Genomic DNA, 115,343 nt, shown 5'->3' with positions numbered 1-115,343 from the left:
GCCCGCGCGGGTACTTCGCCAGTTCGCCCGCGTCGACTCGCACCGGATCGGCCGCCTGCCCGGTGATCAGCCGCGCCGAGGTCAGATTGAGCGCCGGATACATCCGGCCGCCCATGTTCACGTACAGCGCCCCGGAGTCCTTGTCGGCCACGATCGGCGAGTCGCCCACCTTCTTCGCGGGCGAGAAGAACGCCAGCACGGCGGCTCCGGCGACGCCGACACAGGCCAGCGCGAGGCCGATCATCAGGGCGGTCGACCGGCCGCGCTGAGGATCGTCGAGCATCGAGGCGTCGCGGCGCACCAGCGCGTGCTCGATCCGGCGGAGCAGAAAGCGCCATCCGGACACCTGGTGTTTGGACACCACCCGGAAGCGGGCCACGGTGTGCTACCTCTGCGCGGTGGGTGTCAAACCCGCCAGGGCCGCCGTGATGTCGAAGGCGTCGACGGTCATCAACTCTTGGTCGGTCATCGCCGAGATGTCCACATTGTCGCGGGTGAAACGGTAGTCCCGCTCGGCCTCGGCGGCTTCGACCACATTGCGCACGAAGCGGCCGTTGCCGGCCAGGTCGATCATCCGCCGACCCCCGGCGTCGCGGCGGGACATCTCCGCGCACCGTTCCCGCAGAATCTCCCGGGCGTCCTCGGAGATCAGCGAATCCTTCTTCTTGGCGATGTGATCCGCGATCTGCACCAGTTCGTCCGGGTCGTAGCTGGGGAAGCGGATCCGCTTGGTGAATCGTGAGGACAAGCCCTCGTTCGAGGCCAGGAACCGGTCGATCTCGTCCTCGTAGCCGGCGATGATCACCACCAGCTTGTCGCGGTCGTTCTCCATCCTGGCGAGCAGCGTGTCGACGGCTTCCTTGCCGAACGCGTCGCCGCCCGACAGTCCCTCCTGGATCAGCGTGTACGCCTCGTCGATGAACAGCACCCCGCCCAGCGCCGAGTCGATCAGCGCATTGGTCTTGGGCGCGGTGTGGCCGAGATGGGTGCCGACCATATCGTTGCGGGACACCTCCACCACATCGGCCTTCTCCACCACCCCGAGACCGGCGAAGATCTTGGCCACCACCCGCGCGATGGTGGTCTTGCCGGTGCCGGGCGGGCCGGAGAAGATCAGGTGCTGGGATTTGGAGTCGACGGCCAGGCCGCGCTTGGCCCGGACCTGGTCCATCTGCACACCGGATTTCAGTCGGTCGACCTGCTCTTTGACCGATTCCATCCCGATCTGCGCCCGCAACAGCTCCGATGCCTCGGCCAGCAGCGACGCCCGCTCCTCCCGGGCCGCCGCGGCCGCGACCTCGACCGGATCGTCACCGGACTTCGGATCCCATTCGTCGGTGCGGGAAGCGATCACGGCCGGTGTGGTCTGCGGCAGCCGATAGGACTTGTCCTCGACCGCGCGCTGCCACTCCGGGCGCGCGGACCAGAGTCCGGAGCCCTGCAACCCCTTCAGCACCTTGTCGCCGGCCTCGTGCTCGCCGGTATGCCGCAACAGCATTCCGTACAGGAAGTGCGCGTCCGCCCAGATATACGACTGGTTGCCCGACGAGCTGTCCTCCACCAGCCGCCGCGCGCGCGGCAGCGCCTCGCCGAACCGGCCCAGGTGCGCCATGGCCTGGGCGGCCATCAATTCGGCGGCGATATCGAGCAGGCCGTCGTCGAGCACCGGCCGCCGGGTCCGCATCTCGAGCACATCGGTCCAGCGTTCCGTGCGGAAGTACAGTGACATTCGGACGAATTCGGCGACCTCGTCACCCGGTACCTCGTCCAGGATCGCGGCGGCCTCCCGCCACTCCCCCGCCTCGGCGTAGGCGGCGGCCTGCGCGATGGCGATCTGGTCCCGGTCGGCCATGGCCACCCGCAGCCCGTACATACCGATCTCGACCTGGCACCACAGGGCCCGATCGACCAGGCCGGCCCGCTGCTGGTCCCGGTACAGATTGTGTACCGACCGATAGGCACCGTAGATCACCTCGGGGGTGACCTCACCCGCCATCGCGCGCCCCAGCCAGGCATCGCACATGTCCGGGTCCAGATCTGTCGCCGCCCTGAATGCGGCCGCCGCGTGCTCCTCATTGCGCATACCGCCGGCGATCAGACCCAAAGCCTGCACACCGGTGTAGAACGCGTCCTCCGGACCCGACACTCGCCCCGTCCCTTCCGCCGATCTCGTTCCCCCGCACCATAAGTCACCCCGCCGAACGTCTCACCGGACTCATTCCCACCGGTGGGAACAGGTCCGGACGTGCGGCGATGGCGTGCGGACCCGCTACGCCTAGATCTCGGTGAGGCCGTCGTCGGACACATCGTCGGCCGGCGGAGCGTCGTCCGCCCCGTCCTCGGCGTCCGCTGCCGGTCTCGCCGCCGGTTGCAGCGCGGAGCGGACACCTCGGCCCAGTGCGCCGACCACAGGTCCGAGCGGCCCGAGCGGGTCGGCCGCCGGTTGCCCGACCGCTTCGCCCGTCGCCGACGAATCGGGTTGTGGCGACTCCGGTTCACCCTCGGCCTCGGTCCCGTCCGGGTTCGGCTGCTCCGCCTCGGCATTGCGCGGATCGGTCGGGGTGGGCGAATCACTCGGCGCGGGTGCGCTTTCCGGCGCTTGGGCGCCGCCCTCACCGTCCTCCGGCTCGCCGTTGAGGTTCTCCAGTAGATCGGGGACCATGTTCAGCAGCGGCATGGCCATCATGGGAAGCATGGCCAGCATCGGGAGCATCGAGGCGATTCCGCCGCCGTCACCGCCCCCGCCACCGGCACCGGCCGCACCACCGCCGGCGGGTTTGCCGTCACCGTCATCCTCGGAACCGGCCATATCCTTGTTCAGCTCCGCGACAGCGGTCAGCTTGTTCTGCACGGCGGCGACGGCCTCCGCCAGATGGCGCAACAGTTCCATCTCCTGGGCGGGCTTCAGCTCGGCCTTGCCGACGGCCTCGAGTTTGCCATTGAGGTCGCCGACGATGTCCTTGATGGCGCGTAGTGTCTGATCTTCTTCGCTGGAAACGTATTTCGCGATCTCGACGACATTGCGGTCCGCCCGCAGCAACGCGCCCTGGCGGGCCTCGACCTTGGTCAGGGTGTCCTTATACGCCTCGGTGGACTCACCCTTGCCGAGATTCTCGTAGACCACCGGGCGGATCAGGTCTTCGACCTTCGGCGGCGGACTGGTCGTGCCGATGCCGAGCAGGTTCACGCAGCCCTGAATGGCGGCCTCGGCCAACGCGATGTATGCCAGCAGACCGGTCGACGCGCCGGGTGGCCGGACGAGCTCGACGGTCCAGAAGTTCTTGTCCTCTTTTTTGTCGGTCTCCTCGGCCAACAGCGCGAACAGCCGTTCCTCAAGATCCGCTACCTGCTCGTCGGTCAGCTCAGTCGCCATGCCGCGCCACCACCTCTCTGCCCCGTCCGCCCCATTGTCGGTTATCCCCTACCGTGGGAAGGGCCGACAATGAACCGGGGGCGATCCGAGAGGCGGGCGGGCGGTGAAGCGATCGAATGGTGTCGGAATTGACTGCTGATGTAGACGAGACAATGCGTATGCTTGCCGCCCTGTATGGAGAAGGACGGCCGGCGGTCGGTCATTCGACGGTCATGATGCGGGATATCGCCGCAGGTATGCGCGCGCAGAGCGCGTCCGGTTTGGCCGGATACACCGAAGCCCTCGGCGCGCATACGGTTACCGCCGACAACCAGTCCCGCCGCGACGGCACCGTGCACACATCCGTGGCGCGATCCGGTGAGGGTTCCGTGGTCGGCAGGCAGCAACTCGCGCACCAGCTCACCGAATTCCGGACCCGGGTGCAGGCTCTCGTCTCGGTGGGTGACGCTCGGTTCAGCGGCCCCGCGCTGCTCGACACCGCGCAGCGGACCATCACACAGGCGGCCAGACAGGTCGCCGCCGATATGGACACCGCCCGCCGCCTGGCCGCGCAGATCATGCCGCCGGCGGTCGCGCCGTCACGCCCGCGCACCGTGCCTCCGGACCGCCGGGTACGGCGGGTGCGACGGCGTCGACGGATCCGCCCGGTAGCCGCGGCCCTCGGCTCCCATCCCGCACCAGCACGCGGTCCGCGCCGGCAGTCGGACGGAACACCGGGGAGTGACGCGGTATCCGCGGCCAGTGGCTGGCTCGGCACGCCGTATGTCTGGGGTGGTGGCGACGCCAGCGGTCCGAGCGGCGGCGGCTTCGACTGCTCGGGGTTGACCCAGTACGCGGTGGCGCAGGCTTCCGGTGGCGAGGTGGTGTTGCCCCGCACCACCTACGAGCAGATCTACAGCGGCATCCGCATACACCCCGGTGATGCCCAGCCGGGTGATCTGGTGTTCCCCGGGAACTCCTTCAGCGCTCGCGGACCCGAGCACGTGCAGCTCGCGGCGGGCGGCGGCAAGGTGATCGAGGCCCCGTATGCCGGGGCGCGCGTCCGCTGGTCCGATATGGACCGCAACTCCGTCGTCGTACGGGTGCTGTAACCGGGCCGTATGAGGCTGCACCCGTGGCGATTCAGATTCCGAGCGAAGTCGCGCTCTTCCTGAACTTCTTGGGATATCCGTATCCGGATATCAACGAAGACCACGTGCGGGAACTCGCCGACCAGGTACGCACCTTCGCCGAAAAGGTGCGGAACACGCACACCGCGGCGACCGGCACGATCAACGAAATGGGGTCGGTGTATTCCGGCTATTCCTACGAACAGCTCGTCACCACCTGGGCGCGCATGAGCGCGACGAATATGGCCGACCTCGATCAGGCCTGCACCGTCGTCGCCACCGCGCTGGATGCCGCAGCGGTGGTGATCGTTTCGGTCAAGATCGCGGTCCTGACCGAACTCGCGGCACTCGCGGTCGCGTATGCCACGGCCATGTCGGCGGCGGTGGCCACCTCCGGACTGTCCGCCACCATGGGTCCGGCCATCGCCGCCGCGGCCCGTCGGCTGCTCGTCGCCATGGAACAGACCCTGCTGAGCTACCTTCTCGCCGAGGTGATCGGCCGCGCGGTCGAACCGCTCGAGGAAACCGTCGCCCGGGTGGTCAACGGGTTCGCCTACGAGTCCGCGCGTCGTGCCCTCGGGGTCCCGTCGGAGGCCGGACCGGCACAGACGCTCCGTATCGATCCCGACGAGGTGCTGCGATACGCGAAGGTGCTCGACGACCACGCGGCCGACATCACCCGGCACGCACAGGATTTCGCGAACAATGTCGCCGATCTGGACTTCACCACGCCGGACATCGGAATGGACGAGCCTGCCGGAATCCCCCGCACCTCGGCGTCAGCCGACCCCGGAGCGGGCGCGGGCGCACCGGATTCGAATCAGGGTGATGCACGGTATTCCGGTAGCCCGCCCACGGCCGCCTCCCCGGCCACCGTGGCAGCACCGACGGCGCGGCCGCTGACCATCGGCCCCGAAGAACTGTCCGGCACAACGCCGTCGGAATCCGCCGCGGCATCCGAGTCCCGGGCACAGCATCCGACGGCGTCCGCCCCGGACGACACGGGCCGACGCGAACAGTCGACCGATGCCGCGCGACAGGCCCCAGGTACACCGGACCAGAACGGCAGCGGCGCTCCGGAACAACCAGCCGCGGCGAACAACGGCGGCAATGCCGGACGCCTGCCGGACCAGTCGGCCGGGGATACTCCGGCACCGGCCCGAGCAATGTCCGAATCGTCCGAGCCCGCCGGCCAGCGTCCCGGAGCCGAACCACGGTCGGACGGGCAGCCCGACATCCGTGCCGCCGATACGCCCCCCGCCACCGCGACATCCGATCCGGCTGCCTCTCGGACTGTCGGTTCTCTTTCCGACACAACCGCATTCACCGCCTCGCCGGCACCAGCGACAGCATCGGCGTCGGTGTCGGCATCCGGAGATGGCCAGCGGGGCGGTAGTGGCATCGGGAACCTCGCGCCATCCGCCGGAGCGAGTCCACCGCGTTCCACGGGGGCAACGCCGTGGACACGCAAGGCGAAACCGGCCGGATCTGGCACGGCCCCACCGGAGCCGGACCTCGCCGACCCGACCCGACCCATGGCACCGCCCGCCGAACACACTCCCCTCGCGACGCCCTGGTCGAGAACCCGGCCCGCCACCGAAACCCCAGCCCGGGTCTCCGCGGCCGAAACCACCCGCCCGGCACCGACATTCACACCCGTCGAGGCCGTACCCGATATCCGGAGGAGCGAGCCGACACCGGGTGTAGCCGTCTCCACGCGGCCTGTCACCGCCGGTCACGGGGCGACCGCGGCACCGAAGGACGAAGCCGACACCGCCGGACCGGCCATACCTCGGGAAACTGCCGGGCCTGGTGGACCCGATGAACATGCAGCACCCGACGGACATGCCGAGCCAGGCGATTCTGCCGAACCTACCGAGCCTCGCGAATCCGCCGAACCCACTGAGCCTCGCGAATCTCGCGGGGCTGCCGGACCCAGCGGACCTGCCGGACCTCCTGGCCCCGCCGGACCCGGAGTAGTCGGCAGTCCGCGCAGACCCGGCGGCGTCACCGCACCCGACATCGGCCCACCACGATCCGTCTGACCGGCGCGTCACTGGAAGCGGATCGACGCCCCGGCCACCGTCGCCCACACCGTGCGGACTGGGATTCGGCCCGCCATCGGATGCGATGTACGCACGGGGCGTACAGCGCGTCGGCGCCCGCCTCACCTTGGACGATCGGGTCGTAGTCGCGCGCCGCGCCGTCGACGAGACCGAGGGGAGCGTGGAATCCCTCCTCGGCGAAGCGGATCTTCGTGCAGTGCGGGCGCTCGTCGGCGATCCAGCCGGTGCCCACGGCGGGCAGGAGAGAGCGACGATGGGCCGTGCGCGGGTCCGCGCTGATCCGGTAGGTCCAGTCGCCGCCGGTCCGGCAGTTCCGGTTGCCCCGGTCCGGCACATCCGGTGGCCGCCGTTGTTTCCAGCCGATCCGGGGGCCGCCCGCCGGTCCGGTGGCCGCCGTTGCTCCAGCGTTCTCGCATGCCGCAGCGGGCTCGGCCGATCCGGTCGCCGTACAGACGCACACCCCCTGCCGCCCGCATCCGGTGGAACCCCTTGCAGGCGGGGGCGCTCAGGCTCCGGCTATTACCGTAACGTCGGAGCCTCCACGGCGGGCGGTTCCGGCGCGGTCCGGTCCGAGGCGGTGACCGGCGGCGGATCGGCCGTGGCGGCATCGTCGCTGGGATCGGGATTCGGTGTGGTCTGGTCGATTCCGGTCGGATGGAAGTAGCCGACGAAGTCACCGTACGGCCCATTGCCGTCATCGGGGGGATTGTTCGGATCCAGGGGTACGAGTTGCCCGCTCACAATGACCTTCAGGCCCTCGTCGGTCACCACCACCAGCGCCGTCCGGTTCTCCCACTGCACCACATCGCCGGTCTGAATGCCGGGGCGAGGTTCGTCATCGGTTCCCCCGGGTGTCGGGCCCACGGGAATCCACGAATTGCCCGCCGACGCCTCCGCGACCGTCCCCTCGTAGGCACCCCGCCCGTCACTGCCGTTCGGGTTGTGCAGTTCCTTGTTCACCGCTTCGGCGACCACCGCCGGCACTTTCTGCGTCGTACCGTCCGGGAGCTTGACGTCCACCATCCCACCCCGTGGGGTGAATGTCTGCGGCGGAGGGCCGACGCCCTCGGGCGGGGTCACCGCTTCGGGCATCTCGCTCCCCGGAATCGGCACCGGATTCTGGTCGGGCGCATACGGATTCCCACCGGGGTCGGTGTTCCGAGGGTCCTCGTCGGGCGCGGGTTCGGGTTCCTTGCGCGCAAACGGACTGTTGTTGCCGGACAACCCCGACATGAGCGCGGCTATCGGGAGCATGCTCTCCATACCGCCCATGCCGGAGTTGGTGCTCTGCGCGGGGACCTGGGTGGCACTCGCGGCGGGGGACGGGGTACGGCCGGTACCCGAATCCGAGCCGTCAGGACCGGTGCCCGTGTCGCCCGAGCCGACACTATCGGTTCCGCGTTCAGCCTCCAGTTCGCTGATTATCTGTTCCAGTTTCTCGGCGGTGATCCCGCTGCGCCCACTGGTCTCGCCGTTCGCACCGGTCTCACCGGTTGGGCCATCGATCAGATCTCCGAATAGGTCCTTGCCGTTGTTCAGACCGCTACCGGCGAAGGGGTCGGTGTAGCCGTTCCCGTTCCCGTTGCCGTTCCCGTTCCCGTTGCCGTTCCCGTTCCCGTTGCCGTTGCCGTTGCCGTTCCCGTTCCCGTTGCCGTTCCCGTTCCCGTTCCCGTTCCCGTTGCCATCACCATCACCATCACCATCTTTGTCATCGTCGGTACGCGCGGCCTGGTCCTGAAATTCCTTGACTGCGCGATCATATTCCGTATCCCACAAATCGGAAGCGTCAATGATTTTCTGGACGTAGTAAAGCTGCTCCTTTTCAGGTGTCAATTGATACTGCCGGTGACCCGACTCGGTTTCGGTCAACTCGTACACGACACTGGTGTAATACTCTCGATGAGTGTTGCCGATGGGTTCGTAGCTGTCTGCGACGATATTTCCGTCGTCATCGACTTCGATCGTCGAATATTTACTCTCCTCCAGTTCGACGAGGAGATCAACTTCAAGGTGGGCGCGCAAGTCGTCTTTGATCTTCCTCAGGGCCGCCAGGATCTCTTTCTTCTTGGCCGGGAGGCCCTCGACGTCGAACTTGACATTGTCGTTCTTGTCGTCGAACAAGGATTGCCGCTCATCCATGCGTTCGGCGAATGTCTCGTGCCCGTCATTGGTCGCAGATTTATCCTCAATGCCCATGACATTTTTCCAGCCATCCGTCGTCCCGATATCCTGGAGAACGTTGGTGAACTCCGGAGCCGACTCCGGATCTTCCACGGGGATCGAGTCGAAGCCCTCCTGCATGGTGTCCTGGGAATCTTTGATCAACAGCTTCAGGTCCGGACTGGAACCGCGCGGAAAGGGGAAGTTCACCACTTCGAAGCGATCCCCTTCCGGGGTCAGGCGCGTCTGTTCGCCGAAGTCTCCCCAGAGATCGAGATCGGCCAGCGTGTCGCTTTTCTCGATATCGCTCTCGGCGTCCGGACTGCCTTCGTCGATTGCATATTCTTTGTCTTTCAGACCGTCGGCATCGGCCGAGTCTTCAGCCGAGTACGCGGTACCGTCTTCCGATACGCGATAGTCGACGGCATCCGAATTGGGCCACACTTCGATGGGAACGTGCTGGCCGCCCACCACCTCATAGAGGGTCAGCTCCCCGGCGGCATGGTCTTGAAAGTAATAGAACCCCTCTTCCGGGCGGGTGTCCGAGTCGGAGCGCCCCCCATCATTAGCGTAAACCGTATAGGGTTCGTCCTTCGCCACGATCTCTCCTCGCTATTCGGCGCGCAGCAGCCCGCTGTCCGGTCCGACACAGAGATCAGGGACGGCGACGGGTCGTCCGACATCACGCTCCGGTCCGACAGTTGCCATCCGGGAATCGACGAAGGCCGGATGCTTCACAATCTGCTCATATGCGTAGAACTGGTTCCGGAGTCGGCGATATCCCGGCTCTCCGTTCAGCAGCAGCAATAATTCGGTGCATCGGCGCTGAAATGCCAGGGTCCGCCTGTTTTCCCGATCCCCTGCCGTGTGGGATCGGATCACTTCGGCAAGAGTGTTATCGGCCCGCCGCAGCTCGACCCACCACTGTTTCGGAACGGGCTCCCCGGCTTCGAGCAGGGCCAGCATCCGTTCCCGCAATTGTTCGACCGGAACCGCAGCCACCGGCGTGGCGTCAGCTCGCCGCACTCGGTGATGGGCTTCGACACTCAATGCGAGACCCCGGGCCGCGCGCATCGCAGGCGGTACGCCGAATACCTCGGCTAGCGCTCCGGCGGAACCGGCGAAGCCCAAACGGTCGACGACACGAGGTCCGGGACTTCGCAGGTTCAATTCGTTCGCGGGTGCGACCAACTCACCGACCACCGTATCCGGGATATCCGCTCGCAGTTGCGAATCGATGCGGTCCGAGCTCACCAGCGCGGTCAGCCGGGCATTCGCTTTCGGCCCGTAGATCTCGGCGAACTCCACCAGAATCCGCGCAGGGTCGGTGTACTGCTCCCAAGTGGTCCACTCGGATTCCCCAATACCCACCGCATCGTCGCGTCGCCACGGCGTGGACAGCTTCCGGGGCAGGTACAGACCCGGTGGCAGCCAGCCCCTACCTTCATTGGTGGTGAGCAACAGTGCCATGCCGACCGGACTGCGCAGGGCCGCGACCGACCATGTCACCGTGGGAGCCGTCGGCCCCACGGCGTGCAGTATCGACGCAAGCAGGGTGCGGGCGGCGGCCAGGTCGGGATTGCCGGCCGCCGAGTCCCCAGGCTGCGGGCGCTGCCGTGTGCCAGCGGTGGTCGCGGCCGCTCCCACGGCCACGGCCGATGCCGGCCTGGCGACACCGGCGGGTTGGGCGCTGGAGTGTGCGTCGGCGGCCGCGAGCGCGGCCGCCGGAGGGGGGCCTGCTCCCGGACCGGAAACGGTCGCCCCCGCCGGAGCCTGTGCGCCGAGTCCGGGCGGACCGCCCGGCGGTGGTGCGGTCCCACTGCCGCCCGCCCGCCCGGTGGTTTCCTGTGCCCGACGGGGCTCACCAGACACTGGAGGCCGAGTCGAAAGTCCGGAGTGCTGAGAATCGGAGCGGTTCTGGGCACTTGCTCCCGGGATCACCGCCGGGGCTGAACCGTCGTCCGGAAGGTGTTGCGGCGCAACCGGTCGACCGGTTACGGGGCCGCTCGGCACGGAGTTCGACGCCGACGGCCCCGGAGTCACGGCGGTGGGATTCGTGACCACCGGAGGCGTGACTATCGGGTTCGTGGCGGCGGGAGCTGTCGAAACGGGCACCGGCCCACCGGATGTGGGCACGGTGTCGAAACCTCGCCCGCGATCACCGATATTCCGCCCGGAATCGTGGTCTCGATGTTCGAGCTCATTTGCCGCCGCCCGCAGGATGTCCCGAGTCCGCTCATGTCTGGCGGCCTGCTTTTCCGCACGTCGATGCCGCCGGTCGAAATAGTCCGCCAGCGCGGCACGCATCGGTTCGGCGATGGTTCCGTACTGAGATCGGAATCTGCCGATCCAGCCCTCCGGAATCCGGCCAGCCTCCCGGATTTTGGCGGCGGCCCGATCGTGCCGGTCCGCCAGCGCGCGCAGGTTATCCGGATCGAGGCGCAGCTGGTTCACCATCCCGGTGTCTCCCTCCGCTGACGTACCTGCCGTTCATTCTCCTTGCTTCCCAAAGTTGGGAATCTGGGTTTTCGGACCGTTTCCGGAACGCCACTCGCGCACGATCTCGCCCAGCGGCCGGGGCCGATCGGTCGGATCGCTCGTCGCGATCCGGTACTGCTGCCGCGCGTCGTTGGTGCTCTCCAACACTGCGGCCATGATCTCGGCCACGAGCTCCCGGCTGTCGAAACGCGCACATGTTCCGGGTGCCAGATACAGGTTCAGCAGCTGCCCTTTGGCATTCACCTCGGGAATGACCATGCCGGACGGGGATGGACGGCGTGCGACTATGCGCTCGAACTTCTCCCGCATCGCCAGCGCGCGGTGCCGCAGTTCCCGCGCCATGGCCTGTGCGGCACGCACATTGGGATGGGGCTCACGACGTCGAGCGGTCATCGCGCGCCGTTCTTTCCGGCACTGTGATCGTCGCGGCGCGGGTCCGGTGCGACCGCTCCGGCCGGGGGCACCGGCGGTACCGCTCCGGCAGGCGGCGCGGACGCGGTGGGCGGCACGGTCGCCGCGGGGGGTGCGGCCCCGGCAAGCGGTGTAGTCCCAGCAGGCGGTGCGACCTCGGTGGGCGACCCCACCCGCGTAGCGGGCGTGGCGGTGGCATCCGGTGACCCGGCGCTGACGCCCGGCTGCCCGGTCTCGCCACCGACGAGATCGGCTTCGGAGACGAGCACCTCGTACCGCTGTGCCACGACCGCGTCCGGCGCGGCCACCGTCTCCGGTGTCGCGGTGTAGAGCGGGTGGCCGATGATCTGCACGTGCGCGTACACCGCGTCGCGCAGTTCCTGCCGGGTCACGTTCTCGCTCAACAACATCAGCACTTCGTCGCAGCGGCGTTCGTACACCAGGCCACGCAGGAGCGCGGCCTGGTCGTCCACCCGCAGCTCACCGAGTTCGACCCGGCGCACATCGACGCGGCGGGAGAGCATGGCCGCCGCCAGCAGGTCGTCGGCGTCGCGCAGCTCGTCCCACCACTCGCGTGGGACTTCGGCGCCTTCCCGCAGCTGGTCGAGGATCTTGGTGCGCAACCGGCGCACCGCGGCCGCTTCCGGTGTCGGAGCGCTCGTCTGCCCGACCCGGGAGTGGGCGTCGATCGCCAGCCCGAGGCAGTGGTCGCGGAGCTTGTCGTCGGGCACGCCGCCGACCTTGTCCTGCAACCGCGGCATGCCGGTGAGCGCCAGACGGTCCACCGTATCCGGCGTGTGCACGCTGAGATCCACCTCGTCGGAGGGCGGGACCGCGGACTGCATCGAGACGTCGCCGAAACGTTCCCGCAGACCGGAGTCGATCTCCGCCGAGGAGACCAGGGCCGTCAGCCTGGCACCGGATGCGGCGCCGATCGTGAGGCTGAACTCGGCCAGCACCCGCGCCGGGTCCGAGATGCCCTCCCAGGCGGTCTCGGCGCCGGCCACGGCCCACGGCAGCGTGGTGCCCTGCGGCACGTAAACCCCGGCGGGAAGCCAACCCCGGCCCTCGTTCGAGGTCACCAGCACCATGGCGCCACCCGGCCCGCGCAGCACCGACACCGCCCATTGCAGGCCGAGCGCGGAAGTCCTTACGGCGGAGAGAATTCCGCCGAGCAGCGTGCGGGCGAGCACCAGGTCGTCATCCGGCTGCCCGCCCACCACGAAGGCGGGTCCGGCGGCCTTGTCCCTGGCATTGGCCAGGGCGGAGGCGAATGGCGCGATCGGCATCATCGGCAGACCCACGCCATTGGCGGTCGACCCGCCCGGTGTGCCGGAAGCGGTCTGGTCCGCGCCGCCGGGAATGCCGGCGGCGGGCGTCATCACCGCCGGTGGCACCACGCCGCCGGGCGGCGTCGACGCGCCGGGCGTGGTTCCGGACGGTTGCGCTCCCGTGCCCGTGGTGGCCGGGGTGGTCGACTGCGTGGTGTCGCCGGGCGCTGTCGGGCTTCCGGCGGCCGAAGGGGCCGCGGCCGCCGGTGAGGTGGCTGTGGCCGCGGGTGCCGTCGGTTCCGCGGCCGGAGTGGTCGCGGCACCCGCACCGAGCCCTGTGCCGATCGGTGCGCCGTTCAGACCGGGGTCGGTATTCGCGGCGGCCGGTGTGGTGACGGCGGGAGCATCGGCCGACGGGGCACCGTTGATCGGAGTCGGTTGACCGGCTCCGGGCGTCCCGGGCAGCTGCGATGGCGCACCGAATTCGTCACCGGCCCGGCGGAATCCGGAGGCGATGTCGTCATCGGTGCGTTCGTAGCTGTTCGCGGCGGCCCGGAGTGACGCGGCGGTCTGGTCGTGCTGATCGGCCAGACGCTCACCGGCGAGCTGGCGCGCGTTGTAATACTGAACGAGGGCCTTGTACACCGGGAAAGCGATCTTGCCGTAGGTGGGCAGGAAGTTGTCGAGCCAGGCCGACGGCGGCTGCGCCCACTCCCGGGTGTCGCGGGCGACCCGGTCGTGCTGATTCGCGAGCTGACGCAATACTTCCGGGTCGATATCCATCCGGTCCGGCATGCTCGCTCTGTCCTTTCCCGCGCCTGTGGCCTACATTCTCCGACCTTCCCAGTCGTGGGAGGTTCGGCCGCGGCGCGGATCAGCGCGGCGGTGCCGTGACGACCGGCCGCCCGCCGCCCGGATCGGCGGGACCGGCGGGTGCTTCCGGGATGAACTGTGGATGCCCGATGATCTGAGCGTGGGCGTATACGGCGTCCCGCATCAGCTGTCTGGTGGCCTCGGCCCCGCCGGGGATTGCCGCGGCCTCCGCGAGCAAGAGTACGAGTTCGTCGCACCGGCGTTCGAAGACCATGGCGCGCAGCACGGCACTGTCGGGTCCGGCCTTGAGCTCGCCCAGGTCCACCCGGGAGGCGTCCATCCGGCGGGTCAGCATGGCGGCGGTCAGCAAGTCGTCGGCGTCGCGCAGTTCGTCCCACAGCTCCGGTGGCACGGGCTCGTCCCGGCGCACCATAGCCAGAATCCGTTCTCGGACTTCACGAGTCATGACTGCCTCCGACCCCGGAGCGGTCAGTGCGGCGACCTTCGTGTGCGCATCCCACGCCAGCCCGGCGCACCGTGCCGCCCTCTCACCCCCGGGGATCGCGTCGGCCCGCACGGACAGTTCCCGCGCGCCGACCGCGCCGAGTCGGTCGACCAGTCCCGGGGCCGGCGCCCGCAGGTCCCACCGTGCCGAGGCCGGGACCGAATCCGCCATCGGCAGTTCCCGGAACCGGGCGCGCAGGTCGGGACCGATCGTTGTCGACGAGGCCAGCGCGGTGAAGCCCGCCGCGGAACGCTGCCCCCACGCCAGGCCGAACTCGACGAGCACCCGGGCCGGATCGGCTATCCCCTCCCAGGCCGCACCGGCCCGTTCGGATTCCGACCAGAGCCACGGCATCGAGGCAGCCTCCGGCAGGAACAGTCCGGTGGGCAGCCAGCCCCGGCCCTCGTTCGAGGTCAGGAAGGCGCTCAGGCCGGCGGGTCCACGCAGCGTCGCGACCGCCCAGTCCAGCCCGAGCACGGTGGGACCGACGGCGGCGAGCACTCCGGCCAACAGGGTCCGGGCCAAAACCAGATCGCCGTCGACACGTTCGCCCACCAGGAACGACGGCGCGGCGGCGGCGACCATCGCGGCGCCGACCACCTCTTCGGCGCGTTGCGGTTCGTCACGCTCGGCCGTTGTGTCGTCCCGCCCGAGCGGGGTCGACGGCCGGTCCGGCCGGGCATCGGCTCGCTGTGGCGGCGCACCCGACGAAGTGCTCTGAGGAACAGCAGAATTCGGTCCGAACACGCCCGATGGCGACCGCGCCGCAGCGGTCGCATTGGCCGATGCCGCCGCTGCGGCGGTGCTCGCCGCACCAGCGGTTGCCACCGTCGACTGTGAAGCGATCGCCGGCATCGGCGGCGGCGCGGTCACCACCGCGGGCGGCAGCACCTGGCCCGGCGCGACGGGTCCGTCCGCCCACCCGGTCCCCCCGCTCGGCGCGACGTCGAGGCCGAGCGCCGATCCGTCGCCGCCGATGTCCGCGGCCCCCTCGCCGCCGGTGTCTCCGGCCCCCTCGGTATCGCCGACGTCTCCCGACCTGTCGGTGCCGCCGACATTTCCGGACCCCGTGGTGCCGTCCTCGCTCCCGGAGGCGCGCTCACCGGCCCGGCCCACAGCCGAATCCTCAGTGTCCGAGGTTGTCTCGTCGTTGTCCGGGTCGGTGACGGCCGGCGCCGTCCGGCCCATCCCCGCCCCGGTCGGACCTCCGGTCCCCGTATCGACCGACGGGTCGTGCCACGGCCCGACGGGCGGCACACCCGGCATCGGGTCGACCACCTCCGGCCCGCCCACCCGTTCGGCCGGCGGACCGGGGGGCTCGCGACGTTCTGGTCGCCCCGGCGCATCCTCGCCGGCACGCGCGTCGTCACCGATGGGCATCGTGGAATCCGGCTCACCCCAGCCCGCCGGTGGCAGCGGGAATACCGCATGCGGACCGCGGGCATCCGGACCTCGCGGCTTCCCAGGAGGCCCGGCCGCGTCCGGCCCCGGCGGAGCGTCGATATCCGGTTCGGTCTCCGCCGACGGTGTGGCCGAGGGCGATTGCGGTTCCGGTGCCACCGGCCGATTCGGCGCCAGCGGCCCAGGCTGCCCCAAATGGTCGGCGATAGCGGTCAATTCCGGCAGTGAGACCGGACTGATCGAGTTGAGGGCGGCGGCGGCGATATCGTCGACGTCCGCCCGAGCCCGCGCGATGACGGCGGCGATCCGTCGCTCCCGCTCGGCGGCACGGTCCGCCTCCGCTTCGCCGTCCTCGTCCTCGTCGTCCTGCGCCGCAGCAGCACGCTGCTCGGCGCGGATGTCGCGGTCCGCGCGCTCGACGATATCCAGGATCTGATTTCTGGTCCGGTACACCACATCCGAGTAGCTGCGCAGCACATCGGCGGTGGCCGCGAGAGCATCGGAATAGGCCTGCGGATCATTGCGCTGGGCCAGCATCCGATCCTTGACCGACTGCAATCGGCCGCTGGAGCGCACCCGCTCATCGAAGTCGAGACGCGCTCGGGCCGCATCGTCGGTGTTCATCGCCCGCGATGCCTCCCGAGCGGCGGCTTCCAGTGCACTCCACTCCGCCGGGCCGATCGCGGGCCAGTTCCCGCCGACGATCTGGTCCCAGTGCGCGCTGTGCTGTTCCGGTGCCATTACCGCACGTACATCAGATCGATTCGTACCGTGTCCGAGATCCGTTGTGCACGTCCGCGGCGTCCAGCTCGGAGGTGCCGAACAGGGCGTCGACGAGTACATCGTCCGCACGGCCGGCGCTGGACCGGGCGGCCGCCGCGAAGGTGGATCGCACCCATTCGAGCTGATCACACATGGCGCGGTCGAGGTCGGATTCCGGCTTGGTCTCCGGTCGCAGGGTGTCCGCGGACCCGCTCGCCACCTCCGTGGCCGTGTGCACGGCCGTCGTGAATCTGCCTGCGGCGGAGGTGATCTCCGACGCATCGTCGATGTCCAGTATCGGTCCGCCGCTGTCCGACATCGGCTACTCCGTTCCTAGGTGGCGTGCTCGAGTCAGGACCTGGTGCCGAATTCGGCGTCCTCCATGGCGCGGTAGGCCGCCTCGGTCGGCAGATCGAACGCGTCGATCGTGTAGGGCCGCGCCCCTTTGTATTCCATCTCGGTGCGCAGCCCGACCCGTGATTTCTGATGTGCCAGCCGCGCCAATTTGAGTATTTCGGCGGACAGCCAGGTCTCCCCGAACTCCCGGGCGTCGTCGGTGAGGTGCAGGCCGATGATCTCACCGTCCCGGTTGCAGGCCACACCGACCGTATTGTCCGGATTGAAGACTTCGTAGGTGCGCTTGCCCCAGTCCGGAGCCGCAGGGGTTTCCTCGTCTTCGCCGAGGTGCGTGTCGTTCATCAGCTGTTGTCCTCCGCCATCCGTGGGTCCAGGGTCGCCGACAGCGCCGACCAGGTGGTGTCGTCGATGGTCATCACCTTGCGCAGCCGCCAGAACCGGGTGCCGAGATAGCATTCACCGCTGCCGTCGGCCTCGACGTCGAGGTGATCGGGGCTCTCGGTCGTGGGGTTGAGCGTGACCGTGGTGATCGGGGGCCGCGCATCGTCGATATTGATGAGCGTGGCTCCGCCACCGGGAATGAAGGTGTGCCGGTATCGGTCGCTGCCCCCGATGGCGGTGGCAGCACTGTTGGTGGTCAGCGTGATCTCGGGGTTGAGCATCAACTGCATGGCCCAGGAGCGGGCCACGCACTCGGGGCGGTCGGCATTGATCGCCATGCCGAGCGTGGACTCGAGATCCACGATGAGCGCCGCCTCCGCCGAGGTGATCCCGACGACCACCAGTCGCCGCGAGCTGTCCGCCGGATGCGGCAGATCCTCGGCCGACAGCGTGATCGCGTCGGAGCCGCCCTCGGCCCCGGTGGCCGGATGCACGGTGACCGTGCCGGTGGCCACCGCCACCGTGTACGCGGCGATCGGATTCGATTGTCGCGCACCGACACCCGCCAGCCGCTGCAAACCTTCCTCGTACAGCCACCGCAGGGTCTCGGTGACGGTGACGGTCCCGCCGACCTCGGTCACGATCGCGGCCCCACGGCCCCGGGCACCGTTTCCGCTTGCGCGCCACTGTCTTCCGGCACGGTGCGGTCCATGATGGCGCGGTGTTGGCGCGCGGCGTCGGCGGTGCTCTCGGTGACCGCCGCCATGATCTCCTGGACGAGTTCGTCACTGGTGTATCGCATCGTGGTCCCGGGTGCCAGGTACAGGTCGGTGAGCCGGCCCATGGCGTCCACTTCCGGGATCACATCACCACCGGGTGAGGGCCGGCGAGCGCGGATCTGGTCGATCCGTTCCCGCATATCGGCGATGCGGTGGCGCAGATCGCGGGCCATGTCCAGCGCCGCTTGCACATCGGGATGGATTTCGCTCATGCGGAGCCTCCAGCATTGTTCTGGGTCTGGGCAGCCGGGGCCGGGGTCGGCGGGGTCACGGTGGGGGCGATCACCGGTCGTTCGCCGATCACCGATTCGGTGTGCGGGGTGTCGTCGACGTACATGAGCCGGTCCGGATGCCAGGCGACGACGCGGCCCCGGTCCCCACCGCCGCCCGCCCCGGCGCCGCCCGCGCCCGGCATCATCGGCATCATCGGCATATAGCCACCGCGGCCCATCATCGTTCCCGTCGGGGAGGACCCGGACCGGATGGGTTCGAAGGCCGAAGGGCGGGGGGTGCCCGCGCCGCCTCCGGATGTGGCGGAGGGTGCGGCGCTCATCGGCATCGGACCGAGCGTGTACGCCGGATCGACGCCGGGTCCGGAGCCGTCGAACGATCCCGGTGGGCTGGTGCTCGGCGAGACTCCGTCGTAGTTGCCGTAGTCGCCGTAATCACCGTAGCTGGGATAGTCGTCGTAGGAGCCGTCGTAGGAGCCCTCGGTGAGCGTCTGGTCGGCGGCCAGCATCCCGCCCTGGCTCAATGCCGACATCAGTGCCGGCAGCAGCGCCTGGAGCATGCTGGCATCACCCTCGCCGCCGCCCTCGCCATTGCCCTTGGCGGCGTCCTCGATCATGCTCCCCTCGTATCCGCCGATCGCTTCCGCGGAACGCAGATTCAGCTCCTCCCACTTGGCGAGCGCGGCCGAGGTCGCGGCCTCGTTCTTCGACCGCATGGCCCGCAGCAGTTCCTTGCGGGCGGTGAGGATCTCCGACGGCGTGGGATGTTTGTCCTTGGCGATCCGAAACGCGTCACTGTAGGCGTCGACGCGTTCTGCGAGCCGATTCAGCTGCCGCCGGATCCGGTCCAGCCAGTCGTTGTGCCGGGTGAGTTCGGCCGACGCCTGCGCGCCGACCGGTGTCCAGTTCCGCAACACCTCGGCGGCCGCACCGACGCGGCGACCGGCGTCGGCGGCGGCCCCGTTGTCGAAGGCGCGCAACACCTCCGCGAACCGAGCCGGGGCCGCCGGACCCGGACCGGCGTGCAACATCTGTGCGAAGGTCAGCGTGTCCACCGCGGCACCGGGGTCCGGAAACGTGATGACGGGCGGCACCAGCATCGGTAGGTTGCCGGGTAGCTCCGCCGGGTTGTCGACCTCGGCACCGGAGGTCCCGCCGAGCAGCCGGGAATTGGTCGAGTCGGTGGCCGCGTAGTCCACGGCCGCCGCGCCGACCTCATGGGCGGATCGCTGCACCACGCTCAACAGACCCCGCACCCCGTTGAGCAGTTGCGCCGCTTCGTTGTTGAGCTGTGGGACCATTCCGGCGGAAATCGGGTCGGAGCCGGCCGGCGTCACCCACTCGGACGGGACGGCCGCGCCGGTCACCCGCACCAGGTCGGCGAGTGCGGCGGCCGCTCCGACGAGTTCCTCCGGATCGACATTGAGCACCACGGCCTCCTCCTCCCGCCTATTGCCGCCTCGCTATCCGCGTCGGACGCTTCCCGATGGGCTCGGGGTGGCGCGGACGTGACAGCCCCAGTTCACCCAGCTGCGCGGGTGACCAGCCGCCGTCCAGTGCGGCGTCGTAGGCGGCGGACAGTCGTTCGGCGGCTTCGTGATAGGCCAGGTCGGCTTCGTGCACCTGCACGGCGAGGCCGGCTTTGCGCTCCAGATCCTCGCTCTGCGAGAGGATGTCGCGAGCCTCTCGGAGAACACCGTCACGGTCTCGTGCCATCTGCGGTTCCTGATCCGTCGAGCCACTCCCTGGCTTTCCTCATCCGACGTCCCCATTGTCGAACATCCCCAACCGTGGGAACGCCGATCACGACCGGGCCGGTGGATCGCCACAGTGATCACCGACGCACCGGCCCCGTGGCCGAGCCGGTGCTCCCGTCGATGGTGACAGGCCGGTGGCCGCCGCGGGCTACCGTCGACTCCCATGAGTCACCCCAGCCCGACTCCGTGGTCGCGCCTGCGCGACGGACGGGACGAGGTCTGCACCGCGGGGGCTCCGGAGCCCGCACGGCCGGGTCCGGATGCGCCATCGCCGCCCGGCCGGCCGTTGAGAAAGGTTCCGAGTGCCGGGATTTCGATCGTCGGGATCGTCGTGGCTTTACTGATTGTCGCCGTGGGCTGCTGGGCCACCGACAGGTCCGGCGGACCGGCCGAGACACCGGTTCCGACGGGTCGCGGCAGCACACTGGGAACGGTGGTCGCGGCCGAGGGTGCGCTGCTGCGAGTCCGCGGCGTCAACGGCGGTTCGACCGCGGTTCACACGAATACCGACACCAGTGTGTTCGTCCTCGGCGGGACCGAGGTGTCGGACGTCCGGCCCGGCGCCATGATCTTCGTCCGGGGTGTCACGTACTCGGACGGGTCCATGCTCGCCGAGTTGATCATCGGGGCGTCGATGCGGTTGCCCGACTTCCGATTTCCCGACGCGCCTTTTCCGGACCCGCCGGGTCCTCCATAGTCGAATCCCTCGAACGTTTCGGCTGACCGGACCGTAGCGACCGATCTACCCGGATGCCACAGCACGGTCAGGAGCGCGACGAAGACCGTGACCGCAGCGGCGCCACAACTCAGCGTCGCCGCGAGTTCGAAGCTCGAACCGGCGGCGGTCGGCGCGACCGCATCCGCCGCCGGGTTCTGGTTGCCGGTGAGGAGCGTATCGAGCAGATCGCCGAGACTGCCGTCGAGGGCATCGGTCCGTTCCGTGAGCGCACGGAGTTCGGGCCCCTTGCCGTCCAGGTAGTACCGCACGGCCACGACGAGCAGCGCCGAGGCCGAGGCCGAGGCGAGCACCAGGCGCGACAGCGTCCGAACCGGGATCCACAGTCGCAGCAGGACCGCGGCCACGGTCACGACCAGCGCGGCGACGGCCAGGAAAGCCCATGCGCCACTGATGTTCTCCTCCGGGCGGCCGTAGGCGATCGGCCAGTCGACGATATTCCCGAAGGCGTCGACGGTGACGGTGCCGTTCGGTCCTGTCGCGGACAGCCAAGGCTGGAACAGTAGTACCAGGGTGACCAGACTCGTCACCGCGATACAGAGATAGCCCCAGCCGGATCGGAGATCGAAGCGGCGCACGGTCACCGCTCGAACGAATTCCTCGTCGCCCGCGTACAGACGGGTCGGATCTTCCTGAACTTGCCAAGGCGTTTGAGTGGACATTTCTCCAGGCTCTGCAATACCCGTGTCGATCACCATTACGAACACCGACGCGAGTGTCGAATAATTTGTTCTGCAATGGGCGCCATCGGCCACTGACGATTGAGTACGTTAGCTTGGCCGGAACATGAGAACAAGGCAGATCGAAGGCTTGTGACCCTATTAACAAGCACACTGCGACCCCGGTCACAATCAACACGAATTCTACTCGCCAGTAGGCGCGAGTAATTTGGATGGAGCCTGCTAGCTTTTTCCGGAATCGCCGTCCGGCGATCGATATTTGTTCGGTTTGCGACCGATAATGCGCTGGCTGATACACGCCAGCGCCGAGCCGATCGAGGTGATGCTGGCGAACATCGCGGCGGGCGTGAGGCTCGCGGAGGAGTACCCGACCTCACGCATGCCGGGCAGGATGAGCTGCCCGTTTCCGAACGCCCAGGCCATCAGGGAACCGACCTGGCCGCCCAGGTCCCACCGGCGGGTCGTCATGGCCTTCAGGTCGGATCCCTTGCTGTTGAGGTAGACCAGCGTCGCCAGCACGAATACCGCGGCGGCGACGGTGGCAATCGTCGCCAGCCGGTCCATCAGATCGGATCGAAGACGAAGATAGATCAGCACCGTGACGACCGAGATGGTGAGGGCGGCACTGGTGAACAGCGCCCACATTCCGGTGACATCCGCGGTAGGCGATTTGAGCTGCGACCAAGCGGTCAGATAATTGGTGGTCGCGTCGATCCGGCCGAAGGCATTCGCACGCACCTTTCCCCCGGGACCGGATGCAATGATCCACGGCTGGAACAACAGCAGAAAGGTGACGATACTGCCGGCCACCGCGAGCACATAACCCCATTTGCCCGCCAACGCGGCGCGCAACACTCGAAGTACCGGGTGACCGGCCCGCGCCAATGCCGCTCCGCTGATTCGCCGTCCCGACGGTTGTTCCGGGGAGTGCTGAACCGCCTTCGGTCCCCAAGGCGTGGGTTGCACCATAGAGATATTCTATGGGTCTGCCCAGCACTGGGAACTCGGCATCAGCCGACCGCCGAAATCGGCATCGCGGGCACCGGTTGCACCGTCGGGTCGGTCGCCGGGACGGCGTCCAGCGCTGTCGAACGGGACCCGCTCTCCTCGATGCCCGGCGGGTGGAAGAATCCGGAGAACGCCCCGAAATCGCCTTCGGAGTCGCTCATTTCGGGGCCGAACGGTTGCAGCACACCGTCGACGATCACCTCCAGCGTGCCGTCTCCGGACGAACCGCCATCCTCGGGGCCGAACACCACCAGCAGCGCTGTCCGGCCGTCCTCCCACATCGCGATATCGCCGGTGATCAACTGGTTCGGATCGACCCGACTGCCCGGGTACTTGTCCTTCGGTTCCCCCGACTTCCCGGACTCCATGCCGTAGGCGGCCCGGGCGTCGGTGCCCGTGGTGTCGGCGAACGCGGCTTCCAACGCGTCGTAGACCTTCGGGTACACGTACTGGTGGCGGCCGTCTTTGAAATCGAAGAGCACCTTGCCGTCCTCGCGGGCGGTTCGGGGCGGGGTTCCGGAATCCTGCGGGGCGGTCGCACCCGGCGTCGGTCCGGTGTGCGGTGTGGACTGGCCCGGCGGCGTGCCCGTGTTCTGGGGGGTCTGTGGGCTCTGCTGTCCCGGCGGTGTGGTCGGCTGCACCTGCGGCGGCTGCACCTGAGGCGGCTGCACCGGTGACAATCGCTCCCGATCGAGGCGGCGCGGATCGTTCTCGTTGCCCATCAGTCCGCGTTGGCCGAACCCGTTCTGCGCCATCAGCAGTGGCAACAGTGAACTCATCAGGTTCGACCCCATACCGGCCAGGCCCGATCCCATGCCACCGGTCGGCGGTGACACCGGGGTCGGAACCGACGGCGAGGTGGGGTCGTTCGGCCGGCCCGGATTCGGGGAGACCGGATCCCGGCCACCCGGTGCGGACGGACTTCCAGGAGTTCCGGGGAGGCGTCCGGGGTCTGACGGGTCCGAAGGGTCCTTGGGGGCCGGGGTATTCGGCGTGGGCAAACCCGGCAACGGCGAACTCGGATCATTCGGCTGCGGTTGAACGGGAGGCACGCCGGGCTTGTAGGGATTGCTCGGATCCTGCGGCAGGTTCTGCCACTTCTTCGTAGTCTCCTCGAGTGCCTTGCGCATGCCCTCCAGTTCCTTGGCCGTCCGCGCTTCCTGATCCTTGATCCACTTCGCGATCTCGGAATTCGTGCCGGAGCGCTCCTCCATGATCGACAGGCTCTCGGCGAACGCCTGCCCGAGCAGATCGACGAAACTCGCGTCGGTGCCGTCGGATGTCTGCGCCTTCAGATTTATACCGCGGATCAGGGCGGAGATCTGGTCCCGACCGAGTTTCGTGTTCTCGGCGGTCTCGACGATCGATTTCGCCACCTCCCGCTGCCTGGCGTCGAACCGCCCCGCCGTCTGCACCAGCCTGCTGGCCGCCTCCTGATACGCGGCGGGCGTTTTCGCGCCGATCTGCATGGGCACCGTCGGCAACGGCGGCACGGTCACCTTGTCGGTATCGAAATTACTTGCATCACCGAACAACTGCCATTCGTCGCTGAGCCCATCGGCCAGCGAACCGCTGCCGTACAAACCACCTCGAGCGCCGTGCCAAGCCTGCAGATCGGCCGAGATACCTTTCGGCTGGAACAGAAACCCCACCGGTTGCCCCGGCGGGCCGCTGCCCGGCCCCGGCTTGAACTCCCCCTCCCCCATGGACTCGACGTGGCCGCCGACCCAAATCCCCGGCGCCGCAGTGCGGTCGGTCTCCGGTGAACCGCCGACACCGGCCGGATCATCCGAGTCCCAGCGGCCGGGAGCTACCGACCACGCCGCCAGCCCGCCGAGACCACGCAGGACGTTGTTCCCCATCCCCGCCCGTGTCGCCGTACCCCAGCGACCACTGCGTTCGCCCGATCGGAACAGGTCCCGATACCGATCCGCTCTCGTATTCGCACTGTTGGCAGCGGTTCCCTCCAACCGCTGCTGGGCTCTCGCTCTGATATCGCGGCGCGCCTGGTCGGCGGCGTCGCTGCGAAGCTGTTGCCTGCTCGGCGTATTGCCGAACGGATTCCTGGACCGCAGGTTCTGCGCGCGACCGCCGAAATCGCTCAGGGGCTGGTTCATGACTCGCTGATGCGCCCGGTTCCCGAGTCGGTCCAGCCGTGTATCCATACCGTTGGCCGCGGCTCTGCCAGCACGGTTCTGCAAGAACCGCCTGCCCACGCCCGCGTCTTCGAACCCATTGCGCAGCACCCGCGACAGCCCGCCGCCCGCCCCGGCCCCCACCAGACCCAGCCCGGCGGACACCCAGGCATTGCCCGACGTGAAGTCGATCTCCCCGGCCTGGATGAAACTGCCCGCCATGCCGCCCACGGCTCCCCCGATGAGTCCACCGGCACCCGGCACGATCATATTGCCGACCACGGGTGCGGCGACACTGACGCCGAGCGAGAGACCCGTCTGCCACCAGCTGCTCATCGAGTCTCCTTACGCCGGAACCGAAGCGACGGCCGAGGTATCGGCCTCCGGCACCGTTCCCGCCGTCCGATCCGCCGGACCGGCGACGTCGATCCCGGGCGGATGGAAGAAGCCGGAGAAGGGTCCGAAATCTCCTTGGTTGTCGCGCATTTCAGCGGAGAACGAGAGCAATTCACCGGCCACGATCACCTCCAGGGTCCCGCTGCTCTCGGTATCGAAAGCGACGACCAGAGCGGTCCGCTGATCCCACCGCGCGACATCGCCGGTGATGAGTTGATACGGATCCACCGGGGCGCCGAGACGCTGCTCGTTCAGCGCCACGGCGGCGCTCTCGTAGGCTGCCCGCGCGTCGGTGGTCGCGGCATTGTCGAACGCGGCGTCCAATGCGGCGTAGACCACCGGCGACACCTCCTGGGTGCGGCCGTCCGGGAAGGTGTACACCATCGGTTTGTCCGTGTTCGGCCGCAGCATCGGCTGGCTGCTGGAGACCTGCGTACGTGGTGTCGTGGCCGAGGTGTTCGTCGCCGGGGTGTTCGTCGCCGGAGTATTCGCCGTCGTGGTGGCTGGTTGCTGGCCCGTGGTGGACGTCGGCGGCGCGGCCGGGCCGGACTGCACGATCCCCGGCTGTTCCGGACCGGGGTCGGTGTCGCGCCGCTCGCGTTCTTCGTCGCCCTCGGTCGGTTCTTCTCGCTGTTTCTGGTTCAGCAGGCTCGACAGCAACAGCGGGTCCAGTCCCGTCCCGGTCGACGGTGCCGCGGTCGGTGTCGGGCTCGATACCGGCGTCGGACTCGACGTGGGCGGCGTCGTCGATCGCGGCGGTGGAGCCTCCGCAGGGGTGCGGTCGTCGCCGCCGACGCCCTCACGGATCGCGCTCGGATTGTCCGCACCGCTGCTCCGGCTGGCGTCGCGGATGGCGGTCGGTGTCCCGTTCAGACCGAAATCGATCGGCCGGAACTGGCTGCCCGTCGTACCGCCGTTCTGGTACTGGTTCGGATTCGGGTAGGGATACGGGTACGGATACGGCGTCTCGTTGCCATTGCCTGATTCGTCACCATCGGTTTTGTCACCGTCGCCCTCGCTCCCGTCCTTCTTGTCGTCGGCCCCGGGAGCATCGGCTTTGAGCTTTTCCACCTCGCTCGCGAGCGCCTGCAGTTCGGTGGTGGCAGCGTCCATGATTCCGGTGATCGCGGCCAGGTGGGTGTCGATCAGCTGCGTCACGAAGTCGTCCTCATCCATCGGACCGGTCGCCCGCGCGATCGCCCCCTGCGATATCAGCAGCGACAACTGCTCGACATTCGTCGGATTGACGGTGGCGAAGTCCTGCAACCCGGCGACCGCGGTCTCGACCTGAGTCCGCGAGGTTTTCGATATCCGGGCCACCTCCTCGAGCAGGATCGACTGCTCCTCCTCGGTCAGGCCGAGCGCCGCATCCGCGGCCAGCAGGTCGTCGTACTTGGTTTTCAGCTCCTGCGCGCTCGACACGTAGCTGATGATCGCGGCGCTGTCCTCACCGGAGGTCTGCTGGACGCGGGATCTGGCGGGGGCGTCCTCCGTATCGCCGCGGCCGAACATCTCCCAACTGGTGTAGACGCTTTCGGTGAAGTCCTCGTAGTTCTTCTCACCACCCGTGGACAGCAGGTCCAGCCCGTCCGGCCAGTTCGCGCTGGAGCGATCCGGGCCGTACACATGGGCGGTGTAGGCGCTGTCCACGGTGAGCCGACCGTCTCTGATGAGCTTGGACGTGTAGTCCATCGTGGGGACCGGCCCGGCGGCACCTCCAGCCTGGAGGGCGCCATAGTTTTCCCTGGCGTTCATTCCTCCCCACGTGCCGGCCCCGGACCCGAGTCCGCCCATGATGTATCTGCCGGTACCGACGTTCAGCCCCGTACGGGCACCGTTCCACGCGCCGGGTAGCGCCCCACGGAAACCGTTGGTGAAAAGCCCTTTTCCGCCCTCCTTGAGACTCGCGCCCACGGCCTTGCCACCCGCCACCGACAGCGCCCCCCGGAAACCGAGCGAACCGATCCCGCCGCCGATCAGACCTAATGTTCCACCCAGCGCGGCGTCCCCGAGTGCTTCGCCGAAACTGTTGCCCTGTCTCCAGGAATTGAGCCCCGAGGCAGCACCGCCCAGCAGCGCGGCACCGGCCGGACCGGCGATGAGGAACCCTCCTACACCGGCCGCCCCGACCAGGATGTCATCGCCGTACTCACTGAAGAAGTCACCGACGCCGTCCCAAAAGCCCATGGGCTCACCCGCCCTGGGTCAGACGGTCGGTGGTGAACACCCGTCCACGATCGATCCCGTCACGGTCTCGAGTCATCGGCAGTTCCTGATCCGTCCCGGTGGTGGACTGTGTCGACCGCGTAGTCCGGACCAGCACGCGACGCACGCGCCCCATCCCGACTACACCTTGACTTCCTTTCCGACCACCCCATTGTCGAACATCCCCACCGCTGGGAACGCCGCCAGCGCCTCGGGAAGCCGCCGGGCCGCTGACACACTGACCGTGGGATCGCGATACCCGTCGACTCCGCCGGTCGAGCCGTGATACACCGCACGGAGGCGGATCCATGCGCTGTCATGAATAGTTCCCGCTGCTGGCGAATCACGCTGCACCGGTTAGGTTTGCATCGCTCCGGACGGCAGAACGCCCCAGCTACGGCAGATTACGTGGCAGCGACCGCCGGTAGCTCTCATAGTGCTCGAGAAAATTCGACGAAATCTCCGGCGGCATCCGGATAACCTGGTGAATCGTATTGGCTATCACAAATATTCAGTCGTACTCCCATCTGACCGCAGTCGATATCGAATCCTTCGGACGCGAACTCGATCAGATCCGAACAGACATCGAGGACTCACTCGGACAACGAGATGCGGACTACATCCAACGGGTGATCAGGATTCATCGGGGACTGGAGACGGCGGCGCGTCTGTTGTTGTGCGCCAGCAGATACCGTGCACCACGAATCGTCGGGACAGTGCTGCTGGCGGCGGCCAAGTCCATCGAGATGATGGAACTCGGCCACAATATCGCCCACGGCCGGTGGGATTGGATGAACGATCCCGAAATCCACTCGACGAGCTGGGAGTGGGATTTCGCCGGACCCTCCGAGCAGTGGCAGCGCTCGCACAATTACGTTCACCACACCTACACCAACGTGTACGGGATGGACGAGGACCTCAGCTTCGTGGTGCTGCGGATGACCCGCGACGAGCCGTGGCGGCCCGTCCACCTGGTTCAACCGATCAGCGGTCTGGCCGTCGCGGCCGGGTTCGAATGGGCCATAGCCGTGCACAACTGGGCGCTCGAACGACGGCAGCTGGACGTTCCCCGACACAACCTGCGATCCCAGCCGAACCGGGATTTCGCGCGAAAGTTCACTCGCCAGATCAGCAAGGATTTCCTGCTGTTCCCAGCGCTGAGCGGACGCGGGTTCCGACATACGCTCGCGGCGAACGCATCGGCCCTACTGCTGCGCAATCTGTGGTCCTACCTGGTGATCATGTGCGGTCACTTCCCCGATGGAGCGGAGAAGTTCACCGTCGAACGACTGGAGCGGGAGACCCGAGGAGAGTGGTATCTGCGGCAATTGCTGGGAACCGCCAACTTCACCGCCGGCCCGGTGCTGGCTTTCCTGTGCGGCAACCTCTGCTACCAGATCGAACACCATCTGTTCCCCGATCTGCCCAGCAATCGCTATCCCGAGATCGCCGAGCGGGTCCGCGCACTGTGCGAGAAGTATGACCTGCCATACACGACCGGATCGCTCCCGGCACAGTTCTGGCTCGCCTACCGAACCGTGTGGAAGCTCGCGCTACCGGACCGATTTCTTCGCTCGACGTCGGACGATGCCGCCGAGACTCGCTCCGAACGGAAGTTCTTCGGGGTTTCTCTCACATCGAGCGGTCAGCCCGTCCGGCCGACGATCGACCCGGTCACCGGCGCGCGGCGCGGCCTGCGCACCGCATTGGCCGCAGCCGATGCATCGACTCGCCGGGCCGATCGCACATTTGGCCGCTTTCGGCGGCGCTTCATCAGGTCGGCCGTCGACGAGTTCGGCGTGACACAACGAAAGGGCAGTCGTTGACACAGCGAAGGCCAGTAATTCGGATTCTCGCCGGGGTAGCCGGCCGCAGTCTGCCGATGATGGTGGGAATGGCCGTCGGATCGGTAGACGCCCTCACGACCCGGCTGGCCCGCAGGAGCGCCCATCCTGTTCCCATTCCGCAACCGATCGTCGTGGGCGTCAGCGGTGGCGCGCTCGCCGCCACGGCGGTCGCGCTCGGCATCGACCGCGACCGAGCACGACAGCTGGCGACAGCACATCCCGAGCAGCATGTGCTGGGCCCGAGGAGCTTTCGCGCCATGCTCAGCCGCCGGGGCCTCTACCCCGAGGCTCGGATTCGTGAACTCGCCCACGCCATCGCGGGTGACCGCACCTTCGCCGACTTCGCCTTCGATCCGAAACTCGCTGGCCAACAACCACATCGGTTCACTTCATCGCTGCTGATACCCGTCTACTCGGCGAAATACGGCACCCTGCTGTTGCCACGAGACCTGCCGGTCCTGGGCCTGTCCGATCTGCCCGTCGCCGACGCACTCGTCGCCGCCACCCGCATACCGGGAGCTCTGCCCGCCGCCGCGGGGCTGGAGGACCTTTTCGACGGGGGCTGCCAGTATCGGGTTCCGCACGACATCTTCACCCCGCACCGCGCCTTGGTCCTGGATCTGTACGGACCGCGACCATACGACAGCCGAGGCGGCCTGATCTTCCCCCTGCTCCATCCATCGTTACCTGTCGTTCCCCGTCGCCCGCGTCCGTTCCACGACGAGACCTTGCGCGAGTCGACCATATTCGCCCACCAGCCCTACGGCGCAGCACTCAAAACTCCAGCGCGAACAACCGGGGAGCTGTTCGATACCGGCTATGACATCGCCACGAAGTGGATCGATTCCCGCACCGAGGAGCAGCTGCTGAATTTCGTCGACCGGGATGGGCTGCCGGAGCAGACCGTCATCCGCACTCGAACCAGGACGATCGTCTGACGAGGGCCACACGATCAACCGTATCGACTCGTCATGTACGCAATGGACGCGGCTATCGTGAGCGTTCGGACGGTGTCGCGCCCGCGTCGTCGCGGGATGCCATCACGGCGGCCGTCATGAGGGCGGCGGCGTAGGGGCTGTGCGCTTGAATCAAGGTGAAGTACAGCAGATCAGCTGTGATCGGTTCGGGACGATGATCCGGTGCCGACATTGGCGACCTCCCTGGGCTGATGAGTTGCCTCAGGGCCGAGAGTGGCAGCGGCACGAAGCGTGGACGCCTGATTTTTCCGGCGCTCGCCGTTTCGGCGGCGGCTCCGGCCGCAACTTTCAGTTCCCAACGTGAGCAGCGCTTTTCTCGATTGCGGGCTCAACCGAGCCATGAAGGTCCGCTCCGGCCACGGCCAATCCTCCAGGTTGACAACCATATTCGGCTCCGATGCCATCGGACGGTCCAGGTGCCTTCCACGGTAGGTGAGCCCGAGCAACCATGAGCCGGACTCACGCACGCGGCCCCCGATCCGCGATCCAGCGCTGTTGTGCCTATCAACGCGCGGCGCCCGCCCTACGAGCGATCTCAGCGTTCGATCGTCAAGAGCAGAGTGAGCATCTCGCGGAGGTCGGCCATGCGCTCCCGGCCGAGTCGCTTCTCCCAGTCGCGCTCCAGGGCTCGCATGCTGCTTCCCAGCACTCGGGTCGCCGCGCGGCCGCGGGCGGTGAGGCAGACCAGCTTGGCGCGGCCGTCGCCGGGGTCGTCGACGCGGGTGACGTAGCCGGCGCGTTCCAGCGTTCCGATGACCTGCGCCGCAGCCTGGCGCGAGACCCCGAGCCGGGCCGCCAGGTCCGACGCGCGCAACCCGCCGCCCAGCAACAACGGAAAAAGCTGCAGCGCGTGACGAGGCAGCAGGTCGGCCATGCCTTGTTCGACGAAGACGTCGGTCAGCTTCGCACTGTTCGACTGGGCAAGGAGGTAGACCAAAGCCGGCGGTGTAGGTGGCATATCTGCGGCCGAGTACTTAGTCATTCCTCATAGTCTGCCACTTGAAGATTGACAAGGGCCTTGCGTAATCTGATGTCGATTCAGCGGAGCCGCTGCCGCGGAACAAATCCCCCGTCTCCCACGAAAGGATTCCTGATGACGCATTCGAAGAAACCCCGCCGCGCCGCGCCGGCGATCGCGACGTCGATGCTTGCCGCAGCATTGTCGGCCGGTGCCGCGCCGGCCACTGCGGCTCCGCTGAACGCCGGTGATCGGTGTTCGTCGGTCTATCTGATCGTCGCTCGCGGCAGCAATGAGGATCCGGGTCCCGGAGCGATGGCGCGTTTGGTGACTCGAATAAAGGAAGCGACCGATCGGCCGATCGAGGACGTCTCCGTAGCCTACCCGGCGACCGCCGAATCGATTCCCAACTACGCGGCCAGCGCTGCCAAAGGCGCCGCCGAGGTGCGCCGGTTGCTCACCGCCGCCGTGGCCGCGTGCCCCGATCGCGAGATCGTGATGCTGGGGTACTCGCAAGGCGCACACATCACCGGAGATGCCATCGCGGGCGGTGGCGGCGGAAAGCTGGGGCCGGAGACGATGCCGGTGCCGACCGAGGTGAGCGATAACGTGCAAGCGGTCGTCCACATGGGCGACCCGCGTTTCATGGCTGGCGAGCCCTTCGATGTCGGCACGGCTCGCAGGGACGGTCGATTCCCACGCGGCGAGAATCAGCGATTGACATCGTTCGGCGCGAAGATTCGCTCGTATTGCGATGCGGGCGACGTATTCTGCGATTCGGGCAAGATCTGGCCGGTGCACTACTCCTATCTCCCGAAGTACAGCGTCGAGGCAACTCAATTCGTCGTCGACACCATCGGAGGATGAGGTGTCCGCATTCTCCAAGGCGGTTCGTTGCCTACTGGTGGGGTGCGCGACGATATCGCCGACGATGACGGGACCCGCGCCGGTCACGGCCGCTCCGGTCGCGGAACTCAGCGCGAACGCGGCGTGCGGGTGGAGCCCACGAATCGGGGCAGGCACACTGAACATCGCCTACCCCGACACCTTCGCCAATTACTGGGTGACGTTCGTGCCCGCCGTTCCCGGCACCACACTGACCATTCGCGGCACCTTTCCGCACGCTCGATACATGTCGTTCACCGCCTACACCCGGCGCGGGCACGTATCGGGTGCGCTGAACGATCAGCTCATCAACGCGGATCCGGCTGGCGTCAACCCGTTCGTCGACGGAGCCGACCGGAATGCGGCCAGCCGTGAGTACACAATTCGGGTCGTGGTGGGGGAAACGCCTCCACAGCCGGAGCCCAACACTCTCCATACCGGCGACTCGACAGGATTCATCCCGGTCGTCTACCGGGTGTACCGCCCCGATGCGGGATCGGACGCCACCGGCGGCGCGGGACTACCCCGGCTCACGGTGGTCTCGGCGCGCGGTTCACAACTCGACCTTTCCGATTGCGCTGCAACCGAAACGCCTTTCGACCCACACGTGACGTTTCCACCGAGTCGACTGAGTTACCCCTCACTCACACAGGTGCCGAAGGCTCCGGACTGGCAATCGACAACCGGCGGAGGCTATTTCCCCAATCCCGACAACAAGTACCTTGCCACCCTCCTGGATCCCGGCAGGGTCGCCGTTGTACGGGGGAAGCTGCCGACTGCCGCGCCGACGCATCAGGGGCAACCGACGATGCGGTCGGGAGAGGTGCGCTACTGGTCGCTGTGCACCAATAATCCGATCTCGACGGCCGTCACGGCGTGCGTAGTCGACGATGAGCTGGCAATCGACGCCGAGGGCCGCTATACCGTGGTCGTTTCCTCCTCGGCCGACCGGCCGACCGGCTTCACTGACGGGTGCGGCATCGGATGGCTACCCACCGACGGTGGATCGGATCTGCTGATTATGCGAAATCTGCTGCCGGAGAGCGACTTCGCACACTCGATTCAAGCGGCCGACCCCGCTGCCCCACGGGCGACGATGGGACCCTACTACCCCGAGGTCCAGTACGAATCGCGGGCCGAAGTCGAATCGTGGGGCTGCACGCAGTGATGCACAGCTGTTCGAATCTCGCCAGTTTCGTGCTATCTCGTATCGCTCGACGCTAGTCACGATCGCCACCAGAAGGGACAGCGTTGCCGATGAGCTCGTGGCGTGTACGCCCCGGGCGGCCGGCACGTGGCACGGCGGCGCGATCGAAAGAATCACTCTGTATCGGAAGCAAACCCGGCTCGAACACCTCGTGGACCAGCACCCGCTGCTCGGTCGAGAAGGCGATCTCGTAGACACGGCCCGCCGAACGCGCCGGCAGCGCACCGAAGCTGGAGCGTGTGACGCCTGCCCTGAAGATGCGGCGGCGTTCGTAGAGACCCATACGGCGGGTGTGCAAACCGAACGGAACTCCCTCGGCTGGAATCAGCGTGCCCCGGTCGCGTTGCCGGTAGGTGATCAAGTTCTCGCTGACGATCGTGCCCGCACGATCCCGGAGCCGTGATCGGCGCGTCGCGAGCGGCTCGTCGCCGCCGAACACCTCGCGAGCCTCAGGACAATCGCCGATGGCCGTAGACCGGGTCGGCAGCGCTTCGGCGGAGATCACTGAGCCCGCGAGCACCTGAAGCAGCAATGTCGTGGAACCGTCCGCGACCAGTATCAGCTTGGTGAGCAGCGGGAAGTCGGACCAAGGGTCGAGCGTCGGATACGGCTGGCTCCCGACGACATCCCCATACCATCCATCGAACATCGCAACCTCGGCAGACTACCCGGCGCCCTCGCGCCACGATCGATGCGACGATCTTCTCGGTATAGGTATGTGCCGCACATCGGGAAGTGTGAGTAGTCCGATAGGTAGGTATCGGACCGGCCGCTCATGCTCGGATTACCGTGGCCTTGCCGCTCGCAGTCCCGAGACTGAGTTCGGCTGATGATGCCAACGTGATGTCAGACCAACGTGAAACGGCCCGGAACCAGTTGGTTCCGGGCCGTTTCCCTAGTAGCGGGGACAGGATTTGAACCTGCGACCTCTGGGTTATGAGCCCAGCGAGCTACCGAGCTGCTCCACCCCGCGTCGGTGAACACAACATTACACACGGTTGTGGAAGGGATGCAAATCTACTGTTCAGAGTGGGTTTTCATGGTTGCGAAGATGATCATGAGACGGGGCGGGCGGGTCGCGAGGGTTGCGGACCCGAGGGAGGGGCGAGCGCATGAGGCAGGGGCGCTGGGGGCTATATCTTTCGCACGCCCGCGCGCGGTTCCCAGGCGGGTCCCCGTCGGAAACGTGAAGCATGTCACAATTTCGGAGTGATATAGAACACATCACGGGTAGATAACAGACCGTTTGGGATTTGTGAATGCAGCATAGCTGCGCTGCATCAATGCCGTTTTTCACGTTATTCGCATCATGCAATTCAAGAGTTATCAAGACGTGATCTGTTGAGATTTACTCGTTATCGTCATGTTCGGCCCGGATCAAACCGTGATGGGCAGCCGACCCGAACCGCCGCACGCCGGAGACCCTGTCCCGCGGTACGGGCACCCCGACCTCCTGGGGACAGGGACACGACGGAGCGATCCGGCGGAGTCGGTGGGCGCAGGGAGGGACACCACCATGAAACAGAACCGGAAGATCAACACTCGCGCTTTGGGCCTCGCGGCCGTGACCAGCGCCCTTGTTGCCGTCCCGTTCGGTCTTTCCGCCTCCGCGTCGGCCGCGCCGACCCACGACTGGGACGGTGTTGCCCAGTGTGAAAGCGGCGGCAACTGGGGAATCAATACCGGTAACGGCTACTACGGTGGCCTGCAGTTCTCGCACAGCACCTGGGTCGCCAACGGCGGCACCGGCTACGCCCACCAGGCCAGCAAGGCGGAGCAGATCCGCGTCGCCGAGAACGTGCTCCAGACCCAGGGCGTCGGCGCCTGGCCCGTGTGCGGCCAGTACCTGCGCGCGGGCACCTCCGAGCCCGCACCCGCCCCGGAACCGGCCGCTCCCGCCCCGGCCCCCGCCCCCGCGCCCGTCGACGATGCCCAGGTCCTCATCGACCAGGCCACGGCCGCCGGTGGCGAGCTGGCCCGCCAGTTCGGCGTCGAGGGCCAGTATCACCAGATCCTCGCCGACAACGCCGGTCTCATCGAGTCCATCGGCGGATAGGTCGCCGCTTCGACGCACGGTGCGTCCCGGAAGCGGACCTCCTCCCGCTGCAGCGGACTCGCGAAGGCGCTGCCATCTCGTAGCGATGGCAGCGCCTTCTGCTGTCCCGAGCGCCTGCTGGTGCCGCGTACCGTCCGCACCCCGCGCCGCGCGGGCGGCCGGTGAGCCCTCGGGGTCCGGCGTCATCGCGACCAGTGCACGAAGAAGGGCGCTGTCGTCCATCGACGACAGCGCCCTTCTCGGTCAGCGGCGAATAGTGGCTATCCGCCCGAGTTCTCGTACGCGTCCACGGCCTGTTGCAGGCGTTCCAGGGCGCGGCCCAGAGCGCCCAGGTCACCGGAGCGCTGAGCGTCCTGCACCGACCTCAGGGCGTCGTCGATCTGGGCGACGGCGGCGTCCCGGCCCGCGGGCGGTGGCGTCGTGCCCTGATCGGGCGGCGGTGTCGTGCCCTGGTTCGGCGGCGGCGTGGCGCCCTGCTGGCCGGGCTGGTTGGTGGCGGCGCTGCCGGTGCCGGGCAGCACCTTGTCCAGGGCCTCCTGCACCGTGGAGCCGTAGCCCACCTTGTCGCGGTAGCTGGCCAGCACCTTCACCAGCTGCGGGAAGGTCGGGGCACCGGCTCCGGCATTGCGTTCCAGATACCACGGCTCGACGTACAGGATGCCGCCGTTGCCGACCGGCAGGGTCAGCAGATTGCCGTAGCGGATCTTGTTGACATTGCCACCGGTCAGCAGGTTGCGGTCGCGGGAGACCTCGTCGGCGGTGGTCATCGACGTCTGCGTCTGGCCGGGGCCGGGTGTCTCCGAACCCGGTGGCAGTTGTAGCACGGTGATCTTGCCGTAGTTCTCCGGATTCGAATGCGCCTGCAGGTACGCCGACAGGAACTGGCGGCGGAAACCCACCATGCCGCTGGTCAGGGTGAACATCGGCTTGCCGGTCTCGGGGTCGCCGAGCAGCTGGTAGTACGGGGGCTGATGGGCGTTGGCGGCCGCACCCTCCACCGTCGGATCGTTGGGCACCGACCAGAAGGCGTTGTTGGTGAAGAACTCGCGCGGATCGTTCACGTGGTACTTCGACAGCAGTTCACGCTGCACCTTGAACAGATCCTCGGGATAGCGGAAGTGCGCCCGCAGCTCCGGCGAGATCTCGCTCTCCGGCGTCACCGCGTTCGGGAACACGCCGCGCCACGCCTGCAGCACCGGATCGGTGGAGTCGACCTCGTACAGCTTGACGGTGCCGTCGTAGGCGTCGATGGTCGCCTTCACCGAGTTGCGGATGTAGCTGACCTCCTTGCGCGGCAGCAGCCGCCCGGTGGTCTGGTCGATGCTGTCCTCGAGCACGCCGTCCAGCGAGGTGCGCTGCGCGTACGGGTAGCTGTCCAGGGTGGTGTAGGCGTCGACGATCCACACGATGCGGCCGTCGACCACCGCCGGGTAGGCGTCGCTGTCGGCGGTCAGCCACGGTGCGACCTGCTCCACGCGATCCCGCGGATTGCGATTGAAGATGATCTTCGAATCGGGGCCGATCACGCCGGAGAACAGAATGTTGCGCTCGGCGTACTTGGCCGCGAAGGCCAAGCGGTTGACCCAGTTGCCCAGCGGCACACCGCCCGCACCGTCGTAGGTGTACTGCGAGTCGGGCTTGTCGTACTCGCGGGCGGGCTGACCGTTGGCACCGACGATGGCGTAGTCCGCGTCGCTCTTGGAGATCAGCTCGCCGTAGTAGATGCGCGGCTCGTCGACCGGAATCGCCTGCCGCTCCTTCGGAATGAACAGATCGCTGACCGTCGACAGGCCGTCCACGTCGAAGACCGGGTAGCCGTAGCCGCCCGATTCGCCCGCCGCCTGCTGCGCCTGCTCGGACTCCTTGGGCGGGGCCACGTTCACGCGGTTCGCGGGCGCGGCCACGAAACCGTTGCCGTGCGTGTACACGGTGTGCTTGTTGATCCAGTCCGTCTGGTTGCCGGACAGGTTCTGCGGCTGCAATTCACGGGCCGCGACGATGAAGTCGCGCATCTCGCCGTTGACCTCGTAGCGGTCCACGTCCAGCGGATCGGGGAAGCCGTAGAAGTTCTGCAGCTGCTGGTTGCGCTGAATGAAGGTGGCCTGCATCAGGTTCGGATCGAGCAGGCGGATATTCGCGATGGTGGCGCGGTCGGCGGCCGACATGCTGGCGCCGTTGGTGTTCTGGGCGACGCCCTTGTAGTCGACGTATTCGACCTTGTCGTCGGTGATTCCGTACGCCTGCCTGGTCGCCTCGATATTGCGCTCGATATAGGCGGCTTCCTTGGTGGCCGCGTTCGGGCGCACCGAGAACTGCTCCACCAGCAGCGGCCACACCGCGCCCACCAGCACCGAGGACAGCACCAGCAGCGCCGCCGCCATCGCCGGAACCCGCAGATCCTTCAATACGATGCCGGCGAAGAAGGCGACCGCGCAGATCACCGCGATGGACAGCAGGATGAGCTTGGCGGGCAGCACCGCGTTGATATCGGTGTAGGAACCACCGGTGAAGGTTGGTTCCTTGCGCTGACTGGACAGCAGGGCGTAGCGGTCGAACCAGTACGCGATCGCCTTGAGCAGCACGAAGATTCCGGCCAGCACCGCCAGCTGCACGCGCGCCGCGGTGCTCAGCGACCCTTCCCGGCCGGTGAGGCGCAGACCGCCGAAGACGTAGTGGGTCACCAGGTTCGCGAAGAACGCGATCAGCACGGCGACGAACAGCCAGTTCAGGACCCAGCGGTAGAACGGCAGGTCGAAGGCGTAGAAGCCGATGTCGAGATTGAACTGCGGATCCTTCTGGCCGAAGGAACCGCCGTGCAGGAACAGCTGCACCGTCACCCAGCTCGACTGCGCGACCAGACCGGACAGCAGACCGATCACCAGCGGAATGCCGACGCCGAACAGGCGAAGTCGGCTCATGACCGTGGTGCGGTAACGGGCGATCGGATCGCCGGGGCCGGCCGGCGGCAGGAACATGGGGCGGGTGCGGTACGCCAGCAGCAGCGCCACCCAGATGATGGCGGCGACGGCGATGGTGACCGCCAGGAACAGCAGGATCCGGGTCAGCAGGACGCGGTGGTACACGTCGCGGAAACCCACCTCGCCGAACCACAGCCAGTTGGTGTACGCGTCGGTGAGCCGGGGGCCCACCAGCAGCAGTGCGGCCATGACGAGTGCTGCGACCAGCAGTACTCGGCTGCGTCGAGACAGCGAAGGTAAGCCTGTCGGGGGGCGCATGCCCACGGTGCCACGCTCCTGAGTCCGGTGATCGATGGTGGTCCCACGAGACCTTTCGCGCCCCACTCTACGTAAAACACCCGGCAGTGGATGGGGCACACCCGATGTTCGCGTGCCGCGAACCCCACATGAGAAGAAATACTGCGCTCCCGCTGCCGTCGTGCGGCGCGAGCACGGGGACGGCAACGACGCGGGGCACGCGATGGTGAGCGCGGGGGGACGTGGCGGCGGCACCGGCGGCGGCTGCCGCGGCGAGGCGACAGGCGGCGCGGCGGGCCGCGACCCCGGCAACGGACAATCGGTATCCGATGCGAGGATTGGGCGTGTGAATCCCGAGCAATGGTCAGCGTCTGCCCTGTACCGGTGTATCCGCGAAGTGGCCGAGTTCGTCGACGGTGAAGGGTGGGATCGGCCGCCGCGGCTGTTCGCCCTGGTGCCCACCGAGGATCTCGTGGCGGCGGAGCCCGCGCTGCTGGATCAGCTCGACGGCGGGAACGCCTACACCCCCATCGCGCAGGACCCGCTGCCGGAGGACGTGTCCGGGGACCCGATGGCGCTGGACGAGTTCCTCGCCACCACCAGTTGGCCGCCCGCGGTGGCGGGGGTGGTGCTGGTGCAGGAGATCCTGGTGCTGCCGCCCACCGCCGAGCAGACCCTCGACGATGCCATCGCGCCGCTGCTCGCCGACCGTGACGCCGCCGACGCCGCGGGACGCCGCGCCGCCGACAACCACCCCGACCGCCGCGAGGCCCGCCTCTTCGCGGGCGTGCTCCGCGACGGCACCGCGCTGTCGCTGCTGCACGTGCGACCCACCGAGGACGAGGAGGACCCGTTCGGCGACCTCGACCTGCGCACCACACCCAACCTGGCCCCCAACATCATCGAGGCGCTGCGGCACACCCTGGAGAACGAGCCGGAGGACTGACGCCGACCGGCCCTACTCGCAGGTGGGGAAGTCTTTGCCCGCGTTGATGCTCTCCAGGGATTCGATTGCGCCGCTGAGGGTTTCGACACGGACCAGGCGCAGGCCGTCGGGCGTGCGCTGTGTGGCCTCATTGCAGTTGGCGGCGGGGACCAGGAAGGTTTCGGCACCGGCCTCACGGGCGGCGATCATCTTGTACTGGATGCCGCCGATGGGGCCGACCTTGCCCTCGGGGTCGATCGTGCCGGTGCCCGCCACGAACTTGCCGCCGTTGAGTTCACCCGGGGTGAGCTTGTCGATGAGCGCCAGGCTGAAGATGAGCCCGGCGGAGGGGCCGCCGACCTCGGAGAGGTTGAAGTCCACCTCGAGCGGGCCGACCGCCGCCTCGGTCGGGGTGACGCCCAGGTAGCCCTTCTCGGCGTCGTCGGGCCGCGCGCCGACGGTGAGCTGGACGGTCTGCTCCACGCCGTCACGTTTGATCACGATCGGCACCGTCGACCCGGGCTTGGCGGACGCCGCCGCGTCCAGCAGATCCTGTACCGCGGTGAGGGGTTTGCCGTCCAGGCTGATCAGCTCGTCACCCTCCTTCAGCACATCCTTGGAGGGGCCGTCCTCCGCCACCGAGCGCACCGTCACCACGGTCGGCATGTCCAGGTAGTGCAGCGCCGCCAGCTCGGCATTGTCCTCGGAGCGCTTGAAATCCAGCTTGTTGGACTTGTCCACCTCGTCGCGGGAGATACCGGGCGGGTACACCTCCGCGCGCGGCACCAGGCCCTGCTGACCGCTCAGCCACAGCCCGAACGCCTCGAAGATATTCAGCCCGTCGCGAACGGAGACCGTCGTCATATTCAGGTGCCCGGTGGTCTCGTCGACCGGCACTCCCCGCACTTCGACCACGGGTTTGTCACCGACCTCACCCAGCGTGTCGAACGTCGGGCCAGGACCGAGCGCCACGAACGGGACGTTGACGGCGCTACCCACAGCCCCCAGGATCAGAATGGGGATCAGAGCGGCGAGCAGGGTGAATATCCGACGGTTCACCGGGCCAAGGGTACTGGTGATGGGCACGATCGCGACGCACCGCTGCGCGGATCGACCTCCGCCGGGCTCCAGTACCGTAGTGGGTATGAGTGACTATCCGTTCGGATTCTCGAACCGCGACGACGATCCGGAGCGCAAGAAGCCGGGCGACGAGTCGGGGTCCGGACCGAACGATCCGTTCGGTTTCATGATCGGCGGACCGGGCGGTGCGGGCGGCTTCGACCCGTCGCAACTCGGGCAGATGCTCAGTCAGTTGGGCGCGATGTTCAGCGGGATGGGTCAGCCGGGCGCGCAATCGGGTCCGGTGAACTACGACGTCGCCAAGCGGCTGGCCCGCCAGCAGCTGGGCGCGGGCGTCAGCCCGGTGACCGAGGGCACCCGCCGCGCCGTCACCGATGCCGCGCACCTGGCCGAACTGTGGCTGGATGCCGCCACCACGCTGCCCGCGGGCGCGACCAAGGCCGTCGCGTGGACCGCCAACGACTGGCTCGAGGAGACGCTGCCCACCTGGAAGCGGCTGTGCGATCCGGTGGCCGAGCAGATCTCGGGCATGTGGACCTCCACACTGCCCGAGGAGGCCAAGCAGTTCGCCGGGCCGATGATGGGCATGCTGAGCCAGATGGGCGGGCTGGCGTTCGGCTCGCAACTGGGCCAGGCGCTGGGCCAGCTGGCCAAGGAGGTGCTGACCTCCACCGATATCGGCCTGCCGCTCGGCCCGGACGGCACCGCCGCGCTGCTGCCCGCCGCCGTCTCGGAGTTCAGCGCGGGCCTGGAGCGGCCGGAGAGCGAGACCCTGGTCTATCTGGCCGCGCGCGAGGTCGCCCATCAGCGCCTGTTCGCGCATGTCCCGTGGCTGCGCCAGCAGGTGCTGGGCGCGGTGGAGGATTACGCCCGCGGCATCCGCATGGACTTCTCGGCCATCGAGCAGGCCGCGCAGAGCATCGACCCGATGTCGCTGGCGGATCCGTCGAAACTGGAGGAACTGCTGTCGCAGGGCACCTTCGAACCGCAGACCACGCCCGAACAGAAGGCGGCGCTGGAGCGGTTGGAGACGCTGCTGGCGCTGATCGAGGGCTGGGTCGAGGTCGTGGTGACCGATGCCGTCGGCGACCGGCTCCCGGGCGCGGGCGCGCTCGCGGAGACGCTGCGCCGCCGCCGCGCCACCGGCGGTCCGGCCGAACAGACCTTCGCGACCCTGGTCGGGCTGGAGCTGCGGCCGCGCAAGGTGCGCGAGGCGGCCGCGCTGTGGCGGCGACTGACCACCGACGCGGGCATCGAGAAGCGCGATGGGGTCTGGGCGCATCCCGACCTGCTACCGCACTCCTCGGACCTGGACTCCCCCGCCGGATTCATCGACTCGGTGATCGGCGGCGGCACCGCGGCCTTCGACGATCCGCTGGCACAGCTGGCCGAGACCGAGGCCCGGGAGAAACAAGAGCGCGACGAGAAGCGGGGCGACGGCGGGAACGACCGCGACGCCGGGGACATCGACATGCGCAAGGGCGACGACGACGCCTGACAACGGCGACGCCTGACAGCACAGCGACTACGGCCGGAGCGGACAGCGCTCCGGCCGTTCGTGTTTCGGTGGACGGCGAAAGTGACAGGCGCGCGGCGGACGGCGAGCGGCGGGCGGGTAGGTCTCCGCGGGAGCGAGGTACCGCGCGTTGGGCGTGGCGGCCGTCGCCGTGCGGCGCGCGAGTAGGTGGAATCCGGGGGTGTTGTGCACAATGTCCCGGGCGGGCTATCGGTCTGTGGATAGCCGTTCGAGTGCCTGATCAGCAGGTGTTTTCGCTGGCTGGCGTCGGGGCCGGGGCGCGCATACTTCGGGGCATGAGCATGCGCGTTCAGGGGCCGATGCTGCACCCGCGCTATCCGGTGCTGGTGCGGCGCGACGGCGGGGTTCAGGTGGGGTGGGATCCGGGTCGGGCGCTGATCCTGCGGCTACCCGGGGTCGACACCCAGCGGGTGCTGGCCTTCCTGCGACTGCTGGACGGACTGTGCAGCTATCCGCGCATTCTCTGGCGCGCACGCGAACTCGGCATCGAGGCGGATACCGTGCGCGGGGTGCTGGCGGAGATGCGGACGGCCGGGCTGCTCGCCGGCGCCGGTACCGAGCGGGTCGGGGGCATCCGGCTCCTGGGCGGGGTGCATCTGCACGGGCGTGGCCCGCTGTCCGACGCCCTGCTGCTCGGCTTGCGGCGGATGGGCATGCGTCCCAGTCACTCCCGTGGGCAGTCACCGCCCACCGCATGGCGACCGCAACTGGTGGTGCTGGCCGACACCCTGGTGCCCGCTCCGGATCTGGTGGAAAGGCTGGTGCGGCTGCGTATTCCACATGTACAGGTCTGCGTTCGGGACGGTCGCGGCATCATCGGCCCACTGGTGCTGCCCGGTGTCACCAGTTGCCTGTCGTGCGCGGACCGGTATCGAGCCGACCGCGAACCGGAGTGGCCGCACCTGGCGGCGCAGCTGCTGGGACGGGTCGGCCAGGCCAGCGCGGCCGGTATCGCGGCCACCGCGGGCCTGGCGCTGGCCGAGATCGAGGCCGTCGCGGCGGGCGAGCCCGACCGTCCGCCCACCGTACTGAACGCCACCCTGGAGCTGAATCTGGATTCCCGACGGCTCGACCGCCGCACCTGGCCGCCCCACCCGTCCTGCCATTGCCGGAAAAGCCCAGTTCAGGCCGAAGTGTGATGGAGGACACTATCTATGGAGTCGATGAAGATCAGCCAATTCCCATGGCACATCGGCTGGTACGTCGGCAATGATGGGGACGTGTCTGAGATTGTGAGCCGCCGCTCCTCCCGCAATGCCAAGTTGGCCAAGATTCCACTCGGTATCGCGGGCCGGGCGGCCGTAGGGTTCGGTCGCAAACTCGCCGGGGGCGACAAGAAGGAGATCAACGCCGAGCTGAACCAGCGAGCCGCCGAACAGCTGTTCGCGGTGCTCGGTGAGCTCAAGGGCGGGGCGATGAAGTTCGGCCAGGCGTTGAGCGTCATGGAGGCCGCCGTACCGGAGGAGTTCGGCGAGCACTATCGCGAGGCCCTCACCAAGTTGCAGGCCGCCGCGCCGCCCATGCCCGCCGCCGCCGTGCACAAACAGCTGGACCAGCAGCTCGGCACCGCCTGGCGGCAGCGGTTCAAGCATTTCGACGACGAGCCCACCGCCTCGGCCAGTATCGGTCAGGTGCACAAGGCCGAATGGTCCGACGGCCGCATCGTCGCGGTGAAGGTGCAGTATCCGGGTGCGGACGAGGCGCTGCGCGCGGATCTCAAGACGCTCAACCGCATGGCTGGCATGATCGGCTCGCTCATTCCGGGCGCGGATGTGAAGCCGATTCTGGCCGAGATCAGCGAGCGCACCGAAGAGGAGCTCGACTACCGCATCGAGGCGGGCAATCAGCGGCAGTTCGCCAAGGCTTTCGACGGGCATCCGCGCTTCCTGGTGCCCAAGGTGGTGGCCAGCGCGCCCAAGGTGGTGGTCACCGAATGGCTCGACGACGCCACCCCGGTCTCGACCATCATCAAGCAGGGCGAGCAGGATCCGGCGGGCACCCTGGAACTGCGCAATCGGGTGGCCGGGCTGATGGCCGAATTCCACTTCTCCTCCCCGGCGATCGCCGGGCTGCTGCACGCCGACCCGCATCCGGGCAATTTCATGATGCTCGCCGACGGTCGGCTCGCGGTCATCGACTACGGCGCGTGCGCGCCACTGCCACAGGGCTTCCCGCCGATTCTGGGCCAAATGGTGGCATTGGCCGTGGAGGAGCGTTTCGACGAACTCACCGAACTGCTGCACGCCCACGGTTGGGTGATTCCCGGAAAGCGCCTGAGCCATCAGGAGATTCAGGACTATCTGCGGCCGTTCACCGATCCCATCCAGACCGAGACCTTCCATTTCACCCGGCGGTGGATGCAGCGGGTGGCGGGCAAGGCCACCGACATCACCAGTGCGGAGATGAAAACCGCTCGTGCCCTACAGCTTCCGGCGGAGCACGTGATGATCTTCCGGGTGCTGGGCGGCTCGGTGGGCATCTGCGCCCAGCTCGACGCCGAGGTGCCGTTCATGAAACTCATGCACGACTGGGTGCCGGGGTACGCCGAGAACCGTCGGGCGAGCTGAAAAAGACTTTCCCCCACAGCGATACAGCCATCGCGGCCGCGACCGGACCCCGAACGTACAACGACCCGCTCACTGCGAAGTGAGCGGGTCGTATGTGTTCCGTTCCCCCGTCGCGGAGGGGCATCACGCCCCATTCGACTCGGCGTGAACGACGGCCCTGCGTGGTTACGCAAGCTGCCGCCTCCGGGCCTGAGCCGTTCACGCCACCGCGACCTTGCGCGGGCGGCCACGCGGCCGCTTGCGGGCGATCACGACACCCTGGTCGAAGATCTCACCGCCCCACACGCCCCACGGCTCACCGCGATCCAGGGCGGCGGTCAGGCAGCCCTGACGGATCGGGCAGGAGGCGCACAGCGCCTTGGCCTCTTCCAGCTGAGCGGGGCTCTCCGCGAACCAGAGGTCGGGGTTGCCGACCCGGCAAGGGATGTTGAGAGCGACTCCCCGGCGGGTGCGGGTGGTCGGGGTGACGTTTCGGCATGTCGCGCGTTCACGGATGACCGTGGTGGACACGTCTTCTCCTTCAGCTCGTGCAGCGGTCGTTGCGTTGTCTTCCGCGAAACCGGTGCCTGTGGCTGAAGGGCCGTTGAATCTGTGGCCACGGTTTCGCTTCTGGGCGATCCGTGGCCGGAGGTCAGGGAGTGTTCCCTACCTGGGTCGACTTCGGTGTCGACGCCTGATCACGGTCGCTGGGTGGGCATTGCGGGTGCGGGCTGCCGCCGGCAGATGCACCGGACGGAGTCCGGCCTCTGCGGTGGCGCCGAAGACGGCGAAATCAGCGATCGGCTGATCAGCGGTCGGCTGCCAGTCACCCTTGGGCTTGTCCTGCATGACGATGTGCGACGGCGCATAACGTCCGGTTTCGAAAACCTTGCGGAATTCGGAGACGCCGATGCCACTGCCGCGCACGCTGGACAGACGAATCCCCTGCGCGAGGATCCCCCGGGAGGCCGACACGACGGACGGCGCAATCGCTTGCATCGACAAAGTCGTCGACATTGCGTTCGTGGTCATTGGTCTGCCTCCCTCCTGAACTCGTTGCGATCGAAAGTGTTCATGCACGCGGGGTGACACCCCGGGTGCATGACAACCACCCTAAGCGGGCGATACATCAGTGCACAACCTATTTTTGACCTGCGTTTTTGTGCCCTGTCGCACCTCTTGCGAGGCAAGCCCCCGAAGCTGGGGGCACCGCCGCGGGAACTACGAGGAGGCGCGCAGCCGCGACCGCACGATGGCGATCACCTCCGCGCCGTAGGCCTGCAGCTTCTTCGCCCCGATACCCGGAATGGCGACCAGAGCGCGGTCGTCGGTCGGCTGCTGTTCCGCGATGGCGGTCAGGGTCGTATCGCTGAAAACCACGAAATGCGGCAGCGACAGCTCATCGGCCTTCTCCTTGCGCCATTCCTTCAGAGCTTCCAGCAGTGCGGGATCCAGATCGGCCGGACAGCGGGAACAGCGGCCGAGCATGGTCGCGGTGGTGTTGAGCAGTGGTCGCCCGCAGATCCGGCAGGTGGGATGAACGCGCTTGGGACCGCGGCGATCGGTGGTGTGCTGGGCGATGCGCGAGGCCGGGGAGTCGTCGGGGACCAGACCGGCGAGGAAGCGGGAGCGGCGGCGCACCCTGCGTCCCCCCTCGGTGCGAGCCAGCGCCCAGGACAGCCGCAGATGCTCGCGGGCCCGGGTGACGCCCACATAGAGCAGCCGCCGCTCCTCCTCCAGGGCCGCCTCGTCGGCGACGGTGTTGTCCGGACCGAGCACGTGCGCGATGGGCAGCGTGCCGTCGGCGAGACCGACCAGGAAGACGGCGTCCCACTCCAGTCCCTTGGCGGCGTGCAGCGAGGCCAGGGTGACACCCTGGACCGTCGGCGGATGCCGGGCCTCCGAACGGGCGGCGAGTTCGCGGAGCAGGCCGGGCAGGTCCAGGTCCGGGTCGTGGGCGGTCAACTCCTCGGTGAGCTGCACCAGGGCCACCAGCGAGGACCAGCGTTCGCGGGCTTGCGCGCCGGTGGGCTCCTCGGTGGTGAGCCCGAGCCGGGCCAGCGCGGCCCGCACCAGGGTGACCAGGTCCGCGCCGCGCGCATCGGGCAGGTCGTCGCGACCGGCGGTCTGACGCAGTGTGCTGACGGCTTGGCGCACCTCCGGCCGCAGGAAGAAGCCCTCGCCGCCGCGCACCTGATACGGGATGCCCGCCTCGGTGAGCGCCTGTTCGTAGACCTCGGACTGGGCGTTGATGCGGTAGAGCACCGCGATCTCGGCGGCGGGCACGCCCGTGCCGAGCAGTTTCGCGATGGCGCGGGCCACGGCCGCCGCCTCGGCGGGCTCGTCGTCGTACTCGGCGAAGCCCGGCTCCGGGCCGTCGGCGCGCTGGCCGACGAGTTGCAGGCGGGTGCCCGCGATGCGGCCGCGCGCCGCGCCGATGACGCGATTGGCCAGCGAGACCACCTGTGGGGTGGAGCGGTAGTCGCGCTCCAGCCGCACCACCGTCGCCTCCGGGAAGCGGCGGGAGAAGTCGAGTAGATAGGTCGGGCTGGCCCCGGTGAAGGAGTAGATGGTCTGGTTGGCGTCGCCGACCACGGTGAGATCGTCGCGCTCGCCGAGCCAGGCGTCGAGCACCCGCTGTTGCAGCGGCGTGACGTCCTGGTACTCGTCCACCACGAAACAGCGGTAGCGGCCCCGGAACTCCTCGGCCACCGCCGGAAAATCCTCGATGGCGGCGGCGGTGTGCAGCAGCAGATCGTCGAAGTCCAGCAGCATGCCGTCCGGGGTGATCTTGAGCTGTTCGTAGGCCGCGTAGACGGCCGCGACCTTGGCCGCGTCGTACGGGGTCTCCCGGTGGCGGCGGGCCACCGTGGCGGCATAGTCCTCGGGGGCCACGAGCGTGCCCTTGGCCCATTCGATTTCGCCGAGCAGGTCGCGCACGCTGTCGGTGTCGGCGGGCAGTCCGCCGCGCTGGGCGGCCTGGGCCACGATGGGGAATTTCCTGTCGATCAGCTTCCAGGGCACATCGCCGATGACCTGCGGCCAGAAATAGCGCAACTGCCGCAGCGCCGCGGCGTGGAAGGTGCGGGCCTGCACCTGGGTGGCGTCACCGCCGAGTCCGAGCGTCCGCAGCCGCCCGCGCAGCTCCCCCGCGGCCCGCGCGGTGAAGGTCACCGCCAGCACCTGATCGGCGCGCACGTGGCCGGCCGCCACCAGGTGGGCGATGCGGTGGGTGATGGTGCGGGTCTTGCCGGTCCCGGCCCCCGCTAGCACGCAGACCGGACCGCGCGGGGCACGGGCGGCCGCCGCCTGCTCCGGATCGAGGTCGTCGAGCAGGTGATCGCTGGACTGGGTGGTGGTGGCCGGCACGCGCTCCATCATGGCAGCCGCCTCCGACACCGCGCGGACCCGTCGCACCGCGGCGCTCCGGGAACAGGCTCCGTACCCGGCGCGTTGCACGACCCGTGACTGCAACGGACCTGACCATGTACTCGACGACCTGGTGCGGCTACTGCCGCCGACTCCGGAAGCAACTCGACGAGGCGGGGATCACGTACGAGGTGATCGATATCGAGGAGAATCCCGCGGCGGCCGAATTCGTCGGCAGCGTGAACAACGGCAACCACGTGGTGCCGACCGTGAAATATCGGGACGGGTCCACCGCCACCAATCCCAGCCTGGCCGCCGTGAAGCAGGCCCTCGCCGCGATCAGCTGATCCGACGCGCACCGGGTTCGGCGCGGACGGTCCACGAAAAAGCCGCACATCCCGAACGGGATGTGCGGCTTCGCGCTACCGGGTCAGTCGGTGCAGACCGATTCCTTGATCACACCGCGTTCCGGGCTGGAACTGCCGGTGAACGGGAACGGCAGCGGCGGCTTGACGGCCGCCAGCTTGTCGAGCGCCGCCCGCTCCGCCTCGGGACGGGTCACCCCGGTCCCCCCGTGGAAGCGCATCGTGTCCTCGCTCATGGCGACCGCACCGCAGCCATTGGCCCAGCTGGCCAGCACCTCACAACCCCGGTAGCCGCATTCGGCGAGCGCGGCCTGCTCGGCCGACGCCCGGTCCGGATAGTTCCAGGCCGAACCGTAGGAGGTGAAGTCGCTGAACGCGCCGACGGCGATGGCACCCCAGTATCCGTCCGGGCCGGGCTCCGCCGCAGCGGTGCCCATGCCGACGGACGTGAGTGCGGCCGCCGAGACAACCAGACTCATGGCGGCCTTACTCAGAAAACCCATCGAAAAATCTCCCCATCAGAAAACGGCTTCCGACGTGAAAGCCGTTCCAGTGATCTTGACGGGGATTAGTCCTATTTGTCCAACAAGTTCCGAATAGTGGGAATCAGCCTGCGGCAGCCCAGGATTCGACAATCGTGCGCGCGATGGAAATCGATCCCGGCAGCAGCAACCGCGCATCGCCGCCGCCACTGCCCCACGCACCGGCCGCCAGCGCCTCGCGCACCTCGGCGCGGGTGAACCAGTGCGCCTCGGCGATCTCGCCGTCGGAGAAATGCAGCGGCTGGTCGGGATCGGCCTGCGCGGCGAAACCCAGCATGAGCGAGCGCGGAAACGGCCACGGCTGCGAGCCCAGGTAGCGGACCTCGCGCACATCGACGCCCACCTCCTCCTTGATCTCGCGCTCCACGCACCGCTCCAGGGATTCCCCGGCCTCCACGAAACCGGCCAGCAGCGAGAACAATCCCTCCGGCCAGGTGTGCTGGCGGCCCAGCAGCACCCGGTCGCCACCGTCGTGCACGAGGCAGATGACGGCCGGGTCGATGCGGGGGAACTCCTGATGGCCGGAATCGCTGGTGCGCGACCACCCGGCGTTCGACGCGCGCGTGGGCGTACCGTCGTGCGCGCTGTAGCGGGCCTTGTCGTGCCAGTTCAGCAGGGCGATGGCAGTGGAGAGCAGGCCCGCGCCGAAATCGTCGAGATCCAGCGTCGCCCCCACCGCACGCAGATCGGTCAGCTCACCCTCGATCTCATTGTCGCGCACCGCCCACAGGTGGAACTCGCCGTCCACACCCAGGAACACCGCATGCGGCGACGGCTCGGCCGAGAGCGTCACCGCCTCCTCCAGCACCACCGCATTGCCCTCGACGCGCACCTGGCCGCGCCGGTTCATGCGCACCAGCTTCGCCCGCCCCCACCCCTCCTTCAGGGCCTGCTCATCGGCGCGGAGATGCTCCGCCCGATCGAGCGCGGAACGCGAGAGCACGGGCACGGCATTGAGATCAAATACGGACACAGCGTCTATTTTGCCCTTCGCTTCGCTCCGGGCGGATTCGCGGCGAGTTGACCGGCCGGATATCCAGTGCGCCCGCCGACCCAACCGAGAATGTGCCCGAGCGCAAGCACACCGCAAGGGGCGATCGTGGAGCTGTTCTCATTCTCAAACCAGCCGCCGCGGCTCTCGCGCCCGAAGGCCGCGGGCCTGTGTCACTCAAGCGCGGCGGAGGTAGAGGAGTTTGTCGGCGGTTTCGAGGGCGTCGACCTCGGGTTCGCCGACGCGGATGAGCTGGCCTTCGCGGACCACGCCGAGGACGATATCGCGGAGGTGGCGGGGGGAGCCGCCCACCTCCTCGGGTTCCACGTCGCGTTCGGCGATGGCGAAACCGGCCTCGGGGGTGAGCAGGTCCTCGATCATGTCGACGACGCTGGGAGTGGTGGTGGCGATACCGAGCAGGCGACCCGCGGTCTCCGAGGACACCACCACCGAATCCGCGCCGGACTGGCGCAACAGGTGGGTGTTCTCGGCCTCGCGGATGGAGGCCACGATCTTGGCCTTGGGGTTGAGTTCGCGGGCGGTCAGGGTGACCAGGACGGAGGTGTCGTCGCGGTTGGCGGCGATCACGATCGAGGCCGCGTTCTGCACACCGGCCAGCCGCAGCACATCGGACTGGGTGGCCGAACCGTGCACCGTCACCAGGCCCGCGTTGGCCGCGCGCTCCAACATGTCGGCGTCGGTGTCGACGACGACGATCTCGGCGGGCTGCACGCCGTCACCGAGCATGGCGTCGACCGCGGTGCGGCCCTTGGTGCCGTAGCCGACGACCACGGTGTGATTGCGCACGGTGTGCCTCCATCGCTGAATCTTGAAAGCCTGCCGGGACCGTTCGGTCAGCACGGACAGGGTGGTGCCGACCAGGACGATCAGGAACAGCACCCGCAGCGGGGTGATGACCAGGATATTGACCAGCCGGGCCTTGTCGGTGACGGGCGCGATATCGCCGTACCCGGTGGTGGACAGCGACACCGTCGAGTAGTACAGCGCGTCCATGAGGGACAGCTCACCGTCGGTGTTGTCGTTGTAGCCGTCGCGCCCGACGTAGACGACGGTGGTGGCGATGGCCAGCAGCAGCACGGCCATACCGATCCGCCGCCACAGCAGCCGCCAGGGACTGGTCTGCGCCTCCGGGATGCGCAGGACGCCCACCAGGGCGAAGTCGGGGCGCTCGGTGAGTCTGCCCAGGCCGGGCGAGGAGTCACCGAACATGGAAACCACCGGCCCATCCGAAAGCGTCTAGCTGCGGCACAGGACGGCAGACTACCGGTCCGATCGGCGGGATGTGATGTCCGGACGGGGCGCGTCCGGAGATCGTTCCGTGTCCTCCGGTGTGTCGGGCTCGGGGTCGAGCGGTGCGGCGGCGCCGATGAGTCCGGCCAATTCGCCTGGGCCGGGCAGATGTTCGGGGGCGATGGTGCGGCCGGTGCGCACGTAGTGGAAGGCCGCTCCGATCCGGTCCAGCATCTCGGCCTCGGTGGCGCCGGTGCGCTGGGCGAGCAGCCGTGCCCAGGCCACACGGTAGACGGCCAACTGCACGGCGACGGCGGCCTCCTCGGCGGGCTTCGGTTCCGCGCCGGTCTTCCAGTCGACCACCACCCAGCGACCGTCCGGTTCCCGGAACACGGCGTCCATGCGACCGCGAAGGACGGTGCCCGCCAGTGTCGTTTCGAAGGACACCTCGACCTCGACGGGATTGCGGTCGGCCCACGGCGAGGCGAGGAACGCCTCCTGGAGGCGCACCAGGTCGGCGTCGGTGTCGCCGGTGTCGGACGCGCCGGGGAGTTCGTCGACGCCGAGCAGGCGCGACGCCCCGAACCAGCGTTGCAGCCAGGCGTGGAAGGCGGTGCCGCGACGAGCGTACGGACTGGGCGGATACGGCAGCGGACGCCGCAGCCGGGCAGCCAGTTTCGCCGGATCGGCCTGCAGGTCGACCAGGGCGGTGGCGGGCAGCTGACCCGGCAGCTCGACCTCCCGCGTGGCCTGCGCGGCGGCGGCGTGCTCGGCGAGCAGCGCGTCGACATCGGCCGCCCAGCCCTCGGGGTCGGGGTCGTCGGAGTCCGATTCGCCCGCAACGGTTTCGATGTCGTCGGATAGGTCGGCGAACGGGACCGTCGTCGGCTCGGCAGCAGCGGTTGCGCCGGAACGGAGGTCGAGGCCGAGGTCCAGTTCGGCTTGGATGCCCCGGGCCGCGCGGCGCTGCTCCTCGCGCAAGTCGGCGAGGGCCGCGCGGACCAGGGCGGCGGCGTGTTCGATATCGGCGCGGCGCTTGCCGAGGGGGTCGCGGGGCCAGGTGGCGGTGGGCGGGTTGTCGGTGAACGGGTTGGGGGTGTCGGGGGGAGGTGGATCGTCCCAGCGGTCGATGCGCACGGCGCGGGCCAGCGTGCCGGGCTGTTCCGCCGCGCGCGCCAGGTCGAGCAGGAAGTCGGAGGGACCCTTGGGCTTGGAGCCGGTCTCGGCCCAGTGGTGCGCCGAAACGAACAGGGCGCGTTCGGTTCTGGTGAGGGCCACGTAGAAGAGGCGGCGCTCCTCGTCGAGTCGGCGGGCGGCCAGTGCCTTCTTGTGGGCATCCAGGGCGCGTTCCAGATCGGCGCGATCGTGGATATCGGTGAGGTCGAGCACCGGGACACCCTCACCGGCGTCGTCGCGCTGGCGGTCCCCGCGCAGCGTGGTGGGGAGTTCCGCGAGCGCGCCCATCCAGGTGGTGGTGCCGGTGCCGGACGGGAAGGTGCCGTCCACCACGTGCGGGACCGCCACCACCTCCCATTCCAGGCCCTTGGCGGCGTGCACCGTGAGCACCTGCACCCGGTCCCGGGCGACCTCGACTTCGCCCGGCTCCAAACCGTTCTCGACCTCCTCGGCGGCGGCGAGGAAGGCGAGCAGCCCGGTCAGCGAGGCGCGATGGTCGGCGGCGTAGCCGGAGACCACCTCGGCGAAGGCGTCCAGATGCTCTCGGCCCGCGCCCGCCCCGGCGGCGGCGCGCCGGGCCTGGGTCTCCACGCCCACCCCGATGGTGCGCTCCACATCCGCGACCAGTTCCGGCAGCGGCTGTCCGCTCCGCTCGCGCAGGGCGGTGAGTTCCGCGCCCAGGGCTTTGATCCGCGCGCAACCCTGCGGCGAATACTGTTCCGCCGCACCGGGATCGGCAATGGCGTCGGCCAGGCCCGCCTGTTCGGAGGGCTCCGGCGCGACCTCGCGCAGTGCGTCGTCCAGTGTCCCGGTGTCGGTGATGGCGGCCTGCTGTCCGGCAGGCTGTCGAATGGACAGCTCTCGGGCGCGCCGGGACAGGGCAGCGATATCCGCGACGCCGATGCGCCAGCGCGCGCCGGTGAGGATGCGGATGGCCGCGCTGCCCGCCGACGGGTCGGCGATCAACCGCAGCGTGGCCACGACGTCGGCCACCTCGGGCGTATGCAGCAGCCCGCCCAGCCCGACGATCTCCACCGGTAATCCCCGCTCCCGCAGGGCCTCCGCGAGCGGGGCCGCATCGGCGTTGCGGCGCACCAGCACCGCCGAGGTGGGCGGCTGCGCACCCAGGTCGGCGGCGGCCTCCCATTCGGCCGCGATGCGTTCGGCCACCCACTCCCGTTCGTCCGCGACCGTCTCGGTGAGGGCGAAGGCGAGCACGCCGTGGGTGGCGTCGGGCCGCGGGCGCAGGGCGTCCACGGTGACGCCCCCGCCCTCCGCCGCCCGCCGCCGCAGCGGATCGGCCACCAGATTGGCCAGTTCCAGCGCCTCCGGCGGGTTGCGCCAACTGGTGAGCAGCGGCAGCACCGGCGCGGGAATGCCCGGCGCACAGGGGAAGTCGGTGGCGAAGCGGGGCAGGTTGGCCGCCGACGCGCCGCGCCATCCGTAGATCGACTGCATGGGATCGCCCACCGCGGTCACCGCGAGCCGTCCGCGCTCGGCCGGGTCGTCGTCGTGATCGGGTCCGATGCCGCCGAAGAGGGCGGCCAGCAGGATGCGCTGGGAGTGGCCGGTGTCCTGGTATTCGTCGAGCAGCACCAAGCGGAAGCGCTCACGTTCGGCGACCGAGACCTCCGGATGTTCGGCGGCCAGCCGGGCGGCCAGGGACATCTGCGCGCCGAAATCCAGTGCGCCGCGGCGGCGCAGCTCCTCGGCGAGCCGTTCCACCAGGGGCAGCAGCGAGATTCGCTCCTCCTGCACGGCGAGCAGGTCGAGCAAAGCCTTCTTGGGTCCGCCGCGCTGCTTGGGGCCCGCGGGCAGGGTGTGGATGAGGCGGTCCAATTCCCGGTGGGCGTCCCGCAATTGGTCCGGCCGCACCAGGTGCTCGGCCAGCTGCCCGGACAGCGCCAGCACGGCCTCGGTGACCGAGACCGGGGTGCGGTCGATGTCGAGGTCGCCGTCCCAGGTGGAGACGAGCCGATAGGCCAGCTGCCAGAGCTGGGTCTCGCTGAGCAGGGTGGCGTTGGGTTCCACCGGCAGCAGCAGGCCGTGTTCGGTGAGCAGCCGGCCCGCGTAGGAGTGATAGGTGCTGATCTCCGGTTCGGAGCCGGTGAGCAGGGCGCGCAGGTGCCCGGTGGGGTCGATATCGCGCACCAGCGGGGCTCCGGCGAGCCGGGCCAGGCGGGTGCGGATGCGGGTGGTCAACTGCTGGGCGGCTTTTCGGGTGAAGGTGAGGCCCAGCACCTGTTCGGGTTCGACCAGGCCGTTGGCGACCATCCACACCACACGGGCGGCCATGGTTTCGGTCTTGCCCGCGCCCGCCCCCGCCACGACCAGGGTCGGACCGGGCGGGGCGGCGATCACGGCGGCCTGCTCGTCGGTGGGCGGGGGCAGGCCCAGCGCGTCGGCCAGTTCCCGGGGGGTGATCACTCGTCGGTCACCTGCCGACCGGTGTCCTGCACCGGGCAGCTGCCGGAGACCTTGCAGTGGCGGCAGCCGTCATTGCGCATGGCGAGGTAGCTGGGGCCGCGGGTGGCGGCGGCCGCGTCGTGGATCACGCCGCGCCACCGGTCGATTCCCGCCTCGTCCAGGGGCGGCTGCGCACGCTGGGTGGCACCCTCCCTACTGGACGGCTTGGCCACGTAGACCAGGCGGGCGCCACCGGGTTCGCCGTCACCGAGCGCGCCCTCGGCGGCGGCGACCTGATAGGTCGCCAGCTGGGCGTGGTCCTCGGCGGCCTGTTTGGAGATGGGCGTCTTGCCGGTCTTGACATCGACGATCACGAAGCGGCCCAGGGCGTCTCGTTCCACGCGGTCGACGCGGCCCTTGATGCGCACCGGCAGTTCGTCGGGGCCGCGCGCGGGCAGGGTGAGGTCGATCGGCACCTCGACGCCCAGCGCGGTGAGTTCGTCGCGGGTATTGCGCAGCCAGGCCAGGAAGGTGTCGACCATGGTCTCGGTGCGGCGCAGTTCCTGGCGGGAATGCCAGTTCTCGCCCTCCCGGGAGCTGGGGTCGACCTTCTTCCACGCCTTGGCCAGTGCCGCCTTCACCTGCGCCTCGTCGACCTGTCCGGCCAGGGCCTGCACCAGGGTGTGCACCAGATTGCCCTTGAGAGCGTGCACATTGTCGCCGTCCTGGCCGCCGTGGCGTTCCAGCGCCCAGCGCAGCGGGCAGGTTTTCAGCTGGTCGACGGTGGACGGGGAAAGACCGACGGCGCCGTCCTCGATCTCCCACAGCGGATGCCCGGAGCTGAGGTCGGCGGTGCCGTACCACTCGTCGGGGTGTGCGCCGCGCACGCCGGCGGCGGCGAGGCGGGCCAGTTGGCGGGCGGCGCGGTCGGCGCGATCCGGATCGGAATCGGGATCGCAGACGGCGCCGCGTAATTCGGCGATGAGGGCGTGCATGGCGAGGGCGCGACCCGGATCGACCGGGGCGGGGATGCGGCCCGGCGCACCGTGGTCGGTATCGGCGTCGAGTTCGGCGAGGAAGCGCGACGGGGTGAGATCCTGGTCGCCGGTGACGGATTCGACGGCGGTCACCAGCAGGGAACGGCGGGCCCGGCCGCAGGCGACCAGCAGCAGCCGCCGCTCCTCGGCCAGCAGGGGCGCGGCGCGGCTGAGACGTTCGCCGGTATCCCCAACTCCGGCAATGACATCCACCAGCTCCTCGACGCCGAGCAGGGTGCCGCGCGGGCGCAGGTTGGGCCAGATGCCCTCCTGCACACCGGCGACCGCGACGGTATCCCATTCGCGTCCCGCCGCGCCGTGCGCGCTGACGATGGTGACGGCCTCGCCCGGATCGGTGTGCGGTGCGCCGTCCTGCGGAATCTCCTGCTGTTCCAGGTATTCCACGAAGCCCTCGACGGTGGCGTGCGGCAACCGGTCCACATACGCCCCGGCCGCCTCGAACAGCCCGACCACCGCGTCCAGATCCCGGTCCGCCTGCATCCCGACCGCTCCCCCGCGCTCGGACTGCCCCACCCACCGCCGCTCCAGACTCGATGCCGTCCACACCGCCCACAGCGTCTCCTCCAGCCCCTCCCCGCGCCGCCGCGCCGCGCGTCCCCGGCCCACGGCCTTCAGCACCCGCCGCAGCGGCGCGGACTCGACGTCGGTGAGCCGCCCCAGAATCGCCCGATCCCCCACGCCGATAATGAGATCCCGCAGAATCTCCGCCGAGGATCGATCGAGATCGGCGAACCGCTCCGCCTCCTGCGCACCGTCCAGCCCGGTGGCCTGCCCGACGCTGACATCTTCCCGGCCGCCGGATACTGCCGCCCCGGCGCCTGGCCGCACCTCGTTCGCCCACACGAGGCTCTCCGACAGGGGACTCTTCGACACCGCACCTTCCGATGTGCCGCCCTGCGCGTCCCGCACGCTATCGCTCGGTAGCGAGCTGTCACCTACCTGCGCTTGGGCAGTCTGCGCCAGGGGCGCAGGGTGGGCAAGCGCAGCCGCGCGCCCCGAGGGCGCAACCTCATCGGAACGCGGCACCGAGCCCCGCCTCGTCGTCGAGGCGCTCGCCGATTCCGCATCGCGCGATGCGGTGTTGTCCGAGCCGTTTCCCTGTGCACCAGAAAAACCGGAATCGTCCGGAGCGGAAGCGTTCCCGTCGGCATCCGGCTCGGCTCGGCGGGTGGGGTGGCCGAGTTCCAGGACCGAACGGCGGATGCCGCGGCGCAGGCGGCGCAGGCTGATCTGGTCGGCGCCGCCGAGCGGACCCGCGAGCAGATCGAGGGCGTCGTCGGCGGTGAAGGCGTCGGGGCGGGGGCCGGGGTGGCGGCTGGGGTCGCTGGCCATGATGGCGCGCAGGGTGAGCAGCGCCCACGCCGCGCCGCGCCGGCGGGCGAGCGGGACCTCCGGCGGGGGCTGGCGCACGGGGACGCCCGCCGCCAGCAGGGCACGCCGCAGGGGTGCCAGCGACAGCGGGATGGAGCGGACGATCACGGCCATCCGGGACCACGGGACGCCGTGGGTGAGGTGCGCGCGGCGCAGGTGGTCGGCGATGAGAGCCGCCTCCTTGGCCGGAGTGGTGAGGACGTGGACCCGCACCTCACCCTCGGGGGCCGGAATGTCGCCACTGCGGCCGGACTCCCGCGCACCGGGTCCGGCACGGTGACCGGCACCCGTATCCGCGGTGCGGGCCGTATCCGGGTACGCACTCGCCGCCGCGTCCGACGCGGCAGCACGGTCGTCTCGCGCGCCGACATCCCGGTCCGCGGGAATCCCATTGAACGGCAAGGTATTCGTCTCGGAGTCGGTCGCGGCCGCCGACCCGGCAGACCCAACCGGGCCCGGCCCGGCGACCCACCCGGTACCCGGCCCGGCGGCTCGGTCGGTACCAGGCGCAGCGACTCGGTCGGTCGCGGGGCCGGCCGGTGTGGTGGCCGGTGCGGAGTCGCGGGCCGCGTCGGGCTCGGTGGCGGGGGCGGCGACCACGCGCAGGGCGACCGGCGGGGTGCGGTGGACGCCGGTGCCGGGGAGGCGGGCGGTGATGCGAGCCAGGGCCTCCTGGATGGCGGGGGCGCTGCGGTGGTTGTCGCGGAGGATGACGCGGCGGTCCTCGGGTGCGCCGGGGTCGGCGGCGAAGCGGGCGTCCGCGCCGCGGAAGGTGAAGACGGACTGGTCCGGGTCGGCGGCGATCACCGTGGTGGCGGGGCCGCTGCCGATGGCGCGAACCAGTTGGGCCGCTTGCGGATCCAGGTGCTGGGCGTCGTCGACCAGCAGGTGCCGGACGCGGTCGCGTTCGGCGGCGAGCAGCTCCGGGTCCAGCACCAGGGCGTCCAGCGCCGCGCCCACGAGTTCGGCGGCGTCCAGGGCGGGAGCGCTGGCCTCCGGGGTCTCCATGCCGACCGACCAGCGCAGCAGCATGGTCTGCTCGTACCGTTCGGCGAAGCGGCCCGCGGCCACCCACTCCGGATGCTGTTGGGTGCGCCCCAGTTCCACCAGGTCTTCGGGTCCGAGTCCGCGTTCGGTGGCGCGCAACATGAGATCGCGCAACTGTTCGGCGAAGCCGCCGGTGGGCAGGGCGGGGTGCAGTCGCTCGGGCCAGTACTTCGCGCCGTCCAGGAGTTCTCCGCGCAGCAGCTCGCGCAGCACGATGTCCTGTTCGGATCCGGTGAGCAGCCGCGGCGGCGGATTGCCGTGCGCCGCCGCGTGCGTGCGCAGCATGCCGAAGGCGTAGGAGTGCACGGTGCGCACCAGCGGCGCCCGGGTCGCGCCCGGCACCCCGCCCAGCTCCGGAGCCAGCGCGGCGATGCGGAGGGTCAACGCGTTGCGCACCGCGGTGGCCGCCCGTTTGGAGTAGGTGAGCACCAGCACCGACTCCGGATCCTCGCCCGCGCTGATCCGGGTCGCCGCCAGATCCACCAGCAGCGCGGTCTTGCCCGTCCCGGGACCGCCGAGCACCTGCCACGGCCGCCACCCCGGCTCCGGCCCCACGCCGTCGAACAGCTCCCGGACATCGGCGTCCCACTCCGGGGAGTGGGACGCGGTCTGCACCCGGCGTACCAATCGCACCGAGCTATCCGATCGCATCACGCGGGCTATTTCAACAGACGCCCCCGACACCATTGTTTGCCCGGTCTTCGCCGAGTGTTCTCGCACACTCCGCCGACCCGGCACCTGTCGTACCCGCCCGGCAGAATGGGGCGGTGGCCGATCTCCAGGTATATCGTTTCGGGCCCTCGACAGGGCCGCTCGTGTTGGCGCTGCACGGCCTGACCGGGCACGGGAACCGCTGGCGGGCGCTGGCCGAGGAGCAGTTGCCGGAGGTCCGGATGGTGGCTCCGGATCTGCGGGGACACGGGCGATCGACATCGCTGCCGCCGTGGGACTTCGAGACCATCGTCGCCGATCTCGTCACCGTGCTGACCGGCGAGACCGGCAAACCCGCGGTGGCGGTCGGGCATTCGTTCGGCGGGGCGGTGGCGATCCATCTGGCGCGCGCCCGCCCGGATCTGGTGCGGGCGCTGGTCCTGCTCGATCCGGCCATCGGCATCGACCCGGTACTGCTGCGCGACATCGCCCGCAGCACGCTCGAGCATCCCGACTACGAGAGCGTCGAGGCCGCGCGGTTCGACAAGTTGGAGACCGCCTGGGCCGAGGTGGAACCGCGGTTGCTGGACGCCGAACTGGCCGAGCACCTGGTGCCCACCGGCGGCGGCCGGGTCGGCTGGCGGCTGTTCGCTCCGGCCATCATGTCGTACTGGGGGCAGCTCGCCCGTGATTTCGTGCTGCCGCCCGCAGGACTGCCGACCGTCCTGGTACAGGCCGCGAAGGTGCGTCCCCCGTTCGTGCCGCCCGCGTTCCGCGCCGCGCTCACCGAGCATCTGGGCGACCGGCTCACGGTGCACGACTTCGACTGCGACCACATGATCTCCCTGGCCCGGCCCGCCGAGACCGCGGCGCTCATCCGCACCGCGCTGACGACCACGTGACCGCGCGGGCGCGGACCTCAGCAGCTACGAAGGAATTCCGACACGACCGGGGGCGCATGCGATGGCGACGACCGATGCCGAGATCGAACGAGTCCGCGAGCTGGTGGCCCTGATTCCGCCCGGCCGGGTGGCCACCTACGGCGATATCGCCGCGGCGGCGGGCTTGTCCACGCCGCGCACCGTCGGCTGGATCATGCGCACCGATTCCGCCGACCTGCCCTGGCACCGGGTGCTGCGTGCCGACGGCCGCCCGGCTCCGCACCTGGCGGGTCGGCAACTCCGACGCTTGGCCGCGGAGGGGTGCCCGATCCTCGACGACCGCGTGGACCTGCGCCGTGCACGCTTCGATCTCGCCGGCGATCAGTCCTCGGGCGACTGATCCCGATCGGTCGCGATCCCGAGGAACACCTGCACGCTCTCGGAGCGGTCCGGGAAGTCGGCCCGGAACATCTGCACCGCCACCGTGCGAGGGCATTCGGTCTCCGGGTCACGCAGGTGCAGCAGCGGCCGGTCCCGGCCGTAGGCTGGAATGCCCTCGTCCCAGATCCGCCGGAAGAACTCGTAGCGGCCCAGATCCGCGAGCAGCTCGCTCGCGGCGACACCGGTCCCGGACCCCGCGATGAGGCCGCGCAGCCAGCGCACCAGTAGGCGGGTCTCCTGCTCCCATTCCACCAGGACCCGCCGCGCCGATTCGTCACCGAGCAGCCAGCGCAGCATATTGCCGTCGTCGGTGATTCCGGGAAAGGCCCGCGCGAAACTGCCGTTGCAGGCGAGCACATTCCATCCGATGTCGAGGTAGGCGGCGAGGTTCGGTTCGTGCAGGACGAGTGCCTGGCGCAGGTCGTCGCTGAGCCCGCCGCGCAGCTCGTCGGCGGTAACGCGCTCGCGTACGTCGAATCCGGCGAGATCGAGCAGATACCGATACTCCACGGCGGAGAGCGGGCCGATCTGGTGCAGACAGCGCACCAAAGCCTGGAGCACTTCCTGGGTGGGGCGCTCGCGATTGCCGTTCTCCAGATGGGTGATGTAGCTCGCGCTCACCCCGGCATTGAATGCCAGCCTTTCGCGGGAGACCCGACGATTGTCCCGCAACCGCCGCAGTAAGTTTCCCAGTGTCGGCGGCTGCACCTCCCCCGCTCTGTCGACGCACCCCGAATTCGCTGCCATGGTTCTCCTCCGTCACGACCCATCGCCAGTCGTACCTAGATATAAGTCACCCGTATTTACTTGTCCACTAAGAGTTTTCACGGTATAGCGGCGGTCGGCCGGTAAATTTTCGTGGCAGTACAACGCAGAACACTTCGAGCTACCCCCCGGAGCCGCGTTGCGGAAGGCTTGCCCGCGCGGCGGTCCGCCGCTCCTGCGAAATTCCGTACTCGAGGACCTCCCGAATCAGGGAGTGCTCGAACCCGATTCGCCCGCCCGGGTCGAAGCGGATGACTCCGGCAGCCTGCGCGGCGGTGATGCGGTCCAGCAGCGCGGTTTCCGAGCAGCCGAGCAAGGCCAGCAGTCCGGCCACGTCGGCATCGTCGCCGAGCTGGGCGGCATAACGCAGCGTCCGGACCACCTCGGCGGGCAGCCGCTCGATCCGGGCGCGCACGATGTCGCGGACACGCGGCGGCAATTCGCGAATGTCGCCGTGCTGTGCCGCGATTCCGGCGAGTTCGCGCACGAACAGCGGATTGCCGCCGGTGCGTTCGCGCAGTGCGGCGATGGTGGCGCGATCCACGGCCGTCCCGCCGGCCGCCCGCACCATGCGCGCCACGGTATCCGCGTCGACCCCGCCCAGTTCCTCCCAGGACACGGTGCGGTCGGCCAGCGCGGTCACGGTGGCGCGCAGTTCCGGACCGGCCTCGGCCGGGCGCAGCGTCAGGACCAGCAGGACGGGCGCGCGACGCAGCCACGCGGTGAGCAGGCGCAGCAGGTGCAGGGTCACCGGGTCGGCGTGGTGCAGATCCTCGAGCACCAGGGCGACCGGCCGGGCGGCCGCGACCGTCCGGCAGCGCTGCGCGATCGCCCGTGCGACCTCGAAATAACGTGCCGACGAGAGCGATTCGGCGAATCCGGCGGGGCCGTCCAGGCTCGCGGCGATATCGGCCCAGGCCCGCGCGGGCGGCCCACCGTCCACACAGCGACCGGTCGCCACGATCCACGATCGCCGCCGCAGCTCGGCCGAGACCGACTCCGCCAGATACGTTTTGCCCATGCCCGCCGCACCGGCCAGCCACACCGGGCGGGCTCCGCGCGCCCAGGCTTCGGCGGCGGCCGCGAGCACGGCGGCGTACTGCCGCGGGTACCCGGTGTTCTCACCGCCCGAGACGCCTCGATCCAGCGCCGAACCAGGCTCCGCGGCATCCGATTTCGCGATCGGACGAATCACCGGACCGAACTCGAGCGCATCGGCCTGGTTGAGGATGGCCGACTCCAGGTCCCGCAGCCGCCGCCCCGGATATACGCCGATCTCCCGCACCAGATATTCACCGGCGCGCCGCAATGTGGCCAGCGCCTCCGCCTGCTGACCGAGCCGGTACTGCGCGATGGCCAGCAGGCGCGCGCCCTCCTCCCGACCGGGTCGCTGGTCCAGCAGCGGCCGCAGCCCGGTGACCACCTCGGTGGGCCGGTCCAGCTCGAGCGCGGCCTGGGCGCGCAGTTCGGCGGCCAACAGGCGCAGGTCGGTGAGCCGGTCGGCCTCGCCGATCGCCCATCCCGCATCCGGGAACGATTCCAATGCCGCACCGTCCCAGCAGGCCAGCGCGGTATCGAGCAGTCGGCACCGGTCGGCCGGGGCGACGCCGATCCCCGATTCCCGGAGCCGGTCCTGGTAGGCGCGCAGCAGTGCCTCGAAGTACCAGGCGTCGACCTGTTCGACCGGGAGTCGCAGCGCGTAACCGCCGCCCTCGGACACCAGTACGGTGGCCGGCGCGCGCCGATGACGTCGCGGTTCGAAAACCGTTCGCAGCTTGTGGATCTGGACTTGGAGCACGGCGGCGGCACTCGGTGGCGGAGCCCCCTCCCAGATGTCGTCCACGAGCCGGTCCACCGACAGAGCCCTGCCGTGCGCCACCACCAGCCGTCCGAGCAGCGCACGCGGAAGACGACCGCGAATGGTGACGGGCATGCCATCGATCGCGACATGCAGCGGCCCCAGCACTCGTATCCGCCGATCGTTCATCACTTTTCCGGCCCGCCAAGTATTCTCACGCATTCGAGGCCGCAACTCGGCCGTTTGCTGAATATTAACGATTTGCCGAACTGCCAAGTCGTACTGTCCCGTTGGCGTGTCGCGGGCAATTCTCGAAATCACATCCGTGGAAGTAATCCCTTGTCCGCCCGAATCTTTCAGAGAGAACCACACAGAAAGTCACCGAGAAGCCGAGAGCCGGAAACTGTCTGTCATGCGTGAGAACGGCTTCGCCGCCACACTGCTCGGTTATCTGTCCGACCTCACCGAAACCATTGCCCGGCGCATCGATCGAATAGTGATCGCCCGCGCGTTCGCTCCCCAGGAGTCCGACGCTCCCGACGGGCTGTACCGAGACCGCTTCGGTGCGCTCTGGGAAAAGCATGCGGACGGGTGGCGACTGTGGTTGCGATCCGGCGCGGCTCTCGAAGTGCTCGCCTCCGAGGCGGATATCGCCCGCACCCTGCGCAGTTTCGCGCCCTTCACCCCGGTGGCCGTATGGCTGCGGCGCCGATGAGCGACGCGATCACCAGCGACCGGATCACCGCGGACTTGTCCTATCCCGCCATCGATCGGCCCGACCTGTACGACCGGCTCGATGCCGCCACCGCGCCCGGGGGCCGGGTGGTGCTGCTCAGCGCGGCGGCCGGAACCGGCAAGTCCGTCGCCGTCGCGGACTGGATTCGCCGTCGGCCGCCAGCGGCCGGTACGACCGTCACCTGGGTGGACGTCACCGAGCCCGCCGCGGATCCCTGTGCCGCGCCGCGCGGTTCCGGCGGGCCGAGCCTGCTGGTCGTGGACGATGCCCAGCGAATCACCGATCCTGCCGCACTGGCCGCATTGGAAGCGCGACTGCGCCGACTGCCGGGCACGATGACGGTCGTGCTGTGCGCCCGCATCGACCCGGCGCTGCCTTGGCACGCCTTGGAACTGCGCGGACGTGTCACCCGGATCGGCGCCGCCGAACTGGCGCTGACCGTGGCGCAGACCCGGGCATTGTGCGCCCAGCACGGCTACCACCCCGAGGACGGCGAGCTGGCGGCGCTGCGGGAGTCGACCGGCGGCTGGGCGGCACCGACGCGAATCCTCGCCGCGCGGCTCGCGCTCGATCACCCCGCGGGGCGATCGGTCGCGGACCTGCGCACGCATCCGCCGCGAGCGCTGTCGGATTTCCTCACCCGGGAGGTGCTCGATCCGCTGCCCGCCGAACTGCGCCGATTCCTGTTGTGCACCGGCGCCCCCGCGGCGTTCACCACCGAACTGGCCGCGGTGCTGGGTGGACCCTCGGCACAGCTGCTGCTGCGGGAGTTGGAACGTCGCAATATTCCGATCACCCGAATCGTCCGCGACGACGGTCTCTGGTTCGAGCACCACCCCCTGCTGCACGCCCAGCTCCGTGCCGAATTGCCGCGACTCGGCGCGGAACTCGTCGCCGAGCTGGATTCGCGGGCCGCGCGGTGGTTCGACGACGCCGGCCTGCCGCTGCCGGCGCTGCCGCACCTGCTCGATGCCACCGCGACCGACCGCCTGGCCGACTGCCTGCGTCGGCACGGCATGACAATGGTGCTGGACGGCGACGGTCCCACCCTGTTCGCGCACCTCGACCGCGCGCGGCCGGAGCTGTCCGGCGATCCCTACCTCGCGCTGCTACGCGCGGTGGACGCGCTGGGTCGCGGCGACACCACGCCGCCGGCATCGCCGCCCGACCGGCACGGCGCGACGTCGGTGGCGCCCGCCCCGTGGCTGGCCCCGCTGGCGCGCGCGGCCGATATCGATATGGCGCTGCGCACCGACCGCCCGGTGGGCAGGCAGGTCGCCGCGCCGACCACCGGCCATCTCGATCTCGACTGCTATCTCACCGTGCACCTGGCATCGGCGCGCGTCCTGCACGGGGACCGCGAGGACGGGGAAGCTCGCCTCCGGCACGGGCTCACCCTGGCGACACGCGCCAACCGCCCCGGGCTGGCGCTGCGGGCGGTGACCGGTCTGGCCGTCGCGGCGGGCCGCGCCGACGCGGTGGGAACCATGCGCGATCGCGCCGCCAAGGCCATCGCCGTCGCGGCCGAGCACGACCTGGATCGGTCCGTCGACGCCCTGCACGCCACCGGCATGGCCGCCTTCGGAGCGTATCTCCAGGGCGAGTCCGGGCCCACCGACCAGACCGAGGCACTGCTGGCAACGCTGGAGGACGCCGACGGCACCCCGCGGCCCGCGGCCGGGTGGTCGGCCCATGTCGTCGGGCGGCTGCTGGACTTCCATCGGGGACCCGAGCGGCACACCGCCGCCGAGGATCTCCGCTCCGCCATGCTCGCGCTGCTCGAGCGCGGCGGTCCGCTGCCGGTGCCGGGGCGGCGACTGTTGCTGCCGGTGGTGTGGGCGCTGTTGACGGTGCGTGAGCCGCGTACCGCGCGACTGCTGGTGGAGTATGCCCGCACCACCCGCGGCGACGAACCCGAGGTGGCGCTCGCACAGGCGGCGCTGGCACTGGTCGCGGGCGGAGCCGCCGCGACGCTGCCGATGCTCGCGGCGGCGCACGAGCGGAGTGCGGAACTCGCGACCACCGAGCGGACGACCCTGTGGTTGCTCGACGCGGTCACCGCGGCCTTGACCGGCGCTCCGCACCCGGCCGGGGACCGGCTGCGCAGCGCCGTCGAACTCGCCGCGCCGGAGCAGCTCGTACGGCCCTTCCTGGATGTTCCCGGGGTGATCGAGATGTTGGACGACCGAGCCGGAACCTTCGGGCGCAGAGAAGATTTCGTGAACCGCATCCGTCGGCACCCCGGGATCGGCCGCACGGCGGCCGAGCCGCCGCTGACCGCCGCCGAGATCACCGTCCTCACCCACCTGCCCTCCGGGCGCACCGCCCAGCAGATCGCCGCCGATCTCGGGGTGTCGGTCAATACCGTGAAGACGCACCTGCACCGCCTCTACGCCAAACTCGGGGTCAACTCCCGGATGGACGCCATCGGCCGGGGCCGCCGCATCGGTCTGCTGTGAACGCCGCCCGGTCCCGGACGCCGGAGAGCGGTCAGCTGTCGCGCACGCCCGCCCCGACCGGATCCACCCGCTCGTCGCTCTCGCCGTGATCCATGGCGTGATCGAGCGCGAGCGCGGCATCGATCAGCGACAGGTGGGTGAACGCCTGCGGGAAGTTGCCGAGTTGCTCACCGGTGAGCGCGATCTCCTCCGCGTACAGGCCGACATGGTTGGCGTAGGTGAGCATCTTCTCGAAGACCAACCGTGCCTGCGCGATTCGCCCGGCCCGCGCGAGCGCCCCGACGTAGCCGAAGGTGCACAGCGAGAAGGTGCCCTCGGTGCCGCGCAGCCCGTCCGGTGCGGCGAGCGGATCGTAGCGGTACACCAGGCTGTCGGTCACGAGTTCCGCGCCGATCTCGTCCAGCGTGGACAGCCACTGCGGGTCGCGAGGTGCGACGAACCCGACCTGGGCCATACGTAGCAGCGACGCGTCCAGCACATCGGAGTCGTAGTGCTGGACGAAGGCCCGCCGGTGCGGATTCCAGCCACGGTGCCACAGTTGCTCGTAGATCCGGTCACGGTGGCGCTGCCACAGTTCCACCGGACCCGGCAGACTGTGCTCACCGGCGAGCCGGACGGCGCGGTCGAAGGCCACCCAGCTCATCAGGCGGCCGTAGGTGAAATCGGCACGGCCGCCGCGGGTTTCCCAGATCCCCTCCTCAGGCTGATCCCAATTATCGGCAAGCCAGCCGAGCAACTCGACCACATCGTGCCAGCCCTGGTGCCCGATCCGCAGGCCGCGTCGGTCGGCCTGGTAGACGCTGTCCAGCATCTCCCCGTAGATGTCGAGTTGCAGCTGGTCGGATGCGTCGTTGCCGATGCGGACCGGATAGGAGGCGCGGTAGCCCTCCCAGTGGTCGATGCTCCGCTCGGTCAGATCCCAGGAGCCGTCCACTCGGTACATGATCTTCATCGGGCCGCCGTGGGCCCGGTACCGGGCTCGCAGCCAGCCGGCGAAGTCCTCGGCCTCCTCGGTGAAGCCCAGGGCCAGCAGGGAATACACCGAGAACGAGGCATCCCGGATCCAGGTGTAGCGGTAGTCCCAATTGCGTTCGCCGCCGATCTGTTCGGGCAACCCCGCGGTCGGAGCGGCGACGATGCCGCCGGTCGGCGCGTAGGTGAGCAGTTTGAGCGTGATGGCGGATCGGTGCACCATCTCCCGCCAGCGACCCCGATAGGTGGAGCGCGCCAGCCAGGTGTGCCAGAACCGCACGGTGTCGGCGAACAACTCCTCGATCTCGGCCACCGGGACGGCGCGCGGAGTGAGTGCGGCGCCGGACTCCACCACCATGCCGCGCACCTGCCCCGCCGCCAGCACGATCGAGCCGTGCACGCGGCCGCCCTCGGCGACCTCCATCCGTACCAGCGGCCAGTCGGTGGGATCGCGCACCGCGTGCACCGTCAGGGCGGTTTCGCCGCTGTCGAAGACCGCGCCGTTCTCGAGGACGTGGGTGGTGTGCGGACGGCGTCCGTAGTCGAAGCGCGGCACCATATCCAGTTCGAACGCGAGCTGCCCGCGCACGCAGCGCACCATCCGCACCAGCCGGTGCCGGTCGGTGGCGACCCGGTCGGTGATGGGCGGCATGAAGTCGACGACCTCCCCGGTACCGGTCTCGGTCAGGAAACGCGTGATGAGGACCGCGGTATCGGGGAAGTACAACTGCGTGCTCCGGTAAGGCTGCCGGGCGGGGCGGATCCGGCAGTGCCCACCCCGGCGGCGGTCCAGCAGCGAACCGAAGACGCTCGGGGCGTCGAAACGCGGCAGGCAACACCAGTCGATGGTGCCGTCGAGGGTTACCAGCGCGGCGGTCTGCGTATCGCCGATGAGACCGTGATCGGCGATGGGTGGGTAGTCGTCCACAGGTGCTCCTTGTCGAGTGCGCGGTCGTGTGGGCGGGTGACGACTCCGCTGTCACCGGCGTCCCCGTCACCGTGGCACCGGCCGTCGCCCGGTGTGTCATCCGTTCGAGGTGAATCACCGGGCGCGGGGTTGGGCGTAGCGTCGAATCAGATTCCGAGCGGAGGAGCCGTCAGGTGTCGAACGAGGAAGTGCCGCCCGCTGTCCCGGCCGAGCAGTGGCCCGGCGACGCGTGGCGCGCGCTGCTACCGCCGCTGCTCACCTCCACGGTGCTGTTGCTGGCGTATTTCCTGCTGCCCTTCACCGGCGTGATCGCGGGTCGCGCGCTCGTCGCGCTGGTGATCGGCGGGCTGCTGGTGTGCGTGACGCTGGGCTGGGAGTTGCGGCGAGTGCTGCACGCCGAGAATCCGCTCGCCCGCGGCCTGGAGGGGTTGGCCGCGGTGTTCGGGCTGCATCTCGTCGGCTTCGCCACCGTGTACTCGATACTCTCCGAGGTCGATCCGGCCAACTTCAGTGAAGCGCTGACCCGGCTGGACGCGCTCTACTTCTGCGTGACAGTCTTCGCGACGGTTGGTTTCGGCGATATCGTGGCCGACTCGCAGCCCGCCCGCGCGGCCGTGCTCGTGCAGATGATCGGCAATCTCGTGCTGATCGGGGCGGCGCTGCGGCTGTTCACGCATGCGGTGGACCGGCGGCGACGACAGCTGGACCGGCGGGAGCCGAGTGATCCGAGCGGGTGAGCTGATCGTCGCGGGCCGTCATCCGGCCGTTCGGCGATGACATCCGACGAAACCCGATACGCGCCACCCCCTGCGGCGGTTACCGTGGATTCATGTCCACCCGTCTGGCATGCGTGGTGTTCGATGCGACCGAGCCCCGGTCGACGGCTCGATTCTGGGCGGAACTGCTCGGCTGGGAGATAACGCTGGACCGGGCCGCCGAGGTGGACGTGGCCGCGCCCGATCCGGACGGGGTGGAGGTGGCGCTGACCTTCCTGGCGGCCCCGCGACCCAGGGGGACGAAGAACCGCATCCACCTGGACCTGGCCAGTCGGTCGCTGGATCATCAACGGGTGCAGGTGGATCGGGCGCTGTCGCTGGGCGCGCGGCGGCTGGATATCGGGCAGGGCACGGTGCCGTGGACGGTGCTGGCCGATCCCGAGGGCAACGAGTTCTGCGTCCTCGAGCCGCGTGAGCAGTACGTGGACACCGGCGCGGTGGCCGCAATCGTGGTGGACACCCGAAACCCGTTGCGGCTGGCCGATTTCTGGTCTGCCGCCGCCGGATGGCCGCTCACCCACGACACCGCGCGCTACGCCGGAATCCGCTCGGCGACCGGGCAGGGCCCCTGGCTCGAGTTTCTCCGCACCCCGGCCGTGTGCCCCGACCGCGGCCGTCTGCACCTGGATCTGGTCGCCTTCCCCACCGACGATCCGGCCGCGGAGACCGCTCGGCTGCGTGCCGCGGGTGCGACACCGATCAGCTCCGGTGACGAGAGCGATGCCCCGGTGGTCCTCGCCGATCCGGAGACCAACGAGTTCTGCCTACTACGAGCGCCCACCGATTGACCACCGGGCGGTCAGCGGCAGAGATCCCGGCATCGGACCCCGGCCGCCTCCGGCCCCGAACGCCGCCGTCGACCTCAGGCCGCCTCGCCCTTCTTCAGCCGCCGTCGCTCCCGCTCCGAGAGCCCGCCCCAGATGCCGAAGCGCTCGTCCCGGGCCATGGCGTATTCCAAGCACTGCACGCGCACCTCGCAGCCGGAACAGATCCGCTTGGCCTCCCGGGTGGAGCCCCCCTTCTCGGGGTAGAACGCCTCCGGATCGGTCTGGGTGCACAGGCCGCGCTCCCGCCAGCCCGTATCGTCGAATTCGGCCTTGTCCGCGAGAGCCTCGAACGCGGCGTCGAACTTGGTGAACATCAACTTCATGGTGTGCCTCCAAGCATGCGTAGCGACAGCGGTGGTTTTCGACGGGACTACTGGCGGCCCATGGCGCAATCGGCGACCGCGCTGAGCGGGCGGGACTGCTCACCGGCGGCGAAGATGCGGCGGGCGTGCACGGCGGCCGGAGTGGACGACCAGGGCGCGAGCGCGGTGGTGAACATGAGCTCGCACCAGGACAGCGCGGGCACCTCCCCGCCCGCGAGCGTGCCCAGCAGCGACATCTCGGTGTCGTGGTCGGTCCAGGCGGCGAGCAGCCAGGCGGCGTCGAGGCGGCCGAGGAACTCCTCGGCATCCTCCGGCGGGCCGTTCGGGGCGTCCACGGCGAGGTGGACGACGGCGGAAACGGCGTGGCGCATACGGGCATCCAGTCCGATGCCGTTGTGCAGCAGCAGGCCCTCCAGGGCCTCCCGTAGGCCCGCGCCGTGATCGATTCGAAAATCGGTGCGGCGCTCGGCGGTGGTGAACTCGAACATGACGTTCCTTTCGCAATAATGCACGTAGGAATTGAAAATCAAGGTAGACAAGAGGTTTCGGCCTGACGCACCGGAATTCCGGATGCGGTCCGCGCCGCGGTGGCCCGGTATTCCACGAGCGCCGCCAATGTTCCCGGTTGCCAATCCCGGCGGCCGGGTACCCGGCACCAGTCTCGGGCCGGATTGTCGGAGGTCGAGAACAACCGCAGTGTCATTCCCGCCATGGTCGCCATGCCGAACAGCACCGCCGCGTCCACCTCGCGATCGGAAACGGTCAGCCCTACATCGGCCTGGCGCAGACCGGTTTCGGCGCACGCCCGCCCGGCCAGCCACACCGCGCGGGACGCGGCGGCCATACCGGCGGCCACCCGGGGGCCACGCGGATGGGCGTGCTCGTAGTCGGAATAGGGTCCATACCACAGGGCGGTACCTTCGCCATCACATACCGCGAACGTTCCGGATCTCGGATCCCCCGCGGCGGCGACCGCGATGTGCGGCACCAGCCTGATCATTCTCGACATCGGTGACTCGCTTTCGAAACACGGCCGCCCCGCAAAAAGATGACGTGACCGCCCGGATCATCGAAATGCATTCTGGTGAACCGCTTCTGGTTGCGGCTTCAATGCATGTGATTGATCTAAAAGCGACAAGACCGACTTGTCCACCCGCAGCTCAGGTTTGAGCAAACCCCTAGCAGTACCCACACTGACCAGTGGTGGTACCGATGCGAGTAGCCACTCGAAGGAGAACCGCACTCTGCCGGCAAACACTGTCGCGCACCGCGTTCAGACCTTACGGTCTCCTCATGCCATATGTGCACTCGGGTTCGGCAACCGTCCACTTCCGCACGTCAGAGGTATCGGGACCCACCCTGGTGGGCGCGCACGGATTCTTCCTGGACGGGTCCGCGTTCGAACCGCTGCGCAAACCCCTGGCGGCGGCCGGGATAAACCTCGTCACGATCGACGCGCGCGGCCACGGCCGCACTCGGACACCCGACGGTGAAATCTTCAGCTACTGGGATCTGGCCGCCGATATCTTGGCGGTCCTGGATGAACTCGATATCGACGAAGCCGTGATCGGCGGTATGGGCCAGGGCGGATGCTCCGCATTGCGCCTGGCCCTCGCCGCACCGCACCGGGTTCGCGGCCTGGCGCTGATGGACACCGAGGCGGGTGAGTGCACACCGGCGGAATTGGCCTGGTACCGCGTATTCTTCGAACGCTGGTGCGGAAGTGAACCGCTCGCACCGCTCATCGCGGAATTGGCCCCGCAGCTCATCGGCGGCCAGGACCCGCGCGCCTGGCGGGAATGGACGGTGCGCTGGAGCGAATCCGATCGCACGGCCGTGGGCGCGGCGGCGCGATGCCTGATGGATCGCCGCTCACTCCTGCATCGACTGCCCGAGGTCACCGCACCCGCACTCGTGTTGCGCGGCAGCCACGACGGCGTCAGCACCGCGCAGAAATCGGAGGCACTGGCGGCGGGGTTGCCGGGAGCCGACGGCGTGGTCACGATTTGCGGCGCCGGGCACGGCGCGATGTGGACACATCCGGAATCGATCGCACCCCTGCTGATTCAGTTGGTACGCCGGGCGGAGGGCGAGATCGATTCCGTGCGGACGCCGCGCACCGCGCCGAGCCGGGGTGCGCGAGTCGCCGTGCCGCCCGCCGCCATCGCCATGTGACGCGCGGCCGCGGCCCATGTGACGCGCGGCCGCGGCGGCGCGGCCGGGCTCAGGAACGCACGTCGACGGGATGCGTCCGCTCCGAACACCAGGTGGGCAGTCCGAGGAAGATCTGAATCTGGTCCGGATTGCTGGCGCTGTAGACCTTGAACAGCTGCACCGCGATGGAGCGACAGCGCCCGGTCTCGGCGTCGCGCACATGCATGATGGGCCGGTCTCGCCCGTAGGCCGCCACCCCTTCGTCCCACAGCTCGCGGAACAGGTCGTAGCGGCCGAGTTCGGCGAGGAATTCGGTGGACCAGGCGGTGTCGCCGGTGCTGCCGATGAGCCCGCGCAGCCAGCGCACCGTGGTGCGCACCTCGGCTTCCCATTCCACCATGACCTGCCGGGATCTCGGATTGGCGAAGAACCAGCGCAGCATGTTCACGTCCTCGGCCAATCCCGGGAATGCGCGGTTGTAGCTGTCATTGCAGGCCAGCACATTCCAACGGGTGTCGATATAGGCCGCCAGATGCGGTTCGTGCAATTCCAGCGCGCGGCGCATATCCGGGCCGACCTCGTCGCGCAGTCGATCGACGGAGGGGAATTCCCCGGCACCCAGTCCGGCCAGGTCGAGCAGATGTCGGCGCTCCACCTGGGAGAGGGCGTCGATGCGGTCGAGATAGCGCACCAGCGCGTCGACCACCTCGCGGGTGGGGTGGTCGCGGTCGCCCTTTTCCAGATGGCTGATATAGCTGGCGCTGACTCCGGCGTTGAAGGCGAGGCGTTCCCGGGATACTCCTCGGTCGTCGCGCAGGCGACGCAGCAGCAGGCCGAACGACGGCGGGCGCACATTCTCCGAATCACGCCTGGATTTCGCGCTCGTAACCACGACTATCCCCTTCCACAAACTCTCAGCAATCACGTTCGATGCCCGCGTGGACCCGGCGGCGCATACAGCCGGACACCCGAACCACAACGTCGAAGAACTGCGGTGATTGCCTCACCCGTCGTCAGTTCCGCTTCGGGATAGTGCCACATTTTGTTGTACATAAGACCAAAACATGGCTGTTTCTTTACTGTGTCGCCGCTGGCAAGCCCACGTCGAACAGTAGCCCGCGAACATAGGGCAATCGAGAATCCAGGACCGTCGATCCGCGTCGGGTTCGGGTCCGCCACCGCCCGCCCGCTACCATCGGCAGCCATGACCAGCCTCGTTCCGGACCGCGCCCCGTGACGACCGTCGACGCGATCGTGCTCGCCGGCGGGCGCGCCACCCGGATGGGCGGCGTGGACAAACCCGCCATCGTGGTCGGCGGGCAGTCCATGCTCGACGCCGCCCTCGGCGCGGTCGCCGACTGTGCGCGCACGGTGGTGGTGGGGCCGCAGCGACCGGAGCTGCCGCCGGAAATCCTGCAGGCGCAAGAGATTCCGGCCGGGGCCGGACCGGTCGCTGCCATTGCCGCTGGCCTGGGCATATTGGCGGACTGCGATTTCCCCGCCGGGCTGATCGTGGTGCTGGCGGCCGACATGCCCTTCCTCACGGCTCCCGCGGTCGACGAACTCCTCAGGCACGCACTCGAATCCGGCAGTGACGCGGTCTTCGCGGCCGACGAGTCGGGACGGCCGCAGTATCTGGTCGGGGTGTGGCGGCGCGCGGCGCTGACCGCCGCGGTGAGTCGGCTGGAGTCATTGGTGAATCAGCCCATGAAGGCGCTGGTTCCGGTGCACACCGTCATGGTGCCGCTGGCGGGGGTCGCCGACTGCGACACACCCGACCAAGTGCGCCATGCGCGCGAGGCGGTCGAGCAAACCGCGGCAAACGCTCCGATGACCCTGGACGAGGCGCGTAGTGCGTTGCGCCACACTGTATTCCAGCTCACACCGCGCAGCGTCGCGGTGCGGGCGGCGCGCGGCGCCGCACTCGCCGAGCCGCTGCTGGCCGCGGACGCCCTGCCACGCTTCGACGTCTCGGCCATGGACGGCTACGCCGTCTCCGGCGACGGCCCCTGGCAGGTGCGCCGCGATATCGGCTTCGCGGGTGGACAGCGGCCGGTGGGGCTGTTCGCCGGCGAGGCCGTCCGGATCGCCACGGGCGCACACGTCCCCGACGGCACCACCACCGTGGTGCGCGACGAATTCGTCCGGGTGGACGAGGACGGCGTGCTGCATCGTCTGCCGGACACGCCGCCGCGCGACGATGTGCGCCGCCGCGGCGAGGACTGGCTGCCGGGGACCGAGATCGCGCCCGCCGGAACGGTGGTCAACGCCGCGCTGATCTCGACGGCGGCCAGCGCCGAGGTGCGCACGGCGCTGGTGCGCGGCCCGGTGCGGGCGCGAATCGTCATGACCGGGGACGAGATTCGCAGCGAAGGGCCGCTGCACGCGGGACAGACCCGCGATTCGATCGGCCCGATCCTGCCCGATCTGCTGGCCTGGCACGGCGTGCAGACCCAGGACCGGGTCCATCTGCGCGATGCCGCCAACGCCTTCGACGAGGTGCTGACCGCCGCCTCCGACTGCGATCTGCTGGTGATCGTGGGCGCGACCGGTGGCGGCGCGGCCGATCAGCTGCGCGCGGCATTGGACCGCGCGCGGGCGAGCATGCTGGTGCGCAGGCTGCGGCTGCGGCCCGGCGGTTCCACGGTGGTGGCGCAACTGCGTTCCGGTGCGGTGATTCTCGGCCTGCCGGGCAATCCGTTCGCCGCCGTCGCGACGCTGCTGGCCTTGACGCCCGCCCTGGTGTCGGGCCTCACCGGGACCACGCGGGAGCGAGTGCTCCGGGGGCCGCTGGTCAATGCCGGTGCGATCTCCGGTCCGGTGGCGCGCATCGTCCCCGCCCGCGCGGTGCCCGCCGGAGGCTGGGAGGGCGACGCCAGCATCCGCACCGCGCACCTGGCCGGACTCCTGCACCGCGACGGCCTCGTGGTGGTACCCGCCGACGCCCGCGACGGCGACCTCGTGGAGTTCATCCCGCTGCCCGACTGATCGGCTACCGCACCGCCCGATCCGCCGCCGCACCATGCGGCGCAGTGAGTTCGGCCACTGCGGCGGGGACGGGCCCGTGGGGGCGGGTCCACCGGAATGGGTCGCTGCCCGTACCTTCGCGGCCTCTTCCGCCGAGAAAGCTATTGCATACCAACCGGTTTGCGAGTGGTTCGAGATCAGGCGCATGTGATCGGGTGGTCCGCGTGGGAGATGAGCACGACGGCACGGTCGACGGTGACGGCGCGGACAGCGCGCCGACCGACCTGCCCTTCCTCGCGGGCCGGGTCTACGACACCGAGGACAGACTGATGCAGCGCGCCTACACCTTCGCCTGCCCGGTCCCCGGCTGCCCCCATCTGCACGAGGACCGCACCGACAGCCCGCCGGAGATCTGGCGGGCCCGCGTGCAGTCGGCCCTGGCCCGACACCTCGCGGCGGCGCACCCGGATTGGCGTCCGAGCGCCGACGGCTGACGGCACGTCGACATCCGCGCGCACCTCACCCGCGCAACGCGTCGATGATCTTCTGGATCCGGCCCACTCGGGTCTCGGGACGCTTCGCCGCCACTACATCTCGAACCCACCCCCGACGCTTCGAGTAACCGCACGCGTCGAAGGCGTCGCGCAGCCCCCGCCCAGCACCGCTACCGCCTCCGGGGGAATGGGGATATACGCCCCGCCACCCCGGGCGGAGCGGATCGTCCCCTCGAATCGCAGCATGAAATCCACGATATCGCGCACAATCGAGCAGGGCACCGGATTGCCTCCGCGATCCTGCAGCAAACCGATCGGCCAGGTGAGAACGGGCTGGTCGGAAAGGCGCACGGAGTTAGCCGGAATGGCGGATAATCGCGTGTCACCGGTCACCATCAGTGTGTTAACAAATATTAAGCGGCCGAGAACCGAACGTTTCCAAAGCATCACCGATACCGCCCCGAAACCTCCTCGGGGCGAGACGTTTCGGCCGGTCATCATGGATCAACGCAGGTCGAACGGCGTCGGCGGCAGGCAGGCCGCAATCGCACAGTGACCGCCACGTTGCGGCGATCTCACAACTCACAACGCGGGTTCGCGCACTGTGAGAGAATCGTTTTGACGCCCGCTATGACGTCTTTACAGTCGATGCAGCAGCCCAATTTCCACAGCTCGAAGGGGGCGTCATGGCAAACCCGGGGACCGATAGCTCGTCCGCCGATGCACTGCTTCGACTGGGGAAGTATTTCAACCGCGGTGAAGTGTCCGCGGACCTGCGCACGGTCCACAAGGTGGGCGGACGCGATGCCGACGAGTTCTACCGGGATCGCTGGGCGCACGACAAGGTGGTGCGCTCCACACACGGCGTGAACTGCACCGGCTCGTGCTCGTGGAAGATCTACGTCTCCGACGGCGTGATCACCTGGGAATCGCAGCAGACCGACTACCCGTCCGTCGGCGCGGACAAGCCGGAGTACGAACCGCGCGGCTGCCCGCGCGGCGCGTCCTTCTCCTGGTACACGTATTCGCCCGCACGGGTGCGCTACCCCTATGTGCGCGGCGTCCTGCTCGAGCTCTACCGCGCCGCCAAGGCCGAACTCAAGGACCCGGTGCTGGCCTGGGAGTCCATCGTCGAGAATCCCGAGCAGGCGAAACGCTACAAGCACGCCCGCGGCAAGGGCGGCTTCGTGCGCGCCGAATGGTGGGAGGCCGCCGAGATCGCGGCCGCCGCCCATGTGTACACCATCAAGAAGTACGGGCCGGACCGGGTCGCCGGATTCTCCCCCATTCCCGCCATGTCCATGGTCAGTCACGCGGTGGGCGCGCGGTTCATCTCGCTCATCGGCGGATCCATGCTGTCGTTCTACGACTGGTACGCCGACCTGCCGGTGGCCTCGCCGCAGGTCTTCGGCGACCAGACCGACGTGCCGGAGTCGGCCGACTGGTTCGACGCGGGCTACCTGATCATGTGGGGCTCCAATGTGCCGGTGACCCGTACCCCGGACGCGCACTACATGACCGAGGCCCGCTACCGGGGCCAGAAGGTGGTCGTGGTCTCCCCGGACTACGCCGACAACACCAAGTTCGCCGACGAATGGGTGCCCGCCCGCCCGGGAACCGATGCGGCGCTGGCCATGTCCATGGGCCACGTGGTGCTCAAGGAGTTCTTCGTCGAGCGCGACACCCCGTACTTCCGGGACTACGTCAAGCGCTACACCGACCTGCCGTATCTGATCACGCTGGACGACAAGAACGGCGTGTGCGTACCCGGCAAGTTCCTCACCGCCGCCGACCTCGGGCACACGGGCGAGGGCGTCGAGTTCCAGACGGTGCTGCTGAACGCCGACGGCGACCCGACGGTGCCCAACGGGTCGCTCGGTCACCGCTTCACCGAGGCGGGCAAGGGCAAGTGGAACCTGGATCTCGGGGATGTCGATCCCCTGCTGACTCTGCACGGCCGCGTCAGCGACGCCGCGGCCGTGCAGCTTCCCCGCTTCGACGACGGCACCGCGGGCGTCATCACCCGCGGCGTGCCCACCACCGTGGTCGCGGGCAAGCGGGTGACCACCGTCTTCGATCTGCTGCTGGCGCAGTACGGCGTGGCGCGCACCGGCCTGCCCGGCAGCTGGCCGACCGGCTACGACGATGCCAGCGAGCCGTACACTCCCGCCTGGCAGGAGACCATCACCGGCGTTCCGGCCAAGCAGGCCGAGCGCATCGGCCGCGAATTCGCCGACAATGCGGAGAAATCCCAGGGCCGCTCCATGATTCTGATGGGCGCGGGCACCAACCACTGGTTCCACTCGGACCAGATCTACCGCGCCTTCTTCACCCTGACCCTGCTCACCGGCTGCCAGGGCGTGAACGGCGGCGGCTGGGCGCACTACGTGGGCCAGGAGAAATGCCGTCCGGTCACCGGTTGGTCCACACTGGCCTTCGGCCTGGACTGGCAGCGCCCGCCGCGGCAGATGCAGGGCACCGTGTTCTGGTACCTGGCCAACGACCAGTGGCGCTACGACCCGTTCACGGCGGAATCGTTCTCCTCGCCGCTGGGTGCGGGGCGCTTCGCCGGGCGCACGGCCGCCGACAATATCGCGCTCGCCACCCGGCTCGGCTGGATGCCCAGCTACCCGACCCTCAACCGGAACCCCCTCGACCTGGTGGACGAGGCCGAGGCCGCGGGCAAGACTCCGGCCGACCATGTGGTGGACGGCCTCACCTCCGGCGAGCTGCGCTTCGCCTGCGAGGATCCGGACGCGCCGGAGAACTTCCCGCGCGTGCTGACCGTGTGGCGCGCCAATCTGCTCGGGTCCTCCGGCAAGGGCAACGAGTACTTCCACAAGCATCTGCTCGGCGCGGACTCCAACCTGCAGACCACCGACACCACGGGGGTGCGCCCGCAGGAACTGGTGTGGCGCGAGCGGGCCGCCACCGGCAAGCTGGATCTGCTCATGTCGCTGGACTTCCGGATGACCAGCACCACACTGTTCTCCGATATCGTCTTCCCGGCCGCCACCTGGTACGAGAAGCACGATCTGTCCTCCACGGATATGCACCCGTTCGTGCACGCCTTCTCCCCCGCCATCTCCCCGCCGTGGGAGGCCAAGACCGACTTCGACGCGTTCCACCGCATCGCCCGCGGATTCTCCTGGCTGGCGGAGAAGCATCTGGGCAAGCGCAAGGATCTGGTCGCGGTACCGCTGCAACACGACAGCGCCGACGCGCTGGCCCAGGCCGGTGGTCGCGTCCTGGACTGGAAGGCCGGGGAATGCGAACCGGTCCCCGGTAAGACCATGCCGAAACTGGTTGTGGTCGAACGCGATTACCCCAGCGTGGCGGAGAAGATGGCCGCGCTCGGACCGCTGGTCGAGACGGCCGGGCTCACCGTCAAGGGTGTCACCACCCTGCCCGATGCCGAGGTGGAGTACCTGAAGGGCGTCAACGGGACCGTGGTTTCCGGTGTGGCGCAGGGACGTCCGTCGCTGGCCAAGGACACCCACGCCGCCGAGGCCATCCTGGCGCTGTCCGGAACCACCAACGGCCGACTCGCCGTGGCGGGGTTCCACGCGCTCGAGCAGCGCACCGGCACCCGGTTGGCCGATCTGGCCGCCGAACACGAGGGCAAGCGGATCTCCTTCGCCGACACCCAGGCCCGGCCGGTGCCGGTGATCACCTCACCGGAATGGTCGGGCAGTGAGACCGGCGGGCGGCGGTACTCGCCGTTCACCATCAATACCGAGCGGCTCAAGCCGTGGCACACGCTGACCGGCCGGCAGCACTTCTACCTCGACCACGACTGGATGATCGAACTCGGCGAGCAGCTGCCGATCTTCCGGCCGCCGCTGGATATGACCGCGTTGTTCAGCGAGCCCGGCGTCGGCAATGTGAGCGAGAACGGCGTCACCGTGCGCTATCTGACGCCGCACTCCAAGTGGTCCATCCACTCCGCCTACCAGGACAACCTGCATATGCTGACGCTCTCGCGCGGCGGGCAGTCGATCTGGATGTCGGACAAGGACGCCGCCAAGATCGGTGTCGCGGACAACGACTGGATCGAGGCCGTCAACCGCAACGGCGTCGTGGTGGCGCGCGCCATCGTGTCGCACCGCATGCCCGAGGGCACGGTGTTCATGTACCACGCGCAGGACCGCGCGGTGGACGTGCCGCGCATCGAGGGCACGCCGAACGGCGCCGGAGCAGCCTCGAATGGCAGTGGGCCGAACGGCAACGGGGCGAACGGCTCCGGCTTCGTCGGCAAGGGCAAGCGCGGCGGCATCCACAATGCGCTGACCCGCATCATGATCAAGCCCTCGCATCTCATCGGCGGCTACGCACAGCAGTCCTTCGCCCTGAACTACCACGGCCCCACCGGAAATCAGCGCGACGAAGTGACGACTATTCGGAAGCGCTCGCAGGAAGTGGAGTACTGACATGCGCGTCATGGCACAGCTCGCCATGGTCATGAACCTGGACAAGTGCATCGGCTGTCATACGTGCAGCGTCACCTGCAAGCAGGCATGGACCAATCGCGGCGGCACCGAGTACGTCTGGTTCAACAATGTGGAAACCCGCCCCGGGCAGGGGTATCCGCGGCAGTACCAGGATCAGGAGAAGTGGAAGGGCGGCTGGACGCTCAACCGCAAGGGCCGCCTCACATTGAAGTCCGGGTCGCGAATGAAGAGGCTGCTGAACATCTTCGCCAACCCGGACCTTCCCACGGTAAGCGATTACTACGATCCGTGGAGCTACGATTACGACAATCTGCTGTCCTCACCCCAAATCGATACCACTCCGGTGGCGCGGCCCAAATCGCTGATCACCGGCGAGGACACGAAGGTGACCTGGGGCGCGAACTGGGACGACGACCTCGGCTCCGGCCCGGAACAGGTCGGTAGGGACCCGCTGCTGTCCAAGCTGTCCGACCAGGTCAAGCTGGAATTCGAGCAGACCTTCATGTTCTACCTGCCGCGCATCTGCGAGCACTGCCTGAACCCCTCGTGCGCGGCATCCTGTCCCTCGGGTGCCATCTACAAGCGCGCCGAGGACGGCATCGTGCTGGTGGACCAGGACAAGTGCCGCGGCTGGCGGCAGTGCGTCACCGGCTGCCCGTACAAGAAGATCTACTTCAACCACAAGACCGGCAAAGCCGAGAAATGCACCTTCTGCTATCCGCGCGTGGAGGTCGGCATCCCGACCGTGTGCTCGGAAACCTGTGTGGGACGGCTGCGCTACATCGGCGTCATGCTCTACGACGCCGACGCGGTGCTGGAGGCGGCCTCGGTCGAGAACGACAAGGATCTGTACCCGGCGCAGCTGGGCGTCTTCCTGAATCCGCACGACCCGCGGGTGGTCGCGGAGGCCGAGCGGGCGGGCATCTCCACCGAATGGATTCAGGCGGCGCAGGATTCACCGGTCTACAAGCTCATCGTCGACTACCAGATCGCGCTGCCGCTGCATCCGGAATACCGGACCATGCCCATGGTCTGGTACGTGCCGCCGCTGTCGCCGGTGGTGGACGTGCTGTCGGAGACCGGGCACGACGGGGAGGACCATTCGAATCTGTTCGGCGCGATCGACGCGCTGCGGATTCCGGTGGAGTACCTGGCGGAGCTGTTCACCGCCGGTGAGGTCGGACCGGTCCGGGCGGCGCTGCAACGGCTGGCCGGGATGCGGTCGTTCATGCGGTCGATCAATCTCGGGCAGGAGCCGGATCTCTCGATCCCGGAGGCGGTGCGACTGGAGCCCGAGGAGATCGAGGCCATGTACCGGCTGCTCGCCATCGCCAAGTACGAGCATCGGTACGTGATCCCCAGCGGCGCGACTTCCCGTGCGCACGAACTGGATTCGCTGGCCACCGGATGCAGTTTGGACACCGACGGCGGACCGGGCATGACGGCCTACGACTACATGGCGGACAAGTTCCACCTGAGCGATACCAATGGCGCAGCGCCGGAGGAGAAGTCGAACCGGATCAACCTGCTCAACTGGGACGGCAAGAAGACCGACGGGCTGGTGCCGACCCGTGACGGGGGCAATGGGTCTGCGGCCGACGGCAACGGGCACAACGGCACCGAGCCCCACGGCGATGGCGCGCACGCCGCCACCGACGCGGACCCCACACCCGAGCCGAGCGGAGTTCGTCGATGAAGCTGCTCACCCTGCGGCGGCGGCCGGAACCGACGGTACGGATGTCGGAGCGGGACCGCCGCCTGGTCTGGCGGATGGCGGCCCTGTGCCTGGACTACCCGTCCGAGGACATGTTGCGCACCGTGCACGAGTTCGGCGGCGCGGTAAATGAACTGCCCACCGAGGTGCGCGTCCAGCTCGGCGAATTCCTCGCCCACCTGCGCGACACCGATCCGCTCGAATTGGCCCAGCGCTATGTCGAGACCTTCGACATGCGCCGCCGCGCCAGCCTGCACCTCACCTTCTACGCCTACGGCGACACCCGTAAACGCGGGATGGCGCTGCTGCGCTTCAAGCACGCCTACCGGCACGCGGGCGTCGAACTCGGCGACGAGGAGCTGCCCGACCACCTCCCGGTGCTGCTGGAATTCGCGGCCACGGTGGATCCCATCGGCGGGGAACGGCTGCTCGGCGAGCACGTGCCGGTGCTGGAGCTGCTGCGACTGTCGCTGTCGGACAACGGGTCCCCCTATGCGGCCGTGCTCGCCGCCGTGACGGCCACGCTGCCGCCGGTGACCACCGCCGACCGCCGCCGCATCGCCGAGCTCGCCGCCCAGGGTCCGCCGGAGGAAGCTGTAGGCATCGGTCACTCCGCAGGCTCCGCTCCTGCCGGCCTCGAGCCCTTCGCCATGGACCCCATGATGTTCGCCGGATCGGAAGGCCGCCGATGACCACCACCCTCTGGATGACGCTGCCGTACGTGGCCTTCACCTCGTTCCTGCTCGGCCACCTGTGGCGCTACCGCAACGACCAATTCGGTTGGACCACACGGTCTTCGCAGGTCTACGAATCGCGCCTGCTGCGGCTGGGCAGCCCGCTGTTCCACTTCGGCATGCTCGGCGTCATCGGCGGACATGTGGTGGGCGTGTTGATTCCCGCGTCCTGGACCGCCGCCATCGGCATCTCCGACCACCTGTACCACGTGGCCGCCGTCTCCGCCGGAACGGCGGCCGGCGTCGCGGTGATCGTCGGCATCGCCATCCTGCTCTACCGCCGCGTCACGGTGCCCGCCGTCCGCAAGGCCACCACCCGCAACGACAAGCTCATGTACGTCCTGCTGGCAGGTGCGCTCATCACCGGCATGCTCAATACCGTGGGCAGCAACCTGCTGTGGGGCACCTACAACTACCGCGAGACCGTATCCCCGTGGTTCCGCAGCCTTTTCACGCTGCACCCGCAGCCCGAGCTCATGGTCGGCACCCCCTGGACCTTCCAGGCGCACGGCCTGATCGTGCTCGCCCTCATCGGCGTCTGGCCCTACACCCGCCTGGTCCACATGTTCAGCGCCCCGATCGGCTACTTCGTCCGCCCCTACGTCGTCTACCGCAGCAAGCCGGACACCGCCCCGGACAAGCGCCGCTACGCCCGCGCCTGGGACTCCCCGGTCCTGCCGCCGCGCTAGCCGTCACCACGGGCGTGGGTACTTCTACCTCAGCGGTATAGAATGGTAGAAACGCGCCCGAGACGTGGGAAAGAGGAACACGCGGTGAGCCTCAATATCAAGAACGAACATGTACACGCCCTCGTGCGCGAGGCCGCGCGCCGCACGGGGATGTCGCAGACCAGCGTGGTCGAGGAGGCCATGCGGCGTCTGCTACGGGAACTCGATTCCAGCACCGCGGTCACCGCCGCCGTCCAATGGCAGGAGGTCGAGGACATCTTGACCGACCTGCATTCGCGGCTGACACCGGACAGCCGCACCGTGCTCACGACGGACGATCTGTATGACGAGCAAGGCATGCCCGCGTGATCATAGATGCGTCAGCCTTGCTCGCCATCGTGCTCGATGAACCGGAGTGCGCCGACTTCACCCACGCGATCCTGGTCGCGGCCGATCCGATGATGTCCGTGGTCAACCATCTCGAAGTCGTCATCAAGGCGGATCGCCATCCGGATCCGGTTTTCGCGCGTCGCACCGATCAGCTCATCCGGCGATTGCGCATCGAACTCCAGCCGGTATCCGTCGAGCAGGCTGCCATCGCCCGCAGCGCCTATCGTGACTTCGGCAAGGGCAGTGGGCACCCGGCCCAACTGAACTTCGGCGACTGCTTCGCCTACGCCCTCGCGGTCGCCACCGACAGACCGCTGCTGTACAAGGGAAATGACTTCGTGCACACGGATATTCGCGCGGCACTGTGAGTGGTCGCCACTCATAGCACCCCGGACGAGCCCCGTCGGCGGTGGGGAAGTTCAGCCGGGGGCGGTCATGGCTAGCAGGCGTTCCCTGGTGAACCGCTCGGCCAGCAGGGGGAGGAAGGTTTCCACCTTGGCCTGCCGCGCCACCCGGTTGTAGGTGGAGTACAGGAGGTGGTCGATGGTGTGTTCGTCGGTGTGGTCGCCGAACTCCCGCAGTAGGCGGGCGGCGGCGGCCTCGAGTGCGAGTTTCTGATCGAGAGGAAGATCGCCGCGCGGATGCGCGGCATGATCGACAGGACTCTGTGTCATCGCGAACTCCGGCAGGTGAACAGTTCGGAGTCGGCGCCCACCGTGGCGGTGTACGCCATGAATAGAGATTGCCGCTGCCGCCTTGCCGGAAAACGAACACCCGGTGAACGGCCGGTGCGCTCACCAGCGGGCGGCGCGGGCCAGTCGATGCGCCTGCTCGTTGAGCGCGTGACCGCCGTGGCCCTGAATCCACTGCGCACGGAAGGGCAGTGGCCTGCCCAGGGCGCGATCGACATGGTCGAGCACCCGATCCGACACCGGGAAGGGCAGCCCTTCGGCGGCACGGCGCCGGATCGCGGTATTGACGGCGGCCACGGCCTGCTCGCAATCGGAGAGGATACGCAGTTCCCGCTCGAACAACTCGGGCGCGGCGGCGGTTTCGCAGATGGCGATGATCTCCGATTCCACCGAACTCCGGCCGTCCACGCATCGCCCGCCGCGGCTGCGCCCGTCCTCGGCCGCCCAGCCGTACCCACCCACCTCACCGTATCCGGAGGCGTCGGTGGCGACGGTGAGCGGTCCCGACGGTATCCCGCCCACCGGGCGCGGGGTGATCGGCTCGCCGCCGGGTCCGGGCGGCGCTGTCGACCGCACGGCCAGCCGCAGCCGGTCCGCCAGCTCACCGCCGCCGGTGCCGAACAGCGTGAATCCTGCTCGGTCCCAGCTGTCGCGATGCTCCCACACCACCCGCCGCACGCGGTCCCACAGCGCCCGGTGCGCCCGCCCCACCGCGTCGGCGGCGGCGGTACCGCACCATTCCCGCACGGAATCGGTTGCGGCGTCGACCAGTTCGACGATGATGTCGCGCGAGTCCAGATATCGGCGCAGCGCCTCCCGCCGCTGCACACGCAGTTCGGCCAGCTGCTCGTACCCCTCGACCACGCGCGGCAGCGCCGCCTCGAGCGCGGCGCCCGACAGCGGGCGCGCCGCCGCCACCGCGTCGTCGAGTTCCGCCCGCAGCGTGAGCTCCAGCGCCTTGAAGGTGGCGTACCAGCGCTCCGCCACCGCCGGATGGTCCGATCCGGGCACCCGCGCACCACCCAGCGCGCGCCGCACCACGGCCACGAAACCCGCCTCGTCCAGAGCCAGCAGGCGCAGCGCCGCCGGAGTCGGCGTATCGGTCAGCCAGCCGTGCGTCACGGCCCATCGCCACCAGTCGCGCGACGGCAGCCGGGTGCGCAGCGGATCGAGTCAGCAGGCGCGCATGGCCGACGCGAACGCCGCCTCGTACTCGGTAGGCAGCAGCAGCGACAGCACCCAGGCGCACACCTGTTCGTAGCCTTTGGGACCCGTGCGCCGCGGCGGCCGCCGGCCCGCCCGCAGCCGGGCCAGGGCGGCGACGCGCAGTGCCTGTGCGCGGTGCTCCAACTCCGCGAGTTCGGCACGCTCCCGGCGGCTTCCGCCCCGCAGTTTCAGCAGGCACAGGTCCCGCATGAGCAGCGTTTCCCAGTAGTAGAGCGCGTTGACGCGAGGTTCGCGCAGCGCGTCGGCGTGCAGGGCGGTGAGCAGCTCCGGCGCGGCCGTCTCCTCGATCTCCGCCCAGCAGGCATCCAGCAGCGCGTCGAAATCGTCTCTCAGGGAATCGATTACGCTTTCGCAGGCGACGTTCTCGGCCACCTTTCGACGGTAGCCGCCACCCCCGACAGATCGGAGGTCCGCACCGGTGACACCGTTCAGGCCGACGACAGTTTCGCCAGATTGGGAAAGTTGCTGATCTCCCAGCCGCCGTCCACCACCAGTTCGGTGCCGGTGATGTAGGAGGCGTCGTCACTCGCCAGGAACAGGCACGGTGCGGCGATCTGCTCCGGTGTCGCCGCCACGCCGAGCGGAATCCGTTCCAGGAACATGCGTTCGGCGGGCTCGTAGGACAGCACCGGGGCCACCAGGGGTGTGTCCACGAGTCCGGGCAGCACCGTATTGACCCGAATCCGGTACGGGGCCAGCTCCACCGCGGCACTCTTGGAGAACATGACCACCCCCGCCTTGCCGGTGGAGTAGGCGCTGCCCGCGGGCATGGGGATGCGCCCGTCCAGGGACGAGATATTCACGATGCTGCCGCCGCGCCCGGTGTCGCGCATCAGCCGGGCCTCGTGCTTGGTACACAGGAAAACGCTCTTCTGCACCAGGTCGACGGTGAAATCCCAGTCCTCGACCGCCATATCGGTGATCGCGCCGATACGGGAGCCGCCCGCCACGTTGAAGGCCATGTCCAGGCCGCCGAACCGCGCCGCCGCCACCGCGATCCCGGCCTCGACCTGTTCCTCCACCGTCACATCGGCGGTGACGGGTACGAAGGCGTCGCCGAAGTCGGCGGCGCGCTCGCGGAGCCCGTCGGTGTCGATATCCAGCCCGACCACCCGCGCGCCGGCGCCCAGCAGGGCGGCCGCGACGGCCGCCCCGATACCGGAGGCGGCACCGGTCACCACCGCCGTGCGGTCGTCGAATCCACCGTCGCTCACGCCTGTTCCCTTCGTCGTCCGGCGCGCAGGAAGCGGCCGGTGCGTTCGACGCCGAGCGCCGGTGACCGCCGTCCCGCGCCGAAGACGTACCGTCCGTTCACCAGGACCGCCGTGACGGTGTCGTCATTGCGATTCACCATGCGCGACAGGCCGTCGTACTCCGGGACCGCCTGCTCGGCGTACTCCTCGAGCCCGGCGTCCAGCCGTTCGGGATCGACGACGAGTACATCGGCGCGGTCACCCACCCGCAGATGACCGGCGTCCAGGTCGTACCAGTCCGCGAGTTCGCCGGTCACCCGGTGCACCGCCTGCTCCACGGTCATGAACGGCCGCCCGGCCCGCTCGTGGTCGCGCACCCGCCGCAACAGCCGCAGCCCGAAGTTGTAGAAGGCCATATTTCGCAGGTGCGCGCCCGCGTCCGAGAATCCAAGCTGCACACCGGGATCGGCGGCCAGCCGGTTCAGCACCTCGGTTCGGTGATTGGAGATGGTGGTGCGCCAGCGCACCTTGGAGCCGTATTCCACCAGCAGATCCAGGAAGGCGTCCACCGGGTGCACGCCACCGCGCTCGACGCCCACCTGGCCGAAGGTCTTGCCGATCACGCTGTCGTCCGGGCATTCGGTGATCTCGGCGTCGAAGAAGTCGCGGTGCCACACCCGCGGCCCCCACTTCTTCTCGTAGTCCGCGCGGAACCGGCGCCGATACTCCTCCTGCGCGAACAGCTCCTGCCGCCGCTCCAGCTGATCGGACAGGTGCAACGCCGCGGCACCGGAACCGAACTCCTCGAAGACCGGCAGGTCGATGCCGTCGGAGTACACCTCGAACGGAACCGGCAGATGCTGCCAGCGAAAGTCGCCCCCGAGCGCGTTGAGCACCCGTGCGATCCACGGGAAGATGTGCACCACACCGGGAATGGCCTTGATATCGGCCGCCGACAGCAGACTGACCTTGAGGCGGGGCCGGATGATGCCGAGGCTGCTCGCCGCCATGGCCACCAGGCTCTGGGGCCGCGCCACGTCCGGGCCGCCCTGCAGCGCCCGCCCGCGGCGACGCAGAATCGCGTTGAGCCGCCGCCGTTCCCGGGTGGTTGCGTAAGTGGAGGGCAGCGTGCGGGAGCGGCAGACCTCGCCGTCGAGTTTGTCGAACAGCAGCTGCTGCGAGGACATGCCGACGAAGCCCGCGTCCAGGGCCTCGGTGAGCCGATGCTCCATGGCGCGCAGCTCCGCCTCGGTGGGCCGCACCTCGGGCCGGGTGGCCCGGTCCAGCCCCATGAGCGCGACCCGGATGTCGGAATGCCCGATGAAGGCCGCGAGGTTCGGGCCCAGCGGCAGCGCTTCGAGGGCCGCCACATAGCCGTGCGCGCTGTTCCAGGTCTTGGCCCCGTCGACGGCGGCGACCACGTGCCGCCGCGGAATGGCCTCCACCCGGCCGAACAGATCACCGGCCTGCGAGCCGTTCACGTGAATGGTGGACAGCGAGCAGGAGCCGAGCAGAATCGTGGTCACCCCGTGCCGCACCGATTCCGACAGCGACGGATCGAGCAGCACCTCCACGTCGTAGTGGGTGTGGATGTCGATCATGCCGGGCATGACCCAGTGGCCGGTGGCGTCGATGACGGTGCCGCAACCGGTTTCGTCGAGCGGTTCGGCGCTGACGGCGGCGACGCGGCCGTCCCGGATGCCCAGATGCCGGATGGCCGAAGGCGCGCCGGTGCCGTCGAACCAGCGCCCGCCCTTGATGACGGTGTCGAACACGGAACTCACCCCACTGTCACATCGCGACGCAGCACCTTGCCGGTCACATTGCGCGGCAACGGATCCGAGGTGATCCGCCACACCGCCGGAACTTTGAAGTAGGCGAGGCGCCGCGCTACGAACTCGCGCAGCTGCTCCTCGGTGACGGCGGCCGGATCGGCGACCACCACCACGGCGGCGACCTGCTCACCCAGGTCGTCGTGCGGCAGTCCGACCACCACCGATTCCAGCACCGCCGGATGTTCGTCGATGACATTCTCGATCTCGGTCGGGTAGACGTTCTCCCCGCCGCGCAGAATGAGATCCGAACGCCGACCGGCCATCTGGAGCCTGCCGTCGCTGAGGAATCCGAAGTCGCCGGTGCGCAGCCAGCGGTGTTCGTCGATGGCGGCGGCGGTGGCGGCCTCGTCGTTCCAGTAGCCGAGCATGACGTAGGGGCTGCGCACGCAGATCTCGCCCGGCTCCCCGTCCGGCAGCACCGTGCCGTCGGGATCGCGGATCTCCACCGAGACGCCCACGATGGGGCGGCCCACCGTCTCCGGATGCGCGGCCAGTTCCACCGGATTGGCCACGGTGGCGGCGGTGCCGCTCTCGGTACAGCCGTAGCTGGTGGTCAGCGCGACCTGCGCCACCGGCAACCGCTCCCGCAGCCGCGCCTGCAGGGCCGGTGAGGAGGGGGCCGTATTGAGCGAGAAGGCCGTGAGCGAGGACAGGTCGTAGCGCGACAGATCGTGGTGCAGCATGCGGCTGGCCATGGTGGGCACCGCCGCCCAGTGCGTGACGCGCTGGGACTCGATCAGCCGGCACAGCCGGTCGACCTCGTACGCGCCCTGGTAGATGACCACGGTGTCACCGGTGACGATGCGCGGCACCGCGAGGTTGTGCAGGCAGGCGATGTGGAACAGCGGCGAGGTCATGAGGTAGCGGCGACCGCGCGGCGCGGGGTCGTAGTCGCGGCCCAGGAAGCCGTCCAGCATGCCGTCGGTGAAGCGGTGATAGTTGCTGATGGCCACCAGGTTCCGGTGCGTGTGCACCACGCCCTTGGGGCGACCGGTGGTGCCGCTGGTGTAGAGGATCACCGCCGGATCGTCTTCCGCCACGGCCGTTCTCGGGAACTCGCCGCGGTATTCGTCCACCAGGATGGGCAGGTCGCGCTCCATGGTGAGCACCGGAATGCGGGTTCCGGTCTCGGCCAGCAGTTCCGCGCGTTTGGCGTCGGCGATCACCACCACCGGCCGCGTGTGCTCGAGCCCGTAGGCGATCTCGCGCGGGGCCCACCACGCGTTGTAGCCGACCGGGATCGCACCCAGGCACTGGGCGGCCCAGAAGGTGAGCACCCAGTCCGGATCGTTGGCGGCGAGAATGCCGATGCGGTCACCCTTGCCGATGCCGTAGCGCTGTGCCAGGGCGGCGGCCAGCGCACCGGCCGCCTCGGCGTGCTCGGCGAAGGTCACGGTGCGTTCGGCGGTGACCAGATAGTCGCGATCGCCGTGGGCGCGTGAGCCTTCCAGCAGTTCCAGCAACGACCGGGCCCGGTCCGCGAGCAGCGGGACGGGTGCGCCCAGCACCTCTTCGACGGTCAGCTCGAATGGTCCGCCCGGACCGGTCAGCTTGGCGGCCACCTGGGCGGCGAGTGCCTGGAGATCGACGGCATTCGTCATGAGTCACGTCCTCGACTGTCGTTCACGGCCGCGTACACGGCTCTCAGATAGGCGTCGCAGCGCTCCGACCCGATCAGGCCGGTCGCCATGCGGTTCATGGCGTAGGCGACGGTGATGCGGTGGTCGAGGTCGTTGACGACCATGGCCCCGCCCAGACCTCCCCACCAGCACACCCGGCCCTCCGGAACGCAGGGCGCGGTCTGCGGTTGCGGCAGACCGTAGCCGATGCCGAACCGCAGCGGCAGCAGAATCGCCTGATCCACACCGTCGGACTGCTGCCGGAAGATGAGGTCGATGGTGCTGGGCGACAGGAACTTCCGGCCGCCGAGTACCCCGCCGGCGCTCACGATGGACTGCACGCGGGCGATGGAACGGGCATTGCCGTGCCCGCCCACGCCGCCGATCTCGGCCTGCCGCCAGGCCGGGGTGGCGACCGCGTCGAAATCCAGCAGGGGTTGGAACAGCGTCTTGTAGAGCACGCTGTCCCGTGGCAGCTGGGACTGGTCGAACTGCATCCAGTCCGGCGGTACCAGGGTGGCGATTCGGTCGAAATGCTCCGGAGCCGTGCCGATGTGGAAGTCGGCCCCGAGCGGTCCGGCGAGTTCCTCGGCGAAGAAGCGGCCCAGGGTGCGGCCGTCGATACGGCGGATGAGCGCGTCCACCAGGTGCCCGTAGTTGAGGGCGTGATAGCCGGAGGCGGTGCCCGGCTCCCACCACGGCGGCTGCGCGGCCAGCCGCTGCTGCGACGCCGCCACATCGTAGATATCGGTGAGTTCGATGGGCGCTTCCCAACCGGACACCCCGGAGGTGTGCGACAGCAGGTGGCGCACCTCGATATCCGCCTTGCCCGCGGCGGCGAACTCCGGCCAGTAGTGCGCCACCTTCCGGTCCACGTCCAGCTCACCGCGATCGACCAGGAGCAGGGCGCACAGCGCGGTCATGGTCTTGGTGATGGAGAAGGTGTTGACCAGGGTGTCCGCACCCCAGCGGCGGGTTCGCCCGGGGTCGGCCCAGCCGCCCCACAGGTCCACCACCGGCGCACCGTCCACCGTGACGCACAGGGAGGCGCCCAATTCCGCGCCGGATTCCACCTGTTCGGTGAAAGCCGTTCGCACACGCTCGAATTCGTCCACACAGAAACCGGCGACAGTGCCCATTTCCGTCCTCCTAGACCCGGATGGCGGCGCGCGCCGGTACCGGCAGCGCGTATCCCGAGGCGGCGGCGCGCCTGGCCCCCCGCTCCATTTCCTTCATGAGATCGCGCACGTACGGCTCGAATTCGATCTGGATCGTGTGTCGCGGCGAGTCGTAGTAGCGCCCGGTGCGGTGGGCCTCGGCCGCCTCGATATCGGCCCGCATCTCGGCCTGCGACGGCAGGTGGTAGTTGCCGGTCAGATAGGCGGCCACCAGTTTGGACTGCTGTTCGGCGAAATTCACCAGGGTCGGCAGCGGCTGCGCCAGGCCGAGGTAGAAGAGATTGTCGACGCCGGGTTTGATCATCTGCCGGAACAGCGGGAAGACGTTGCGCGCGTCGGGTTTCAGCGCCGGATCGGCGAAGAACGGGAAGGAGATGTGATACCCGGTGGCGCATACGATCACATCCACCTCCGCCACACTGCCGTCGGCGAAATGCACGCGCGGGCCGTCCAGCCGGGTGATGGCCGGTTTGAAGGTGATGTCACCGCAACCCGCCCGGTGCAGGAATTCCTCACTGGCCGACGGATGCGCCTCGAACGGCAGGTGATCCGGCTCGGGCAGCCCGTAGTTCCGCATATGGCCGCGGTTCTTGACGACGAAGCGCTGCTTGAGCTTCAGGCCCAGCTTGGGCGGCATCCACGCCGGCATGGACGACTTGTCGCCGACCTTACCGTTCACGTACTTCGGCAGCACCCAGACGCCGCGGCGGGCGGACAGGTAGAACTCCGAGGCGATGAAGCGCTGCGACAGTTCGGTGGCGATGTCCAGGCCGGAATTGCCCATGCCCACCACCACGATGCGCTTGCCGCGCATGTCGACGGGGTCGAACGGGTCGTTGTAGGCGTGCGAATGCATGAGCACGCCGTCGAATTCGCCCGGGTAGTCGGGCATGCGGGGATCCCAGTGGTGGCCGTTGCAGACCACCACCGCGTCGTAGACCTCGGTGCGGGCGGTGTCGGTGGTGATGGTCCACAATCCGTCCGCAGCACGGCGCGCGTCGATCACTTTGGTGTTGAAGATGATTCGGTCGCGCAGCCCGAAATGGTCCACGTAGTCCCGGAAGTACCGGTGCAGCTGCGAATGGTGCGGGAAATCCGGCCATTCCGCCGGTGCCGGGTAGTCCTCGAATGCCAGCCGGAACTTCGAGGTGTCGATATGCAGGCTCTGATAGCAGGCCGACATGCCGTTGGGGTTCTTGAAGTACCAGTTGCCGCCCACCTCGTCGGAGGCTTCGTAGCAGTCGAAGGGGATGCCGTACTCCGCGAGCCGCTTGGCGGCGGTGATTCCGGACGGGCCCGCGCCGATCACACAGACCCGGGGCAATGCGCGTGTATCCAATTCACTCTCCCTGTTCGGCCGCGGGTCGCATCGTCGGGCCGGACGTGATGTGCCACACACGCTAACACTCACTTGACAGCGTGTCTAGTGAGTGAACGTACGTCTATCATGGGGGGCGTGACCCGGACCGATGAGCACACCCCCGCACCCGCGCGGCGCACCTCGCTGCGCGACGAACAGAAGCGACTCACCCGCAACCGACTGATCGAGGCAGCCACCCGACTGTTCGTCACCCAGGGCTACGCCCAGGTCCGGGTGGACGACATCGCCGCCGCCGTCGGCTGTAGCCGCGCCACCTTCTACCTGCACTTCACCGGCAAGCCCGACGTGCTGCGCGCCATCGCCGAACAGGGCACGCTGCCCAGCGTCCAGCACTTCTACGAGGACCTGGACCATGTGCTCGACAGCGGGTCGCGCGCCGAATTCGCGGCCTGGATGCGTCGGGCCATCGCCTGGTTCCAGGAATACAAGGACCTACTGCCCGCCTGGGACGAGGCGACCGCACTGGAACCCGAATTCCGGGAGATCGCCCGCGCGGGCATCCTCGCCCTGCCGAATGTGATGACGTCCTATCTGTCCCGCTGGCCCGAGGCGCAGCAGGACGAGGCGCGACTGCGCATCGAGTTGCTGGTGGCGCAATTGGAGCGGTTCTTCACCCGCTGGGCCATGCAGGGCACCATCGACGTCACCGCCGAGCAGGCGGCCGAGGTGCTCACCGATATCTGGTTCCCGGCGCTGCGCACGCCCGGCGCGTGAGCTACGGGGCGCTGGTGCGCGCTCGCTCCAGCTCCCAGAATGCCCGCAGGGCAAGGATTCTGCCGTTCGCGTCGACCCGGTAGGTGACCACCGCGTCCACCTCCACGACCAGGTCGTCACGGGTGTTGCGAATGGTGGTCACGAACGCCGCCTCGTCACCGCACGCGAAGGAGTCCGCATGCCGGAACTCGATCACACTGCGCGCGATGGCCTTGTCCCAGAACGCCGCGATGGCGTCCCGGCCGCGATGCCCCACCCCCGTCGGGTCGTACGGCGACCGGCACGAGGCACACCCGCACCGTCGCCGGATATACGCATCCGCACCGCAGCGGTCAGGGCGCACGCGCTCATCGGGCGATGGGACTGCAGGCCAGGTAGCTGGTTGGGCGGCTGGGCTCAGCGGGGGGCGGGCCGGGTGGCCGGGCCGTCGAGGATCTCGCGGCATTCGGCGGCGGTATGGCCGGATTGCAGGCAGTTGGCCCAGTCGATCTGATCCCGCACCCAGGGACTGGGTTGCTGGGCGGCGGTGGCCGGGGTCAGCGAGGCGGCGGCGGTGGCCAGGAGGAGCACTGCGGTGGCGGTGAACCTTTTCATGGCAGTCCCCTCCCGGTGCGGATCATGGTGTTCCCGGTGCGGATCATGGTGTTCGCACTCCAGGATGCCAGGTCCGCGAGGGATTCGCCGGGAGTTCGCCGGATTGCCGAGCCGCGTCCGGGCGGACTACGTGTCGGAGTTCGGAGCCAGGTCCGGCAGCGTACGCAGCTGTCTGCGGGAGGTCACGCCGAGCTTGCGGAAGATGTTGCGCAGATGGGCGTCCACGGTGCGCGGACTCAAGAACAGCTGTGCGGCCACCTCTTTCGAGGTCGCGCCGGTCGCGACCAGGCGCGCGATATGGAGTTCCTGCATGGTGAGCTGGTCGTAGGTGGGTTTGGTGCGGCTGCGCGCCGATTCGCCGGTGGCCCGCAGCTCCGCCGCGGCCCGCCGGGCGAAGGCCGCCATACCGATATCGGACAGCGATTCGTGGGCGGCCCGCAGGTGCTCGCGCGCTTCCTTGCGGCGGCCCTGTCGACGCAGCCACTCCCCGTAGCGCAGCCGCGCTCGCGCGCGACTCGGCAGCAGTGGCGCGGCGTCCAGCTGGGCGAGGGACTCGTGATAGTCGTCCTCCGCGTCCGAGACCAGGGCGCGCGCACCGGCGGCCACACCCAGGCTCCACGCGGTACCGGCCGCCGCGGCCCGCTCGGTCAGCTCGGCGCTGGCGGTCCGCGCGGCGGCGGGTTCCCCCGCGCGCACGGCGGCCTCCACCAACTCCGCCAGCGAGATACCGGCGACGAAGAGCGCCCGGTGCGCGGTCGCCCGCCGGGCGGCGTCCAACGCCGCCGCGTAGTCCCCCGCGGCATTGCACGATATCGCCGTGGCCCAATGGACATTGGCGAGCAGATGCTCCTCACCGCGCTGCCGGGCCGCCGACCGCACCGCGTCGGCGAGGGCCGCCACCTCCGCGCGACGGCCGCGCATCGCGGCCAGATGCAGTCGCGGGTAGAGGTGCGGCGCCGCGCCGAAGGCATCGGCGACCGCCTCCTCCTCGGCGATCGCCGCGGCCGCCGCATCGAGATCGCCGCGATGCACCGCGGCGGTCGCCACCTGGGTGAGACCGAGGCGCAGCAGCGGAAGCGACCCGGATTCCCGGCCCACCCGCAGCAGCCGGGCGGTGAGCCGGGCATGCGCGTCGATATCCCACAGCTCGGCGGCCAGCATGACGCCCAGCGCGGGCCGCTCCGTCCACATCTCGGCGGCACCCTCGGACAGCATCGGCCGCAGCAGCGCGGCGGCGGTGCGATGGTCTCCGGCCGACAACGACAGCATGGCGTCGAGCAGTGCGTCCGATGCGCCCGACGGCGCGGGCGCGGGCGGCGCGGCGCGGGCCGCCTCCAGCACCATGTCCATCACACCGGTAGCCCGGCCGACATCGAGCGCCATCTCCAGCGCGTCCAGGAAATACGCGCGCGAGCGCCGCGGATCCGCGGCGGCCAGCCGCTGCGCGGCGCGCAGCATGAACGCCGGTCCCGCACCGTCGGCATCGCGCGCGAAGGCGAGCTGGCCGTGCAGCTGATCCACGCGAGCCCGCCGCGCCACCTCGAGTCGCCCCTCGTCCACGGTGGCCAGCAGATCGGCGGCCGCCTCCACCGCACCGGCCGCCAGTCGCGCCCGCACCGCGGTGAGACTGCGGTCCACCCGTAGATCCGGGTCCCGGGTCAGGGCCGCCGCCCGCGCCAGAAAGGCCGCGGCGGCCGCGACCCCGCCGCGCGTCTCGGCGCGCCCGGCCACGACCTCGAGTTCGGCGGCGACCTCGTCATCGGGACCGGCGCACGCCAGGGCGCGGTGCCACGCCCGCCGATCCGGATCGGTGACCTCGTCCGTGGCGGCCGCCAACCACCCGTGCGCGGCCCGCCGCTGCTCCGGATCGGCGGCCCGGTAGACCACCGAGCGGGCCAGCGGATGGCAGAAGCGCACGCGCACATCGAAATCCGCGAGTCCGCCGGTGTCCGCGGCGGCCGACGCATCCAGACCGGCGCTGTCGACGGCCGACCACAACAACCCGGGATCACCGGTCGGATCGGCGCTGGCGATCGTCAGCAGCAGCCGATTGGCGGGCGGCAGCGCCAGCAGCCGGGCGCGGTAACCGCGCTCGATGGCGGCGGTGACCGGATACTCGTCCGGAACGGCGAAACCGCCTGCCATCACCCCATGTCGGGGTAACTCCAGCAGGGCGAGCGGATTCCCGCGCGCCTCCGCCAGCATGCGCTCGCGCACTCGGTCGTCCAATGCCCCCGGCACACCGGCAGCCAGCAGGGCGCGGGCGTCCGCATCGTCGAGCCCGTGCACCTCGACGACGGGCAGCGCGTCCAGAGCCGCCGTCCAGCCGGACATCCGGGCCGCCAGCAGCATGGCGATCGGCTCGGAGCCGATGCGCCGCGCCACGAACGACAGCACCCGCGCCGAGGCATCGTCGAGCCACTGTGCGTCGTCGACGACGCACAGCAGCGGCCGCTCCCGGCCCGCCGCACCGAGCAGCGCCAGCACGCCGACGCCGATGGCGAACAGGTCGGGGGCGGCGTCGGCGAGACCGAACGCGGCCTCCAGGGCACGGCGCGGCGCCGGGGGCAGGGCGGCCAGCCGATCGAGCTCCGGCGCACACAGCTGGTGCAGCCCGGCGAAGGGCAGTTCCGCCTCGAACTCCGACCCCGCCGCCCGCAGCACCCGGAAGCCGTCCGCGCGGCGCTCGGCCTCGGCCAACAAGGCGCTCTTGCCGATTCCGGGGTCGCCGCGCAGCAGCAGCGCGGCCCCCGAACCCGTGCGAGCGGACGTGAGCACGTCCGCCAGACAGCGGATCGACTCCCGCCGCCCCACCAGTCCGATATCCACCGCCATGACCGGATTGTAGGGAGATAGGCGATTTTCGCCGACGCGAGCGCCGCCGCCCCGCTGGAACTCTCGATGTCAGCACGTCGAACACGGCAGATCCGGGAGGCACATCATGACCGCGGCACCGAAGACCACCCAGGCGCGCGGCACGGACGTACCGACGCGAGTCGCCCGCGCGACCCTGCTGGCCGCCGCCACGCTGACCATCATGGCACCGGCCGTCATCGCGCCGAGCCTGCCCGCCATGCGGGCGGTCTTCGCCGACACGGCCGGGGCGGAGGTGCTGGTGCGGCTCGCCCTCACCATCACCTCACTGGCCATCGCCATCAGCGCACCGCTGGCGGGGGCGGTCGCCGACCGGGTCGGGCGCGGACCGCTGCTGATCGGCGGCCTGACGCTGTACGCGGTGGCGGGCGTCGGCGGATACTTCACCGACGACCTCGCCGTCCTGCTGGCGACCAGAGCACTGTTGGGAGTGGCCGTCGGCGGCATCATGACGGCGGTCAGCGCCACGATCACCGACTGGTTCGACGGTCCGCGGCGCGCGTCCTTCCTCGGCCTACAGCAGGCTTTCGCGAGTGTCGGCGGCGTGGTATTCCTGCCGCTCGCGGGCCTGTTGGCGGCCTCGAACTGGAAGTCCCCGTTCTGGCTCTACGCGGCATCCGCCGTCATCGTGCCCTTCGCTCTGGTGGCCCTGCGAAAAACGCCGCGGCACAGCGGATCCGGCGCGGACGCCGGTACCGCGGACGGCACGCCGCAGCGCGTCCTCGGGCCGGTCACCGGACTGTATCTGCTCGCCTTCGGCGTGACGCTGGCGTTCTACATGGCCCCGACCCAACTGCCGTTCCTGCTGGCCGACTTCGGCAGCGGTCCGGCGGTCGTGGGCACGGTGGTCGCCGCGACCACGCTCAGCAGCGTCCTCGGGGCACTCGCCTTTCCCGCGCTACGGCGACGCTGGACCGCGGGCGTGCTCACCGCGGCCAGTGTGGCGCTGCTCGGCATCGGCTGGCTGCTGGTGGGAACCGCGGCGACGGTGCCCCCGGTGGTGATCGGCCTGCTGATCGGCGGGTTCGGCGTCGGCCTGGCCGTACCCACCCTGAATCTGCGACTGAGCGAACTGGCACCCGCCGCCCGGCGCGGTCGCGTGCTGAGCGGTCTGGTGTCCGGGATATTCCTCGGCCAGTTCCTCTCACCGCTGGTCGTCGCGCCGCTCATCGCGGTCACCGGCATCGACGGCGCGTTCCGCTGGACCGGGCTCGCCATGGTCGTGGGCGCGGCGCTGGCCGCCCCCGCCCTGATCCGCACCAGGTGATCCGAAGCCGCACCCGCGGTTTCACGCACAGAAAAGGAAGAGAAATGATCTATCACGGCAACCGCTTCACGCTTCGCGCCGACGCCACCCCCGAGGCCGTCGAGGAAGCCCTGGAAAGTCTGCGCAACCAGGGGCGCGTCATTCCCTCGGTGCGATCCTTCGTCGTCGGCCGCGACTTCGGCGGCGAGTACGAATGGGGCGCGGTCTTCGCCATCGACGATCTGGACGGCTACTGGGAGTACCTGATCCACCCGGCCCACCGCAATACCGACCGGGTCGGCCTGCCGCTGGTCGACAAGTTCGCCAGCTTCGACATCACCGACGACCCGGACCCGGAGATGGGTGCCAGGATCGCGGCCCTGCACCAGCGCCGCTACGACAGCGATCCGGAGCTGACCGAGCTGGTCGCCGACCTGGGTGAGTACACCGGCAGCGCCGCGCCCGGCCCGCACGGTGCGCGCTAGTCGATGTTCCCGCCCGCGATTCCCGGTGGCTCCCACCGGGAATCGCGGTGTTCGGGGTCAGGCCGCGGGCACCGTGGCGAGGGTGCGGGCCGCGGTGCGGTAGCGGTCGGCGATGAGGCGGACCACGGCCGGGTGGACGCCGATCGGGTCGGCCACGCCGTCCGCGCCGCACTCGTGCAGGCGCTGGTGGAACAGGCCGTGGGCCAGCAGGTAGGAGGCGATGAAGACGCGGCGCGCGCCGGACTCGCGGACCTGTGCGACCACCTCCGGCACCCGGGGCGCGCCCGTGGCGATGTAGGCCGTGCGGACCGGGCCGCCGATCTGCTCCGCGAGCAGCCCCGCGGCGCGCCGCACATCCTGGCGGGCGCGGGCGTCCGACGAACCGGCGGCCGCGAAGACCACCGCGTCACCCGGCCGCCACCCCGCAGCCCGCAGCCGCATCCGCATGATCGCCGCCAGCGCCGGATCCGGACCCATCGCGTGGGTGACCGCGACCGCGTCGTGCGCACTCGCGGCCACCTCTCGCGGCACATCCTGGTACACGTGGTACCCCGACGCCAGAAAGGCCGGAACCACCACCGCGGGAACCGCATCCAGATTCCGCAACACCTCGGCTGGAGACGGCCCGAGCACATCCACGAACGCGGTACGCACCCGCGGTGCGTCGATAGCGGGCCGAGCCGACACCGCGGTTCCCACACCGCAGCCGCACGGCCGCGCACCGTGCGTGCCCGGAGAGGCCGGCTCACCCGTCGGCATTCCCGCGCCGCGCGCCGCACCCGCACGCGTGGAGTCGAAGCAGATCGCATCGACCGCGCCCGCGCCCATACGGTGGCCCGTCCGATCGGCAGCGGCTCCGTCGCCGACGACCGAGCCGTCGGCCGCCGCCCCCGGTACGCCCCAGCCGCAGGTGGCCGGGTCGTGCACTGGCACGCCCCGGACAGCCGAGCCGCCCGGCCCCGTGACCCGCGTCGTGCGGGTGGAAGGCATTGCGGTGGGGGCGGTTTCAGTCAGCGGTGCCGGTGCTGCCCCGAAAACGGCACCGGCACCGGTCTCGGGGGGCGCGCCGAGTTCGCGCGCCACGGCCTCCGCCAGGGAGGCGATCATCTGGACGCCCTTGGTGCTGCGGGTGCCGTGCGCCACCAGCACCAGGGCCGGGGTGGTCACCACGCCCCCAGACTGGGTGCGGGGCGGGTGGGGCGGACCGGCACGCCGGAACCCGTGACCGGCGGATTCCCTTGGGCCGGTGCGGCACTCGCCGAGCGGGTAGGCGAACCGGGTCGCGTCGACGCGGCCGAGACGTCCGCCGAGTGGACGCCCGACGCGGTCGGACGATCCGCGGGCCGAACCGCACGCGACGCCGCTGGGACGTCCATCGGACGAGCCTGAGTATCCGCGGGACGGGCCGAGCCCGACGACGCCGATGCGACAGCGGCATCCACGGCACGCACCGACTGGGCAGTCGGAGTATTCGCGGCGTGCGCCGAGCGCGAGGAAGCCGGGGCGACTGGCGAATCCGCGGCCCGCACCGGGCGGGCCGCCGCCTGGACGTCCACCGGACGAGCCGGGGGCTCCGCGCCGCGAGCCAAGCGGGACGGAGCGGGTGCGACAGCAGAATCCGCGACACGGACGGGGCGGGCCGAGGCCGGGGTGGCGGGGAATTCCGTGTGGGCGGTGACGGAGTGGGCCGGGCGGAAACTGGCCGATGCGGAGGATTGGTCCGGCCCCGGAGCACGGGGCGGGAAGACCGGGCGCGCACCGGGATTCGCGCCGCGGCCCGGGTAGGGCTGGCGGGGTGCGGGGGTGGCCGGGCGCGGGTTGTCGTAGCTCTCGGTGGGGTCCAGGGCCAGGCGGTAGCCGCGTTTCACCACGGTCTGAATGGCTTTCGGGGTGCCCAGGCCCGCGCGCAGGCGGGCGATGGCGGTCTCCACGGCGTGGGTGTCCTCACCGCCGCCGGGCAGGGCCGCGAGCAGGTCCTCGCGGGAGACGACGCGTCCGGGCTGGCGGGCCAGCGCGCGCATGAGCGCCATCGGGGCGGGGGCGAGCTGGCGCACCTGGCCGTCCACCACCACGCAGCCGCCGCGCACGCTCAGATTGTGGCCACCGGCCTGAATTCGATTGGCGCGCCGGGGAAGTTCCTCGGCCACATGCCGGGCCAGCGCGCCCAGACGGGCTCGACCGGGCATGGAGGTGGGCACGCCCAGCTCCTCCAGCGGCGCGGCGGTGATCGGTCCGACACAGGCGGCCAGCACCCGCCCGCGCAGGGCGTGCAGCACCGCCTCGAGCAGTCCGGTCTCCTTGGCGCGCATCAGCAGCGACGCCACGGCGGGCGCACTGGTGAAGGTCACGCAGTCCAGGCCGGAGGTGACGATGGCCTCGATGAGCCGGTCCATGGGCGTGCGGTCCTCCGGCGGAATCCACCGGTAGACCGGCACCGGCACCACATCGGCCCCGGCCATGCGCAGCACCTCGCAGAAGTCCGGCACCGGCTCCCATTCGGTGGTCGCACCGTGCAACTGCACCGCGATGCGCACCCCTTCGACGCCCTGGGCGAGCAGGTGATCCAGCACCTCGGCCGAGGACTCCGACGCCGGCGACCACTCCTCCCGCAGCTCCGCGGCGCGAATCGCGCCCTTGGCCTTGGGTCCGCGCGCCAGCATGCGGGTGGCCGAGAGCGTCTCGCGCAGTTCCTCGGCCAGGCCCCAGCCCTCGGCGGCCTCCATCCAGCCCCGGAAGCCGATGCCGGTGGTGGCCACCGCGATCTGCGGCGGCTCCGCCACCAGCTGGCGCGTCACCCGCTCCAGTTCGGTGTCGTCCGACAGCGGAATGATTCGAATCGCCGGGGCGGTAACGATATTCGCGCCCCGGCGCTGGAGCAGGGTGGCGAGTTCCTCGGACCGTCGCGCGGCGGTGATGCCGATGGTGAACCCGGCCAGCGGGGTAGGCGAATCGAGCTCGGTCATGCGGTACCACCGGGAATGTCCAGCGGCTCGTTCGACACCGCGACCACACCGTCGGCCACCCGCACCGCGTACACCGGCAGCGATACCGACTCGTCGTCCAGGCAGCGCCCGTCGATCAGCGAGAACGCCTGCTTGAGCAGCGGCGACGCCACCACCGGCACGCCACCGCGGTCACCGACGATGCCTCGGGACATGACCGCCGCCCGGCCGAAGGGGTCGATATTGCCCACCGCGTACAGCGAGCCGTCGGGCAGTAGGAACAGGGCCGCCTGTCGGCCACCCTTCAACAGAACCGCCACGCCGCGGCCGGGGATGAGGTAGTCCAGTCGGCACGCCTGCGTCCAACCGGCAATGGTGGTGGTGACTGCTGAGCTGGGTGTGTCGATCACGGTCATCGGTAACTCTCCTCCGAACGCCTTACCCATTGGTACCGGCGTCCTGTTTCCATGCGGTTAAGCAGTCATTTCCCCGACGTGGCGGTCGAGGATTCCGGCGAGATCTCCGGCATACCCAGCAGGACGGGCACCTTCCGCTCGCCGCTGTCGTCGAAGGAGATGGTCGGATCGGCCTCGTCCGGGGCGTTGACGAAGGACACGAAGCGCGACAGCTTCTCCTCGTCGTCGAGCACCGCGGCCCACTCGTCGCGGTAACCGGCGACGTGGGAGGCCATGGCGGCCTCCAGGTCGTCGGCGATGCCCAGACTGTCCTCGCAGATGACCTGCTTCAGGTAGTCGATCCCGCCCTCCAGGGCCTCCTGCCAGGGCGCGGTGCGCTGCAACCGGTCCGCGGTGCGGATGTAGAACATGAGGTAGCGGTCGATGTATTTGATCAGGGTCTCGTCGTCGAGATCGCCAGCCAGCAGCACCGCGTGCTTGGGCGTGAGACCGCCGTTGCCGCCCACGTACAGGTTCCAGCCGTGCTCGGTGGCGATGACGCCGACATCCTTGCCGCGCGCCTCCGCGCACTCGCGGGCGCAGCCGGAGACGGCCAGCTTCAGCTTGTGCGGGGAACGCAGGCCACGGTAGCGCTTCTCCAGCAGCACCGCCATGCCCACCGAATCCTGCTGACCGTAGCGGCACCAGGTGGAACCGACGCAGGACTTCACGGTGCGCAGCGACTTGCCGTAGGCGTGACCGGACTCCATGCCCGCGTCAACGAGGCGCTTCCAGATCAGCGGCAGCTGCTCCACGCGCGCGCCGAACATGTCGATGCGCTGGCCGCCGGTGACCTTGACGTACAGGCCGAATTCCTTGGCCACCTCGCCGATGGTGATGAGCTGCTCGGCGGTCACCTCGCCGCCGGGCATGCGCGGCACCACCGAGTAGGTGCCGTTCTTCTGGAGGTTGGCCAGGAAGTGGTCGTTGGTGTCCTGCAGCGCGGCCTGCTCGCCGTCGAGGATGTGATCGCTCGAGGTGGACGCCAGGATGGAGGCGACGGTCGGCTTGCAGATATCGCAGCCGGTGCCGGTGCCGTGCTTGGCGATCAGCTCCGAGAACGTGCGGATACCCGTGGACTGCACGACGTGGAACAGCTCCGCGCGCGACTGCGTGAAGTGCTCGCACAGCGACTTCGACACCTCCACGCCCGACTGCTCCAGCAGCTTCTTGAGCATGGGAACGCAACCGCCGCACGAGGTTCCGGCATTGGTGCAGCTCTTGATGGCGGGCACGTCGCACGCGCCCTCGGCGATCGCGCCGCAGATCGAACCCTTGGACACGTTGTTGCAGGAGCAGATCTGGGCGTCGTCGGGCAGCGCGTCGGCGCCCAATTCCGCACCGGCCGGGGAGATCAGCGCGGCCGGATCGGCGGGCAGCGGGCTGCCGACCAGCGGGCGCAGCGCCGCGTACGCCGACGCGTCACCGACCAGGATGCCGCCGAGCAGGGTCTTGGCGTCGTCGGAGACGACGAGCTTGGCGTAGGTGCCCTTGGCGGCGTCGTGCAGCACCACCGACAGCGCGCCCTCGGTGGTGCCGAAGGCGTCACCGAAGCTGGCCACGTCCACGCCGAGCAGCTTCAACTTGGTGGACAGGTCGGCGCCCGGGAACTCGCCCGCACCGCCGAGCAGCCGGTCCGCCACGATCTCGGCGGTGGTGTAGCCGGGAGCCACCAGGCCGTAGCAGACACCCTCCACGGCGGCGACCTCGCCGACGGCGTAGATGTGCGGATCGGAGGTGCGCAGCCCCAGGTCGGTGATCACGCCACCGCGCGGGCCGACCTCCAGCCCGGCGTCGCGGGCGATCTGGTCGCGGGGCCGGATACCGGCGGAGAACACCACCAGGGAGGCGTCGATGACGGAGTCGTCCGACAGCGTGACCTTCAGACCCGCACCGTCTTCCGCCTCCGCGATGGAGGCGGTGCCGACACCGGTGTGCACGTGCAGGCCGAGATCGGTGACCAGGCGCTCCAGGATCGCGCCGCCGCCCTCGTCCACCTGCACCGGCATCAGCCGGGGGGCGAACTCGACCACGTGCGGGGTCATGCCCATGAGCCGCAACGCGTTCGCGGCCTCCAGGCCGAGCAGACCGCCGCCGACCACCACGCCGACCGCACCCGGACCGGCGGCCTCGGCCGCGGCGCGGATGCCGTCCAGATCCTCGATGGTGCGGTAGACGAAGCACTCCGGACGATCGTGGCCCGGCACCGGCGGCACGAAGGCGTAGGAACCGGTCGCGAGCACCAGCGCGTCGTAGGCGATCACGTCGCCGGTGGAGGTGACCACCTTGCGGGCATCGCGGTCGATGGTGTCGGCGCGCACCCCCAGGCGCAGATCGACCAGCACGTCGCCGTCGTAGGTGTTGCCGGGTAGGGCGAGTCCCTCCGCCTGCCAGCTGCCCACGTAGGAGGACAGACCGACACGGTCGTAGGCGGGCAGCGCTTCCTCGCTGAGCACGACGACCTGCCAGGTCCCGGCCTCGTCGCGGGAGCGCAGGGCCTCCACGAAGCGGTGTCCGACCATGCCGTGGCCGACGACCACCGCGGTCTTGCGTTCGACTGTGTGCGTCATGACAGTCTGTCCTTTCGGTGGGTGGTTTCCGGTCAGGCTCGCGCCGACGTGGACGTGGAAGAGGTAGTGGCGGATTCGGATTCGGCCTTCAGCACCAGCGCCTCGGCCTCGGCGACCACATCGCCGCCGCGGCCGGAGCTCGGACGGCGCAGGAAGACGGTCCAGCAGACCGCCGCGCACACCACGTAGAAGACCATGAACGCCCAGAACGCGGTGGTGGCGGAGTTGGTGGCGGCGTAGGAGGAGCGCAGCGCCAGGTTGATGCCGACGCCGCCGAGCGTGCCGATGGCGCCGACGAAGCCGATGAGCGCGCCCGAGGTGTTCTGCGCCCACTGCGTGCGGGACTTCGCGTCACCGGGCAGGCTGCGGGACTTCGCCTCGAACACCGACGGGATGATCTTGGTGACCGCGCCGTTGGCCAGGCCCGAGATGATGAACAGCGCCACGAAGCCGACGATCATGGCCGCCAGCACGCCGCCGGTCAGGCTGCCCGCGCTGTCGCCGATGGCGCTGGAGGTGGCCACCACCACGGTGGCCGCCGTCATCGCGCCGAACATGTACAGGGCGACCCGGCTACCGCCGATGCGGTCGGCCCACTTGCCGCCGTAGGGGCGGGCCAGCGAACCCAGCAGCGGGCCGATGAAGGCGATGGATGCCGCGTGCAGCGCGGCCTGCGCGGGAGTGGACCCGCCCGCCTTGAAGTTGATCTGCAACACCTGCGCGAAGGCGAAGCTGTAGCCGATGAACGAGCCGAAGGTGCCGATGTAGAGGAAGGCGATGGCCCACGACTGCGGCACCCTCAGTGCCGTGATCATGAAGGACATGTCGGCCTTCTGGTTCTTCACGTTGTCCATGTAGAGCGCCGCGCCCAGCGCCGCCACCACCACCGCGATCAGGTACACCACGCAGACCACCGAGGCATTGCCGTAGGCGTTGCCCAGGGTCGCGATGACCGCCAGACCGATCACCTGGATCACCGGCACGCCGATATTGCCGCCGCCCGCGTTCATGCCCAGCGCCCAGCCCTTGAGCCGCTGCGGGTAGAAGACGTTGATATTCGACATCGACGACGAGAAGTTGCCGCCGCCCAGGCCCGCGAACGCCGCCACGATCAGGAACGTGGTGTACGAGGTGCCGGGCTGGTTGATGAAGTAGAGGGTCAGCAGCAGCGGCACCAGCAGCGCCAGCGCGCTGAAGATGGTCCAGTTGCGACCGCCGAACTTCGCGGTGGCGACGGTGTACGGAATGCGCATGATGCCGCCCACCAGCGTCGGGACCGCACCGAGGAAGAACTTGCCGGCGGTGTCGATGCCGAACTGCTCGGTCGGCATGAACAGCACCATGACCGACCAGATCGACCACACCGAGAACCCGATGTGCTCGGCGAAGACCGACCAGATCAGATTGCGCTTGGCGATGTCCTTGCCGCCTGCCTCCCAAGCGGCGACGTCCTCGGCATCCCAGTGCTCGATGTCGTGATTGCGCGTCAACGTGCGGAACAAGGGGCCTCCTGAAATCTGGATAGGCCCCAAGGTAGGAAACCGGTATTGCGCGAATGCTGCGCCAAATGACCGGAGAATCAACGGTTGCTCACGATTCTCCGGATTCGGCCGTGAGAACTACCGCTATGTTTCGTCCATGTGACACAACGGTTTCCGCGTGTCACGGAACACAGAAATCCCGAATGGCCGACCGTGAGGTGAGATGGCCGTCACCAGCATCTCCGATACCTCACGCGTCGGCAACTCGAACGGTGAATCAATTCCAGCTGTCTTCGAGCATGCGCGGCTTGCAGGCGTGCCACGCACCGGCCAGCATGACGAACACCGCCACCGACAGCATGGCGAAAGGAATCTTCCAGCCCCCGGTCGCCGAATGCAGCAGGCCGAAGACCACCGGGCCGACGCATGCCACGGTGTAGCCGACGCCCTGGGTGAACCCCGACAGCGAGGCGGAACCGGCGGCGGTGCGGGTGCGCATATTGATCAGGGTCAGCGCCATCGGGAAGGTCGACGGGCCCAGGCCCAGCAGCAGCACCCACGCCAGCGTGGCGGTCATGGGCGCGATCAGCAGACCGGCGAAACCGACGAAGTAGCACAGCGCGCAGGCGACGGCGACCGGGAAGGGATTCGCCACCCGGCCCACCACCAGCGGCGCGCCCAGCGCCGCCACCAGGCCGATGAGGGCGAAGACGCCCACCATGCTGCCGCCGTAGGCCAGGCTGGCCCCGGCGTCGTGCAGGATCGTCGGCAGCCAGGTGAACACCGAATAGGTGATCAGCGAGGTCATGCCGAACATGAACGCCATCCCCCAGGCCACCGGCGAGCGCCACACCTTGCCGTCGGGTTGCGCGGTGGTCGGCAGTGCGGTGACATCGGCCTTGGCGTGGCCGCGCCGGTCGCGCAGCACCCCCAGCCAGGGCAGGGCGGCGGCGAAGCCGAGCAGCGCCCACAGGCCCAGCGAGATACGCCAGCCGTGCGCCTCGGCCACCGGGACCGCGACCAGCGCCGGAATCACCGTGCCCAACTGCACCATGACGATATAGACCGAGGACAGCAGCGCCAGCCGATCCGGGAAGTAGCGCTTGACCAGCGGCGGGATCACCACATTGCCGATGCCCATCCCGGTCAGCGCCAGCGCGGAGAAGGCCAGCAGCTCCCAGGTCTGCGGCACCAGCGCGCGAATGGCCGAGCCGACGCCGGTCATGAGCATGGCGATGAGCACCGTGCTCTCCAGGCCGAAGCGGCGCACCAGGACGGGGGTCAGCAGTCCGGCGACGGCGAACATGGCGGTCGGGATCATGCCGAAGACGCCGATGATCGCCGTCGAATAGCCGATGTCCTCCCCGATCTGGGTGGCCAGCGGCGTGAAGGCGGTGACGGCGACCCGCAGCGTGAGCGCCGACATGACAATGGCCGCCAGCACGAGCAAGCGCCCCTCGGTGAGGTGGCGCTTGGCGATGCGGTCGATTGTCGGTCGGTCTCCGACCTCGAGGGTCGTCTCATCCAGGGTCGCAGTCACCGAGAAATCATAGGATGACCCGATGATGTGATGCAACGAATGTGAGGCACGGTACGCTGTCATGCGTGCAACCAGTCCGGCGCACGAGCCTCATCGCCCAGGTGACCGAGCAGCTTCGTGCCGAAATCCGTTCCGGCCGTTGGCCCGTCGGCTCCCGCATCCCCACCGAACCGGAGCTCACCGAGCTCACCGGAACCGGCCGCAACACCGTGCGCGAGGCCGTCCAGGCGCTCGTGCACGCGGGCATGCTGGAACGCCGCCAAGGCTCCGGGACCTATGTCATCTCCACCTCGAACCTCGGCGCGACGCTCAACCAGTACTTCGCCGACGCTCAGGAACGCGACATCCTCGAGTTGCGCCGCGCCCTGGACACCACCGCGGCCGCGCTGGCAGCCCGACGCCGCGACGAGGCCGACATCGCCGACCTGCGGCGGCTGCTGGAGGAGCGCCGACTGTCCTGGGACGACGACAATCCCGTCGCCATCGAGGCCGATCTGCAGCTGCACCGCGCCATCGTCGCGGCCAGCCACAATGCCGTATACCTGGAATTCTACGATTCCCTGCTACCGGTCATCGAGGCCGGAATCCGCTCCCGGACAGCCAAATCCGGCGGCTCCTTCGAGGCCGAACACGTCGAGCTGGTGGAGGCAGTGATCGCGGGCGATCCGGACCGCGCCGCCGCCGCGGCGGACTGCTTCCTGTCGACCCTGCTCGCGGAGTATCCGGACGCCAGGTAACCGACAGGTCACCATCGCGATGTGCGAGAAGTGAGCCGGAATTACTCCGGTTGTCATCGAAAGCGACGTCGCTGTAACGGGTGATTCGTACGGTGGATGCGACCGCGAGGAACCGATCCGGGCCACTTTCTTTCCAGGCACCCGGAGTTCCCGATGAGGGCTGGTCACATCTCGAGAGGAATGCGTCCATGACATCCACAGCCGCGCCCGAAACGCCGGAAAAGACCACTTTCCAGTATCAGAAGCGAGGCCGTTGGCTCGATCATTGGGAGCCGGACAACGAGCAATTCTGGGAGAACGGCGGAAAACGAACCGCCTGGAAGAATTTGATCTTCTCGGTGCTGTCCGAACATCTCGGATTCAACGTCTGGGTGATCTGGACAATCGTCGTCACCAATATGGGTAACGCGGGCTTCGCATTCATGCAGGGCCTCGGTGACAAGAACCCGCAGGCCGTCTCCAACGCCCTGCTGCTCACCTCCGCGCCGGTACTGATCGGCGCCGCGCTGCGGGTGCCCTACACCTTCGCCATCCCCAAGTTCGGCGGCCGGGCCTTCACCGCGTTCAGCGCGGGCATGCTGTTGATCCCCACCCTGGGGCTGGCCTTCTTCATCAACCGGCCCGACACCCCGATGGCGGTCTTCCTGATCCTGGCCGCGCTGGCCGGTTTCGGTGGCGGCAACTTCTCCTCGTCGATGGCGAACATCTCCTTCTTCTTCCCCGAGGGCAAGAAGGGCACCGCGCTCGGCATCAACGCCGCGGGCGGCAACCTCGGCGTCGCCGTGACCCAGCTCGCGCTGCCGCTGCTCATCACCCTCGGCACCACCGTCCTGGCCAAGGACCCGGCCGGATACCGCCTCGGCCTCACCCTGGCCGCGCTGTTCTGGGTGCCGTTCATCGCCCTGGCCGTGTTCTCCGCGCTGCGCTACATGGACAGCATCACCGCCGCCAAGCCGGACGGACAGTCCTACAAACTGGCCATGACCAACAAGCAGACCTGGGTGATGGCCTTCCTCTACATCGGCACCTTCGGCTCCTTCATCGGCTTCTCGTTCGCCTTCCCCACCCTGATCAAGGCCAACTTCCCCGAGCTGAAGGATGTAGGCATCCTGGTGGCGCTGGGCAACCTCGCCTTCCTTGGCGCACTGGTCGGCTCGTTCACGCGGCCGTTCGGCGGCTGGCTCTCCGACCGCATCGGCGGCGGCGCCAAGATCACGCTGTGGGTGTTCGTCAGCATGGCGGTGGGCATCGCCTGCATCATGGCCTCGCTGGAACTGCACAGCTTCCCGCTGTACCTGCTGTCGTTCCTGGCGCTGTTCATCCTGACCGGCATCGGCAACGGCTCCACCTACCGGATGATCCCGATGATCTTCAGCGCCGAGACCAAGAAGCGGGCCGAGGAACTCGGCATGAGCGCCGAGGAGATGACGGCCTCGGCCAAGCGGCAGGCCGGAGCCGCGATCGGTGTGATCGGCGCGGTGGGCGCGTTCGGCGGCTTCCTGCTCCAGCAGGCGTTGCGCCTGGCCAACACCAACTTCGGCAGCATGGCGCCCGCCTTCTGGGGTTACGCGGTGGCGTTCCTGGTGATGGCCGGTGTCACCTGGTGGTACTACCTGCGCACCTCGTTCGCGGTGCAGCAGGCACCCTCCCTGGCCTACGCGAGCGTGTAGTCGCTTGTTCCGACGTGTGATACGAGTGCGTCCGTATCACATATCCGGGCGCGGGGGCGGCCGTCGCCTCCCCCTCGTGACCGCCCCCGCCCCGTGATGCGTCAACGCCCGTCCCGTCGAACCCTCGACGGGACGGGCGTTGCGGTGTGTACCGAAACATTTGGCGACGAACGATATTCGCCGACACCGCCGGGTATCCGGCTCCCGACCACTCGTCCCCGAATCGGTTCAGAGCAGCAGGCGGATCATGTCGGCGGTGTGGTTCAGACCCGGAAAGGCTTCCGGGGTGGAGCGCGGGTGCAGGGCGTGCACCGCGAGGCGGAACATGACCGCACGGACCAGCATCTGCGGCCATTCGGGCAGGCTCGACCACCGTTCCAGCAGGCCGTCGTCCGCGCCGCCCCAGGACAGCGCGTCCACCACGATGACGGCGGCCGCCCAGGACGGGGGTCGCCAGTACGGCGTGATGTCGGTCAGGCCCGGAGCGAAGGAACCGGAGAACAGCACGGTGCCGAACAGGTCGCCGTGCACCAGTTGCGGAGCCGCGGTCACCGGCTTGCGGAGGGTGGCCAGCTGGCCGATCAACTCCAGGCTGCGCTCCCCGTCCGGGGAGGTGGCGGGCAGCATGCCGCCGATCTTCAGGCTGCGCAGCGGCACCGCCTCCCAGGCGGCGCGGTCGGCGGCCACGAAGACGTCCACGTCCACCCAGGGCGCGATCGGGGGCTGCGCCAGGAAACGCGGACGCTCCAATTGCGCGGTCGCCTGATGTAGTCGCAGCGAGACCGACACCACCTCGTCGTGCCGCGGTTCGGGCACCCCGTCCAGGAAGGTGTCCGCGCGCCATCCGGAGACGACGTAGCGGCCGTCGGTGGCGCGCACCGGCCGCGCCAGGCGCAGCCCGTCCACCCGCAGGCCCTCCCGCACCTTCGCGCTCCAGGCCGCCCGCGCGTGATCGGTCACCGGGCTCAGCACCACATCCGCGCAGCGCCAGCCGCCGTCCCAGGTCCCCAGCGGAACCGGCACCACCTCGCGCAGCCCGAAGGTGGCGCGCACATGCTCGGGAGGTTCCACAGCAGTCATGGTCACGCGCGTACCGTACCCGCGCAACGGAACCGAAAATCGGAGCCACACCGGACACACCGCCCGGTCGGAACCGGCACGCAATCGCACTGTGACCCACATCGGCGCTCGTTTCGCGCGGCCCCGCACTCGGAAAATCTGGTCGGGCCGCCTGCGGAATCTGGTTGACTGGTTTCATGAGCGAGGCTGCCCTGACACGAGAGGCCGTCCGAGAGAGCCTCGAGCGGGTGACGCCGGTCGATTCGGAAGTCGACCTGGCCGCCGCGCGGGAGGCCGAGGCATATCTGCTGGCCGCCGCAGCCGATGCGCGCCGCCGCTCCCGCGACTCGGCCGCATGAACCGGGGCGAGGTCTGGATTCCATCGCTGACCATCAGCCGCAGCCGTTCGGGCATCGCGCTCGGTCTGATCGGACCGGGTCACTGAACACGGACGACACGCTGGTCTGGTACGCCGCCTACGGGTCGAATCTGCTGGCGGCGCGGTTCCGCTTCTATCTCGAGGGCGGGACGCCGGACGGCACCACCCGGGTGTACTCCGGTTTTCGGAATCGGCGGCCGCCGGTGCGCAGCGCACCCATGACGCTGCCCGGGTGCGTCTACTTCAGCGGTGAGTCGCGGGTGTGGGGCGGCGGGATGGCGTTCTACGCGCCGCAGCGGTGCGCGGGCTGGCCCGGGCAGGCCGCCGCGCGCGGCTACCTGCTCACCGTCGGACAGTTCGCCGATCTGGTCGAGCAGGAGATGCACCGCTGCGCGCGGGCGGAACTGGACCTGACGCGGGTGCTGCGCGACGGCCGCGACGCCCTCGGCCCCGGCCGCTACGAAACCCTGGTCCGCGTCGGTGAACTCGACGGCCACCCGATCCTCACCTGCACCGCCCCCGGGACCCCGACCGCCGTCGAACTTCGCCCGCCCAGCGCTCGCTACCTGAGCCTGATCGCGACCGGCCTGCACGAAACCCACGGCTGGCCCCACCACCGCATCCGCGCGTACACCGCCGAACTGCCGGGCATCCGGGACCACTGGAACCACGCGGACCTCGACACGGTGATCAGGACCGCGCTGGGGATCGCCACATCACCCGCGGCCGACCCGGTCCAGCCCACACCACCCTAGACACCGCGGCACGAAGCCCACACGACACGAAGCCGACGAGGTGACAGGCGGGCCACGCGGTACGTGGACATGACGCCACGATCACGAACGCTTACCGGCAGTGCCGCCCGGCGCGCACCGCGCCTGCGCGCACCACGCCTGCGCGCACGGCCCGACGCACACAGCCCGACGCACACAGCCCGACGCACACAGCCCGACGCACACAGCCCGACGCACACAGCCCGCGCCGCGCTGCAGCGGCGCGGGCCGCCGTCGGTCACGGTCGACGGCACCTGTGCGGGTCGGTGTCGCTGGGTCCCCGCGAGTGCCCGACCCGGGTTGATCGGCCCACGGAGGTGCGGGATCTGCGGGCCGGGTGGGTCAGTACACCGGCAGGGAGGTGTCGACCTGGTTGGCCCAGGCCACGATGCCGCCCTGGAGGTGGGTGGCGTCGGAGAAGCCCGCGTTCTTCAGGGCGGCGAGGGCCTCGGCGGAGCGGATGCCGGTCTTGCAGTAGAGGGTGATGGGGGTGTTCTGCGGGAGTTCGGCGAGGGCCTCGCCGGAGAGGATGCGGTCCTTGGGGATGAGCGTCGCGCCCTCGATGCGGACGATGTCCCACTCCACCGGCTCACGCACGTCGACGACGGCGACGGGCTTGCCCGCGTCCAGCATGTCCTTGAGTTCGCGGGCGGTGACGGTGGAACCGATCGCCGCCGCCTGACCTTCCTCCGACACCACACCGCAGAAGGCGTCGTAGTCGATGAGCTCGGTGATCGGCTGCCGGTCCGGGTCGCGGCGCAGCTTGATGGTCCGGTAGGTCATATCCAGTGCGTCGTAGACCATGAGGCGGCCCAGCAGCGGATCGCCCATACCGGTCAGCAGCTTGATGGCCTCGGTGACCATGATCGACCCGATGGAGGCGCACAGCACGCCCAGCACACCACCCTCGGCGCAGGAGGGCACCATGCCCGGCGGCGGCGCTTCCGGGTACAGGTCGCGATAGTTGATGCCGCGCCCGTCGGGGGCGTCCTCCCAGAAGACCGAGACCTGGCCCTCGAAGCGGTAGATCGAACCCCACACGTAGGGCTTCCCGGCCAGCACGGCGGCATCGTTGACCAGGTAGCGGGTGGCGAAGTTGTCGGTGCCGTCCACGATCAGGTCGTAGTCGCGGAACAGGTCGATCGCGTTCTCGGGTTCGAGGCGGATCTTGTGCAGATTCACCGTGATGCCCGAGTTGATCTCCAGAATGGAGTCGCGCGCCGAATCGGCCTTGGACCGGCCGATATCGGATTCACCGTGGATGATCTGCCGTTGCAGGTTGGAGGCGTCGACCTCGTCGAACTCCACGATGCCGAGGGTGCCCACACCCGCGGCGGCGAGGTACAACAGCGCCGGGGAGCCGAGCCCGCCCGCACCGATCACCAGCACCTTGGCGTTCTTCAAGCGTTTCTGCCCGTCGACGCCCAGATCCGGGATGATCAAGTGGCGGCTGTAGCGGGCGACCTCGTCCCGGGTCAGCTCCGCGGCCGGCTCGACGAGCGGCGGCAGGGACTTGGTGGATGACACGTCCTGGACTCCTCGAATCGAATTCACCGATCACGCCTGCCGCGACACGGCAGCACACCGTAGTGCAACACGGCGGACCGGGGCGTTCTTCCCCAGCCTAGGCGGCGCTACCCGCGCGGATACGGCCAGGGGTTGAAGCGGCACTTCTTGCCGTCCATGGGCACCACCCCGTGCGGATCGAGCGCGGCGATCTCGTTGTTCTTGGTGCCGAAGGTCTGCTGCATCATCACCGGGGCCAGGCCGCCGTCGGACTCACACGGCTGATGCTCGTGGTAGCCGATGGCGTGGCCGACCTCGTGGTTGACCAGGTACTGCCGATACGAGCCGATATCGCCCTCGTAGGACAGTGCGCCGCGCACCCAGCGCACCTCCGACAGCACCACCCGGCCCAGATCGGAGTTGTAACAGGAGGAATCGATGGGGATCTCGAATCCGCATGCGGTGCGGGTGGTTTCGCGGGAAGTGAGCGATATGCGGAAATCCGGTTCGCCGGAATCGACGCGGCGGAAGCCGAACCGCGGATCGTGGGTCCAGCTCTTGGGATTGGCGAGGGTGGCCTCCACCATCGCGGCCACCGATGCGTCGCCGCCGATTCCGGAGGTGTCCATTCCGTCCTCGATGTCGACGGTGTAGGTGAATACCCGTTCGGTGCCGGTGCCGACCTGCTGCGTGGTTCCCGGCACCACATGCCAGGTGCCCGCACCGGTCACCGCATAGGGGCCGCCGTCGGGCAATGCGCCGGTGGGCAGGTCGGCGGCGAATTTGCCGTCACCCTTGGGTGGTGCGCCGTAAATTCCCGTTTCTTCGGAGCGCTCGCTCAATCGCCCGAAACCGGGCGCCGACCCGGCACTCTGCCCGCCGCCGCGCACCGCGTCCCAGACCACCAGAATTGTGACGAACAACAGCACCGGCAAGGCGTAGGCGCGCCAGCCGTAGGTGGAGACGAATCGACCCAGCGCGCTCTGTTTCTTGGTCTCACGCTGCGGTCGGGAGCGATTGCGGGCGTCCTCCGGCGGCGCGGTCGGATCCCAGCGGGCCCGCAGCGGCTGATGTGGATGCGGGAGCCGCGGCCCTGCGTCGTCGGTGCGCGCGGCGACGCTGCCCGCGCCGGTATAGAGGCCCAGCGGGTCATAAACCGGCCCGGTCGGTTTGCCTTTTCGTTTCGAACCGCCGAGAGCGCGCGGCGTGGCAGCTCCCACGGGGCGGCGTGAATCGCGCCCGCCGGTATATCTGCCCCCATGGTCGGTCACGCACTCCAGCGTCTCACAGTGACGCAACCCGGCCGGACGGGCCGCACGGCCCACCGCGACGCTGCGACATATCTCACCCGAAGATTGCGGCAGAACTCACAAAGCGGTAGTCGTTCTTACATACTGTGACGCGCGACAACATCCAGCACACCAAAAATCGGAACCAGGATCGCCCGCGGTGTCCCGTGCGAGTATCGTTCGATGGATACCCGGCGCACATCCTCCACGTCCGGGAATCAACTGGGAGATCGGATAATGACAGACCTCGTGGACCGGATGACTGCGCGCCGCAGTTCGTCCGAGGCCATGGCGCCGAGTAAGCGCGGAACCCGCCTGCCCCGTGACGCCCGCCGCGCTCAGCTACTCGCCGCCGCCAGTGAGGTCTTCGTGCTGCGCGGCTATCACGCCGCGGGCATGGATGAGATCTCGCAATGCGCGGGCGTCAGCAAACCCGTGCTGTACCAGCACTTCTCATCCAAGCTGGAGCTGTATCTGGCGGTCCTGCAGAACTATGTGGACGCCCTGGTGTCGAGCGTGCGGCAGGCGCTGCGCTCCACCACCGACAACAAGCAGCGGGTGAAGGCGGCCGTCCAGGCGTACTTCGATTTCGTCGACCACGAGACACAGGGCTTCCGACTGGTCTTCGAATCCGACCTCACCAGCGAGCCGCAGGTGCAGCGGCGGGTCGAACAGGCCACCGAGGCGTGTGTGGACGCGGTCTTCGACCTGGTCGCCCACGATTCCGGGCTGGACCCCTACCGCGCCCGCGTGCTGGCGGTCGGCTTGGTCGGCGCGAGCCAGTTCAGCGCCCGCTACTGGCTGGAGGCGGACCGGCCCATCCCCAAGGAAGAAGCGGTCGACACCACCGTCGCCCTCTGCTGGGGCGGCCTCAAGCACGTCCCCCTGCACCCCATCGACTGACGATCTCCCCCGACGAAAACGAGTGCCCC

The 115,343-nt window shown here is 69.1% G+C and carries 93 protein-coding genes, 1 tRNA gene and 3 pseudogenes (1 of these 97 only partly in view); 35 read left to right on the top strand and 62 right to left on the bottom strand.

Going from position 1 to position 115,343, the window contains the following annotated elements:
- From eccB to QJS31_RS04265, 3 genes are all read right to left on the bottom strand, one after another.
- Positions 1-379: the beginning of a type VII secretion protein EccB gene (gene eccB / locus QJS31_RS04275; protein WP_306355958.1), read on the bottom strand. It extends 1,181 nt beyond the left edge of the window; the window shows 379 of its 1,560 coding nt (coding positions 1-379); its start codon is at positions 377-379; its stop codon lies beyond the left edge, outside the window.
- A gap of 6 nt (positions 380-385) precedes the next feature.
- The gene (gene eccA / locus QJS31_RS04270; protein WP_039818534.1) at positions 386-2,146 is read right to left on the bottom strand and encodes a type VII secretion AAA-ATPase EccA; all 1,761 of its coding nucleotides are present in this window, start codon (positions 2,144-2,146) and stop codon (positions 386-388) included.
- A gap of 129 nt (positions 2,147-2,275) precedes the next feature.
- On the bottom strand, positions 2,276-3,373 hold the full coding sequence (locus QJS31_RS04265) for a hypothetical protein (RefSeq protein ID WP_282783908.1): 1,098 nt from the start codon (positions 3,371-3,373) through the stop codon (positions 2,276-2,278).
- Between the two features lie 236 nt (positions 3,374-3,609).
- Between QJS31_RS04265 and QJS31_RS04260 the strand changes: the two genes are divergently transcribed.
- Together QJS31_RS04260 and QJS31_RS04255 are read left to right on the top strand one after the other, a co-directional pair.
- Complete coding sequence (locus tag QJS31_RS04260; RefSeq protein WP_372341496.1) at positions 3,610-4,464, top strand: C40 family peptidase; 855 nt, start codon at positions 3,610-3,612, stop codon at positions 4,462-4,464.
- Positions 4,465-4,487: 23 nt separating this feature from the next.
- Positions 4,488-6,527 (top strand): hypothetical protein, encoded by a 2,040-nt coding sequence (locus tag QJS31_RS04255; RefSeq protein ID WP_282783905.1) that lies wholly within the window; start codon positions 4,488-4,490, stop codon positions 6,525-6,527.
- A gap of 109 nt (positions 6,528-6,636) precedes the next feature.
- Here QJS31_RS04255 and QJS31_RS04250 read toward each other — a convergent pair.
- From QJS31_RS04250 to QJS31_RS04170, 17 genes and pseudogenes are all read right to left on the bottom strand, one after another.
- Positions 6,637-6,792: pseudogene (locus QJS31_RS04250) on the bottom strand (short-chain dehydrogenase); the annotation flags it as partial.
- Between the two features lie 275 nt (positions 6,793-7,067).
- On the bottom strand, positions 7,068-9,308 hold the full coding sequence (locus tag QJS31_RS04245) for a hypothetical protein (RefSeq protein ID WP_306355957.1): 2,241 nt from the start codon (positions 9,306-9,308) through the stop codon (positions 7,068-7,070).
- Positions 9,309-9,320: 12 nt separating this feature from the next.
- Complete coding sequence (locus QJS31_RS04240; RefSeq protein ID WP_306355956.1) at positions 9,321-10,016, bottom strand: hypothetical protein; 696 nt, start codon at positions 10,014-10,016, stop codon at positions 9,321-9,323.
- A 912-nt stretch (positions 10,017-10,928) separates the two neighbouring features.
- Positions 10,929-11,165, bottom strand: a pseudogene (locus QJS31_RS37305) (type VII secretion target); the annotation flags it as partial.
- A gap of 33 nt (positions 11,166-11,198) precedes the next feature.
- Positions 11,199-11,549 carry a YbaB/EbfC family nucleoid-associated protein gene (locus tag QJS31_RS04230; protein ID WP_306355954.1) on the bottom strand — a complete coding sequence of 117 codons (351 nt, stop codon included), beginning with the start codon at positions 11,547-11,549 and terminating at the stop codon, positions 11,199-11,201.
- 47 nt (positions 11,550-11,596) lie between these two features.
- A complete protein-coding gene (locus tag QJS31_RS04225; RefSeq protein ID WP_306355953.1) occupies positions 11,597-13,684 on the bottom strand; it encodes a type VII secretion target in 2,088 nt (695 codons plus the stop codon).
- 79 nt (positions 13,685-13,763) lie between these two features.
- Positions 13,764-16,349 carry a hypothetical protein gene (locus tag QJS31_RS04220; protein WP_282779521.1) on the bottom strand — a complete coding sequence of 862 codons (2,586 nt, stop codon included), beginning with the start codon at positions 16,347-16,349 and terminating at the stop codon, positions 13,764-13,766.
- Between the two features lie 13 nt (positions 16,350-16,362).
- Positions 16,363-16,689 (bottom strand): hypothetical protein, encoded by a 327-nt coding sequence (locus QJS31_RS04215; protein ID WP_306355952.1) that lies wholly within the window; start codon positions 16,687-16,689, stop codon positions 16,363-16,365.
- Between the two features lie 32 nt (positions 16,690-16,721).
- Entirely contained in the window at positions 16,722-17,069 is a 348-nt protein-coding gene (locus QJS31_RS04210) for a hypothetical protein (protein WP_306355951.1), read from the bottom strand.
- On the bottom strand, positions 17,069-17,749 hold the full coding sequence (locus QJS31_RS04205) for a hypothetical protein (protein WP_244961596.1): 681 nt from the start codon (positions 17,747-17,749) through the stop codon (positions 17,069-17,071). Before QJS31_RS04205 ends, QJS31_RS04210 begins: the two co-directional genes overlap by 1 nt.
- The gene (locus tag QJS31_RS04200) at positions 17,746-18,099 is read right to left on the bottom strand and encodes a YbaB/EbfC family nucleoid-associated protein (protein WP_306355950.1); all 354 of its coding nucleotides are present in this window, start codon (positions 18,097-18,099) and stop codon (positions 17,746-17,748) included. Before QJS31_RS04200 ends, QJS31_RS04205 begins: the two co-directional genes overlap by 4 nt.
- A complete protein-coding gene (locus QJS31_RS04195; protein ID WP_306355949.1) occupies positions 18,096-19,550 on the bottom strand; it encodes a PE family protein in 1,455 nt (484 codons plus the stop codon). The genes QJS31_RS04200 and QJS31_RS04195 overlap by 4 nt, the downstream gene beginning before the upstream one ends.
- Positions 19,551-19,566: 16 nt before the next feature.
- Positions 19,567-19,833, bottom strand: a complete 267-nt coding sequence (locus QJS31_RS04190; protein ID WP_029931697.1) for a hypothetical protein — start codon at positions 19,831-19,833, stop codon at positions 19,567-19,569.
- A gap of 536 nt (positions 19,834-20,369) precedes the next feature.
- Entirely contained in the window at positions 20,370-21,272 is a 903-nt protein-coding gene (locus QJS31_RS04185) for a hypothetical protein (protein ID WP_306355948.1), read from the bottom strand.
- A gap of 240 nt (positions 21,273-21,512) precedes the next feature.
- The gene (locus tag QJS31_RS04180) at positions 21,513-22,145 is read right to left on the bottom strand and encodes a hypothetical protein (RefSeq protein WP_306355947.1); all 633 of its coding nucleotides are present in this window, start codon (positions 22,143-22,145) and stop codon (positions 21,513-21,515) included.
- A gap of 155 nt (positions 22,146-22,300) precedes the next feature.
- Positions 22,301-24,769 carry a hypothetical protein gene (locus QJS31_RS04175; protein WP_282779514.1) on the bottom strand — a complete coding sequence of 823 codons (2,469 nt, stop codon included), beginning with the start codon at positions 24,767-24,769 and terminating at the stop codon, positions 22,301-22,303.
- A gap of 9 nt (positions 24,770-24,778) precedes the next feature.
- Positions 24,779-27,016 carry a hypothetical protein gene (locus QJS31_RS04170; RefSeq protein WP_282779513.1) on the bottom strand — a complete coding sequence of 746 codons (2,238 nt, stop codon included), beginning with the start codon at positions 27,014-27,016 and terminating at the stop codon, positions 24,779-24,781.
- Positions 27,017-27,528: 512 nt separating this feature from the next.
- Here QJS31_RS04170 and QJS31_RS04165 point away from each other — a divergent pair.
- Both QJS31_RS04165 and QJS31_RS04160 read left to right on the top strand, forming a co-directional pair.
- Positions 27,529-28,860 (top strand): fatty acid desaturase, encoded by a 1,332-nt coding sequence (locus QJS31_RS04165; RefSeq protein WP_282779512.1) that lies wholly within the window; start codon positions 27,529-27,531, stop codon positions 28,858-28,860.
- A 68-nt stretch (positions 28,861-28,928) separates the two neighbouring features.
- Positions 28,929-29,819: a patatin-like phospholipase family protein gene (locus QJS31_RS04160; protein WP_282779510.1), complete on the top strand. Its 891-nt coding sequence runs from the start codon at positions 28,929-28,931 to the stop codon at positions 29,817-29,819.
- A 52-nt stretch (positions 29,820-29,871) separates the two neighbouring features.
- On the opposite strand, the gene QJS31_RS04155 is transcribed toward QJS31_RS04160, so the two are convergent.
- Both QJS31_RS04155 and QJS31_RS04150 read right to left on the bottom strand, forming a co-directional pair.
- The gene (locus QJS31_RS04155; RefSeq protein WP_282779508.1) at positions 29,872-30,030 is read right to left on the bottom strand and encodes a hypothetical protein; all 159 of its coding nucleotides are present in this window, start codon (positions 30,028-30,030) and stop codon (positions 29,872-29,874) included.
- Between the two features lie 363 nt (positions 30,031-30,393).
- Positions 30,394-30,795: a MarR family winged helix-turn-helix transcriptional regulator gene (locus tag QJS31_RS04150; RefSeq protein WP_306355946.1), complete on the bottom strand. Its 402-nt coding sequence runs from the start codon at positions 30,793-30,795 to the stop codon at positions 30,394-30,396.
- A 156-nt stretch (positions 30,796-30,951) separates the two neighbouring features.
- Here QJS31_RS04150 and QJS31_RS04145 point away from each other — a divergent pair, with 156 nt between their 5' ends.
- A complete protein-coding gene (locus QJS31_RS04145) occupies positions 30,952-31,683 on the top strand; it encodes a cutinase family protein (RefSeq protein ID WP_306355945.1) in 732 nt (243 codons plus the stop codon).
- Positions 31,684-31,948: 265 nt separating this feature from the next.
- Positions 31,949-32,869 carry a hypothetical protein gene (locus QJS31_RS04140; protein ID WP_306355944.1) on the top strand — a complete coding sequence of 307 codons (921 nt, stop codon included), beginning with the start codon at positions 31,949-31,951 and terminating at the stop codon, positions 32,867-32,869.
- Between the two features lie 52 nt (positions 32,870-32,921).
- Here QJS31_RS04140 and QJS31_RS04135 read toward each other — a convergent pair whose 3' ends face one another.
- Together QJS31_RS04135 and QJS31_RS04130 are read right to left on the bottom strand one after the other, a co-directional pair.
- Positions 32,922-33,557, bottom strand: coding sequence for a hypothetical protein (locus QJS31_RS04135; RefSeq protein ID WP_282779499.1), 636 nt, complete (start codon positions 33,555-33,557; stop codon positions 32,922-32,924).
- A gap of 250 nt (positions 33,558-33,807) precedes the next feature.
- A tRNA-Met gene (locus QJS31_RS04130) sits at positions 33,808-33,881 on the bottom strand.
- 543 nt (positions 33,882-34,424) lie between these two features.
- Between QJS31_RS04130 and QJS31_RS04125 the strand changes: the two genes are divergently transcribed.
- Entirely contained in the window at positions 34,425-34,964 is a 540-nt protein-coding gene (locus QJS31_RS04125) for a transglycosylase family protein (protein WP_306355943.1), read from the top strand.
- Between the two features lie 260 nt (positions 34,965-35,224).
- Here the strand turns inward: QJS31_RS04125 and QJS31_RS04120 are convergent, their stop codons facing one another.
- A complete protein-coding gene (locus tag QJS31_RS04120) occupies positions 35,225-38,206 on the bottom strand; it encodes a UPF0182 family protein (protein WP_306355942.1) in 2,982 nt (993 codons plus the stop codon).
- Positions 38,207-38,516: 310 nt separating this feature from the next.
- Between QJS31_RS04120 and QJS31_RS04115 the strand changes: the two genes are divergently transcribed.
- Positions 38,517-39,125: a PPA1309 family protein gene (locus tag QJS31_RS04115; protein WP_372341507.1), complete on the top strand. Its 609-nt coding sequence runs from the start codon at positions 38,517-38,519 to the stop codon at positions 39,123-39,125.
- 12 nt (positions 39,126-39,137) lie between these two features.
- On the opposite strand, the gene QJS31_RS04110 is transcribed toward QJS31_RS04115, so the two are convergent.
- A complete protein-coding gene (locus tag QJS31_RS04110; protein WP_282785036.1) occupies positions 39,138-40,163 on the bottom strand; it encodes a PDZ domain-containing protein in 1,026 nt (341 codons plus the stop codon).
- An 85-nt stretch (positions 40,164-40,248) separates the two neighbouring features.
- Between QJS31_RS04110 and QJS31_RS04105 the strand changes: the two genes are divergently transcribed.
- The 3 genes from QJS31_RS04105 to QJS31_RS04095 all read left to right on the top strand — a co-directional run bounded on the left by QJS31_RS04105 (position 40,249) and on the right by QJS31_RS04095 (position 44,288).
- Positions 40,249-41,682 (top strand): zinc-dependent metalloprotease, encoded by a 1,434-nt coding sequence (locus QJS31_RS04105; RefSeq protein WP_282785037.1) that lies wholly within the window; start codon positions 40,249-40,251, stop codon positions 41,680-41,682.
- A gap of 314 nt (positions 41,683-41,996) precedes the next feature.
- A complete protein-coding gene (locus QJS31_RS04100) occupies positions 41,997-42,860 on the top strand; it encodes a hypothetical protein (protein ID WP_282785038.1) in 864 nt (287 codons plus the stop codon).
- Between the two features lie 24 nt (positions 42,861-42,884).
- The gene (locus QJS31_RS04095; RefSeq protein ID WP_052373675.1) at positions 42,885-44,288 is read left to right on the top strand and encodes an AarF/ABC1/UbiB kinase family protein; all 1,404 of its coding nucleotides are present in this window, start codon (positions 42,885-42,887) and stop codon (positions 44,286-44,288) included.
- Positions 44,289-44,486: 198 nt separating this feature from the next.
- Here QJS31_RS04095 and QJS31_RS04090 read toward each other — a convergent pair whose 3' ends face one another.
- The 3 genes from QJS31_RS04090 to QJS31_RS04080 all read right to left on the bottom strand — a co-directional run bounded on the left by QJS31_RS04090 (position 44,487) and on the right by QJS31_RS04080 (position 47,648).
- The gene (locus tag QJS31_RS04090) at positions 44,487-44,798 is read right to left on the bottom strand and encodes a WhiB family transcriptional regulator (protein WP_081592652.1); all 312 of its coding nucleotides are present in this window, start codon (positions 44,796-44,798) and stop codon (positions 44,487-44,489) included.
- A gap of 135 nt (positions 44,799-44,933) precedes the next feature.
- Positions 44,934-45,299, bottom strand: a complete 366-nt coding sequence (locus tag QJS31_RS04085; RefSeq protein WP_029931675.1) for a hypothetical protein — start codon at positions 45,297-45,299, stop codon at positions 44,934-44,936.
- Between the two features lie 189 nt (positions 45,300-45,488).
- Positions 45,489-47,648: an ATP-dependent DNA helicase UvrD2 gene (locus QJS31_RS04080; RefSeq protein ID WP_306355941.1), complete on the bottom strand. Its 2,160-nt coding sequence runs from the start codon at positions 47,646-47,648 to the stop codon at positions 45,489-45,491.
- 104 nt (positions 47,649-47,752) lie between these two features.
- Here QJS31_RS04080 and QJS31_RS04075 point away from each other — a divergent pair, with 104 nt between their 5' ends.
- Positions 47,753-47,983, top strand: coding sequence for a mycoredoxin (locus tag QJS31_RS04075; RefSeq protein ID WP_029931673.1), 231 nt, complete (start codon positions 47,753-47,755; stop codon positions 47,981-47,983).
- 83 nt (positions 47,984-48,066) lie between these two features.
- Here the strand turns inward: QJS31_RS04075 and QJS31_RS04070 are convergent, their stop codons facing one another.
- From QJS31_RS04070 to QJS31_RS04050, 5 genes are all read right to left on the bottom strand, one after another.
- A complete protein-coding gene (locus tag QJS31_RS04070; protein WP_282784207.1) occupies positions 48,067-48,504 on the bottom strand; it encodes a DUF4189 domain-containing protein in 438 nt (145 codons plus the stop codon).
- Positions 48,505-48,607: 103 nt separating this feature from the next.
- Positions 48,608-49,516, bottom strand: coding sequence for an NAD(+) diphosphatase (gene nudC / locus QJS31_RS04065; RefSeq protein ID WP_282784205.1), 909 nt, complete (start codon positions 49,514-49,516; stop codon positions 48,608-48,610).
- 195 nt (positions 49,517-49,711) lie between these two features.
- Complete coding sequence (locus QJS31_RS04060; protein ID WP_282784214.1) at positions 49,712-50,764, bottom strand: TrkA family potassium uptake protein; 1,053 nt, start codon at positions 50,762-50,764, stop codon at positions 49,712-49,714.
- Between the two features lie 51 nt (positions 50,765-50,815).
- On the bottom strand, positions 50,816-54,385 hold the full coding sequence (locus QJS31_RS04055) for an ATP-dependent DNA helicase (RefSeq protein ID WP_306356119.1): 3,570 nt from the start codon (positions 54,383-54,385) through the stop codon (positions 50,816-50,818).
- A complete protein-coding gene (locus QJS31_RS04050) occupies positions 54,385-58,494 on the bottom strand; it encodes a PD-(D/E)XK nuclease family protein (protein WP_306356118.1) in 4,110 nt (1,369 codons plus the stop codon). The genes QJS31_RS04055 and QJS31_RS04050 overlap by 1 nt, the downstream gene beginning before the upstream one ends.
- Before the next feature lie 116 nt (positions 58,495-58,610).
- Here QJS31_RS04050 and QJS31_RS04045 point away from each other — a divergent pair, with 116 nt between their 5' ends.
- Together QJS31_RS04045 and QJS31_RS04040 are read left to right on the top strand one after the other, a co-directional pair.
- The gene (locus tag QJS31_RS04045; protein ID WP_282785512.1) at positions 58,611-59,396 is read left to right on the top strand and encodes an alpha/beta fold hydrolase; all 786 of its coding nucleotides are present in this window, start codon (positions 58,611-58,613) and stop codon (positions 59,394-59,396) included.
- Positions 59,397-59,457: 61 nt separating this feature from the next.
- Complete coding sequence (locus QJS31_RS04040; protein WP_282785511.1) at positions 59,458-59,775, top strand: MGMT family protein; 318 nt, start codon at positions 59,458-59,460, stop codon at positions 59,773-59,775.
- Here the strand turns inward: QJS31_RS04040 and QJS31_RS04035 are convergent.
- Together QJS31_RS04035 and QJS31_RS04030 are read right to left on the bottom strand one after the other, a co-directional pair.
- Complete coding sequence (locus tag QJS31_RS04035) at positions 59,757-60,563, bottom strand: helix-turn-helix domain-containing protein (protein ID WP_282785510.1); 807 nt, start codon at positions 60,561-60,563, stop codon at positions 59,757-59,759. The two genes, QJS31_RS04040 and QJS31_RS04035, sit on opposite strands and share 19 nt — an antisense overlap.
- Before the next feature lie 139 nt (positions 60,564-60,702).
- Positions 60,703-62,568, bottom strand: a complete 1,866-nt coding sequence (locus QJS31_RS04030) for a BTAD domain-containing putative transcriptional regulator (RefSeq protein WP_282785509.1) — start codon at positions 62,566-62,568, stop codon at positions 60,703-60,705.
- 223 nt (positions 62,569-62,791) lie between these two features.
- Between QJS31_RS04030 and QJS31_RS04025 the strand changes: the two genes are divergently transcribed.
- Entirely contained in the window at positions 62,792-63,094 is a 303-nt protein-coding gene (locus tag QJS31_RS04025) for a hypothetical protein (RefSeq protein ID WP_282785508.1), read from the top strand.
- The gene (locus QJS31_RS04020; protein WP_306355940.1) at positions 63,091-65,574 is read left to right on the top strand and encodes a LuxR C-terminal-related transcriptional regulator; all 2,484 of its coding nucleotides are present in this window, start codon (positions 63,091-63,093) and stop codon (positions 65,572-65,574) included. The genes QJS31_RS04025 and QJS31_RS04020 overlap by 4 nt, the downstream gene beginning before the upstream one ends.
- 31 nt (positions 65,575-65,605) lie before the next feature.
- On the opposite strand, the gene QJS31_RS04015 is transcribed toward QJS31_RS04020, so the two are convergent.
- Complete coding sequence (locus QJS31_RS04015) at positions 65,606-67,474, bottom strand: glycoside hydrolase family 15 protein (RefSeq protein WP_282784537.1); 1,869 nt, start codon at positions 67,472-67,474, stop codon at positions 65,606-65,608.
- A 173-nt stretch (positions 67,475-67,647) separates the two neighbouring features.
- Here QJS31_RS04015 and QJS31_RS04010 point away from each other — a divergent pair, with 173 nt between their 5' ends.
- On the top strand, positions 67,648-68,211 hold the full coding sequence (locus QJS31_RS04010; protein WP_282784535.1) for a potassium channel family protein: 564 nt from the start codon (positions 67,648-67,650) through the stop codon (positions 68,209-68,211).
- Positions 68,212-68,303: 92 nt separating this feature from the next.
- Positions 68,304-69,038 carry a VOC family protein gene (locus QJS31_RS04005; protein ID WP_282784532.1) on the top strand — a complete coding sequence of 245 codons (735 nt, stop codon included), beginning with the start codon at positions 68,304-68,306 and terminating at the stop codon, positions 69,036-69,038.
- Between the two features lie 74 nt (positions 69,039-69,112).
- On the opposite strand, the gene QJS31_RS04000 is transcribed toward QJS31_RS04005, so the two are convergent.
- Genes QJS31_RS04000 through QJS31_RS03990 form a run of 3 tightly spaced genes read right to left on the bottom strand, consistent with a single transcriptional unit; the run spans position 69,113 to position 70,409 of the window.
- Positions 69,113-69,469, bottom strand: coding sequence for a WhiB family transcriptional regulator (locus QJS31_RS04000; RefSeq protein WP_372341498.1), 357 nt, complete (start codon positions 69,467-69,469; stop codon positions 69,113-69,115).
- Complete coding sequence (locus QJS31_RS03995; protein WP_282784528.1) at positions 69,448-69,888, bottom strand: hypothetical protein; 441 nt, start codon at positions 69,886-69,888, stop codon at positions 69,448-69,450. Before QJS31_RS03995 ends, QJS31_RS04000 begins: the two co-directional genes overlap by 22 nt.
- 38 nt (positions 69,889-69,926) lie before the next feature.
- Positions 69,927-70,409 (bottom strand): hypothetical protein, encoded by a 483-nt coding sequence (locus QJS31_RS03990; protein ID WP_282784526.1) that lies wholly within the window; start codon positions 70,407-70,409, stop codon positions 69,927-69,929.
- Between the two features lie 284 nt (positions 70,410-70,693).
- On the opposite strand from QJS31_RS03990, the gene QJS31_RS03985 reads away from it, so the two are divergent.
- Positions 70,694-71,575: an alpha/beta fold hydrolase gene (locus QJS31_RS03985; protein WP_282784524.1), complete on the top strand. Its 882-nt coding sequence runs from the start codon at positions 70,694-70,696 to the stop codon at positions 71,573-71,575.
- A 49-nt stretch (positions 71,576-71,624) separates the two neighbouring features.
- Here QJS31_RS03985 and QJS31_RS03980 read toward each other — a convergent pair whose 3' ends face one another.
- Positions 71,625-72,446 (bottom strand): helix-turn-helix transcriptional regulator, encoded by an 822-nt coding sequence (locus QJS31_RS03980; protein ID WP_282784522.1) that lies wholly within the window; start codon positions 72,444-72,446, stop codon positions 71,625-71,627.
- A gap of 341 nt (positions 72,447-72,787) precedes the next feature.
- On the opposite strand from QJS31_RS03980, the gene QJS31_RS03975 reads away from it, so the two are divergent.
- Positions 72,788-74,542 (top strand): NTP transferase domain-containing protein, encoded by a 1,755-nt coding sequence (locus QJS31_RS03975; RefSeq protein WP_306355939.1) that lies wholly within the window; start codon positions 72,788-72,790, stop codon positions 74,540-74,542.
- A gap of 203 nt (positions 74,543-74,745) precedes the next feature.
- Complete coding sequence (locus QJS31_RS03970; RefSeq protein ID WP_282780072.1) at positions 74,746-75,015, top strand: hypothetical protein; 270 nt, start codon at positions 74,746-74,748, stop codon at positions 75,013-75,015.
- A 25-nt stretch (positions 75,016-75,040) separates the two neighbouring features.
- Here QJS31_RS03970 and QJS31_RS37300 read toward each other — a convergent pair whose 3' ends face one another.
- Complete coding sequence (locus QJS31_RS37300; protein WP_372341795.1) at positions 75,041-75,169, bottom strand: YdeI/OmpD-associated family protein; 129 nt, start codon at positions 75,167-75,169, stop codon at positions 75,041-75,043.
- A gap of 532 nt (positions 75,170-75,701) precedes the next feature.
- On the opposite strand from QJS31_RS37300, the gene QJS31_RS03965 reads away from it, so the two are divergent.
- The 6 genes from QJS31_RS03965 to QJS31_RS03940 all read left to right on the top strand — a co-directional run bounded on the left by QJS31_RS03965 (position 75,702) and on the right by QJS31_RS03940 (position 83,340).
- Positions 75,702-79,445: a nitrate reductase subunit alpha gene (locus tag QJS31_RS03965; RefSeq protein ID WP_282780071.1), complete on the top strand. Its 3,744-nt coding sequence runs from the start codon at positions 75,702-75,704 to the stop codon at positions 79,443-79,445.
- A gap of 10 nt (positions 79,446-79,455) precedes the next feature.
- A complete protein-coding gene (gene narH, locus QJS31_RS03960) occupies positions 79,456-81,162 on the top strand; it encodes a nitrate reductase subunit beta (RefSeq protein WP_282780078.1) in 1,707 nt (568 codons plus the stop codon).
- On the top strand, positions 81,159-81,872 hold the full coding sequence (gene narJ, locus QJS31_RS03955; RefSeq protein WP_282780069.1) for a nitrate reductase molybdenum cofactor assembly chaperone: 714 nt from the start codon (positions 81,159-81,161) through the stop codon (positions 81,870-81,872). Before narH ends, narJ begins: the two co-directional genes overlap by 4 nt.
- Positions 81,869-82,603 (top strand): respiratory nitrate reductase subunit gamma, encoded by a 735-nt coding sequence (narI, locus tag QJS31_RS03950; RefSeq protein ID WP_282780067.1) that lies wholly within the window; start codon positions 81,869-81,871, stop codon positions 82,601-82,603. The genes narJ and narI overlap by 4 nt, the downstream gene beginning before the upstream one ends.
- An 84-nt stretch (positions 82,604-82,687) precedes the next feature.
- Positions 82,688-82,951 carry a type II toxin-antitoxin system VapB family antitoxin gene (locus tag QJS31_RS03945; protein ID WP_158453202.1) on the top strand — a complete coding sequence of 88 codons (264 nt, stop codon included), beginning with the start codon at positions 82,688-82,690 and terminating at the stop codon, positions 82,949-82,951.
- Positions 82,948-83,340 (top strand): type II toxin-antitoxin system VapC family toxin, encoded by a 393-nt coding sequence (locus QJS31_RS03940; protein ID WP_282780064.1) that lies wholly within the window; start codon positions 82,948-82,950, stop codon positions 83,338-83,340. Before QJS31_RS03945 ends, QJS31_RS03940 begins: the two co-directional genes overlap by 4 nt.
- 51 nt (positions 83,341-83,391) lie before the next feature.
- Here the strand turns inward: QJS31_RS03940 and QJS31_RS03935 are convergent, their stop codons facing one another.
- The 8 genes from QJS31_RS03935 to QJS31_RS03900 form a co-directional block, all read right to left on the bottom strand.
- A complete protein-coding gene (locus tag QJS31_RS03935) occupies positions 83,392-83,646 on the bottom strand; it encodes a three-helix bundle dimerization domain-containing protein (RefSeq protein WP_282780062.1) in 255 nt (84 codons plus the stop codon).
- Positions 83,647-83,766: 120 nt separating this feature from the next.
- Complete coding sequence (locus tag QJS31_RS03930; RefSeq protein ID WP_306355938.1) at positions 83,767-84,786, bottom strand: RNase H family protein; 1,020 nt, start codon at positions 84,784-84,786, stop codon at positions 83,767-83,769.
- A 51-nt stretch (positions 84,787-84,837) separates the two neighbouring features.
- Positions 84,838-85,263: a hypothetical protein gene (locus tag QJS31_RS03925; RefSeq protein WP_306355937.1), complete on the bottom strand. Its 426-nt coding sequence runs from the start codon at positions 85,261-85,263 to the stop codon at positions 84,838-84,840.
- 56 nt (positions 85,264-85,319) lie between these two features.
- On the bottom strand, positions 85,320-86,105 hold the full coding sequence (locus QJS31_RS03920; protein WP_282780058.1) for an SDR family NAD(P)-dependent oxidoreductase: 786 nt from the start codon (positions 86,103-86,105) through the stop codon (positions 85,320-85,322).
- Entirely contained in the window at positions 86,102-87,859 is a 1,758-nt protein-coding gene (locus tag QJS31_RS03915) for an amidohydrolase family protein (RefSeq protein ID WP_282780076.1), read from the bottom strand. The genes QJS31_RS03920 and QJS31_RS03915 overlap by 4 nt, the downstream gene beginning before the upstream one ends.
- A 5-nt stretch (positions 87,860-87,864) precedes the next feature.
- The gene (locus QJS31_RS03910) at positions 87,865-89,520 is read right to left on the bottom strand and encodes a class I adenylate-forming enzyme family protein (protein WP_306355936.1); all 1,656 of its coding nucleotides are present in this window, start codon (positions 89,518-89,520) and stop codon (positions 87,865-87,867) included.
- On the bottom strand, positions 89,517-90,677 hold the full coding sequence (locus QJS31_RS03905) for a serine hydrolase domain-containing protein (RefSeq protein WP_282780054.1): 1,161 nt from the start codon (positions 90,675-90,677) through the stop codon (positions 89,517-89,519). The genes QJS31_RS03910 and QJS31_RS03905 overlap by 4 nt, the downstream gene beginning before the upstream one ends.
- 10 nt (positions 90,678-90,687) lie before the next feature.
- Positions 90,688-92,055, bottom strand: coding sequence for an NAD(P)/FAD-dependent oxidoreductase (locus tag QJS31_RS03900; protein ID WP_306355935.1), 1,368 nt, complete (start codon positions 92,053-92,055; stop codon positions 90,688-90,690).
- Between the two features lie 108 nt (positions 92,056-92,163).
- Between QJS31_RS03900 and QJS31_RS03895 the strand changes: the two genes are divergently transcribed.
- A complete protein-coding gene (locus QJS31_RS03895; RefSeq protein WP_306355934.1) occupies positions 92,164-92,811 on the top strand; it encodes a TetR/AcrR family transcriptional regulator in 648 nt (215 codons plus the stop codon).
- A 1-nt stretch (position 92,812) separates the two neighbouring features.
- Here the strand turns inward: QJS31_RS03895 and QJS31_RS37295 are convergent, their stop codons facing one another.
- The 3 genes from QJS31_RS37295 to QJS31_RS03880 all read right to left on the bottom strand — a co-directional run bounded on the left by QJS31_RS37295 (position 92,813) and on the right by QJS31_RS03880 (position 96,240).
- Positions 92,813-93,067: a nuclear transport factor 2 family protein gene (locus QJS31_RS37295; protein ID WP_349239522.1), complete on the bottom strand. Its 255-nt coding sequence runs from the start codon at positions 93,065-93,067 to the stop codon at positions 92,813-92,815.
- Between the two features lie 140 nt (positions 93,068-93,207).
- Entirely contained in the window at positions 93,208-93,405 is a 198-nt protein-coding gene (locus tag QJS31_RS03885; RefSeq protein ID WP_282780047.1) for a hypothetical protein, read from the bottom strand.
- Between the two features lie 126 nt (positions 93,406-93,531).
- Entirely contained in the window at positions 93,532-96,240 is a 2,709-nt protein-coding gene (locus tag QJS31_RS03880) for an AAA family ATPase (protein ID WP_306355933.1), read from the bottom strand.
- Between the two features lie 106 nt (positions 96,241-96,346).
- Here QJS31_RS03880 and QJS31_RS03875 point away from each other — a divergent pair, with 106 nt between their 5' ends.
- Positions 96,347-97,546 carry an MFS transporter gene (locus QJS31_RS03875; protein ID WP_282786022.1) on the top strand — a complete coding sequence of 400 codons (1,200 nt, stop codon included), beginning with the start codon at positions 96,347-96,349 and terminating at the stop codon, positions 97,544-97,546.
- 44 nt (positions 97,547-97,590) lie between these two features.
- On the top strand, positions 97,591-98,010 hold the full coding sequence (locus QJS31_RS03870) for a Dabb family protein (RefSeq protein ID WP_282786021.1): 420 nt from the start codon (positions 97,591-97,593) through the stop codon (positions 98,008-98,010).
- 57 nt (positions 98,011-98,067) lie between these two features.
- On the opposite strand, the gene QJS31_RS03865 is transcribed toward QJS31_RS03870, so the two are convergent.
- The 6 genes and pseudogenes from QJS31_RS03865 to QJS31_RS03835 all read right to left on the bottom strand — a co-directional run bounded on the left by QJS31_RS03865 (position 98,068) and on the right by QJS31_RS03835 (position 106,998).
- The gene (locus tag QJS31_RS03865) at positions 98,068-98,769 is read right to left on the bottom strand and encodes a sirohydrochlorin chelatase (RefSeq protein WP_372341510.1); all 702 of its coding nucleotides are present in this window, start codon (positions 98,767-98,769) and stop codon (positions 98,068-98,070) included.
- Between the two features lie 1,058 nt (positions 98,770-99,827).
- A pseudogene (locus tag QJS31_RS03855) lies at positions 99,828-100,973 on the bottom strand (uroporphyrinogen-III synthase); the annotation flags it as partial.
- Positions 100,970-101,368, bottom strand: a complete 399-nt coding sequence (gene nirD / locus QJS31_RS03850) for a nitrite reductase small subunit NirD (RefSeq protein WP_143979661.1) — start codon at positions 101,366-101,368, stop codon at positions 100,970-100,972. The gene nirD and the pseudogene QJS31_RS03855, both read right to left, overlap by 4 nt.
- Before the next feature lie 65 nt (positions 101,369-101,433).
- On the bottom strand, positions 101,434-103,977 hold the full coding sequence (nirB, locus tag QJS31_RS03845) for a nitrite reductase large subunit NirB (RefSeq protein ID WP_306355932.1): 2,544 nt from the start codon (positions 103,975-103,977) through the stop codon (positions 101,434-101,436).
- Between the two features lie 32 nt (positions 103,978-104,009).
- Positions 104,010-105,479, bottom strand: coding sequence for a NarK/NasA family nitrate transporter (locus QJS31_RS03840; protein WP_306355931.1), 1,470 nt, complete (start codon positions 105,477-105,479; stop codon positions 104,010-104,012).
- Positions 105,480-105,735: 256 nt separating this feature from the next.
- The gene (locus QJS31_RS03835) at positions 105,736-106,998 is read right to left on the bottom strand and encodes a CynX/NimT family MFS transporter (RefSeq protein ID WP_372341500.1); all 1,263 of its coding nucleotides are present in this window, start codon (positions 106,996-106,998) and stop codon (positions 105,736-105,738) included.
- Positions 106,999-107,063: 65 nt separating this feature from the next.
- On the opposite strand from QJS31_RS03835, the gene QJS31_RS03830 reads away from it, so the two are divergent.
- Positions 107,064-107,735 (top strand): FadR/GntR family transcriptional regulator, encoded by a 672-nt coding sequence (locus QJS31_RS03830; RefSeq protein WP_282784181.1) that lies wholly within the window; start codon positions 107,064-107,066, stop codon positions 107,733-107,735.
- 188 nt (positions 107,736-107,923) lie between these two features.
- Positions 107,924-109,405, top strand: coding sequence for an MFS transporter (locus tag QJS31_RS03825; RefSeq protein ID WP_282784183.1), 1,482 nt, complete (start codon positions 107,924-107,926; stop codon positions 109,403-109,405).
- A gap of 228 nt (positions 109,406-109,633) precedes the next feature.
- Here the strand turns inward: QJS31_RS03825 and QJS31_RS03820 are convergent, their stop codons facing one another.
- Entirely contained in the window at positions 109,634-110,485 is an 852-nt protein-coding gene (locus tag QJS31_RS03820) for a TIGR02569 family protein (protein ID WP_282782501.1), read from the bottom strand.
- A 176-nt stretch (positions 110,486-110,661) separates the two neighbouring features.
- Here QJS31_RS03820 and QJS31_RS03815 point away from each other — a divergent pair, with 176 nt between their 5' ends.
- Both QJS31_RS03815 and QJS31_RS03810 read left to right on the top strand, forming a co-directional pair.
- Positions 110,662-110,823: a hypothetical protein gene (locus tag QJS31_RS03815; protein ID WP_282782488.1), complete on the top strand. Its 162-nt coding sequence runs from the start codon at positions 110,662-110,664 to the stop codon at positions 110,821-110,823.
- Entirely contained in the window at positions 110,789-111,598 is an 810-nt protein-coding gene (locus QJS31_RS03810; protein ID WP_282782489.1) for a histone deacetylase, read from the top strand. The genes QJS31_RS03815 and QJS31_RS03810 overlap by 35 nt, the downstream gene beginning before the upstream one ends.
- 360 nt (positions 111,599-111,958) lie before the next feature.
- Here QJS31_RS03810 and moeZ read toward each other — a convergent pair whose 3' ends face one another.
- Entirely contained in the window at positions 111,959-113,143 is a 1,185-nt protein-coding gene (gene moeZ, locus QJS31_RS03805) for an adenylyltransferase/sulfurtransferase MoeZ (RefSeq protein WP_282782490.1), read from the bottom strand.
- Between the two features lie 107 nt (positions 113,144-113,250).
- Positions 113,251-114,342 carry a DUF3152 domain-containing protein gene (locus tag QJS31_RS03800; RefSeq protein WP_372341501.1) on the bottom strand — a complete coding sequence of 364 codons (1,092 nt, stop codon included), beginning with the start codon at positions 114,340-114,342 and terminating at the stop codon, positions 113,251-113,253.
- Positions 114,343-114,648: 306 nt separating this feature from the next.
- Here QJS31_RS03800 and QJS31_RS03795 point away from each other — a divergent pair, with 306 nt between their 5' ends.
- On the top strand, positions 114,649-115,314 hold the full coding sequence (locus tag QJS31_RS03795) for a TetR/AcrR family transcriptional regulator (protein WP_282782491.1): 666 nt from the start codon (positions 114,649-114,651) through the stop codon (positions 115,312-115,314).
- Positions 115,315-115,343: the final 29 nt, after the last annotated feature.

This window comes from Nocardia sp. CC213A, assembly GCF_030766805.1.
Lineage (GTDB): Bacteria > Actinomycetota > Actinomycetes > Mycobacteriales > Mycobacteriaceae > Nocardia > Nocardia otitidiscaviarum.
Note: the sequence above shows the minus strand (reverse complement) of the source record. Positions and strands in the feature narration are given on the sequence as shown.

Excerpts from the sequence above, each read along its gene's own strand:
- narI (WP_282780067.1), top strand. The coding sequence starts at position 81,869 with ATGACCACCACCCTCTGGATGACGCTGCCGTACGTGGCCTTCACCTCG.
- QJS31_RS03985 (WP_282784524.1), top strand. The coding sequence starts at position 70,694 with ATGCCATATGTGCACTCGGGTTCGGCAACCGTCCACTTCCGCACGTCA.
- QJS31_RS03880 (WP_306355933.1), bottom strand. The coding sequence starts at position 96,240 with ATGGCGGTGGATATCGGACTGGTGGGGCGGCGGGAGTCGATCCGCTGT.
- QJS31_RS04160 (WP_282779510.1), top strand. The coding sequence starts at position 28,929 with ATGGCCGTCGGATCGGTAGACGCCCTCACGACCCGGCTGGCCCGCAGG.
- QJS31_RS03990 (WP_282784526.1), bottom strand. The coding sequence starts at position 70,409 with ATGTCGAGAATGATCAGGCTGGTGCCGCACATCGCGGTCGCCGCCGCG.
- QJS31_RS03895 (WP_306355934.1), top strand. The coding sequence starts at position 92,164 with ATGGGGGGCGTGACCCGGACCGATGAGCACACCCCCGCACCCGCGCGG.
- QJS31_RS03865 (WP_372341510.1), bottom strand. The coding sequence starts at position 98,769 with ATGCCGACGGGTGAGCCGGCCTCTCCGGGCACGCACGGTGCGCGGCCG.
- QJS31_RS03910 (WP_306355936.1), bottom strand. The coding sequence starts at position 89,520 with ATGACGAATGCCGTCGATCTCCAGGCACTCGCCGCCCAGGTGGCCGCC.
- QJS31_RS03795 (WP_282782491.1), top strand. The coding sequence starts at position 114,649 with ATGACAGACCTCGTGGACCGGATGACTGCGCGCCGCAGTTCGTCCGAG.
- QJS31_RS04095 (WP_052373675.1), top strand. The coding sequence starts at position 42,885 with ATGAAGATCAGCCAATTCCCATGGCACATCGGCTGGTACGTCGGCAAT.
- QJS31_RS03875 (WP_282786022.1), top strand. The coding sequence starts at position 96,347 with ATGACCGCGGCACCGAAGACCACCCAGGCGCGCGGCACGGACGTACCG.
- QJS31_RS03995 (WP_282784528.1), bottom strand. The coding sequence starts at position 69,888 with ATGTTCGAGTTCACCACCGCCGAGCGCCGCACCGATTTTCGAATCGAT.
- QJS31_RS03810 (WP_282782489.1), top strand. The coding sequence starts at position 110,789 with ATGCGCGCCGCCGCTCCCGCGACTCGGCCGCATGAACCGGGGCGAGGT.
- QJS31_RS04225 (WP_306355953.1), bottom strand. The coding sequence starts at position 13,684 with ATGCCGGACCGGATGGATATCGACCCGGAAGTATTGCGTCAGCTCGCG.
- QJS31_RS04040 (WP_282785511.1), top strand. The coding sequence starts at position 59,458 with ATGGCGACGACCGATGCCGAGATCGAACGAGTCCGCGAGCTGGTGGCC.
- QJS31_RS04175 (WP_282779514.1), bottom strand. The coding sequence starts at position 24,769 with ATGAGCAGCTGGTGGCAGACGGGTCTCTCGCTCGGCGTCAGTGTCGCC.
- narJ (WP_282780069.1), top strand. The coding sequence starts at position 81,159 with ATGAAGCTGCTCACCCTGCGGCGGCGGCCGGAACCGACGGTACGGATG.
- QJS31_RS04105 (WP_282785037.1), top strand. The coding sequence starts at position 40,249 with ATGAGTGACTATCCGTTCGGATTCTCGAACCGCGACGACGATCCGGAG.
- QJS31_RS04215 (WP_306355952.1), bottom strand. The coding sequence starts at position 16,689 with ATGTCGGACAGCGGCGGACCGATACTGGACATCGACGATGCGTCGGAG.
- QJS31_RS04155 (WP_282779508.1), bottom strand. The coding sequence starts at position 30,030 with ATGTCGGCACCGGATCATCGTCCCGAACCGATCACAGCTGATCTGCTG.
- QJS31_RS04135 (WP_282779499.1), bottom strand. The coding sequence starts at position 33,557 with ATGTTCGATGGATGGTATGGGGATGTCGTCGGGAGCCAGCCGTATCCG.
- QJS31_RS04035 (WP_282785510.1), bottom strand. The coding sequence starts at position 60,563 with ATGGCAGCGAATTCGGGGTGCGTCGACAGAGCGGGGGAGGTGCAGCCG.
- QJS31_RS03905 (WP_282780054.1), bottom strand. The coding sequence starts at position 90,677 with ATGGGCACTGTCGCCGGTTTCTGTGTGGACGAATTCGAGCGTGTGCGA.
- QJS31_RS04085 (WP_029931675.1), bottom strand. The coding sequence starts at position 45,299 with ATGACCACGAACGCAATGTCGACGACTTTGTCGATGCAAGCGATTGCG.
- QJS31_RS04190 (WP_029931697.1), bottom strand. The coding sequence starts at position 19,833 with ATGGCACGAGACCGTGACGGTGTTCTCCGAGAGGCTCGCGACATCCTC.
- QJS31_RS04005 (WP_282784532.1), top strand. The coding sequence starts at position 68,304 with ATGTCCACCCGTCTGGCATGCGTGGTGTTCGATGCGACCGAGCCCCGG.
- QJS31_RS04200 (WP_306355950.1), bottom strand. The coding sequence starts at position 18,099 with ATGAGCGAAATCCATCCCGATGTGCAAGCGGCGCTGGACATGGCCCGC.
- QJS31_RS04265 (WP_282783908.1), bottom strand. The coding sequence starts at position 3,373 with ATGGCGACTGAGCTGACCGACGAGCAGGTAGCGGATCTTGAGGAACGG.
- QJS31_RS03965 (WP_282780071.1), top strand. The coding sequence starts at position 75,702 with ATGGCAAACCCGGGGACCGATAGCTCGTCCGCCGATGCACTGCTTCGA.
- QJS31_RS04260 (WP_372341496.1), top strand. The coding sequence starts at position 3,610 with ATGCGCGCGCAGAGCGCGTCCGGTTTGGCCGGATACACCGAAGCCCTC.
- QJS31_RS04075 (WP_029931673.1), top strand. The coding sequence starts at position 47,753 with ATGTACTCGACGACCTGGTGCGGCTACTGCCGCCGACTCCGGAAGCAA.
- QJS31_RS03870 (WP_282786021.1), top strand. The coding sequence starts at position 97,591 with ATGATCTATCACGGCAACCGCTTCACGCTTCGCGCCGACGCCACCCCC.
- QJS31_RS03885 (WP_282780047.1), bottom strand. The coding sequence starts at position 93,405 with ATGAAAAGGTTCACCGCCACCGCAGTGCTCCTCCTGGCCACCGCCGCC.
- QJS31_RS03820 (WP_282782501.1), bottom strand. The coding sequence starts at position 110,485 with ATGACTGCTGTGGAACCTCCCGAGCATGTGCGCGCCACCTTCGGGCTG.
- QJS31_RS04070 (WP_282784207.1), bottom strand. The coding sequence starts at position 48,504 with ATGGGTTTTCTGAGTAAGGCCGCCATGAGTCTGGTTGTCTCGGCGGCC.
- QJS31_RS04080 (WP_306355941.1), bottom strand. The coding sequence starts at position 47,648 with ATGATGGAGCGCGTGCCGGCCACCACCACCCAGTCCAGCGATCACCTG.
- QJS31_RS04220 (WP_282779521.1), bottom strand. The coding sequence starts at position 16,349 with ATGGCACCGGAACAGCACAGCGCGCACTGGGACCAGATCGTCGGCGGG.
- QJS31_RS04025 (WP_282785508.1), top strand. The coding sequence starts at position 62,792 with ATGCGTGAGAACGGCTTCGCCGCCACACTGCTCGGTTATCTGTCCGAC.
- QJS31_RS04230 (WP_306355954.1), bottom strand. The coding sequence starts at position 11,549 with ATGGCGCGGGAACTGCGGCACCGCGCGCTGGCGATGCGGGAGAAGTTC.
- QJS31_RS03935 (WP_282780062.1), bottom strand. The coding sequence starts at position 83,646 with ATGACACAGAGTCCTGTCGATCATGCCGCGCATCCGCGCGGCGATCTT.
- QJS31_RS04210 (WP_306355951.1), bottom strand. The coding sequence starts at position 17,069 with ATGAACGACACGCACCTCGGCGAAGACGAGGAAACCCCTGCGGCTCCG.
- QJS31_RS04140 (WP_306355944.1), top strand. The coding sequence starts at position 31,949 with ATGTCGTTCACCGCCTACACCCGGCGCGGGCACGTATCGGGTGCGCTG.
- QJS31_RS04050 (WP_306356118.1), bottom strand. The coding sequence starts at position 58,494 with ATGCGATCGGATAGCTCGGTGCGATTGGTACGCCGGGTGCAGACCGCG.
- QJS31_RS04145 (WP_306355945.1), top strand. The coding sequence starts at position 30,952 with ATGACGCATTCGAAGAAACCCCGCCGCGCCGCGCCGGCGATCGCGACG.
- nirB (WP_306355932.1), bottom strand. The coding sequence starts at position 103,977 with ATGACGCACACAGTCGAACGCAAGACCGCGGTGGTCGTCGGCCACGGC.
- QJS31_RS03815 (WP_282782488.1), top strand. The coding sequence starts at position 110,662 with ATGAGCGAGGCTGCCCTGACACGAGAGGCCGTCCGAGAGAGCCTCGAG.
- narH (WP_282780078.1), top strand. The coding sequence starts at position 79,456 with ATGGCACAGCTCGCCATGGTCATGAACCTGGACAAGTGCATCGGCTGT.
- QJS31_RS04060 (WP_282784214.1), bottom strand. The coding sequence starts at position 50,764 with ATGTTCGGTGACTCCTCGCCCGGCCTGGGCAGACTCACCGAGCGCCCC.
- nirD (WP_143979661.1), bottom strand. The coding sequence starts at position 101,368 with ATGACCGTGATCGACACACCCAGCTCAGCAGTCACCACCACCATTGCC.
- QJS31_RS04125 (WP_306355943.1), top strand. The coding sequence starts at position 34,425 with ATGAAACAGAACCGGAAGATCAACACTCGCGCTTTGGGCCTCGCGGCC.
- QJS31_RS04170 (WP_282779513.1), bottom strand. The coding sequence starts at position 27,016 with ATGGGCTTTTGGGACGGCGTCGGTGACTTCTTCAGTGAGTACGGCGAT.
- QJS31_RS03825 (WP_282784183.1), top strand. The coding sequence starts at position 107,924 with ATGACATCCACAGCCGCGCCCGAAACGCCGGAAAAGACCACTTTCCAG.
- QJS31_RS04020 (WP_306355940.1), top strand. The coding sequence starts at position 63,091 with ATGAGCGACGCGATCACCAGCGACCGGATCACCGCGGACTTGTCCTAT.
- QJS31_RS04100 (WP_282785038.1), top strand. The coding sequence starts at position 41,997 with ATGAGCATGCGCGTTCAGGGGCCGATGCTGCACCCGCGCTATCCGGTG.
- QJS31_RS04030 (WP_282785509.1), bottom strand. The coding sequence starts at position 62,568 with ATGAACGATCGGCGGATACGAGTGCTGGGGCCGCTGCATGTCGCGATC.
- QJS31_RS04185 (WP_306355948.1), bottom strand. The coding sequence starts at position 21,272 with ATGTCCACTCAAACGCCTTGGCAAGTTCAGGAAGATCCGACCCGTCTG.